General features: G+C 64.8%; 89 protein-coding genes, 1 tRNA gene, 6 pseudogenes and 2 riboswitches. Of the genes and pseudogenes, 34 read left to right on the top strand and 62 right to left on the bottom strand.

Annotation, left to right across the window (positions count from 1 at the left end; translation table 11 throughout):
- Positions 1-19: 19 nt before the first annotated feature.
- The 12 genes and pseudogenes from M3I54_RS01390 to M3I54_RS01450 form a co-directional block, all read right to left on the bottom strand.
- Positions 20-1,014: pseudogene (locus tag M3I54_RS01390) on the bottom strand (CoA transferase).
- 307 nt (positions 1,015-1,321) lie between these two features.
- Positions 1,322-1,756 carry a LysR substrate-binding domain-containing protein gene (locus M3I54_RS01400; RefSeq protein WP_254332676.1) on the bottom strand — a complete coding sequence of 145 codons (435 nt, stop codon included), beginning with the start codon at positions 1,754-1,756 and terminating at the stop codon, positions 1,322-1,324.
- Positions 1,757-1,770: 14 nt separating this feature from the next.
- Positions 1,771-1,953, bottom strand: a pseudogene (locus tag M3I54_RS01405) (LysR family transcriptional regulator); the annotation flags it as partial.
- 425 nt (positions 1,954-2,378) lie between these two features.
- Positions 2,379-3,320 carry a LysR family transcriptional regulator gene (locus tag M3I54_RS01410; protein WP_254332430.1) on the bottom strand — a complete coding sequence of 314 codons (942 nt, stop codon included), beginning with the start codon at positions 3,318-3,320 and terminating at the stop codon, positions 2,379-2,381.
- Between the two features lie 280 nt (positions 3,321-3,600).
- The gene (locus tag M3I54_RS01415; RefSeq protein ID WP_254332432.1) at positions 3,601-4,257 is read right to left on the bottom strand and encodes a TetR/AcrR family transcriptional regulator; all 657 of its coding nucleotides are present in this window, start codon (positions 4,255-4,257) and stop codon (positions 3,601-3,603) included.
- Positions 4,258-4,567: 310 nt separating this feature from the next.
- Positions 4,568-5,431 carry a 4Fe-4S dicluster domain-containing protein gene (locus M3I54_RS01420; RefSeq protein ID WP_254332435.1) on the bottom strand — a complete coding sequence of 288 codons (864 nt, stop codon included), beginning with the start codon at positions 5,429-5,431 and terminating at the stop codon, positions 4,568-4,570.
- Positions 5,432-5,441: 10 nt separating this feature from the next.
- Entirely contained in the window at positions 5,442-8,420 is a 2,979-nt protein-coding gene (locus M3I54_RS01425) for a molybdopterin-dependent oxidoreductase (RefSeq protein WP_254332437.1), read from the bottom strand.
- A 107-nt stretch (positions 8,421-8,527) separates the two neighbouring features.
- Entirely contained in the window at positions 8,528-8,941 is a 414-nt protein-coding gene (locus M3I54_RS01430) for a hypothetical protein (RefSeq protein ID WP_254332439.1), read from the bottom strand.
- Between the two features lie 77 nt (positions 8,942-9,018).
- Positions 9,019-9,723 carry an OmpW family protein gene (locus tag M3I54_RS01435; RefSeq protein ID WP_254332677.1) on the bottom strand — a complete coding sequence of 235 codons (705 nt, stop codon included), beginning with the start codon at positions 9,721-9,723 and terminating at the stop codon, positions 9,019-9,021.
- Positions 9,724-10,402: 679 nt separating this feature from the next.
- On the bottom strand, positions 10,403-12,391 hold the full coding sequence (locus tag M3I54_RS01440) for an acyl-CoA synthetase (protein ID WP_254332441.1): 1,989 nt from the start codon (positions 12,389-12,391) through the stop codon (positions 10,403-10,405).
- Complete coding sequence (locus tag M3I54_RS01445) at positions 12,388-13,344, bottom strand: fumarylacetoacetate hydrolase family protein (protein ID WP_254332443.1); 957 nt, start codon at positions 13,342-13,344, stop codon at positions 12,388-12,390. Before M3I54_RS01445 ends, M3I54_RS01440 begins: the two co-directional genes overlap by 4 nt.
- A gap of 33 nt (positions 13,345-13,377) precedes the next feature.
- Positions 13,378-14,448, bottom strand: a complete 1,071-nt coding sequence (locus M3I54_RS01450) for a VOC family protein (protein ID WP_254332445.1) — start codon at positions 14,446-14,448, stop codon at positions 13,378-13,380.
- A gap of 335 nt (positions 14,449-14,783) precedes the next feature.
- On the opposite strand from M3I54_RS01450, the gene M3I54_RS01455 reads away from it, so the two are divergent.
- Entirely contained in the window at positions 14,784-15,539 is a 756-nt protein-coding gene (locus M3I54_RS01455) for a TetR/AcrR family transcriptional regulator (protein ID WP_254332447.1), read from the top strand.
- Positions 15,540-15,607: 68 nt separating this feature from the next.
- Here M3I54_RS01455 and M3I54_RS01460 read toward each other — a convergent pair whose 3' ends face one another.
- The 6 genes from M3I54_RS01460 to M3I54_RS01485 form a co-directional block, all read right to left on the bottom strand.
- On the bottom strand, positions 15,608-16,348 hold the full coding sequence (locus M3I54_RS01460; RefSeq protein ID WP_254332448.1) for a membrane integrity-associated transporter subunit PqiC: 741 nt from the start codon (positions 16,346-16,348) through the stop codon (positions 15,608-15,610).
- Positions 16,345-17,940, bottom strand: a complete 1,596-nt coding sequence (locus M3I54_RS01465) for an intermembrane transport protein PqiB (RefSeq protein ID WP_254332449.1) — start codon at positions 17,938-17,940, stop codon at positions 16,345-16,347. Before M3I54_RS01465 ends, M3I54_RS01460 begins: the two co-directional genes overlap by 4 nt.
- Before the next feature lie 8 nt (positions 17,941-17,948).
- On the bottom strand, positions 17,949-19,334 hold the full coding sequence (locus M3I54_RS01470) for a PqiA/YebS family transporter subunit (RefSeq protein WP_254332679.1): 1,386 nt from the start codon (positions 19,332-19,334) through the stop codon (positions 17,949-17,951).
- Positions 19,335-19,507: 173 nt separating this feature from the next.
- A complete protein-coding gene (locus M3I54_RS01475) occupies positions 19,508-20,983 on the bottom strand; it encodes an efflux transporter outer membrane subunit (protein WP_254332450.1) in 1,476 nt (491 codons plus the stop codon).
- Between the two features lie 2 nt (positions 20,984-20,985).
- Positions 20,986-24,159 carry an efflux RND transporter permease subunit gene (locus M3I54_RS01480; protein ID WP_254332451.1) on the bottom strand — a complete coding sequence of 1,058 codons (3,174 nt, stop codon included), beginning with the start codon at positions 24,157-24,159 and terminating at the stop codon, positions 20,986-20,988.
- Positions 24,156-25,328 (bottom strand): efflux RND transporter periplasmic adaptor subunit, encoded by a 1,173-nt coding sequence (locus M3I54_RS01485; protein ID WP_254332681.1) that lies wholly within the window; start codon positions 25,326-25,328, stop codon positions 24,156-24,158. The genes M3I54_RS01480 and M3I54_RS01485 overlap by 4 nt, the downstream gene beginning before the upstream one ends.
- 430 nt (positions 25,329-25,758) lie before the next feature.
- On the opposite strand from M3I54_RS01485, the gene M3I54_RS01490 reads away from it, so the two are divergent.
- A complete protein-coding gene (locus tag M3I54_RS01490; RefSeq protein WP_254332452.1) occupies positions 25,759-26,529 on the top strand; it encodes a TetR/AcrR family transcriptional regulator in 771 nt (256 codons plus the stop codon).
- 144 nt (positions 26,530-26,673) lie between these two features.
- On the opposite strand, the gene M3I54_RS01495 is transcribed toward M3I54_RS01490, so the two are convergent.
- Positions 26,674-27,729, bottom strand: coding sequence for an AI-2E family transporter (locus tag M3I54_RS01495; protein ID WP_254332454.1), 1,056 nt, complete (start codon positions 27,727-27,729; stop codon positions 26,674-26,676).
- 520 nt (positions 27,730-28,249) lie between these two features.
- Complete coding sequence (locus tag M3I54_RS01500) at positions 28,250-28,432, bottom strand: hypothetical protein (RefSeq protein WP_254332456.1); 183 nt, start codon at positions 28,430-28,432, stop codon at positions 28,250-28,252.
- 540 nt (positions 28,433-28,972) lie between these two features.
- On the opposite strand from M3I54_RS01500, the gene M3I54_RS01505 reads away from it, so the two are divergent.
- The gene (locus M3I54_RS01505) at positions 28,973-31,513 is read left to right on the top strand and encodes a DUF3772 domain-containing protein (RefSeq protein ID WP_254332458.1); all 2,541 of its coding nucleotides are present in this window, start codon (positions 28,973-28,975) and stop codon (positions 31,511-31,513) included.
- A gap of 61 nt (positions 31,514-31,574) precedes the next feature.
- Here M3I54_RS01505 and M3I54_RS01510 read toward each other — a convergent pair whose 3' ends face one another.
- The 8 genes from M3I54_RS01510 to fdnG form a co-directional block, all read right to left on the bottom strand.
- On the bottom strand, positions 31,575-31,763 hold the full coding sequence (locus M3I54_RS01510) for a hypothetical protein (protein WP_254332460.1): 189 nt from the start codon (positions 31,761-31,763) through the stop codon (positions 31,575-31,577).
- Positions 31,764-31,782: 19 nt separating this feature from the next.
- Positions 31,783-31,878 (bottom strand) — tRNA-Sec (locus M3I54_RS01515).
- Between the two features lie 46 nt (positions 31,879-31,924).
- Positions 31,925-33,853, bottom strand: coding sequence for a selenocysteine-specific translation elongation factor (gene selB, locus M3I54_RS01520; RefSeq protein WP_254332462.1), 1,929 nt, complete (start codon positions 33,851-33,853; stop codon positions 31,925-31,927).
- On the bottom strand, positions 33,850-35,316 hold the full coding sequence (gene selA, locus M3I54_RS01525) for an L-seryl-tRNA(Sec) selenium transferase (protein ID WP_254332464.1): 1,467 nt from the start codon (positions 35,314-35,316) through the stop codon (positions 33,850-33,852). The genes selB and selA overlap by 4 nt, the downstream gene beginning before the upstream one ends.
- A 15-nt stretch (positions 35,317-35,331) precedes the next feature.
- Positions 35,332-36,279: a formate dehydrogenase accessory protein FdhE gene (fdhE, locus tag M3I54_RS01530; RefSeq protein ID WP_254332683.1), complete on the bottom strand. Its 948-nt coding sequence runs from the start codon at positions 36,277-36,279 to the stop codon at positions 35,332-35,334.
- 110 nt (positions 36,280-36,389) lie between these two features.
- Complete coding sequence (locus M3I54_RS01535) at positions 36,390-37,016, bottom strand: formate dehydrogenase subunit gamma (protein ID WP_254332466.1); 627 nt, start codon at positions 37,014-37,016, stop codon at positions 36,390-36,392.
- Positions 37,003-37,941, bottom strand: coding sequence for a formate dehydrogenase subunit beta (fdxH, locus tag M3I54_RS01540; protein WP_254332467.1), 939 nt, complete (start codon positions 37,939-37,941; stop codon positions 37,003-37,005). Before fdxH ends, M3I54_RS01535 begins: the two co-directional genes overlap by 14 nt.
- Positions 37,942-37,953: 12 nt before the next feature.
- Positions 37,954-41,025: a formate dehydrogenase-N subunit alpha gene (gene fdnG / locus M3I54_RS01545; RefSeq protein ID WP_254332468.1), complete on the bottom strand. Its 3,072-nt coding sequence runs from the start codon at positions 41,023-41,025 to the stop codon at positions 37,954-37,956.
- Positions 41,026-41,221: 196 nt separating this feature from the next.
- On the opposite strand from fdnG, the gene M3I54_RS01550 reads away from it, so the two are divergent.
- Both M3I54_RS01550 and M3I54_RS01555 read left to right on the top strand, forming a co-directional pair.
- Complete coding sequence (locus tag M3I54_RS01550; protein WP_254332469.1) at positions 41,222-42,631, top strand: YihY/virulence factor BrkB family protein; 1,410 nt, start codon at positions 41,222-41,224, stop codon at positions 42,629-42,631.
- A 220-nt stretch (positions 42,632-42,851) separates the two neighbouring features.
- Positions 42,852-44,060, top strand: a complete 1,209-nt coding sequence (locus M3I54_RS01555) for a porin (RefSeq protein WP_254332470.1) — start codon at positions 42,852-42,854, stop codon at positions 44,058-44,060.
- Between the two features lie 230 nt (positions 44,061-44,290).
- Here M3I54_RS01555 and M3I54_RS01560 read toward each other — a convergent pair whose 3' ends face one another.
- The 3 genes from M3I54_RS01560 to M3I54_RS01570 all read right to left on the bottom strand — a co-directional run bounded on the left by M3I54_RS01560 (position 44,291) and on the right by M3I54_RS01570 (position 47,718).
- Positions 44,291-45,190 carry a LysR substrate-binding domain-containing protein gene (locus M3I54_RS01560; RefSeq protein WP_254332471.1) on the bottom strand — a complete coding sequence of 300 codons (900 nt, stop codon included), beginning with the start codon at positions 45,188-45,190 and terminating at the stop codon, positions 44,291-44,293.
- 257 nt (positions 45,191-45,447) lie between these two features.
- Entirely contained in the window at positions 45,448-45,897 is a 450-nt protein-coding gene (locus tag M3I54_RS01565) for an HU family DNA-binding protein (protein ID WP_254332473.1), read from the bottom strand.
- 324 nt (positions 45,898-46,221) lie between these two features.
- A complete protein-coding gene (locus M3I54_RS01570) occupies positions 46,222-47,718 on the bottom strand; it encodes a PLP-dependent aminotransferase family protein (RefSeq protein ID WP_254332475.1) in 1,497 nt (498 codons plus the stop codon).
- A 183-nt stretch (positions 47,719-47,901) separates the two neighbouring features.
- Here M3I54_RS01570 and M3I54_RS01575 point away from each other — a divergent pair, with 183 nt between their 5' ends.
- Positions 47,902-48,339, top strand: a complete 438-nt coding sequence (locus tag M3I54_RS01575; protein ID WP_254332478.1) for a carboxymuconolactone decarboxylase family protein — start codon at positions 47,902-47,904, stop codon at positions 48,337-48,339.
- A gap of 71 nt (positions 48,340-48,410) precedes the next feature.
- On the opposite strand, the pseudogene M3I54_RS01580 reads toward M3I54_RS01575, so the two are convergent.
- Positions 48,411-49,433, bottom strand: a pseudogene (locus M3I54_RS01580) (peptide MFS transporter); the annotation flags it as partial.
- A gap of 182 nt (positions 49,434-49,615) precedes the next feature.
- On the opposite strand from M3I54_RS01580, the gene M3I54_RS01585 reads away from it, so the two are divergent.
- From M3I54_RS01585 to M3I54_RS01600, 4 genes are all read left to right on the top strand, one after another.
- Positions 49,616-50,299, top strand: coding sequence for a DJ-1/PfpI family protein (locus M3I54_RS01585; protein WP_254332480.1), 684 nt, complete (start codon positions 49,616-49,618; stop codon positions 50,297-50,299).
- A 156-nt stretch (positions 50,300-50,455) separates the two neighbouring features.
- Positions 50,456-50,794, top strand: coding sequence for a DUF4148 domain-containing protein (locus tag M3I54_RS01590; protein ID WP_254332482.1), 339 nt, complete (start codon positions 50,456-50,458; stop codon positions 50,792-50,794).
- Positions 50,795-51,085: 291 nt separating this feature from the next.
- Positions 51,086-52,582: a DASS family sodium-coupled anion symporter gene (locus tag M3I54_RS01595; protein ID WP_254332484.1), complete on the top strand. Its 1,497-nt coding sequence runs from the start codon at positions 51,086-51,088 to the stop codon at positions 52,580-52,582.
- Between the two features lie 41 nt (positions 52,583-52,623).
- Positions 52,624-53,676, top strand: a complete 1,053-nt coding sequence (locus tag M3I54_RS01600; protein WP_254332486.1) for an Ldh family oxidoreductase — start codon at positions 52,624-52,626, stop codon at positions 53,674-53,676.
- 88 nt (positions 53,677-53,764) lie between these two features.
- Here the strand turns inward: M3I54_RS01600 and M3I54_RS01605 are convergent, their stop codons facing one another.
- Entirely contained in the window at positions 53,765-54,937 is a 1,173-nt protein-coding gene (locus tag M3I54_RS01605) for a 4-hydroxybenzoate 3-monooxygenase (protein ID WP_254332488.1), read from the bottom strand.
- Positions 54,938-55,172: 235 nt separating this feature from the next.
- On the opposite strand from M3I54_RS01605, the gene treF reads away from it, so the two are divergent.
- The 4 genes from treF to M3I54_RS01625 all read left to right on the top strand — a co-directional run bounded on the left by treF (position 55,173) and on the right by M3I54_RS01625 (position 61,016).
- Entirely contained in the window at positions 55,173-57,020 is a 1,848-nt protein-coding gene (gene treF, locus M3I54_RS01610; protein WP_254332490.1) for an alpha,alpha-trehalase TreF, read from the top strand.
- A gap of 99 nt (positions 57,021-57,119) precedes the next feature.
- On the top strand, positions 57,120-57,794 hold the full coding sequence (locus tag M3I54_RS01615) for an HAD family hydrolase (RefSeq protein WP_254332492.1): 675 nt from the start codon (positions 57,120-57,122) through the stop codon (positions 57,792-57,794).
- A gap of 217 nt (positions 57,795-58,011) precedes the next feature.
- Positions 58,012-58,971, top strand: coding sequence for a glycosyltransferase family 2 protein (locus M3I54_RS01620; protein WP_254332494.1), 960 nt, complete (start codon positions 58,012-58,014; stop codon positions 58,969-58,971).
- A gap of 89 nt (positions 58,972-59,060) precedes the next feature.
- Positions 59,061-61,016: a PAS domain S-box protein gene (locus M3I54_RS01625; protein WP_254332495.1), complete on the top strand. Its 1,956-nt coding sequence runs from the start codon at positions 59,061-59,063 to the stop codon at positions 61,014-61,016.
- Between the two features lie 20 nt (positions 61,017-61,036).
- On the opposite strand, the gene M3I54_RS01630 is transcribed toward M3I54_RS01625, so the two are convergent.
- Both M3I54_RS01630 and M3I54_RS01635 read right to left on the bottom strand, forming a co-directional pair.
- Entirely contained in the window at positions 61,037-61,870 is an 834-nt protein-coding gene (locus M3I54_RS01630; protein WP_254332496.1) for a class II glutamine amidotransferase, read from the bottom strand.
- A gap of 55 nt (positions 61,871-61,925) precedes the next feature.
- Entirely contained in the window at positions 61,926-62,603 is a 678-nt protein-coding gene (locus M3I54_RS01635) for a MarC family protein (RefSeq protein WP_254332497.1), read from the bottom strand.
- Between the two features lie 245 nt (positions 62,604-62,848).
- On the opposite strand from M3I54_RS01635, the gene M3I54_RS01640 reads away from it, so the two are divergent.
- Together M3I54_RS01640 and M3I54_RS01645 are read left to right on the top strand one after the other, a co-directional pair.
- Positions 62,849-63,064, top strand: a complete 216-nt coding sequence (locus tag M3I54_RS01640; RefSeq protein WP_201698763.1) for a DUF3311 domain-containing protein — start codon at positions 62,849-62,851, stop codon at positions 63,062-63,064.
- On the top strand, positions 63,061-64,536 hold the full coding sequence (locus M3I54_RS01645) for a sodium:solute symporter (RefSeq protein WP_254332498.1): 1,476 nt from the start codon (positions 63,061-63,063) through the stop codon (positions 64,534-64,536). Before M3I54_RS01640 ends, M3I54_RS01645 begins: the two co-directional genes overlap by 4 nt.
- A 61-nt stretch (positions 64,537-64,597) precedes the next feature.
- Here M3I54_RS01645 and M3I54_RS01650 read toward each other — a convergent pair whose 3' ends face one another.
- On the bottom strand, positions 64,598-65,215 hold the full coding sequence (locus M3I54_RS01650) for a glutathione S-transferase family protein (RefSeq protein ID WP_254332499.1): 618 nt from the start codon (positions 65,213-65,215) through the stop codon (positions 64,598-64,600).
- A gap of 13 nt (positions 65,216-65,228) precedes the next feature.
- Positions 65,229-65,594 carry a hypothetical protein gene (locus M3I54_RS01655; protein WP_254332500.1) on the bottom strand — a complete coding sequence of 122 codons (366 nt, stop codon included), beginning with the start codon at positions 65,592-65,594 and terminating at the stop codon, positions 65,229-65,231.
- Between the two features lie 103 nt (positions 65,595-65,697).
- Between M3I54_RS01655 and M3I54_RS01660 the strand changes: the two genes are divergently transcribed.
- Complete coding sequence (locus M3I54_RS01660) at positions 65,698-66,144, top strand: MarR family winged helix-turn-helix transcriptional regulator (protein WP_254332502.1); 447 nt, start codon at positions 65,698-65,700, stop codon at positions 66,142-66,144.
- A 2-nt stretch (positions 66,145-66,146) separates the two neighbouring features.
- Here the strand turns inward: M3I54_RS01660 and cobM are convergent, their stop codons facing one another.
- From cobM to cbiE, 3 genes are read right to left on the bottom strand one after another with little or no spacing between them, the layout of a single operon-like run.
- Positions 66,147-66,878 (bottom strand): precorrin-4 C(11)-methyltransferase, encoded by a 732-nt coding sequence (gene cobM / locus M3I54_RS01665; protein ID WP_254332504.1) that lies wholly within the window; start codon positions 66,876-66,878, stop codon positions 66,147-66,149.
- A 14-nt stretch (positions 66,879-66,892) separates the two neighbouring features.
- A complete protein-coding gene (locus tag M3I54_RS01670) occupies positions 66,893-67,618 on the bottom strand; it encodes a cobalt-precorrin-6A reductase (RefSeq protein ID WP_254332506.1) in 726 nt (241 codons plus the stop codon).
- Complete coding sequence (cbiE, locus tag M3I54_RS01675) at positions 67,615-68,841, bottom strand: precorrin-6y C5,15-methyltransferase (decarboxylating) subunit CbiE (protein WP_254332508.1); 1,227 nt, start codon at positions 68,839-68,841, stop codon at positions 67,615-67,617. The genes M3I54_RS01670 and cbiE overlap by 4 nt, the downstream gene beginning before the upstream one ends.
- Before the next feature lie 94 nt (positions 68,842-68,935).
- A riboswitch (cobalamin riboswitch) is annotated at positions 68,936-69,114 on the top strand.
- Between the two features lie 95 nt (positions 69,115-69,209).
- Here cbiE and cobG point away from each other — a divergent pair.
- Genes cobG through cobJ form a run of 4 tightly spaced genes read left to right on the top strand, consistent with a single transcriptional unit; the run spans position 69,210 to position 73,646 of the window.
- Positions 69,210-70,595 carry a precorrin-3B synthase gene (cobG, locus tag M3I54_RS01680; RefSeq protein ID WP_254332510.1) on the top strand — a complete coding sequence of 462 codons (1,386 nt, stop codon included), beginning with the start codon at positions 69,210-69,212 and terminating at the stop codon, positions 70,593-70,595.
- Positions 70,588-71,214 (top strand): precorrin-8X methylmutase, encoded by a 627-nt coding sequence (locus M3I54_RS01685; protein WP_254332512.1) that lies wholly within the window; start codon positions 70,588-70,590, stop codon positions 71,212-71,214. Before cobG ends, M3I54_RS01685 begins: the two co-directional genes overlap by 8 nt.
- The gene (locus M3I54_RS01690; RefSeq protein WP_254332514.1) at positions 71,215-71,946 is read left to right on the top strand and encodes a precorrin-2 C(20)-methyltransferase; all 732 of its coding nucleotides are present in this window, start codon (positions 71,215-71,217) and stop codon (positions 71,944-71,946) included. It abuts the gene before it with no gap.
- Entirely contained in the window at positions 71,934-73,646 is a 1,713-nt protein-coding gene (gene cobJ, locus M3I54_RS01695; RefSeq protein ID WP_254332516.1) for a precorrin-3B C(17)-methyltransferase, read from the top strand. Before M3I54_RS01690 ends, cobJ begins: the two co-directional genes overlap by 13 nt.
- 10 nt (positions 73,647-73,656) lie before the next feature.
- Here the strand turns inward: cobJ and M3I54_RS01700 are convergent, their stop codons facing one another.
- Positions 73,657-75,228, bottom strand: coding sequence for a sensor domain-containing diguanylate cyclase (locus M3I54_RS01700; protein WP_254332518.1), 1,572 nt, complete (start codon positions 75,226-75,228; stop codon positions 73,657-73,659).
- Between the two features lie 211 nt (positions 75,229-75,439).
- On the opposite strand from M3I54_RS01700, the gene M3I54_RS01705 reads away from it, so the two are divergent.
- Positions 75,440-76,396 carry a flagellar brake protein gene (locus tag M3I54_RS01705; RefSeq protein ID WP_254332519.1) on the top strand — a complete coding sequence of 319 codons (957 nt, stop codon included), beginning with the start codon at positions 75,440-75,442 and terminating at the stop codon, positions 76,394-76,396.
- 7 nt (positions 76,397-76,403) lie between these two features.
- On the opposite strand, the gene M3I54_RS01710 is transcribed toward M3I54_RS01705, so the two are convergent.
- From M3I54_RS01710 to cobW, 4 genes are all read right to left on the bottom strand, one after another.
- Entirely contained in the window at positions 76,404-76,913 is a 510-nt protein-coding gene (locus tag M3I54_RS01710) for a VWA domain-containing protein (protein WP_309249585.1), read from the bottom strand.
- Between the two features lie 155 nt (positions 76,914-77,068).
- On the bottom strand, positions 77,069-78,106 hold the full coding sequence (locus M3I54_RS01715; RefSeq protein WP_254332520.1) for an ATP-binding protein: 1,038 nt from the start codon (positions 78,104-78,106) through the stop codon (positions 77,069-77,071).
- A complete protein-coding gene (gene cobN / locus M3I54_RS01720; protein ID WP_254332521.1) occupies positions 78,103-81,897 on the bottom strand; it encodes a cobaltochelatase subunit CobN in 3,795 nt (1,264 codons plus the stop codon). Before cobN ends, M3I54_RS01715 begins: the two co-directional genes overlap by 4 nt.
- A gap of 26 nt (positions 81,898-81,923) precedes the next feature.
- The gene (gene cobW, locus M3I54_RS01725; RefSeq protein WP_254332522.1) at positions 81,924-83,015 is read right to left on the bottom strand and encodes a cobalamin biosynthesis protein CobW; all 1,092 of its coding nucleotides are present in this window, start codon (positions 83,013-83,015) and stop codon (positions 81,924-81,926) included.
- A 213-nt stretch (positions 83,016-83,228) separates the two neighbouring features.
- Positions 83,229-83,499, bottom strand: a riboswitch (cobalamin riboswitch).
- Between the two features lie 199 nt (positions 83,500-83,698).
- Between cobW and M3I54_RS01730 the strand changes: the two genes are divergently transcribed.
- The 4 genes from M3I54_RS01730 to bluB are packed head-to-tail and all read left to right on the top strand — an operon-like array spanning position 83,699 to position 86,714.
- Complete coding sequence (locus tag M3I54_RS01730; RefSeq protein WP_309249586.1) at positions 83,699-84,121, top strand: cobalamin biosynthesis protein; 423 nt, start codon at positions 83,699-83,701, stop codon at positions 84,119-84,121.
- Positions 84,121-84,723 (top strand): cob(I)yrinic acid a,c-diamide adenosyltransferase, encoded by a 603-nt coding sequence (gene cobO, locus M3I54_RS01735; RefSeq protein WP_254332687.1) that lies wholly within the window; start codon positions 84,121-84,123, stop codon positions 84,721-84,723. Before M3I54_RS01730 ends, cobO begins: the two co-directional genes overlap by 1 nt.
- Before the next feature lie 4 nt (positions 84,724-84,727).
- On the top strand, positions 84,728-86,038 hold the full coding sequence (locus M3I54_RS01740; protein WP_254332524.1) for a cobyrinate a,c-diamide synthase: 1,311 nt from the start codon (positions 84,728-84,730) through the stop codon (positions 86,036-86,038).
- Entirely contained in the window at positions 86,022-86,714 is a 693-nt protein-coding gene (bluB, locus tag M3I54_RS01745; protein ID WP_254332525.1) for a 5,6-dimethylbenzimidazole synthase, read from the top strand. Before M3I54_RS01740 ends, bluB begins: the two co-directional genes overlap by 17 nt.
- A gap of 7 nt (positions 86,715-86,721) precedes the next feature.
- Here the strand turns inward: bluB and M3I54_RS01750 are convergent, their stop codons facing one another.
- From M3I54_RS01750 to M3I54_RS01780, 7 genes are all read right to left on the bottom strand, one after another.
- Positions 86,722-87,102: a VOC family protein gene (locus tag M3I54_RS01750; protein ID WP_254332527.1), complete on the bottom strand. Its 381-nt coding sequence runs from the start codon at positions 87,100-87,102 to the stop codon at positions 86,722-86,724.
- Between the two features lie 99 nt (positions 87,103-87,201).
- Positions 87,202-87,864 (bottom strand): DUF4136 domain-containing protein, encoded by a 663-nt coding sequence (locus M3I54_RS01755; protein WP_254332529.1) that lies wholly within the window; start codon positions 87,862-87,864, stop codon positions 87,202-87,204.
- Between the two features lie 26 nt (positions 87,865-87,890).
- Positions 87,891-90,299 carry a CHASE2 domain-containing protein gene (locus tag M3I54_RS01760; protein WP_254332531.1) on the bottom strand — a complete coding sequence of 803 codons (2,409 nt, stop codon included), beginning with the start codon at positions 90,297-90,299 and terminating at the stop codon, positions 87,891-87,893.
- A 26-nt stretch (positions 90,300-90,325) separates the two neighbouring features.
- Positions 90,326-91,741 (bottom strand): FecR domain-containing protein, encoded by a 1,416-nt coding sequence (locus tag M3I54_RS01765; protein ID WP_254332533.1) that lies wholly within the window; start codon positions 91,739-91,741, stop codon positions 90,326-90,328.
- Positions 91,738-92,436, bottom strand: coding sequence for a response regulator transcription factor (locus M3I54_RS01770; protein WP_254332535.1), 699 nt, complete (start codon positions 92,434-92,436; stop codon positions 91,738-91,740). Before M3I54_RS01770 ends, M3I54_RS01765 begins: the two co-directional genes overlap by 4 nt.
- Before the next feature lie 253 nt (positions 92,437-92,689).
- A complete protein-coding gene (locus M3I54_RS01775; RefSeq protein ID WP_254332537.1) occupies positions 92,690-93,076 on the bottom strand; it encodes a hypothetical protein in 387 nt (128 codons plus the stop codon).
- A 770-nt stretch (positions 93,077-93,846) separates the two neighbouring features.
- A complete protein-coding gene (locus tag M3I54_RS01780) occupies positions 93,847-94,743 on the bottom strand; it encodes an SH3 domain-containing protein (protein ID WP_254332539.1) in 897 nt (298 codons plus the stop codon).
- Between the two features lie 468 nt (positions 94,744-95,211).
- Between M3I54_RS01780 and M3I54_RS01785 the strand changes: the two are divergent.
- A pseudogene (locus M3I54_RS01785) lies at positions 95,212-95,746 on the top strand (LysR family transcriptional regulator); the annotation flags it as partial.
- Between the two features lie 264 nt (positions 95,747-96,010).
- Here M3I54_RS01785 and M3I54_RS01790 read toward each other — a convergent pair.
- The 5 genes from M3I54_RS01790 to M3I54_RS01810 form a co-directional block, all read right to left on the bottom strand.
- Complete coding sequence (locus tag M3I54_RS01790; RefSeq protein ID WP_254332540.1) at positions 96,011-97,072, bottom strand: fimbrial protein; 1,062 nt, start codon at positions 97,070-97,072, stop codon at positions 96,011-96,013.
- A 238-nt stretch (positions 97,073-97,310) separates the two neighbouring features.
- On the bottom strand, positions 97,311-99,899 hold the full coding sequence (locus M3I54_RS01795) for a fimbria/pilus outer membrane usher protein (RefSeq protein ID WP_254332541.1): 2,589 nt from the start codon (positions 99,897-99,899) through the stop codon (positions 97,311-97,313).
- A 142-nt stretch (positions 99,900-100,041) separates the two neighbouring features.
- On the bottom strand, positions 100,042-100,839 hold the full coding sequence (locus M3I54_RS01800; RefSeq protein WP_254332542.1) for a fimbria/pilus periplasmic chaperone: 798 nt from the start codon (positions 100,837-100,839) through the stop codon (positions 100,042-100,044).
- A gap of 127 nt (positions 100,840-100,966) precedes the next feature.
- Positions 100,967-101,506 (bottom strand): fimbrial protein, encoded by a 540-nt coding sequence (locus M3I54_RS01805; protein WP_302058795.1) that lies wholly within the window; start codon positions 101,504-101,506, stop codon positions 100,967-100,969.
- Positions 101,507-102,076: 570 nt separating this feature from the next.
- Positions 102,077-102,286, bottom strand: coding sequence for a hypothetical protein (locus M3I54_RS01810; RefSeq protein WP_254332543.1), 210 nt, complete (start codon positions 102,284-102,286; stop codon positions 102,077-102,079).
- Here M3I54_RS01810 and M3I54_RS01815 point away from each other — a divergent pair.
- A pseudogene (locus tag M3I54_RS01815) lies at positions 102,249-103,133 on the top strand (XdhC family protein); the annotation flags it as partial. The gene M3I54_RS01810 and the pseudogene M3I54_RS01815 sit on opposite strands and share 38 nt — an antisense overlap.
- Here the strand turns inward: M3I54_RS01815 and M3I54_RS01820 are convergent.
- Positions 103,132-103,289: pseudogene (locus M3I54_RS01820) on the bottom strand (alpha/beta hydrolase); the annotation flags it as partial. The pseudogenes M3I54_RS01815 and M3I54_RS01820 sit on opposite strands and share 2 nt — an antisense overlap.
- Before the next feature lie 128 nt (positions 103,290-103,417).
- On the bottom strand, positions 103,418-104,065 hold the full coding sequence (gene ribA / locus M3I54_RS01825) for a GTP cyclohydrolase II (RefSeq protein ID WP_254332544.1): 648 nt from the start codon (positions 104,063-104,065) through the stop codon (positions 103,418-103,420).
- A gap of 295 nt (positions 104,066-104,360) precedes the next feature.
- Here ribA and M3I54_RS01830 point away from each other — a divergent pair, with 295 nt between their 5' ends.
- Positions 104,361-104,804: a CBS domain-containing protein gene (locus M3I54_RS01830; protein WP_254332546.1), complete on the top strand. Its 444-nt coding sequence runs from the start codon at positions 104,361-104,363 to the stop codon at positions 104,802-104,804.
- Positions 104,805-105,206: 402 nt separating this feature from the next.
- Here the strand turns inward: M3I54_RS01830 and M3I54_RS01835 are convergent, their stop codons facing one another.
- Both M3I54_RS01835 and M3I54_RS01840 read right to left on the bottom strand, forming a co-directional pair.
- The gene (locus tag M3I54_RS01835) at positions 105,207-105,551 is read right to left on the bottom strand and encodes a DUF4148 domain-containing protein (protein WP_254332547.1); all 345 of its coding nucleotides are present in this window, start codon (positions 105,549-105,551) and stop codon (positions 105,207-105,209) included.
- Between the two features lie 216 nt (positions 105,552-105,767).
- The gene (locus M3I54_RS01840) at positions 105,768-106,388 is read right to left on the bottom strand and encodes a DNA-3-methyladenine glycosylase (protein ID WP_254332549.1); all 621 of its coding nucleotides are present in this window, start codon (positions 106,386-106,388) and stop codon (positions 105,768-105,770) included.
- 217 nt (positions 106,389-106,605) lie between these two features.
- On the opposite strand from M3I54_RS01840, the gene M3I54_RS01845 reads away from it, so the two are divergent.
- Positions 106,606-106,998 (top strand): hypothetical protein, encoded by a 393-nt coding sequence (locus M3I54_RS01845; RefSeq protein ID WP_254332551.1) that lies wholly within the window; start codon positions 106,606-106,608, stop codon positions 106,996-106,998.
- 7 nt (positions 106,999-107,005) lie between these two features.
- Here the strand turns inward: M3I54_RS01845 and prpR are convergent, their stop codons facing one another.
- Positions 107,006-109,042: a propionate catabolism operon regulatory protein PrpR gene (gene prpR, locus M3I54_RS01850; RefSeq protein WP_254332691.1), complete on the bottom strand. Its 2,037-nt coding sequence runs from the start codon at positions 109,040-109,042 to the stop codon at positions 107,006-107,008.
- Between the two features lie 236 nt (positions 109,043-109,278).
- On the opposite strand from prpR, the gene prpB reads away from it, so the two are divergent.
- The 4 genes from prpB (at position 109,279) to prpF (ending at position 115,311) form a co-directional block, all read left to right on the top strand.
- Positions 109,279-110,169, top strand: a complete 891-nt coding sequence (prpB, locus tag M3I54_RS01855; RefSeq protein ID WP_254332553.1) for a methylisocitrate lyase — start codon at positions 109,279-109,281, stop codon at positions 110,167-110,169.
- 44 nt (positions 110,170-110,213) lie between these two features.
- A complete protein-coding gene (gene prpC / locus M3I54_RS01860; protein ID WP_254332555.1) occupies positions 110,214-111,380 on the top strand; it encodes a 2-methylcitrate synthase in 1,167 nt (388 codons plus the stop codon).
- 84 nt (positions 111,381-111,464) lie between these two features.
- Positions 111,465-114,062 (top strand): Fe/S-dependent 2-methylisocitrate dehydratase AcnD, encoded by a 2,598-nt coding sequence (gene acnD, locus M3I54_RS01865; protein ID WP_254332557.1) that lies wholly within the window; start codon positions 111,465-111,467, stop codon positions 114,060-114,062.
- Positions 114,063-114,120: 58 nt separating this feature from the next.
- Positions 114,121-115,311, top strand: a complete 1,191-nt coding sequence (gene prpF / locus M3I54_RS01870) for a 2-methylaconitate cis-trans isomerase PrpF (RefSeq protein WP_254332559.1) — start codon at positions 114,121-114,123, stop codon at positions 115,309-115,311.
- The last annotated feature ends 32 nt before the right edge of the window (positions 115,312-115,343 follow it).

The raw sequence follows: 115,343 nt of genomic DNA on the forward strand, positions 1-115,343 counted from the left end.
CTTGCCGCTTTGATCATACTCATTCGTCTATTGCCGTGTATCCCGCCAGATGTCCGTCCGAATTTGTATCCACAGCGGCCAGTCGCTGACAATCAACGAGTGACAGACAAGGGTCGGCTAAGGCCAGATCGAGAGCCCTATCTGACTGGCTCCATTCCGACGAATCAACAACGCCCTCCCATTCAGCAACAGATCGATATGGATCACTCACGGTGGGCAATCCGGTCTCGACAAATTCATCATAGAGACCCATCGCCTGCAGGCAACGCTTCGCGTGTGACCGGTGCGAAGGGCAGACGGCGTAGAATTTTCTGCCGTCAGCGCATTCGTAGGTGCGATAGAACGGATCCAGGTACTCTTGTAAGTCGTCGTACGAGAGATCCATTGTGGCCCCAGTCGCGCGACGCCGTTCGATCTCCTTTTCACGCGGCGTCTTGTAGCGCGCCGGATATCCGTCGATCTGAATCGAGTTATACGAAAGGCCCTCCAGCACGGCGGACGCAAGCGGCACCTCGATATGATCGCCACAGCCTGTGCGTTCGCGCGCCTGCAGTGCCAGCACAACGGCCGACGCCCCGAGCATCGTGCCGTATGCGGAAGCGAGCGGCAGCGGCGAAAAGCTGGGATCAATACCCATCAGGACACGGTTCTGCCCCATGTCCGTGAAGACCCCGGACGCCGACGCGATGATCGGCTCGAACGCCCGCCAGTCGCACCGCAACGTGTCGTTGCTCGCGAAGCCGGGCAACGACAACGTGATCAGGTCTGGTCGTTGCGCACGCAGGTGCGCGAAATCCAGCCCGCGGCGGGTCATCACGCCTGGACGGAAATTTTCAATCACGATCTCCGCACCGCTGATCAGATCGAGCGCATCGGAACGCCCCTCGCGCTCTTGAGGTCCAATCGAATGCAGAGCTTGTTGCGGTTTAGCACTGCGTTCGCGGGGCTGTTCCAGAGCGGTCCCCCGGGCGGATCCACGTGTACGACCGTCGCGCCGAGGTCAGCGAGGATCATCGCCACCGTGGTGGCCAGCAATATACTGACCGAAATCGACCACGTTCACGCCATCCAATGGGCGCGCATTATTCACTTCCTTCATTTCCGCCTCGTCTCCTGATCCATTGCCTATCGACGACTGTCGATCGCAATATCCCTTTCGTGCGCCGCCGCCCGAACCGCTAGGCGGTTAGCGCATGCGGAGCATCTGGGCTCACTTTCGGCTAGAACGAGAAACGGGTAAAGCAATAAAAAAAACGACAATGGGTCAATTATTTTTATGGCAGCCCGCCAGAATGGCGGCCATGCACGCCACGCCCCAGTCTTAGGTACGTGCGTCGCGTGCTGTAGAGGTCAGCCAGGTGGCAAATGCGGCTGCGTTGGGATTGACGATCTGATGCGGCGAATACGTAAGATAAAACGCTTCCTGAGTCGGCAAATAACGTTTCAGCGGTGCGATCAAATGTCCGGACGCCAGCATCCGCTCCACGAGCGACGACCGGGCGAGCGCGACACCCTGTCCGAGTTCGGCCGCCTTCAGCGCGGAGATCAACGTATCAAACTGCATACCCTTCGATGAGTCGACCTTTGTCGCACCGGCCTTCTTGAGCCAGTATCCCCAGCCTTCCTCGTAGCCGAGCACGTGCAGCAGTTCGTGATGGATCAGATGTTTCGCCGACGACAATGGCGCCTTGCGTGACGGCAGACCAGGCGCGCAGACTGGGAGTAGTTTGTCCCAAGTTAGCCTTTCCGCACGCAGCCCGGTCCATTTTCCATGGCTATTCCGCGCGGCAGACGCTTCAAGAGGGCGGTACCCAGGTGCGACTCTAACCCCTTCACCTGCTGGCTGACTGCAGCTTGGGTCAGATTCAGCTCGGACGCAGCATGCGTAAAACTCAGATGCCGTGCTGATGATTCGAAGGCCCAAAGCCAGTTGAGGGGCGGTAGGCGTTTCATCGGTCGGATCGTTGAGATGTAGCGGCCGGCTGGGAGCGCAATAGGGCAAGCACGTATTCTACGGCCTCGCTGCGACTGGCAATCCGATGCGCCCGCCTTGGCCGGGTACTTTTGAGCAAAAGCCCCCTGTGTCGTCCGTCTTCAGCCTGCAGTCACGCCGATTCAAGGTCTCCGAGCGGCGGGTGCAACATTGAGGCCCTCATCTCCCAAACGCACCCGGCATGATGCCTGGAGAGAGGTGGCCCACGCCACGCGTGGCTCGTGGAATACTGGATTAATGGACATATTCTCGTAACGAATCGAGACGGGAAAGGTCTTCCAAAGCTGTCCGAAACGTTACGACAGGCTTGCGCATTGAGACATCCGACACTTCAGGCAATGAGATGTCAGTAAGCAATAGATCAGCTTCCTGCATGCCCAGTGTATCAGCGGCGCTCCCGGCCGATCTGTGACGCATGAGTGGTGCTGTCCGGACCAACTTCGAAAAACTCCGTGGCGTGATCGATAAACGCTCTCACCTTCGCTGGCAACAATGCGCGGCCTATGTATGCGAGCCGGACTCCCGCCGCAGTATCCGTGATCTCAAAGTCTTCCAGAAGTCGAACGAGTCGTCCCGACTTGATGTCTTCTTCCACAAGCGTGATGGGAAGCAGACCGATGCCCAATCCCTCCAGAATGACGTCGCGGTTAAAGATCGGATTGTTCGACGCTATCTCGTAGTTGATCGGGACAGCGACGTTTTCCTGTTCTATCCGAAACGTGACGAATGGCTTGTGCATCGATGGTGGAACCGTCACGAATGCATGTTGCTCTAGGTCAGTAGGATGCCGTGGTCGAGGATGGCCGCCAAGGTAGGCTTCCGTTGTCACGATGACGAGTGGCAACCGCTGGAGAAGCCGTGTCACCGCCAGATCCGTTGCCAGCATGAAAGGCAGCACAATACCCAGGTCATAACCGTCGGCCGTCAGGTCAACGGGCCGCTCAGTTAGCGTGATATCGAGAGTGACATTTTCATGTTTGCGTCTGAACGACGCAATCAACGGCGCCAACCACGTCAGGGCAGCCGTCGTGTGCGCAACCAGTCGCAACACTCCCGTCGGCAGCCGGCCATGGCCCGCAGCGCTCGCTTCCATGCAATCCAGATCGTCGAGGACGCGGCAACACCCGTCGTAAAAGCACTCCGCGGCTTCCGTCAACGAAAATTGCCGAGTCGACCGGTGAAACAGTCGTGCGCCAAGTCGCTCTTCCAGCGACGCGATCGCCCGGGAAACGACCGAGGGTGACAGGTCCATCATTTCGCCTGCGCGTCGGAAGTTTTTGACTTCGACGATGGTGCGAAAAAGGCGCAAACTTTCGATATATTCCATCGTTTAGATAAACCAAGTATCACTGTTACGGTATTGCCGGTCGCGCCTGAGATTCGTCTTGTGGCGTCTGGATGGCGCGCCGCTGGCTACTGACCACGAGCCACTGATCGACGGTAAACGCGAATATTGCGAGTTTTCGGTCGCAGCGATTACGGGCCCCTGGCGTAAATCATTGCGTCTGCATTGATCGGTGTCCGGCCGCCGAACTTTCGTAACCCGGATTTCCGAGCTTCAACACTTCCTGCGCGATACAGATGCAGCGAACCGCGGCGTGTGTATTTCACGCGGTTTCTCTCGCGCGCTGCGCGACGGATCGTTTTTCTTCCCGCTTTTGCCACGACATGCACGAAGCCAGTTCGGCAAGCGCTGACGGGATTGCCAGGTCCTTCACGGTCTGCGGATTACACATCCTGAAGAACTGAATGCCATCGCACAGACTCACCAGTGCGATCGCGAGCGCATCAGCGTCCACCTGCGACGTGCTATCGGCATCAACCGGGAGCGTCCGTATGCAGGCACTGACCTCTACGAGCTTTTCGCGCCGCAATGCATCAAGACGCTCGCCGAACGCGCCGTCCCCACGCGCGAGGAGTTGAGCCTCGACCCAAAGGGGGAAGCAATCGCTGTCGAGTTCCCCCTTGTGGCAGGCGGCTATCGCGCGAGCAAGCATCTCTTTGGGCGTGCCGCCCTTCTCGATGATGGTTTGCAGGTTCTCGTGCGCCAGAACTGCATCTCGCCGCAACAGTTCAGCCAGCACTTCCTGTTTGTTGCAGAAATTCGAGTAGAAGGCTCCGCGTGTGTAACCCGCCGCCTCAGCGATGTCTTCCACGCTCGTAGCGGACACGCCCTTCTCAAGGAAAACGGTTCTTGCCGAGTCAAAAAGGCGCTCTTGGGTCTGCTGCTTCCTTTGTGCGTGTGTCAAGCGTTCGTGCTTCATGATGTAGCGCTTACCGAACGACGCGTTCGGCGTTCGGCGTTCGCCGGAACGAAGGCGCGCGCCTGTCGGGCGGCGGTTTCTCAATAAGTCAACACGTGTTCGGATTGCCAGATTGTTTGTATATTACACTCATTTATGATTATTTAGTCAATCACTAAAATGAGGGCGGGGTGAAAGAAACGTCGATGTAATCCGGCAGCACGCGACGTGGCTGCACCGCTTTGCCCATACCCCCGCCCGCACATCATCAGTCCGGCGGTACTGACGGCCATCCGTCTGCCGTCTCCAGCAAAGTTTTCCTGGTGTGGCGTCAGGCAGCCTCGACTTCGTTGGTCGACCGGGCGAGCTCGATCTCGCCCAGATAGACGCTTTCGCCCAACAGACATTCACGCGACGCATTGCCGAGGTCATGACGTATTTCGATTCGATAGCGCCCGCTGGCTTTGTCCAGTCCTGCGAACCGGAAGTCGCCAAAGGCGTCCGTGACGGTATCGGCAACCTTCTGGTCACCCGTATACAACGCGACGGCAGCCTCGGCCACGCACTCGTCTACCTGCCCCACCTGTGCACTGACGCTACCGCCAATAAAACAGTTATCCCAGCGTTCGAGGCCGCGATACCACACACGGGGCTTTGTTTTGAGTTTGGGCTCCAAAACCCTGAGTCCTTCCCGTCGTGCTTTCAGTGCCATCGCCGCGTCATCGAGCTTGATGGTTTCGAATACGCCCGTCGGGCACGACTGTTCGCATCGCGGATGTTGCCACCCCTGGTCGAGCAGATGCGCGTCGAAGATCCAGGTCTGCGGCAGTTGCAGTTCCTCGTTCCAGACTATCGCCTTGTATGGACAGGACTTGACGATGTCTTTGCGCCCTCGTGCCTTGTCCGGGTCAATGATGACGATGCCGTCGGCGCGCTTGCGGATCGCATCGCCACCGACGCGCATGCAGGGTGCGTCGTCGCAGTGATTGCACATCACCGGCAAGTACGTCGTTGCGACCATGTGGGACTCGCCCTGCACGCGGCGCAGGATGCGAATGGGGCTTTCGGCACTGGCCGCGGCAGGCGCGGCATACCCAGGAAAGTCATTGCCAACGTGCTCATCCCGTGCAGCGATGACGCAGTTCTGGCAGTTCTCGCACTGCCCGACCTTGATAACCAGATTCCACTTGCTCATTGCCTGCTCCTCACGCTGCGCGACGGATCATGAAAGCGTCCGCGCCTTTCCACTTTTCCACCTGCACAAGACACGAATTCGGACTCATGCTGCTTGTACCCGCCGTCTGGGGCCGATCTGGGGTCAGCAGGTTCATGCAACCGCCAATTTCGACGCACTCGCCGTCTATTTCGATCAACTGGAACTCAGCGCTCGCCTCGTACGACTTGACTACTCCGGCGGTGACCAGAGGCGATACATCAGCCGCACAGATCACCGCGCCCCGGTCGTTGTACACCTTGACGAGATCGCGATGGGCAATGCCTCGGGCCGCCGCGTCGACGGGACCGAGTCTCAGCAGCCAGAAGCGATGTCCGCCGATCAACGCACGATGATCTTCGATGCTGTTGACCGACGAGTTCTTGCCGTCGCAATGGGTGTGGAAACTGTAACGGCTATGAGTGGCGATCAGTTGCAGTGGATACCGCTGTACCAATGGAGAGCGCAAGCCCTCCCAGGACGGGATGTATCGGTTCAGCGGCGGCCGCTCCGGGTTGTCCGCCGTGTGCCGCTTCAGCAACTCGGGTACGAACTCGAGCTTGCCGCTAGGCGTTTGCAGGCCCATGCCGAATTTTTCGGCATATTGCGACGGCATCGGATGCGGTTCCTGTAGATCCTTGCGCCGGCCTTCCGCGAACCAGCGCATATCCACTGGATGTCGCAGTTCCGTTTTTTCGGTCGGCACAACGAAGTAGCCCTTACGGCAGAACTCACGCCACGAAATGTGATCCGGCAAATCCGACGAGCTGAATACCCGCTTGACCCAGTCCAGCTCACCGCAGCCCTCGGTGAACACACTGGCAAGTCCCAGGCGGGTCAGAATGGCGGTGAAGATGTCATAGTCGGAGCGGGACTCGCCCAAAGGTTCGATGCATTTGTGCTGCAGCGTAATCATACGGTGGTTGACCGTGTTGAAGCCGTGATGCGCATAGCCACCGGAATTCGACCATTCGCCGATGTCCCACCGCTCCAGCGATGTGCATGCAGGCAGAATGATGTCGGCGAACTGCGCCTCGCCTTCCATCCAGATTGACTGATTGACCACGAACTCGATGCTCGGGTGACGGTACGCTTCGGCCCAGCGCCCCGATTTCGTGACCGTGCTGAAGGAAGAGCCGCCATAGCGATAGATCATGCGGATCGGCGAATAACCGGGCATCGGGTAACTGAACGGCGCGAACTGCGCTTCCTGGGACATGCCGTCCCAGAGGTAGCCTGTCGCGTGGCCGTTGATGATGGCATCGGGCAACTGCTGCCGCGGGACCATCTGCTTGACCGGATTCATGGTCAGGATGTGCGGCATACGCTGATAGTTGTTCACGGCGTTCGCGGTCCACGCGAGGTCGCCCGACATCCCACCGTCCGCGTAGCCCGGAAAGTAGAAATTCAGATCGTGTGGAACACCGATTTCGAGGCAGCCAAAATTCACGCCCGGCTTGCCCCAGCCTTGCATCGCCATCATCATGATCATGCAACGCGCCCATTGCGCCCCCGTCGCACCGCGTCCAGCCCCACCGAATCCCGCGCCCGTCATTCCGACGGCGAGATACACCTTCCTCGTCCCCCACCGCCGCGCGAGGGCGCGAACGTCTTTGGCCGGCACGCCAGTTTCCAGCTCCTGCCATTCTGGCGTTTTGGGCACGCCATCCGTCTCGCCCGTCAGGTAGGCTTGCCATTCGTCGAATCCGGTCGTCCGGTTAGCGACGTAATCCTTGTCGTACAGGCCTTCCGTCAGCCACACATACATGATGGCGGTGGCGAGGGCTGCGTCCGTTTGCGGTCGGACCGGAACCCATCGCCCGCCCAGCAACTGGGCGGTCGGATTGCAGTGCGGATCGATATGGACGAACTCGATTCCCAGTTCCTTGGCCCATAGACGCCGCGGTGTACCTTCGAATCCGGCGTAGGCGCCATTCGTGCTTTCCGGGTCGCTAGACCAGAAAACGATCATTTCGGCTTCCTGAAGGCAATCCTCGATTCCGCCATAGCCTGAGGGCACGCCAACGCGCATCGAGTTGCCGAAGTGATGCATGGCGCCCCAGTACCAACCTTCCCAGCTGTCCGGATTCGCGGCCACCCGTGTGAAGCCGATCAGGTTGGCGAAACGCGTGAGCGCGCTGAGGTAGTAGCCGATATTGCCCCACTGATGGTGCGACGACATGGGGAACGTGATTGAGCCCGGGCCGTGAACACGCTTTTGCCGGTTGATCTCTTTCGCGACGATGTCCAGGGCCTCGTCCCAGCTGATCGGCACATAGCCGGACTTGCCACGGTTCTGCGGATTGCGTTCGCCATCAGGGTCGAAATCGACCCGCTTCATCGGGTGAAGGATGCGCTTGTCCGAATAGACGAGCGACTTGATCGCCAATGCGTGCGGCGCAACGAGGCCGCGCCGGGGCGGGCTAAACCGGCGTCCGCGCGCTTCGATCTCCCAACTCGGAGCATCCTTGCTGTCGAGATCGACAGGCGTCACGCGAATGATGCGTCCATTTTTCACGTACACGAATAACGGGCCGCCGTTGGTGCACGTGGTGTAGCGCTGCGTGCCGTCGTGCATGGGCGTACCCATCGGCAGGCTGATGGTTTGCATCATGCTCAGCGTTTGCATGAACCACACCAGCAACTCATCGTCGCCTTCAGTAACCACCTTGAAATTTTTCGCTGCGTGAATGATCTCCAGGTAGTCCGGGGTGGCGGAGAGAAATTTCAGGGCGGTTGCCACATCCTTGAAGAGCATGCGCACGTCGGGCTGCGGATGCCTGCCGGCGCACGACCGGATGCGGCCGTTCTTGAGCTTGATGACGCGACCGATGCTTTGATCCATGAGCCCGATCCACGCGACGAGATCGCGCTGCTTTAGCCGATCGCGATAGGCAGGGAAGCGGCGTGCCGTCAGGTCGAGGACCTTGGGCATGGCAAAGAGAATAGTCTTGAGGATCTGTCGTTTCACTTTTTGATCCAATGGGAAGGCTTCGCAGATGCAAGCATCAGGGAATTGCGGACCGGCTCCCCGAGCGGGCAAGCCGCTCAGGCGGGCGCGATCATGTCTGGTGGTGGTTAGTGCCCCAGTCGGTTTTTGGCATGGGCGTCATTCCACACAATCGGAGCGCCGCCCGACGGAACCACTGGCAGACGTTCGGCGCCGAACACGAACTCCAGCCGACGGCCATCGGGATCGGCCCCCACCGTGTACACGGCTCCGCCAGGATGCGGGCAATCGGTCACGGGCGAGTCAAAGCGGGCCGCCAACGTATCGAGCGCCTCGCGCGAGCTCACGCGGAACCCGACACCTACAAACGCCGCCTCGCCTTGCGTCGAGACGTAGGAGAAGGGCGCGTCCCCGTAGCTGCGCAGATAAAGCGTGTCGCCGCCCTGTTGCAGATCCAGCAAACCGTAATCGACCATGAAGTCGCGGACGGCAGCCAGGTCCGGGTGGCGGAAAATAACGTATTCGATGTCTTCGATGAGCATGGAAAATCTCGCGATTGATGCGTTGGCGGCACGACCCAGCCGCCACGATTGATGTCATGGAACGCGGGTCGTGCCCGCTAGAATGTGTAGGCGACGTTCAGAAAAACGTTAATGGGTTCGATTCGGAGCGTCGACCTGGAAACGATCTGCGTTCCGGTTGCCGTCTGTCCGTATATGGTCATGTGCGTCTGGATCGGCATGTAGCCAACTGACGCTCCGACCGACCAGCGTTTGGAGAACGCGTAACTTGCCCCGACCTCGAACACGGGGTTCCACGATGCACTGAGGGTCGCGTGTATCGATCCGCCAGGACCGACACTATCGGTGATGAACTGGTTGTTGGTTGCGCGAACCTGAGTGAACCACGTGTAGTTCACACCCAATCCGACGAAAGGACGAAATTTCGACTGAGCCTCAAACAGGTGATATCGAAGCTCGATGGCGGGCGGCATCGGCCTCGTCGTGCCGAGGGTGCCGTACTTCGAGAGCGTCCCGTCGCCAACAAGATTCACTGTTAGTGGCAGGCCAAAGAGGGTGGCGATGCCGATGTGGTCGGTCACGTAGTACTCGGTGGTGATGCCGAGCGTATTCGTTGACGACGCGTGCGCACCACTACCCGTTAATTGCTGATTGACCGGCATACCACCCACGCTTTCCACGGTAAGCGGCGTGGCATGACCCTGTGGCGCTACGTAAAGCCACCCTGTCGCCAGCGTAAAGCTTCCGGCGGATTGCGCATTCGCATTTCCAGCAAGCGCAGCCGAACAGATAAAACCCGCCATGACGGCAGGCCGAACATTTCTTCGGTAATTCCTCACGTGTCTTCTCCTGCCTCATCGGCTAAATATCTTTTTATCGTGCTCACGGCTTTAACGACCGCCCATTGCTCCGTCTCGTTGGATCGGCCCTCGTATGTATAGACCGAATCGAAAAACCATCTCCTTCTTTTATATAGTTATGCTAAATACAAAGAATTGATTTAACCGGATCCTCGCGTTGCTTCCTGCCTGTGCACCGTATCGAGTCCTGGACTGCGTACGCCTGTTACTTCTCTTTGCCCTTCTGCGCAGTTGCCAAGTTTGACAAGTTGCCCGGCATGTTAATGAACTCGCATCACAAGGTGCTCGGCCTGCGGCGGGAACACGTTCCACGAACCGTCGCAATGCCGGAAAAAAAACAACCCAACCGGCCTTGTCGGCAAAAGTATCTCGATATGCACGCAGTTCCACGGATGCGACTGCGCACGACCTAATCGGGTAACTCGCACCGGGGCCCCGGAATCCAGCGCAAGCCATTTTTCAACAACCGAACGCAAGGATCTCTCTGATGCAATGTCCATCTTCTTCCCCAACCCAAAACCGGTGACATTCGCGCTTCAGGCGTGCCATCACCGCACATGCGAGTGACTGGACGCCTGCATCGATGCGAGAAACCATGTCACTTTGAAACCCTGTGCGTCTCTTACGTCGCGTTGCCGTCAACGCTGTCCATGGAGCCCTTCGCGACAGCGATTGAGAACGCGAACGGAAAGCGTCCAAGCGCGGAAGTCGCCAATGGTTCGAGTTCTGCGTCGGAGAGTTCGACGTGAACGGAAATCCCACGCAAGCCTTCTTCAACGATGCTGACGGTTGCCCCCTCAACACCAGCTTCCACGAGCGCCGACCGCAGGGCATCTACGGTTTCGATCCGCTTCAGCGCGGGTTTGAAGATCTTGCCGACAGCCGTCAGGGGCATCATTTCAACGATCCGTATGCCTTTGGGGAACGCGGCTCGCTCGCTGATCTCGTCACGCAGGAACGCCGCCATTTCTGCTTCATTTGCCGTTGTGCCAGGCTTGAGCTGGACATAGGCGACCGGCAGTTCGCCTGCGTGCATATCAGGGCGCCCTACTGCTGCGGCAATCTGCACTGCGGGATGTCGGTGCAGCGCTTCTTCGATCGCTGCAGGATCGATGTTGTGTCCGCCCCGAATAATGAGTTCCTTCTTCCGGCCTGTGAGCCAGAAGTAACCGTCTGCGTCGCAGCGTCCCAGATCGCCTGTATTCAGCCATCTGCCGCCATCAGCCAGGTCCATCCAGATGCCGTTGTTCTGCTCCGGCCGCATATAGCCGATGAACACGTTCGGGCCGGAGATCAGCAGTTGACCAACCTCGTCCGCAACGCAGTCCCGCACATAACGGCCCGATTCATCGGTCATCACGGCTTTCATGGCCTGGCCCGGCAGACGAAGGCCGATCGAGCCGACCCGCCGTTCGCCAAGCGGCGGATTGACGCTGCTAACGCAGGTACCTTCCGTGAGGCCATAGCCTTCGAGGATCCTGATTCCGGTTCGAGCCTGGAAAGCACGCAGCAATTCCACCGGCATCGGCGCGGCGCCGCACAACCCGTATTCGAGCGAACTGATATCGCGGCCGCCAATGGGAACGTCCAGCAACGACCCAAAGAGGGTCGGCACGCCACTAAAAAAGTTGATCCGGTAATGCTCGACGATATCCCAGAAGCGTTTGACGACGCCATCTCCGCGATACCCTTGCGGCGTGCCCAGCACGACATGTGCACCGCGTGAAAACGGCAGCAGACCCGTCACCATCACGGCGTTCACGTGGAAAAGCGGCAATCCGCAGAAGATCGTCTTGCCAGGCGCAACGCTTGCACCGAGAAATTCTCCGGCGCTCCATGCATTGGCCACCTCATTGCCGTGCCGGCGCATCGCAATTTTTGGCAGGCCTGTGGTGCCGCCCGTGCAGAAGTAGGACGATACGTCATCCCGGTTCATCCGGTGCGGGGTGGAGAGCGCTATGCCCGGCTCCCGTGCGACGGCTTCGCCGAAGTCGTGGATGCTGATCTGCGAAGGAACCGCGCCTCGCACGCCCTCCTCGCCATGCAACCTCGAGCATTCGCCGCGCTGAAGCATTCGGGCCGCAAATCGCTGTTCACCCGGTACATGGTCGGCAAGATTGATCAGCACGACATGCTTGAGCGACGCAACCTTGGGCAAGACCGCCTGCACTTTCGGCCACAGGTCCGCGCCGGGATACGGCGCCAAAGTGACAAGCACACTGGCGCCCGAGGCATTGAGCAGTTCGCCGATCGCGTCGCTTTCGAGCAGTGGATTGATTGCGCAGACAACGCCGACCGCCTCGCCGCCCCAGATCACAAAGTGCGTTTCGGGCAGATTCGGCAGTACATAAGCGACGACCGTGTCTCGCTGCACACCCAGCCGCGACAACATGTTTGCCGTGCGCGTGATGTCGCGCACCAGTTCGCTGTAAGTCCATCGCTCCGGGGTCGCGTAGTCGTCCGTGGTTGCGAAGAACGAAAGCGCGGGTGCAGATGGATTAATGGCGGCGCCCTGGCAGATCAATTCGTAGGTGCTCGACGGTAGATCCGCCGGCTGCTGCCCCTGCGATTCGATAGCGAGGACGTCCTGCTCGTTTGCGACGCCTTTCATGCTGCCTCTGCGACGACGACGTTACGCTGGGTGCCAAGATCGATCGAGCCATCCTGGCTGACGATACGTGCTTCGACCACATCGCTATCCTGAAGGTACTGCGGTCGCTCGGCTTGCAACGCGAGGAAAAGACGCCATTTCTCCGCTTCGGGCAGCTGTGCCGCGGCGCGTTGCTTTTCCGGCGACGGAATGATCAGCGCGCAACCGGACGGCGTACCCGTTGCGAGCAAGTCACCGGCATGCAGGTCTTGAACACCGGATAGTTCGGTCAATGTCTCTGCCGGACCGTAGACAAGACCCGAACTGGAATCGTTCTGTCGAACCGTTCCGTTGACAGTCAGCGTCAGCACGAGCTCCTTGAGCTTCGGAATGTCGTGCTTCTCGAGCAGGCAAAGGTACGGGCCGACAGGGCCGAACGTGCGATAGCTCTTGCCCTTGTAGAACTGCATCTGTGGAATCTGGACATCGCGCGCGGAATAGTCGTTCACGATCACGGCGCCGGCAATGTAGTCGTGCAGGTTCTCGTCGGTAATCGTTGCGCGGGACGTGATGTCGCGTTTGAGGACAAGACCGAGTTCGATCTCGTAGTCGAGGAACTTCACTTCGTGCGGCTTCACCAGCTTCGAGTCCGCAGCAACGATGCAGCTCGTGGCCTTCGTGAAGATCATGTTGAATTTCTTCGCGTCCGGGTCCATGCCGGATTCGATCATGTGCTGGCGGTAATTCGCGCCCTGGCAGATGAACTGTTGATTGGCAGTTACGGGCGAGAGCCATTGCACATCCGCTTCGGGAATCGTGGGGCCATTCAGCGTCATTAACCGCTCGACCGGATTGGCATGGATAAACTCAGCGGTCGTCTTGAACTCACCGGGAATCGGCGTGATAGCGTTGTGAGCCACTACGCCCCACTGGGCGCGACCATCATGCAGATAATGCAGAACGTGAAATGCCATTTTGGCGGTCTCCGGGTTCGAAAAAGGGGTGCGTCAGGCAAAAATCTTGAGCAGTGCCCGTAGCCTCGCCAGCGTGACGTCGGGGCTTCGGCGCAGGTTTGCGATCAGCGCCGCGATGCTCGCGGGCGTCAATCGGGGCTTGGTGAAGCTGCGCGGCATTGTCGGCCCCCACTGGGCCATCGCCTCGCGGCTCACGGCATGGATGCCCGTCGGCGCGTCGCTGGTGAAAAGATCACCGTCGCAGTAGTGCTCGTGCTTGTCTCCCCAGGGGTCCTGCCAGTAGTCGAAAATCTGGCTCCCGAGGATATGTCGGCCGATGCCCCACGCATGCGTCCATCCGCTCGCGCGCAGGACGCGCTGGCCCATACCGACCGCGTCCGCATCGACGAGCTCGTAGGCGCTATGGCTGTATTTCGGCGCAAACGTCTGTGCCAGCGCGAGCGTGTGATGATCGGCGGGCTTGTCGCCGAGATCGAGCCGCATGAACGCGACAGCCGGTGACCCATCGGGCAGCACCTGCACATCGCTGGGGATAAAACCAAAATGGCGCGTGTACCACGCACAGGTTTCCTGATAGTCGGCGAGTTCAAGCACCACGTGCCCAAGCCTGATGACTTCAGGCGCGCTCTCGGGCGGTCGCTGCGTGCCGTTGACGCGAACGGCAGCATCGACGGAATTGAACGGTAACGGCAGCCGGTGCGGCAACGCGGAGGCGGGCGCCTGGCCCCAGAGCGCATCGACACGGAAACCGGACGGATCCTGCAACTGGACCACGTAGCCGCCGCCGGGCAGCGCAGAGTGTTCCAGCTCCGACGCGCCCGGCACGCTCGCGAGCGCGTCCAGCTCGGCTTCGCTGCCGACCTGCAGGCCAAACCCAACAAAGCGCGCTTTGGACGATTTGCGCACGACATAACAGCAGTGCGACGCGCCTGTACCGCGCAGAAGCAGCATCTCTTCGTCACGCGTTACCGTTCGAAGCCCGAAGTCATTGAGAAACCGTTCAGCTTGCCCGAGGTCCGGCCGATCGAACATGAGGTAGGCCAATGCGTTCGCTTTCGCCGTGGGATTCGGGTGACGAGCCGGCTGTGCAGTAGTCAGTTTCATGGCGGACGGTAATCAGGCAGTTGGGATGGGTAATGCAGCCCGGAGCGCGGGCGCGCCGCACCTCGGGAGCACGTGAGCGCTCGCAGGCTCACCGGACGGCCAATTTGCCGGCGCGGGAGGGATAGCGGGTCGTAATGCCCGGATGGGCAGATGGGGAAGGTGATGCCGGCCGCTCGGCGCAATGCCGATTCCAATTGCTGTCTCCACAGTCACTCCGTCTGTTTTCGTTAGACCGGCTCTCGACAGCCGATAGTGACATTAAACTCATCGATGATCGTTTTGTCAATAAAGACATTCGAATCTATACTGTGGTCATGACCAGACTTGGATCCATCATGACAACCACGACAAAGCGCGGGCCGGTCAGGCGCTCCCCGCCTGCGGCGCCGGCCTCCCCGGCCCCCGTCATCGAAGAAAAAGAGCCTCGCGGTGCGCGCCGCAAGCGCGAGACGCGCGCACGTCTGCTCGACGCCGCCCTAAGGCTGATGGCCGAAAAGGGTATGGAAGGCGTGGCGATCAATGAAATCACAGAGGCCGCCGATGTCGGCTTTGGCTCGTTCTACAACCACTTCGAGTCGAAGGAGGTGATCTACGCAACGCTCGTCGACAACGTGTTCGAAGAGTTTGCGAACGTGCTCGATCGCCTCGCGGGGGGCCTTTCCGACCCGGCGGAAGTGGTGGCCGTCTCGGTGCGCCACACGGTCCTGCGTGCGCGGCACAATCCCGTGTGGGGACGCTTTCTGATACGCGAAGGGTTTTCTGAGCGTGCGTTGAGCCGTGGGCTGGGCCAGCGGCTCCTGCGCGACATTCGAAACGGCATCGCTGCAAAGCGATTCGTCGTCGCCGACCCGTTTATTGGCTATCTTGCAGTGGGTGGCACAGTGCTCTCTGCCATCGCGGCCGAACTGAACTATGTCGTGCCGGGCGCAAGCGCCGCGGGTTTGCTGAAGGAACTGGGTTTCAGCAGCGAGCACTTTCCCGAGCGCACGGCAGCCATGTTGCTGCAAATGCTCGGCCTGAAGCGCGCGGAGGCGGAAAAGATTGCCGCGCGTCCACTGCCCGTCGTCGAGGAAGCCGACGAGGCAGCTTGAGCTCGGCCAGTCGTGAGGGGAGCCTGTCTGGCAACCGGCCCCTTCCCGACTGGCGATGCGCCGCGAATCTATACCCCGGAGCGCGGAGCCGCCGCCCTGTCGACCGCGGTTTGCGCGCCGTCTATAAATTGCGGGCAGGACAGCGTTGTCATTCCCGTTCTGCTGGACGCGCCCGCAGGGCTAAACGGCCGATCCGCCGCGGGCGCAGCGATGTCGCGCACGACCTCGGCTATCTGATCAGCGATCGCGCTGATCGCATGACGATGCCCGTCGACGATCGCCTGATACCCGCCAGACACGGGCTCGCTGACTACGCTGTGGCAACTCAGGGTCTCCAGGCCCGCAGACCTGCTTACACTCCATACGACGTCAACCAGTACGTGTGAACCGGGCCACGATTCAAAGCGCTGAACGTCGACGCCGACCTGATAGACGGGAACCCCCGCATCACGGCCAACCGCGTTGGCAGCGGACGCGCCGGCCTGCTGGCTCACGCGAGCAGCAAGTGCATCGCGAATCTCGTCCGGAAGGGCCGACGACCAGCGATCGTCTTCGAGCACCTGCACCTGGGCCGGGTTGACCTGCACCACAAGCTGACTCCTGGCGACGGCGGCCGGCACCTTCACCGGGCGTACATCGATCCGCAAAGCGGGGCTTGTCGTATTCTTCGCGATGGTCGGCTCTGCGGCGATTCCGAGCGTATAAAAACGGGTCGCCGGCGAAGTGCACGCCGTCAGAAGGGCCAGCCCAACGACAGAGACGAGTGTCCTCACCATGGTGCGGGACGAGCGGGATTGCATTGCGATCATTGCTGGTCTCCTTTTTTGCCAAACAGCAGCGCCTGCGGATGGCGCTCCAGGTATTCGGAGAGCGCATTGAGCGACTGCAGCGTACGCGTGAGTTGCTGCATGGCGTCCTGAACGTCCGACTGCATCGGCGCCGTCTGCCGCAGCGTCGATTCCGCGGTCGCGAAGGTCTTTTGTGCGGCAGCGAGCGTGTCGCGTGCTTGCGGCACGACCTCGGTGTCCATATGCCCGAACAGCTTGCTGGCGTTCTCCAGTGCACCGTCGAGGTGGGCGCCGATCCGGTCGAACGGCACCTGGTTCAGTTTCCTTGCGATGTCCGCCACCTGCACCTGGAGCTCGTCGAGCGTATTCGGCACGGTCGGCAGTTCGATCGGGTTGCTGTGCACGTCGACACTCGCGCGCGGCGCCTTCGGGAACATGTCGAGCGCGACATACAACTGTCCCGTCAGGAGATTGCCGGTCCGCAATTGGCCGCGCAGCCCTTCCGTCACCAGATGCTGCAGCATCTCGTGACCGCCGGGCGTGTCCGGCGCCGGCAGCGCCTCGCTGGAGCGCCGGCTGAGCCGGTCAGGGTAAAACGCCATCGACACCTTCATGCTGAAGCTCTTCTGCTTTTCGTCGTACTCGATGCCAATCTCGGTCACCTGCCCCAGCGCAATCCCGCGAAGGTCGACAGGTGCGCCAACAGACAGTCCACGCAAAGACTGATTGAAACGCATGACCACATTGAGCGGCTGGCCGTCGGGCTCGCGCATGGCGTCCGATTCGTCCGCGGCGAGTCGGAACTCCGCCCTATCTGCTGCCGGTCGGCCAGCGTCCTGCCCGGCCGGAGACTGGAACGCCAGCCCTCCCACGACGACAGTCGCGAGTGATTGCGTATTGAGCTTCAGCCCGTTGGAATCGAGACGCAGATCGACGCCGCTTGCATGCCACCACCGCGTATTGCTGCCGACGTACTGGTCGTACGGCGCATTCACGAAGACGTTCACGATGACGCCGGCGCCGTGAGGATCGAGGGAGTAGCCAATCACCTGACCCGCCTGGATGCGATGGTAGAAGATGGGGGCGCCGATATCGATCGAGCCCAGCGACTCACCTCGCAGCGTGTACTGATGCCCCGGCTGTCCCGTGGTGACAATGGGCGGGCTTTCAAGACCGAGGAACGCGGTTTGCCTCCCGGTCGAGCGCCCGATGTCCACGCCGATGTACGCACCAGAGAGCAACGTACCGAGGCCGGAAATGCCGTTGGCGCCAATGCGCGGGCGTACCACCCAGAATCGTGTGCCTTGCGTCGCAAATTTCCCTGCGTCCTTGCTCAACTGGATACTCACGATGACGCGCCGCAAATCGGCGGACAGCGCAATGGCTTGCACGACACCGATTTCAACGTCCTTGTACTTTACCTTCGTCTTGCCTGCCTCAATGCCCTCCGCGTTATTGAAGGTGACCGTCACGACCGGCCCCTTTTCTGCAACGGATCTGACCACCAGGGCAACCCCGATCAATGCAGAGATGAGTGGTACTAACCAGATGAGGGATGGCAGCCAACGTTTGCGCGGCTTGAATTCAGGTCCGGATAGATTGGAAAGATGCATCGTCTGTTTCAGGATATGCGATTGGTGGGGAGAGAAGCAGCCGGAACTTCATCGTTCGCAGTTGGAGCGTCACGCTGCCCCGCGTCCACGTTGTCCCAGATGAGCCGCGGATCGAATTGATGCGATGCGAGCATGGTCAGGATCACAACCGCTCCGAAAGCGAGGGCGGCCGGTCCCGCAGTGATGACAGCAAGCGAGCCGAAATGCACCAGTGTGACCGTCAGTGCAACGACGAAGACGTCGAGCATCGACCATCGGCCAATGCGCTCGACGAGCCGGTACAGGATTGATCTTTCACGAGCGCGCCATCCCGAACCGTGAGAAGCGGCTACCGTGAGAAGCGTGAGAACAACAAGCTTGAGAACCGGCACGAGAACGCTGGCGACAAAAACGACGACAGCAAGGGGCCAGTCTCCCGATGTCCAGAAATACGCGACGCCGCCAAGGATCGTGTCGTCTTCCGAACCGCCCACGGATGAGGCGTGCATGATCGGCAGCAGGTTCGCCGGAATATAGGCAAACGCGGCGGCAAGAAGCAGACTGGCCGTTCGCGCCAGGCTGTCCGGCCTGCGTTCGTGCAGTACATGCTGGCATCGGGAGCAGCGCTGGTGGGCCTCTCCTTCGATACGCCTCTGAACGAGTGCGCACGCGTGACAGCCGACAAGGCCGGCGCGTTGTGCCGTGATGGCGGGCGGTGAGCCGGCTTTGCGCGCCCCCAATGGCCGTGTGAAACGCCCTCGCCCTGTACTGACTCTCGACCAGCGAACGTCCGCAATTCGAGCACACCTGATTTCGTCACGGACCGCCCAGAGCCTGCTCGGGTCGAATGAAGCAACAACGCCCAGCATGACAGTCAGCGCGCCCGTTGCGAACAATCCCGGTCCCGGGATCACTTCCGCGATGCTGACCATTTTCACGATCGTCACCAGCACGCCGAGCATGAACACCTCGATCATGCCCCACGGCCGAACGAGCTGCACGAGACGCACCATCGCGTTGAATTGAGGTGGCAGTTTGCCTAGCCGGAGCGGCACCAGCACATATAGCAATGAGAGCAGTTCGATCAACGGGAAGAGTACCGCCGAGCAGAACACCATGATCGCGACGACGCGCATGTTGCCGGACCAAAGCGAGCGCACGGCGCCAAACAGCGTCGCCTCGGATGTCATGCCGTTCGCGCGTAGCTCGATCACAGGGAAACTCTGCGCGATGCAAAAAACGATCAATGCGGCGAGCGTCACAGCGCAAATCCAGTCAAGCGGCCATCCGCTACCCGGTAGCGCTGTCATGCCCGCACCGCAGCGCGAACAAGCTGCGCGGCGCCCTTTGACACGGGAAGGCTTGCGAAACAGCAGATCGCATTCGTGGCAGGCAATTAGTCTCTGATATTCCATACGGAAATAAAGCGGAAATCCGGGGGCATTCACACTGGCGCAACGGCCGAATCACGCGGCCGGCGCGGTGGCCCGTCAATTGATGTGTCCAACGGCCATCGCGTGGCTCGAGCCACTGCTGAACGGCGAGGGCGGTCCTGGCGGATCGCCCTCGCGTTTCACGAACGCCTGGGTCAATGCGTCGATGCGGTCGTCTGCTGAGTCTGCTGAGCCGAGGGCAGTTCCCCCATCGCCTGGAACAGTGCGGCTGTATCGCTCATGCGCTGGCTCGCTGCGCGCACTGCGCCGATCTCTGCGTTCAGATACCGCGACTCGCTCGCGTGCGTTGCCGCCGAAGGCAGCGAGCCCAGGCGGTGGCGCGACGCCGTGTCCTCGAATGCCGTCCGCGCGGCGTCAGCGGCGACTTCGCTCGACGCGAGGGCCTGTGCGTCGTTATCCAGCGCGGCGAGCGAATTCGCCACGTCCTGGAACGCCGAAAGCACAGTGGACTTGTAATGCAGCACGGTGGCGTCGTAAGTATCGACCGATGCACGGCGTTGCGCGAACAGCGCGCCGCCATGGAAGATCGGCTGCGAGAGGCTCGCGCCGATAGCCCAAAGGCCGCCCGCGCCCGAAACCAATGCCGGCCAGCTGAAGCCGCCGCGACCCATCGCGCCCGTCAGCGACAGGCTCGGGAAAAGTTGCGCCGTTGCCTCGCCCACATCGGCGGCCGCCGCCTTGACGGCGCCGTCGGCTGCCTGGATGTCCGGGCGCGAGCGCAACAGGTCCGAAGGCACGGCGACGGGCACGTGCTCTGGCAACGACAGGCTGTCCAGATCCGGCACGCTCGGGGCATTGTCCGGTGTACGGCCGATCAGCACCGCGAGTGCATGAACCGCAGTCGCGCGCTGCTGACGCAACTCGGGCAACGTCGCCGCGATGGAAGCCGCGTCCTGTTTCGACGCAAGCGCCTGGACGCGCGATACTGCGCCCAGCGCGTAGCGCTGCTCGTCCTCGTTCGCCGCATCGTTCGATACGGCAACGAGCCGCTCGGTGAGCGCAATCTCGCGATCGAGTGCCGCCACATTGATCGTGGCTGCCACGATGTTTGCAGCGAGCGCACGGCGCGACGCTTCGAGTTCGAACGCCTGCACATTCACACGGGCCGCGCTCGCCAAGTTCGCATAGCGCGTCTGGCCGAACAGGTCGAACGTGTAATGCGCTTGCAGCTGCCCGGCAAAGAAGTTGTATTGCACCTGCTCGGGCAGACCGAGCTGGGGCGCGACCGGTGAACGGGCGCGCTGGACCTGCGCGGCGCCGTCGATCGATGGCAGCGTCGATGAGCCGATCTGCGCGCGCAGTTGCTCTTGCGCCGCAGCGAGCGTACGCTGCGTCGCCGCAAGCGTCGGGCTGTTGCGCAGTCCTTCGTCGACGAGCGCATCCAGCGCGGCGCAGTGGTAGAGCCGCCACCATTGCGGCCCGGGCGTGGCGCCGACATCGAAGGTCTGCGCAACGCCACCCGCGGCCACCGTCTTCGCCGGCTGCGCCTGCGCACCGTAGTGCTCGGGCGACGGCATGGCCGGCGCCTCGCCGCTCGGCCCGAACGAGCACGCCGTCACAGCGAGTCCCGCGGCCACGGCCAGCACGGATGTCTTGTAGGTAAAAGTCATGATCAACCCTCCGTATGCTCGACGACGACCGGTTGCTCGCCGCGCTCGTCACGACGGACCCTGAAGCACGTCGCGTAGAGCGCGGGCAGGAAAAACACCGTCAGCACCGTGGCGGTGGTGATGCCGCCCATCAGCGCGGTCGCCATGGGTCCGAAGAAGCCGGAGCGCAGCAGCGGAATCAGCGCGAGCACGGCGGCGGCGGCCGTCAGCATGATCGGCCTGAAACGCCGCACCGTTGCGCCGATAATGGCGTCAAAGCGCGGGTGCCCCGCCGCGATGTCCTGATCGATCTGGTCCACCAGAATGACGGAGTTGCGCATGATGATCCCGAACATCGCGATCACACCAAGCAACGCGACGAAGCCAAACGGTTTGCCAAACAGCAACAGCGCAGTCACCACGCCGATCAGACCCAGCGGTGCGGTGAGCACCACGATGAAGGTGCGCGCGAAGTTCTTCAGCTGGATCATCAGCAGCGTCAGCACCGCAATGATCATCAGCGGCATTTCCGCGTTGATCGACGTCTGGCCCTTCACGCTCTCCTCGACCGCCCCGCCCACCTCGATCCGGTAGCCCACAGGCAGCTTTGCGCGCACAGCCGTGAGTGCGTTCTCGATGTCGTGCGTCACGTCGATGCCCTGCGCGTCGCCGCGCACGTCGGCCTGCACGGTGATGGTCGGCTGTCGGTCGCGCTCCCAGATCACGCCGTACTCGAGCGTGTCGCGCACATGTCCGAGCGAGCCGAGCGGAACCGGGCCGTTCGGTGTCGGAATCGCAAGGCTCGTGAGCTTTGCGGGATCGACGCGCTCGCTCTTCGGCGCACGCAGATCGACGTTGATCAGCTTGTCGCGCTCGCGGTACTGCGTGACGGTGTAGCCGGACAGCGTCATGGCGAGGAAGCTCGAAACGTCCGCTGACGTGACGCCAAGCTGGCGCGCGCGGTTCTGGTCGATCTCGAACGAGATCGAGCGTTCGGCCGGCTCGTCCCAGTCAAACTGGACGTTGCGCGTGCGCGAATCGGCACGGACTTTCCCCGCGACCGTTTCCGCGATCGATCGCACCGTCGCGATATCGTCACCGCTCACGCGGAACTTGATCGGAAAGCCCACGGGCGGACCGTTTTCGAGTCGTGCCACACGTGTGCGAGCACCGGAAAAGTCCTTCTCCAGTTTCGCGTCGAGCCAGTGCATCAGTTCCTCGCGTGTTTCGACGTCTTTCGCCGTGATCACGAACTGCGCGAAGTTGGGTTGCTGCAGCTGCTGGTCGAGCGGCAGGTAAAAGCGCGGCGCGCCCGTGCCGACGAAGTCGACGTAGTGGTCGATCCCGGGCTTGCCATCGAGGACCTTCTCGAGGCGCTTTGATTCACGTAACGTCGCCTCGAACGAAGCGCCTTCCGGCAGCCTGAGGTCGACCAGCAGTTCGGGCCGCTCGGAGTTCGGGAAGAACTGCTGCGGCACGCGCGTGAATGCCGCCATCGCAATAACGAAGAGCACGACGGTGACCCCGAGCACGACCCAGCGTCGGTCGATACACGACGCGACCCAGCCCGACAGACGCCGGTAAAAGCCCGTGTTGTAGACATCATGTTCATGGTCATGGCCACCGCTCGCGTGAGCCTTGCTCTCAGGAAGCAGATGGAAGCCCAGCAACGGCACCAGCACGACTGCAGCGAACCACGAAACGACGAGCGCAATGGCCGATACCTCGAAGATCGAGCGTGTGTATTCACCCGTGCTCGATTTCGCGAGCGCGATCGGCAGGAAGCCCGCGACCGTGACGAGTGTGCCCGTCAGCATCGGGAATGCGGTGCTCGTGTAGGCAAAGGCCGCCGCGCGCATGCGGCTCCAGCCCTGCTCCAGCTTCACGGCCATCATTTCGACGGCGATGATGGCATCGTCGACGAGCAGCCCGAGCGCGAGCACGAGCGTACCGAGCGAAACCTTGTCGAGCCCGATACCGAATAGATGCATGCACAGCGCCGTCACGGCCAGCACAATCGGAATCGTGATGACGACGACCATGCCCGTGCGCAGGCCGAGCGAAACGAGGCTGACAACCAGCACGATCGCCACCGCTTCGCCAACCGCCTCGACGAAGTCGTCTACAGAGTGCTTGACCGCGTGCGGCATGCTTGAAACCGGCACGAGCTTCAGACCGGCCGGCAGCGACGCCTGCAATTCCGCCGTCTTCGCGTCGAGTGCCCGGCCGAGGTCAATGACGTCGCCCCCCTTTTGCATCGTTACCCCGATGCCGAGCACAGCGTGGCTGCCAACGCGCATCTGCGTGACGGGCGGATCGTCATAACCGCGCTTGATGGTTGCAATATCGCCAAGACGGAACGAGCGGTTGTTGACCGTGATCAGCGTGTCCGCGAGCGCCTGTTCATTCTTGAACGCGCCGCTCGGCCGCACGAATACGCGGTCGTCCGCCGTCGTAACGGTGCCGACGGGTGCGACGGTGTTCTGCGCGTCGATTGCATGAGCGAGTTGCTGCGGCGTGATCGACAGACGCGTGAGTTGCGCGTTCGAAATCTCGACAAAGATATGCTGATCAGGGTCACCGAAGTAATCGACCTTCGCGACGCCCGGCACGCGCAGCAAAACCGTGCGCAGCTGATCCGCATAGTCATGCACTTGCGCGGGCGTAAAGCCATCGCCTTCGAGCGCGTAGATGTTCGTGTAGACGTCACCGAACTCATCGTTGAAGAAGGGACCGGCCGTTCCCCTCGGCAGCGTCGCCGCGATATCGCCCACCTTCTTGCGGACCTGGTACCAGGTCTCGGGCACCTCCTTGACAGGCGCCGAGTCCTTCATCGCGAAGAAGATCATCGACTCGCCGGGGCGCGAGTAGCTCTTGATGTTGTCGACATACGGCGCCGCCTGCAGCTGGCGGCCAATCCGGTCCGTGATCTGTTCCTGTACTTCGCGGGCGGTGGCGCCCGGCCAGTACGTCTTGATGACCATCGTCCGGAACGTGAACGGCGGGTCTTCCGATTGCGCAAGCTGGGTATAGCCGATCACCCCAAAAAGCGTGGCCAGCCCGATCAGGAAAATCACGAGCTGCTGGTGCCGCAGCGCCCATGCAGAGAGGTTAAAGCCCGTACCGCTAGCGCTTTGCTCGCCAGAAGCGTTCGCCGGCGCGCTGTCGAGCGCGTGTTCGTGGTCGCGCGCGTTCATACCGAAGCGTCCTCTGAATGCAGCGGAGGCACCACTTGCACATGCTGCCCGGAACTCACGGCATGCACGCCCTGCAGGACGACGCGGTCGCCATCGTGCAGTCCCGAACTGAACGAGACAGTGCGCTCGTCGTACCGCTCGATCGTGACCGGGCGCAACTCTAGCGTGTCGCTGTCTTTACGCACCACCCACACGGCCGGATTCTCACCCTTGTGGAAGAGCGCCGTCACCGGCAGCGTGAAGACCTGGCCGGCATCGTCCGCTACGCTGAATGCCACATTCGCGGTCATGCCAAGACGCACCTCGGGACTCGGTGCGGTCAGCGTGAGCTTCACACGCCACGTGCGGCTTTGCGTGTCGGCCGCCGCCGAAACCTCGCGCACCCGCGCTTCGAAAGTCTTGCCGGGCAGCGCGGGCAAGGTGACGCGCGCGTTGCTACCGACAGCGAGAGCGTTCAGCGTTCTTTCAGGCGCGTCACAAACGACATCGACGTCGCCCGTCCAGTCGAGGTGGTACACAGCCTGGGTTGCCTGAACGTTCTGGCCGGTATCCACATCCTCGGAAGTGATGACGCCGTCGTGGTCCGCGGTCAGCGTCGCGTAGCGCAGATGATCCGTAGCGAGCGCCATCTGGGCGAGCGCGGAAGTGCGCTGCGCAAGCGCCGAAGCGTAGGCATCCTCGGTCTGCTCCAGTTGCGCGGGAGCAATCAGGTTCGCACGCGCCTGAGCCTGATCGCGGTCGAGCTGCTGCTTGGCAAAAACGAGGCGATGCTCGGCGGCGTCGAGCTGCGCGCGCGCATTGACGAGGTTGTTCTGCAGATCCGTCGGGTCGAGCAACGCAACCACCTGTCCCGCCTTGACCGTATCGCCGATATGCACTCGCCGCTCGATGACCTTGCCTCCCACCCGGAACGACAGAGGCGTCGAATAACGCGCCTGTACCTGTGCCGGCAGCGAGTTGCTCTCAGCGTGCCCATCCGGATGAACCGCAAGCGCAACGACGGGCTTGGCCTCCGGGACGACTGCGTCAGTCTGGTGGCATGCACAAAGAGCGATGGCGCTGCACGCCGCAACGACGACAGTCAACTTGTGCGTCGATGGAAAGAAGGAAGGTAGGAGGGAGCGCACTCGTTTCAGCGCGACAAGACCGGGTTGTTTCACGATGTTCACAAGGCAGGTGATGAATACAGGTAGAAAAGTCATCCGCGCCGATGGCTAGTCGCGCCTGCAAGAAGCGCGCGTTGCCCGTAGCGCGAAAACGAAGCCATTGATGAGGAACGGATCCTCTTCGACGACCCCATGGACCGGCGGCCCGAGTTTTGTTGACAGGCCATCGCAGCCGATCGCCACACGTGTCTCGAAGCGGCTCGGCACCATCTGATAGACGCATTCGCTGATGCATGCGCGCCTTTCTGCGCGGCGCCCGCGGACTTTGGCGCCAGGTATCTACCAGCGTCTCGGAGACGCTTTCGTTGCCCGTGGATCCAGACTGTTTTCCGCTTCCACCGTCGCACGGATGACATTAAACCCATTACTGATGCTATTGTCAACCATGACATTTAAATCTAAACTCTGACAATATATGGTTCCAGGAGCTGACATGCCCAACGTCCCGCTTTCCCGCACGAGTCGTCGGCAACTGGCGAAGGCGCCAGTTTCCGGTCGCGAGTCCACCGCAACGCGATCGCCGCGCGTGGCCCGACGTAAGCTCGAAACGCGGCTTCGTTTGCTCGATGCCGCGTTTGCGCTGGTGACGGAAAAGGGAATGGAAAGCGTCACGATCACCGAGATTACGAACGCCGCCGACGTGGGATTTGGGTCCTTCTATAACCACTTCGATTCAAAGGAAGGGATCTTCGCCGCGCTCGTCGAATGGTTATTCGAGGAATTCGCGACTACGCTTGATCGTCTCGCAACCGGGTTGTCCGACCCGGCCGAAGCGATCGCAGTGTCGGTACGTCATACGCTTTTGCGGGCCTACCGGGAGCCGGTTTGGGGGCAACTACTGATACGCGAAGGGCTATCTACGCGGGTACTGAGCAGGGGGCTGGGTCAGCGGCTACTGCGGGACACGAAGAGAGGGATTTCGGAACGACGCTTCATGGTCGCGGACGAACTGCTGTGCGTGTTTTCCGTCATCGGCACTGTCGTCGCTGCAATAGCTGCTGAGCTTCACCTCTCTGGATCGTCAAAGCGGGCGGTTCGCGCACGAAAGGCCCTTCGGTCCAGGCACGAAAAGTTCGCCGAGAGCACGGCGGCCATTGTGTTGCAGGCGTTCGGCCTCAAACGCACCGAAGCCGAAAGGATTGCTCATCGCCCCCTCCCTGCGCCCCCTCACGCGGCGAGCGTTTCAAGCGAAACGGCGGCGTGACGCCAGGCACGGAAATACCGCCTTTAACGCTTCAACAGTGCTTCAGGAAAGCTAATGCTCCAGCGACGGCAGGCTCCGGCAGACGATCGAGCATCATCCGCCGCCTGCCGGTACACTGCGCAGCGACCGCTGATCTCCAAACGATCAGTCCCGGTAGAGTGTGCTTTCAAGATAGCCCCGCCGTAGTGCTCGCAACGCCGAAGCAACGACGGCACTCACAGGCAGCGCAAGCAGCACGCCGAAGAAACCGAACAGTTGCCCAAACGCCAGCAACGAGAAAATGACCGCCAGCGGATGCAGGCCGATGCGCTCGCCAACGAGCCTGGGTGTCAGAACGACACTCTCGATGATCTGTCCGATTCCGTATACGGCGACCACCGCTGCGAAACCGTACCAGTTCCCAAATTGCAGAAACGCAGCGAGAAGCGCAAGAGCCAGCGCGGTCGAGAATCCAATATAGGGGACGAACACGGCAAGTGCGGTGAGAAGGCCGACAGGCAGCGCGATGTCCAGTCCGGCGATCGCCAGAGCCGTGGGGTAGTACACCGCAAGTATCACGACGACGAGCAGTTGCCCATGGAGGTACTGCGCCAGCATGTGGTCGATCTCCGCAACAAAGTGCCGAGTTCTTCCGAGCCAGCGCCGCGGCACAAAACTCTCCATGCGCTCCAGCGCCTCGTGCCTGTCGTAGAGCAGATAGAAAAGGACGAGCGGCACTAGCACCACATTGCCCACGAGGTTCATCATCATATTGCCGCTCGTACGCACGTACTGCCACGCAGCGAGGACAGCGCCGTGCTCGCCTGATATCAGTCGCGCCGTCAACGCGTCGCGGACATTCGCCAGATCGAGCGAGTAGTTGATTCCCAGGAAAGCCAGCCGGGGTTGCAGCGTAGCGTCGAGTTTGGCTGCCAACGAAGGCACCTGTTTTGCGAGTTCGGGCCCTTCCCTCTGGATGACCACGAATACCAGCAAAATGAGCAGCATGACAAGCAAGGCGAACACGGAAATCATGACAAACGCGGCAAGACCGCGTGGTGCGCGATGACGTACCAGCCACTCCACGCCCGGTTGCAAAACGTACGCGATCATGGCACCGAGCAGAAACGGCGTCAGGACGGGACGCAGGCTCCATAACAGGACGCCAGCCGACAGGGCAACGGCTCCCCAGAACAATGATTGGCGATGGTAGGCAGTCATAGGTACGCCCTTCCGGCGTTAAATCATCTGTTCGGCACGCGAGCGGCGCCGGTCATGGTTTGTATCCGCGCATCGCCGAAATTCCTGCCAACCATGGACATAGAATCATGCACGGCGGCCGGGCGGTGCACTGCAACGATCCGCCGTCGCAGCCCGGCAGATCCACCGGTACCGAAGGCCAAATGCCAGCGAATGTTTCTCTGCAGTGGGGGCATTCGTTACGCGCTTACGGTTGCCGAAGCAGCAAGATTTGCAAGCAAAAGCAGCGCTTTGCGTTTCATGTCACTGCCGCAAAATGGGCTGAGCCTGGATACGCCGCCTGTACCCTGCTGTGGTCAACACGCATTTGCGCGTACCCGCATCGGGAAAGGTCGAGGCGTCAGCGCTTCGCTTATGTGATATTATTATCACAATTGGTCCATTCGTCAACTACTGCCTTGACTTGACTTCTTCCACGATTTGCGCGGCCGTGTGCAGCACAGCGCTATGCATCTTTTGTAGTCACCTGCTCCGACGGGGTTCAGTGCACCCGCGCGCCATTCAGTGCAAGCAGGCGCTCCAGTTCCAGCAGCGCCTCGCCAAGCAGGTCAATGGCGCCGTTCGGCGTGGACGCCGTAGCAGCACTTCGAAGCGCGTCCTGTACGATCTGGTGAGCGCTTTCTGGTTTTGCTTTACCAATGGCAGCGATGCACTGCTTTTCCATGAGTACTCCTTCTCGTGACAATATGAATCCGACACCTGATGGACGAGGTGATGACGCGAAGTATATGCGTCGCAGACGTTGAATTGACGCTTGCAATTGTTTGTTTCCATCTCGCCAACGCGCGAGCAAAGCCCGCCCCGCCCGCCGGATAAATTCGGCGTAGCGCACAATGAGGCGAGGCGCATGGTGATGCGTCAAACGTGCTACAGACCAGACGCGAGGTATGCCCGGGCGTCCCCCACCCTGTTTCCCATATCGCATCGACGTAGGCCCACGAACCAGCCGGAACATAGCGGGCAAAGCTCGCAGTTGTGTTTTCCGTCGACCGCCCTGAAGAGACCCCGAGCGGCGACCGGACGCGGCAACTGTCGCACATTCTCACGCGCTTTTTCTTACTTTATCATTTATGATACAATCGTCATTTACGATATCGGACTGCTAACGTCTGTTCCACTACGGCGTGGGCACATTGATGGATGACGCCTGCTGCGCCATCTGGCATGCAAAGACGTTCTGCGCGTCTCTTCCCACGCCCAAGCTATGCGACAAGTACTTCTGATCACTTTCCGCCTCATCGTCCTTGCATTGTCTGGCCTGGTTCCGGCCTTTGCTTGTGCGGCTGGCACCCCGCCTCTCGCGCCGGACAGTGGCTATTTTGTGCCCATCGCTGGCGTCGGGTCCGACGCGGTGGAAACACTCAATGCGCTTCAGGCCAAGGAAGACGCGATCAGGCAGCGCGCATCGACGGCAACCAGTGATGCCGAACTGATCGAACTGGACTCGCTGAGCCGGCGTATCGTCGACGACGTCGACAGACTGGTCGCAACCTCGTTGGAGCCCGAGCTCGAAAGGACGCATGCGCAGCTCGATGTGCTCGGAGCTGCGCCCGTTGCCGGCGCAAGTTCAGAAACACCCGCCGTCACCCAGCAACGCAACGCCCTCACGACGCAGAAAGCGCGGCTTGATGCGCAAGTCGGGCAGGCGGAAGGCATCAAAGGTAATCTGGTCAACGTCGACGCACAGATTGCACGATTGCTTCACGAACATCTGAAAAACCAACTGGCGCTTCGCACCGGCAGCATTCTGAGCGCTGCGTTCTGGGCGCCCGTCGTTCACCCGGATGCGGCTGACTATCAAAGTCTACGAGCGTTTGGCGAGCAGGTCGAAAAGCAGATGCAATCGATGTGGCAGCCGGGACGCCGCATCACGACCACGCTTCTTTTACTGATCGCGCTGGCCTGCGCAACAGTTGGTGTTCGCGTTCTTGAACGAACGGCAGGATCGGTTTGCCTTCGACGTCTGCCAGAAGGACGGCTGCGGCGCAGCGCTTTCGCGATATCGACCGTGTTTGCGACGCTGGCAGCCACGATGGTTGCGGTACACCTCGCCGGCCTGGCCATAGCCAGTCAACAAAGTTTGTCGCCCGCCCTTCAGACCTTCACTGACGAACTTGTCAAACACATCGTCAATTGTGCGTTGGTCCTCGCGCTTGGCAGGGCGTTTCTGTGTACGAAGCATCCAACCTGGCGCCTACCTGCCATCGCCGATCCCGTTGCGCACGCGCTCAGATCTTTTCCACGGACTTTGGCCGCGCTCCTGCTGTTTTCAGGGGCGATAGAGCAAATCAACAGAGCCGTCGATACCAGCCTTCAGCTCACGATTTTCACTCGCGGTCTCGTCGCGTTGATCGTCGCGTTGACCATCGGCGCTTCATTGCTTCACGCGAACCGGGTACGCACCGCACTTGCTGCAGCCGGAAATTCGCCTGAAGGTCGGTCGACGCTTGCGGGCTTGATTCATGCTGCCGTCTGCGTTGTCGTCGTGGGCGCCCTGGCTGCATTACTCTGTGGGTACATTTCCGTTGCGCGTTTCCTGACCTATGAACTCGTGTGGTTCGACATCGTCCTGTGCAGTCTCTATTTTCTTGTGATGCTTACGCGTGATCTATGCGAAAGCGTCTTTTCGCCGGCGCATTCAAGCGGCAATACGATCAAGCATCTCTTTGGCCTCGAAAATGCCCATCTCGCCCAGATTGCGACCGTCCTTTCCGGAGTCTGCCGAAGCGCACTCATCGTCGCTGCGGTCGTTGCGCTGCTCACAGGTGGCCTGGGAACCACGCCCGCCGATCTCATCGACAGCATTTTCGAGGTGCTAGGCGGGGACTGGCTGCGTGCGCTCAATATCGTCCCCGCTCATATCCTCAGCGCCATACTCACATCCGGCGTTGGTCTGTACCTTGTGCGGTCCGTGCGCAAATGGTTCGACAGGGAGTTGTTGCCGAAGACAGAAATGAGTCCTGGCATGCGCGCGTCCCTGCTGACGTTGTTTGCGAACATTGGTTACGTACTCGTCGTGCTGCAGACCTTGTCCGTGCTGGGAGTCAGATGGCACAACCTTGCATGGATTGTGAGTGCATTGTCGGTGGGAATCGGTTTCGGTCTGCAGGAGATCGTGAAAAACTTTATCTCAGGACTCATCCTGCTCGCGGAGCGGCCGGTGAAGGTGGGCGATATGATCAGTATCGCCGGCATCGAGGGCGACATACGGCGCATTAGTGTACGCGCCACCCAGATCCAGCTTGCAGACAAGTCAACCGTGATTGTGCCGAACTCACAGCTCATATCGCAGAATGTGCGCAACGTCACGATGGGCAACACCACACAAGGTGTTACCTCCCTGGTGCTCACATTCGCGCTGGATGTCGACCCGGAGCGGGTCCGCGAGATTCTTCTCGACGCTTACAGGGTTCACCCTTCGGTTCTGCAGCATCCGTCGCCGTCCGTGATGTTCAGTCAGTTGACGCCCGATGGCATTACACTCACGGCCACGGGGCACGTCAGGAGTCCCAGGATCGCTGCCGACACCAGAAGTGAACTTCTGTTCGCCATCCTGAAGCGGCTGCGTGCCGCGGATATCCCGTTGTCGAACCCACGAACGGTTTTGGTCCACGGACCGCTCGGTTGCGCCCCCGATGGGCACGGAGCCGCTTCGGGCGGACCACCGCGTAGCAGTTTTTCGTTAGCCGCCACAACCAGCGTATCGGCGAACGCCCGGAATACAGCAGGCAGCGTTGAGGTATAGCTACACATCCCCCCTTGGCTTCAGTTTGTCAAAAGCCGAAGCCCGAGCCCGGGGAAACGATTCAGGCGCGTTCGAGCAGATGGAGTAGCGCCCTGCCCGAGTCGGTCAGCGCAAAGCGGGCATCCACGACATCCACCAGCCCCGCGTTCTGAAGCGCGAAATAATCCGGCGTGCAGACCGTTGCGTCGGCAGGCGCAGAGGCGAGCAGTAGCAGCACGGCGATTTCGTGCAGAGAGAAGACGACAACCACGGATCGCCCGTAAACGAAATGGCGGAAGGCAGCCAGAGTCGAACTGACCCGGGAGCGGCTGACGCCCCCAACCGGGTTTGAAGCCCGGCCGTACCACCGGATACGAATGCCTTCCTTCGTCAAACCCAACCACCTGCAACCGCACGCACATATCGATGTGCCTACAACCATTCGCGCATCCGGCTGTCGTGCCGTAACAGATGCGTGTCGCGCTGAAAGCGAGTATATCCAACGCGGTCGAAGTACTCCAGAATCTGGATCGCACGTTTGCGGCCCAATGCCGTGGCGTCGCGAAACGCCGCGGCGTTCACCGCGCCGCCCTGCTCCGCGGCAATCTGTGCAACGGCACGCGCGAGCGTTTGCACCACGTCGCGATCGTAAAAGAGATCGCGCACGACCTGATACACCATACCAAGGCGCGCGAGCTTGCGCAGCAACGCACGCACCTTCTCTTCCGGCTGCCGCGTCTCACGCGCGAGGTCCCGCACCCACGGTGGATCGAAACGCCCTTGCGCGAGCAGCGGCATGAGGCGCGCCGCGAGCGCTTCGTCGTCGGCGTCGAGCGTCACCGCGTGCGACGGGAGATGCAGCCACGGGCCGCTGCGTGCCACGCGCCCCTCCCGCTCGAGCGCTTCAATCGCGGCGCGCCACACCGCATCGCTCACAAGCGGCGCCGCTATGCGGCGCAAACGTGCGGCGTCCGGCCCCTGCTCATCGGGCGAGCGCGTATGAAACTCGGCGAGCGCTTCGACAATGCGCTCGGTGAGCCTCGTCCAGTGCGCGTGTGCTATCACCGCGCCTTCGTCGTCGCGTCCTTGCGGTGCGATTGCAATCGCGTCGGCGGGCAAAGCGAGCGCAGCATCGTCGTAACCAGTCAACTGCACCAACGTCGCGCGCGCAATGCCGCGCGGCGCTTCTTCGATCAGCGGTGCCAGGCTCGCTTCGTCGAGCCACGTGCGCAACGCGTCGAGCCATGCACGCCGTTCTGGCGTCCGGCGCCGCCGCGACGGCCCGAACGGATCGAGCACACGCCCGCCACCGACGGTGTGGTTTGCCTGCGCGTTGCGCACAATGAAGCGGTCTCCCGGCAACGCGTGCAACGGCGCTTCGAAAACGAGCTGCACGCGGGCAGCCGCGCCCGGCGCGAGCGTTTCGCCTTCGAGCAACGCGACGTTCGCAACGCGATGCGTCGTGCCGAGATGCACATGCAGCGGCGACCAGTGCTGTAACGTGATGCCCGCGTCGTCGAGCAATTGCAGCTCGACGTCGAGGCGTACCGCCGGCTCGGCCAGCCGCGCATCGACGACCCAGTCGCCGCGCCCAATCTGCTCCTTGTCGATGCCCGCGAGATTGAGCGCGCAACGCTGGCCGGCGTGGCCCGCACCGCCCGCCTGTACCGCGCGATTCTGCGCATGCAGGCCGCGCACGCGCACAGGCGTGCCGGCGGGTGCGAGCACGAGCGCGTCGCCCGCCTGTACGCGGCCGGCGAATACTGTGCCCGTCACCACCGTCCCCTGGCCCGTCAGCGTAAATATACGATCCACTGCGAGGCGAAAGAGCCCATCGTCTCGTTTCGCCCGCCATGTACTCGCGCGCTCGCGCAACCAGGCGTCGAGGCGCGCCACGCCTTCGTCATGCGGCTGCGTTGCATCGGTCTCGAATACAGGTGCGTCCGCAAGCACCGTGTTAGCAAGCCACGCGGCGATTTCGGCGCGCACGGCGGCGAGGCGCGTCGCATCCACGCGATCGCACTTGGTCAGCGCGATCGCGCCATACCGCACGCCTAGCAGTTGCAGAATGGCGAGATGCTCGCGCGTTTGCGGCATCACGCCGTCGTCGGCGGCAATCACGAGCAACGCGAAGTCGATGCCGCACGCACCCGCCGCCATCGTATGGACGAGCTTTTCGTGGCCGGGCACATCGATGAAGCCAAGCACGTCGCCGTTGGCGAGCGGCAGGTACGCGTAACCCAGTTCGATCGAAATGCCGCGCGCCTTCTCTTCTTTCAGGCGGTCGGTGTCCACGCCGGTCAATGCGCGGACCAGCGTGGTCTTGCCATGGTCGATGTGCCCCGCCGTGCCGACGATCACAGACGCAGCTCCGCGAGTTGCGCCGCGAACGCCGCTTCGTCCGCGGGTTCGAGGCAGCGCAGGTCCAGACGCAGGGCGTCGTCGGCAATGCGGCCGATCACGGGCCGCGGCAGTTCGCGCAAGGCGCGTTCGAGCTTGAGCAGCACGCGGCCACTGCCGCCCTTACCCGCATGGCGCACGACGAGCCCGCTGCTCGGCAGCACGTCCACGGGCAGCGCGCCGCTGCCGATCTGGCTGAACATCGGCTCGACGCTTGCGGCGTACCCTTCGCCGATGGCGCGCTGAAACGCGGGCAGCGCGCGCTGCGCGGCCTCTTGCATTTGCAAGGCGGGCCGTGTGAGAAGGCGCAGCGTAGTGAGCCGCTCCCGCAAGAATTCGGGCGCCTGATAGAGCCGCAACACCGGTTCGAGCGCAGCGAGCGTGAGCTTGCCGACCCGCAACGCGCGCTTGAGCGGGTGCTTCTTGATCTTCGCAATGAGCGCCTTGCGCCCTACGATCAGCCCCGCCTGCGGGCCGCCCAGTAGCTTGTCGCCGCTGAAGGTCACGAGGTCCGCACCCGCTTCCACGGTCGCGCGCACCGTGGGCTCGGCTGGCAAGCCCCATTGCGCGAGATCGACGAGCGTCCCGCTGCCCAGATCGACCGCTACGGGCAGGCCGTGCTGACGCGCCAGCGGCGCGAGTTCATCGAGTTCGACACTCTTTGTAAAGCCGCTGATCGCGTAGTTGCTGCAATGGACTTTCATCAGGAGCGCCGTACGCGCGTTGATCGCCGCTTCGTAATCCTTGAGATGCGTTCGGTTCGTCGTGCCGATCTCGCGCAAGCGCGCGCCCGCCCGGCTCATGATGTCGGGAATGCGAAACGCCCCGCCGATCTCGACCAGTTCGCCGCGCGAAACGACGACCTCCTTGCGATTGGCGAGTGCGCTCAACAGCAACAACACGGCCGCCGCGTTGTTGTTCACGACGGTCGCGGCTTCAGCGCCCGTCAGCTCGCAGATCAGCGAGTCGATCAGGTCGTCGCGGTCGCCGCGCTTGCCGCTCGCGAGATCGAATTCGAGGTTCGCGGGTTGCGTGAGCGCCTGCACCACGGCTTTTACAGCCTCGTCGGGCAGCAGCGCGCGGCCGAGATTCGTGTGCAGCACCGTCCCCGTGAGATTGAAGACCGGACGCAGGCGGCTTTGTGTGCGCTCGGCCAACCGCTGTGCGGTCGCCGCTATCACCCGCTCCAGCGAAAATGGTTCGGCATCCTTGTTTTCCTGCGTCGACGCACCGGCGCGCACATCGCGGCGCCAGTCGTCCTGCGTGGCGCGTATCGCGTCCACCACCTGGGTGCGTCCGTACTGCGCAATCAGCAGCTGCGCTTGCTCCGAGGCAATCACGCGCTCGACCGCTGGCATTTTCGCGAGCAGCGCATGAAGGGCTTGCGCATCCTGCTCCGCTGCTTGTCCCACGGTTTCACTCATGGCGTGCGCGGCTCCTTACTGGTCGCCAGGCACTTCGGGCCATAGCAACGGATTCGGGCTCGCACGAAGGTAGCCCGCATCGCTCATCAGCAGATCGAGCGTGAGGCTCGCCAGGTCGTCTGCAAGCGGCTCGAAATCGAGGTCCTTCTCCTGATAGCCGATCTTGCGGTACGTATGGCATTCGTCGCACGATTCGGCCTTGATTGCAGCATTGCCTCCTTCGATGCCGTGATACGCAATGCCCTTGGTCGAATCGCAGTTCGTGCACTTCACCCGCACCACGTGCGCCTCGGTGCCGCACAGGCCGCATTGCGCAAACCGATAGCCCTGATACGCGCCGCCAATGCGCACGATGCTGGCAACGGGCGGCGACCCGCACACGGGACATACGCCCGGTGCGTCGACATAGGGCACGTCCCGCACATCGATGCGACTCGCGAGGTCGGTCCACACCACCTGCAGCGCGGCCATGATGAACGGCGCGGTGGCAGGTGCGACTTCGGTGTAGCGCTGCGCGAGAACCGCATCGGCCTGGACGTCGAGTTGTGCTTCGTTCATGGCGCGCAGTTCGTCTAGCACTTTCGCGAGCGCAGGCGCGACGGCTCCTGCCGCTTCGACCCGATCGGCGAGACGCAATAGCACGGCGTGCCATTGCGGATCACGCTCGCCCGAAATCGCCGGCAGTATCGGCATGCAATGATGCTGCGCGTTCGCAATGGCTTCGCGCGAAGGCATGGACGCGCTGCAATGTTCGAGCGCCTCCTGCTGCGCATCGACGAGCGCCGCCATGAGACGTACGTAGCCGCCAATGGGATTGTGGTCCGCGAGATGCCGCAGGCGCACGGCGCGCGTGCTGAAAAAGGCGAAGCGCTCGGGCAGACGGATGCGCGGAATCGCCGAAGGATCGAGCGATTCGATTTGCTGCGGGTCGAGAATGCGTTGCGTCACGACGGTCTGCTCCAGAACGGCTTCACAAAGAAAAAACCGCCGTGCCCTCGCGGGCGCCGGCGGTTTGCCGCTCGCGCCGCCACTGCCTTAGCCAACGGCGCGGCAGGCGGCGCGCAGCCTGTGCGTTACTTGATGCTCTCGCGGAACCAGCGCGGATGATGCTTTCTCGCCCAGCCCCAGGTGACGTAACCGCGCGTCATCGCGCCGATCGACCCCTTCACCCAAAGCGCTGCATAAATATGGACGATGATGCCGCACATCAGCACGAACGCCGCTATCGCATGCACCAGGGAAGAGAGCCGGATAATCTCGATCGAGAAATAGATCGAAAAATATCGCCGCCAGATCACGATGCCGCTCAAAAGCAACAGCACGAGGCAAACCACCATCACAAAGAATAACAGCTTCTGGCCCGCATTGTAGCGGCCGATCTCGGGCAACCTGTCTTCGCGGTTGTTGAGCACGTCGCCCATCTGTTTCATCCACTGGATGTCGTCTTTGTCCAGATAGTTGTGATGCCAGAAGCGCAACGCAAGGAGCAGGAACGAGACGAACATCACGATGCCGATGAACGGATGCAAAATACGCGTCCACTGACCGCCGCCAAGCACCGCATAAAGCCAGGACATGGCCGGATGAAACATCGCGAGGCCCGAGAGCGCGAGCAGGATGAAGCTGATCGCGGTGATCCAGTGGTTGCTGCGCTCGTTGGGCGTGTAGCGCTCGATCAGTTGCGGTTCATCGTCTTTCATCGCTGCGCTCCTCGGGCGGTTCGCCACGCATGCGCCGCGCCTCGTCGCGCGCGGCAACTTCATCTTCTTCCGTCACCTCGTTCGGGCCAACCCGCGTGTAGTGGAAGAAACCCGCCAGCGCCGTGAGCGCCATGATGCCGAGTGCGATCGGCTTGGCGGCGCCCTTCCAGAGGCGCACCATCGGGCTGATGCGCGGGTTATCGGGCAGCCCGTGATAAAGCGAGGGCCGGTCCGCGTGATGCAGCACATACATTACGTGCGTGCCGCTCACGCCCGGCGGATCGTAGAGCCCGGCGTTCTGAAAGCCGCGCTCCTTGAGGTCCACGATGCGCTCGGCCGCATGCTGCTTCATGTCTTCCTTGGTGCCGAACACGATTGCGCCCGTCGGGCAGGTCTTCACGCAAGCGGGTTCCTGCCCCACCGCCACGCGGTCCGAACACAGCGTGCATTTGTAGACGCGACGGTCCTTCTGCGAGAGGCGCGGAATATTGAACGGGCAGCCCGTGATGCAAAAGCCGCAGCCAATGCAATTCTCCTGGTGGAAATCCACGATGCCGTTCGTATACTGCACGATCGCGCCCGGCGACGGACACGCCTTCAGGCAGCCCGGGTCCTCGCAATGCATGCAGCCGTCCTTGCGAATCAGCCATTCGAGGTTGCCGTCCGGGTTCTCCCATTCCGAGAACCGCATGACGGTCCACGAGTGCTCGGTGAGATCGTGCGGATTGTCGTAGACACCCGTATTGACACCGATTTCGTCGCGCAGATCGTTCCACTCCATGCACGCCGTTTGACACGCCTTGCAGCCAATGCACTTGGTCACGTCGATGAGCTTCGCGACCGTGCCCGTGACTGGCTCGCGCACGCCCGGCGGCGGCGTGGTCGTGGCTGAGATGCGCTTGATGTCGAGTGATTGCAATGCCATGGTTCGCGCCCCCTATGCCTTTTCGACCTTCACGAGGAACGACTTGAACTCGGGCGTCTGCGAATTGCCGTCGCCCACGGGCGGCGTAAGCGTATTCGTCAAATAGCCCGGGTGCGTGAGCCCCTTGAAGCCCCAGTGCAGCGGTACGCCAACCTGATGCACGGTTTTGCCTTCGATGGTCAGCGGCTTGATGCGCTTGGTGACCACCGCCACCGCGACCAGATGGCCGCGATTGCTCGACACCTTCACGCGGTCGCCCGCCACCACGCCCACTTCCTTCGCGAGCGCCTCGCCGATCTCGACGAATTGCTGCGGCTGAATGATCGCGTTCAGGCGGGCGTGTTTCGTCCAGAAGTGGAAGTGCTCGGTGAGCCGGTACGTGGTCGCCACATGCGGGAACTGCTGCGCGGTTCCAAACGTCTTGCGGTCGTCGGGGAACACGCGCGCCGCCGGATTGCTGGTGGCGAGCGGGTTGTTCGGGTGGAAGGGGTTATAGCCGAGCGGGTTCTCGAACGGTTCGTAGTGCTCAGGGAACGGACCTTCGTTCATGCCGTCTCGAGCGAAGAAACGCGCCACGCCCTCGGGGTTCATGATGAACGGCCCCATGCCCTGATCGGGCGCTTCGTCAGCCTTGTAGTCGGGTATGTCTGGGCCCGTCCATGCACTGCCGTTCCAGGCAATCAGCTTGCGGGTGGGATCGAAGGGCTTGCCCGCCACGTCGCACGAGGCACGGTTGTACAGCACGCGCCGGTTCGCCGGCCACGCCCAGGCCCAATTGAGCGTCTGGCCGATGCCCGTGGGGTCGTCGTTGTCGCGCCGGCCCATCTGGTTGCCGGCCTGGGTCCACGCGCCGCAGAAGATCCAGCAGCCGCTCGCGGTCGTGCCATCGTCCTTCAACTGCGCGAAGGCCGAGAGCTGCTCGCCCTTCTTCACGAGCACCTTGGTGGGATCTTTCGCATCGGTCTGGTCGGCGAGCGCACGGCCGTTGTACTCCTTCGCCAGTTCTTCGGGCGTGGGGCTCGCGGGATCCGAATAGGGCCAGTCGAGCTTGACGATCGGATCGGGCAACTTCCCGCCGTCCTTCTGATACGCGGCGCGTATGCGCAGGAACAGGCCCGACATGATCTCGAGGTCGCTTTTTGCCTCGCCCGGCGGCGCCGCGCCCTTCCAGTGCCACTGCAGCACGCGGCTCGAACTCACGAGGGAGCCGTTTTCTTCCGCAAAGCACGTGGTGGGCAAACGGAACACCTCGGTTTGAATCGAAGTCGGATCGACATCGTTATAGTCGCCATAGTTCTTCCAGAACTCTGCGGTCTCGATGGCGAGCGGGTCCATGATCACGAGCCACTTGAGCTTGCTGAGCGCCGAGACGGTCTTGGCCTTGTTCGGGGAGGACGCCAGGACGTTGAAGCCCTGACAGATATAGCCATTGACCTTACCCTGATTCATCAGCTCGATGGTCTGCAGCAGGTCATACGGCTTGTCGAGCTTGGGCAGCCAGTCGTAGCCCCAGTTGTTGTCCTTCGTGGCCGCGTCGCCCCACCACGACTTCATGAAGCTCACGAAGAAGGCGCCGTAATGCTGCCAGTAACTCAGCTGGTTCGGCCGCATGGGCTGCGACGCGCGCTTCTTGATGTAGTCGTCGTAGTCCTGCTCCGCTTCGAACGGCAGCGTCATGTAGCCCGTGAGCAGGTTCGACATGAGCCCGAGGTCGGTCAGCCCCTGGATGTTCGAGTGGCCGCGCAGCGCGTTCATGCCGCCGCCCGCAATGCCGATGTTGCCGAGCAGGAGCTGCACCATCGCGCCGGTGCGGATATTCTGCGAGCCTATCGAGTGATGGGTCCAGCCGAGCGCGTACATGATCGTGCCCGCGCGCCCCGGCTCGGCCGTGCTCGCCAACATTTCGCATACCTTGAGGAATTTGTCCTTCGGCGTGCCGCACACTTTCTCGACCATCTCGGGCGTGTAGCGCGAGTAATGCTGCTTGAGCAACTGATAAACGCAGCGCGGATTCTGCAGCGTGTCGTCGGTCTTCACGAAGCCGTCGTCGCCGAGCTCGTAGTTCCACGACGACTTGTCCGGGTACGAATGCTTTTGCGGATCGTAGCCCGAAAAAATGCCGTCGTTGAATGCGTAGTCTTCGCGCACGATGAACGAGAAGTCCGTGTAGTTCTTCACGTACTCGTGCTGGATCTTGTCGTTGGTGAGCAAATAGTTGATCACCGCGCCAAGGAAGGCGACGTCCGTGCCGGTGCGGATCGGCGCGTAGAAGTCCGCGACCGATGCCGTGCGCGTGAAGCGCGGGTCCACCACGATGAGCCGCGCCTTGCGGTGCGCCTTCGCCTCCGTGACCCACTTGAAGCCGCACGGGTGCGCCTCGGCCGCATTGCCGCCCATCACCAGAATCACGTCCGCATTGCGAATGTCGACCCAATGGTTCGTCATCGCTCCACGGCCAAACGTCGGGGCAAGACCTGCCACCGTCGGGCCGTGTCAGACACGCGCCTGGTTGTCGAATGCGAGCAGGCCCATGCTGCGGGCCACTTTGTGCGTGAGATAGCCGACTTCGTTGCTGCCTGCCGATGCGGCCAGCATACCCGTGGTCAACCAGCGGTTCACGGTCTTGCCGTCGGCGGTTTTCTCGACGAAGTTCGCGTCGCGATCTTCCTTCAACAGCTTCGCGATACGGTCGAGCGCCTCATCCCACGAAATGCGTTTCCACTCGTTCGAGCCGGCCGCCCGGTACTCGGGGTACTTGAGGCGGCTCTCGCTATGAATGAAATCGATCAGGCTCGCGCCCTTCGGGCACAGCGTGCCGCGATTGACGGGGTGATCGGGATCGCCCTCGATATGGATGATGCTCGTGGTCGCGTTCTTCGCGCCATCGCCGAGACCGTACATGAGGATCCCGCAACCGACCGAGCAGTACGGGCAGGTATTGCGGGTTTCAGTGGTGCGCGCCAGTTTGTATTGTCGGACCTCGGCAAGCGCGTTGTCGGGCGCGAAACCCATCAACGCAAGGCTGGAACCCGCCAGCGACGTCGCCGTGACCTTGAGGAACTGACGCCGGGACATTTGCAGCATGATTCGTCCTCGGCTTCTGGTTGAGGGTTTTTTCAGTATAAGACGTTTTGAGAGACGGATCGCGCTGGGTGTTCGCGAGCTTTATGCGCGCGCAGCGCGAGATCGCCCGGGAACCACGCTTGCTAATATTGAGTGACGAATGAGCCATCTTTTGACGAATACGAACCACTGAAGAACCACCGCGGGGCGCTCCACCATGTCAACGCTTTCCACCGAACGACTGCAGTCCGCCGCGCGCAAAGAAGCGTCGTGGGTGGTGGGCGCGTTGCGCCAGTTCATCGCCAATCGCTGTCCGTCGCTCGCGGCGAGCATCGCGTTCTACTCGGCGTTTTCGCTCGCGCCCACGCTCGTGATGGTGATTGCCGTGGCCGGCTGGTTCTTCGGCGACGACGCCGCGCGCGGCGAACTCTTCCGCCAGGTCCACAACGTGCTCGGCGACGACGCGGCCGCGGGCATCACCACCATCGTGCAGAACGCGCACCGGGCGGGCGGCAAGGGCGGCGTCGCGGCGATCATCTCGCTCGCCTTGCTCGTGATCGGCGCGTCCGCAACCTTCTCCTCGCTCAATTCCGCGCTGAACATGGTCTGGCCGCCGGACGGGCAGCGTCCCTCCAGCGTGTTGGCGCTCGTGCGCGTGCGGCTCATTTCGTTCAGCCTCGTGCTGGGCGTCGCGTTCCTGCTGATCGTGTCGCTCGTGCTCGACACGGCCATTACGTTCGTCGGCCAGTGGCTCTGGGGCAATTCTCCTTATGTGATCATCGGCAACTTGATGCAGCTTGGCGTGGGGCTGGTGGTGCTGGCCATCGCGTTCGGCGCCCTGCTGCGCTTCCTGCCCGACGCCGACGTGCGCTGGCGCGACGCGCTGGTGGGCGGCATCGTCGCGGCGGTGCTGTTCTCGGCGGGCAAGAAGCTGTTCGCGCTCTATCTCGCGCACGCGGGCATGGCAACGGCCTTCGGCGCCGCCGGCTCGCTCGCGGTGCTGCTCATGTGGCTCTATTTTTCAGCGGCGGTGCTCCTGCTCGGCGCGGAATTCTCGGCGGCGCGCGGGCGCATGCACGACCCGCGCGGCGCATGGGGTTTCCTTGAGGAAGCACCGCCCGGCAGCCGCGCCAAGCTGGCCTCGGTGCTCGCCGCCTCCACCATCGTCGCGCGGCACGACACGAAGCGTGCAGACCGTTCTGCCGCTGCGTCGGCGCCATCCGCCGTGCCGATCGGAAACGGCGGCGCAGCCGCCACGGCAATGCCTGCGGCCCTCGCGGCGGTCGTTGCGGCAGACAAATCGACACTATCGGAAACTCCGCTGGGTGCGATCGGGCGCGCGAGCGCGCATGGCGGCGCGTTCGGGAGGCTGAAATCGGGGCTGCAGATCCGCCGTTCGGTCGTGCGCATGGAGGACAGCGCCACCTACGCAGCCGCGCTCACGCTGGTCCAGGCGGGCCGCACGGTCGCCGCCGCCGACCGCTATGTGAAGCGTCATCCGTGGGGTTCGGTGCTGTTCGTCGCGAGCGCGGCGCTCGCCATGACGGCTGCCGGCAGGCGCCGCCACCCCAGCGCCGCCGGGCCAAATGAGGCTGCTGCAAAAGGCCGCGGTAAGGCAAAAAAATAACGCGCGTTTACGGAACTTTTATCAAAAATAACAATAATGCAGGGTCAACAATCCAATATTTCCAAAATCGGCATAATCGACGGAGGTCCCGTCTGACAAGGGATTCTGGCCGGTGTCAGGTTTTCGCGACAAACTTTATTTTTTCAGTTCAGGTCGCCTGGCCTGCTGCGTTATTCTGCAACGCGCAACAACTACACAATTTCTGCGTGGAGAAAACAGAATGAAACGAGTCGCTCTCTCGACCCTCTCGCTGGCCCTCTTGGCCGCAGCTGGCACCGCTCATGCTCAAAACAGCGTGACCCTCTATGGTGTGATCGACGAATCGATCCAGTACGTCAACCACACGACGAACAGCCAAGGTCAAAACAAGAACTTGGTCGCCCTTGTTGGCGGCAACCTGTCGGGCAACCGCTGGGGCCTGAAGGGTACGGAAGATCTGGGCGGCGGCCTGAAGGCGATTTTCCAATTGGAAAGCGGCTTCAACATCAACAACGGCAAAATGGGCAGCTACAACGGCAACACGGCGATCTTCGGCCGTCAAGCATTCGTTGGCCTCACGCACGATCAGTACGGTACGGTCACGTTCGGCCGCCAGTACGACCCGCTGGTCGACATGGTTCAGCCGCTGACCGCCGACAACTACTTCGGCAGCACGTTCACGACCCCGGGTGACGTCGACAACAACGACAACGACTCGCGTACGAACAGCGCAATCAAGTATGTCTCGCCGAACATCCAGGGCTTCCAGTTCGAAGGCATGTACGCGCTGGGCGGCGTCGCTGGCGCAACCGGCTCGGGTCAGAGCTGGGGTGCTGCTGCCACGTACGGCATCGGCTCGTTCAACGTTGCCGGCGGCTACTTCCGCATGGACAACTCGTCGTCGCCGGCAGCCCGCGCAGCCAGCGCAGCCAATGGTTTTGGCGGCTGGTCCCAGAGCGCAACGTCGGATAACGTCTTCTACAACGGCAGCCAGATCAACGCGGCCTACGCTTCGGCGAGCTCGGTCGGCACGGCTCAGATCGCTGCGCAGTACGTCGCTGGTTCGTTCACGTTCAGCGGCCGTTACAGCAACGTTCAGATGCGCCGGGACAGCGCTTCCGCGTTCGCCTCGAACCAGCGCTTCAACGTCGCAGGCGGCTACCTCGGTTATCAGCTGAACCCGGCACTGCTGCTCGGCCTCGGCTACACCTGGACGCACGGCGCTGGCGACACCTCGAACACGTACAACCAGGTTTCGCTCGGCGCGGACTACAACCTGTCGAAGCGTACCGACCTGTACGCTGTGGCGGCCTGGCAGCACGCCAACGGCACGCAGCGCGACAGCGCGACCACGACGTCGATCGCAGGCGCGTCGATCGGCTCGTACGGCTACAACTCAGCTACGAGCTCGCAGACCATGGTCAGCCTGGGCATCCGCCACAAGTTCTAAGCAACGCTTTGCTCCGGGCTTCGGCCCGGCGCCGGAACGGGCTGACGAGCCTTTCCGGCGCAGCTCGCGAGACCACGCAGCTAAAAGCTGCACGCCGCACAAACCAGCCTCGGGCGCAAGCCCTGGCTGGTTTTTTTATGGCCGCCGGGTTTTAGAAGCAAAGCTCCAAGGCGTGTTCACGCAAGGCCATCACTTGCGCCGTTTACACGCCCTTTACACGAGCGAAAGGCTCAGCGCAGCCGCGCCAGCGCGGCGGCGGCGTGCCACACGAACGCGTCGCTCAGTGCCGTCGCCGCGCGCTGCGTGCCGCGCACGACATGGAGCGCGCTCGACAGCGCGGGCGTGAAGCGCTTCACGCTCACCCGCGCGCTCGCGTGCTGGGCTGTCAGCGCGTCGACGAGCGCGATGCCCATCCCCGCTTCCACCATCGCCACGACGGATTGCGCAAGCGCCGCTTCGACGCCGGGCTCGCGCGCCACCCCGCATTCGGCAAAGAGCCGGTCGATGGAGAGGCGCGCCTCGCTCGCCGCGGCAAATGAAATGAAGCGTTCGCCCGCGCAGTCTTGCGCATGAATCACGCGTTTGCGCGCGAGCCGGTGTCCGCGCGGCACGATGCAGCGCAGCGGCCATTCACCCAGATACTCGAGACGCGCGCCAGGATGCGCGACGGCTTGCGCGACGAAACCGAGATCGCAGCGTTGCAACGCCACGCGCTCGACAATCTCGGCGGCTTCGCCAGTCAGCAGTTCGAAATCGACGCCTTCGTGCTCGCTCGCGAACGCGGCGGCCACGCGCGGCAGGAAGTCGGCGCAAAGATCCGCTGACGCGGCAACGCGCACGACGCCGCGCCGTTGCGCGCGAATCTGCGCAGCCGCCTGAGCCACGCGCTCGAAACCGAAGAACGCCCGCTCGACTTCGTCTTGCAGCGTATGTGCCTCGACGGTCGGCAGCAAACGCCCCTGGCGCCGCTCGAAAAGTGCGAACCCCATCTTTGTTTCGAAGTCGGCAAGCAAACGGCTCACCGCGGGCTGCGAAATGCCGAGCGCCTGTGCCGCGCGCGTGACGGTGCGCCACTGCATCAACGCGCGAAACGCTTCCACCTGGCGCAAACTAAGGTCGGCTGCTTGCATAACAGTTTGTTATATACGTTTGAATCTTTTTGATCCAAGGCAATCGCTTACGTATGATTTCGGCGATAACCATGCCGTGATTTCACAGAGATCATATCGAATATCAAGCCATAACATTAGAACATAGCATAGCAGTGCCAGCGAACGTTGCACGCACCAAATGAAAAATCCCCGTGGGCTCGACGCCAACGGGGACTTTTTGGTACTGACGGGTAACCGCTACCCGAAGGCCGCGGCTTGAAACGCGATCAGCGCAATCAGGCTGCTGCTGCGTCCTTCAGCTTCTTCAGGGCGCGCGCCTTGATGCGGACCGATGCGGGCTTCGCCGGGAACCAGCGCTCTTCACCCGTGAACGGATCCTTGCCGAAGCGCTTCTTCTTCGCCGGCACGGCCTGGACGACGATCTTCAGAAGGCCCGACAGCGTGAATTCGCCAGCGCCCTTCTTGTGGACCGAACCGAGGATCGTGTCTTCCAGCGCGGCGAGCACGGCCTTGGCAGCCTTCGGCTCGACGCCTGCACGCTCAGCGACGTGGGTAGCCAGCGAGGCCTTCGTGAAGGTGTCCTTGATCGGCGTCGGTGCGCCGGACGCCTTCACGGCGACCTTCTTAGCTGCGGCCGTCTTGGTGGCGGGCGCTTTCTTTGCGGCAACCTTCTTGGCCGGGGCAGCTGCCTTTTTAACGGCCACTTTCTTTGCGGAAGTCGGCATGTTTCTCCTACCAGTGTTGGTCAGTGAATCGAAGAAGCACTGCGGAATGCACGTGCTTCAACGGCGGATTCTACATACGCGCAAGCGTTTTGCGTGAAGCTTTTGCATTGTCGTTACGATTTTGTTGCGCGACGCTGACTCTCGAACACATTTTGACGCCTGTTTACAGGGGTAAACGTGCCCCCTTGCGCACCCGAATCACTGACGGACGACGCGCTTCGGTCGGCGCGGTGCACGGCGCGTTCGTCAGGAAAGCGCCATACGTATGGCGTTTTTGCATGATTTCGGCTGCCATGCCGGTGTCGCAGCGATAGCAAGATGCAGTCAAAGCGTGCGCAGCAGCGTGGCGAGCGATGTCAGCGCGGCGTCGATACGCTCGGCGTCGACCCCACCGTAACCGAACAGAAAACCGCTCTGCACAGGCGCTTCGAGATGAAACGGCGCGAGCGGATGCAGACCGATCGACGCGCGGCGCGCGGCCTGCGCCACCGCTGCGGCGTCGAGCGGCGTGACGAGCCGTGCCGCCAGGTGCAACCCCGCCGTGTTCGGCGTGACGGGTTCGAGCCACGGCGCAAGCGGTCCGCGCAGATGCGCGAGCAGCACGTCGCGGCGCTGCGAATACGTCTGATGCATGCGGCGCAAATGGCGCGCGAAATGGCCGTCGAGCATGAAGTCGGCGAGCGCCGTCTGCATGAGCACGCAGCCGTGCGCGTCGCCAATCTGCCGCGCGCGGGCGAGCGGCGCGGCCAGCGCGGCTGGCGGCACCACGTAGCCCACGCGCAGCTCGGGGAACATGGTCTTCGAAAACGTGCCAACGTAGGCCACGAGGCCGGCATTGTCGAGGCTTTTGAGCGGCTCCATCGAGCGGCCCTCGAAGCGGTATTCGCAGTCGTAGTCGTCTTCGATCACGAGCGCGCCGCACGCCTGCGCCCATTCGAGCAGCGCGACGCGACGTTCGAGACTCATCGGCATGCCGAGCGGAAACTGGTGCGAAGGCGTCACGTACACGAGCCGCGCCGCCTTCGGCAGCCGCGCGACGACGAGCCCTTCGCGATCCACCGGCACCGGCACGACCTTCGCGCCCAACGCGGCAAAGATATCGCGCGCGGGCGGATAGCCCGGTTCCTCCACGGCGACTACGTCGCCGGGTGTGAGTGTCACGCGCGCGAGCAGATCGAGCGCCTGCTGCGCGCCCTGCGTGACGATCACGTCCTGCCAGTTGCCCTGCACCGCGCGGTTGAAGGCGAGATAGCGCGACACCGCAAGGCGCAGCTTCTCCTCGCCCGCCGGGTCGCGATACATACCGTGGCCGCGCGCCTGCACGCGCAGCGCGTCGTTGATGCAGCGCCGCCAGATGTCGAAGGGAAAGCGGGACTTGTCGGTGACGCCGCCCGCGAAGTCGCACGCGAGCCGCGTGTCGAGGCGCGGCAACGAACCGTGCAGCGCCTCTGCTTGCGCCTGCCACCAGGGCGTGGCCTGCGCCACGCGCGGCGCTCTCCCGGCACGCTCAGAGGAGATAGCAGCGGTGGCAGCGCGTATCTGCGGATTCGGATGACCGCGCTCGCGCGCGGGCAGGCGTTCGAGCGTTTCGGCCACGAATGTGCCCGAGCCGCGCCGCGAATTCAGATAGCCTTCGGCGAGCAGGCGTTCGAATACGTCGAGCGTGGTCTTGCGCGAAACGCCGAGCTGCGAGGCGAGGTCGCGCGTGGACGGCAGGCGGGTGCCGCCGGCCAGGCGCCCATCGACGATGCTGTCGCGTAGCTGGCGATAGATCTGGCCCGCGAGGTCGCGACGGCCCGATACGGTGACGTGGAGTTCCATGATGACGCTGCAGGGAGCGTTCGACGAGAGCGAAAGTGGTCACCCGAAATATTGCCAGAATGGCTATGTGAACGCACCAGCGCAACGCCTAAAGTGCACCTGTGGTTACGCAATTCGCAAGTCCGTTATCAACATCGCTGTCGACGACAGCGCCACGCCATTCAACTCGATAGGTAAACGCTCATGCAGGCACGTCTGGATTTCTACAAGGCCAGCCCGGAAGGCACGAAGGCCATGATTGCGCTCGAAGAGCGCGCTAGCAAGAGCTCGATCGAAAAGCCGCTCGCGGAACTGGTGCGCCTGCGCGCTTCGCAGATCAATGGCTGCGCATTTTGCGTGGACATGCACACCACGGATGCGCGCAAAGGCGGCGAAACCGATCGCCGGCTCGCCACGGTTTCGGTGTGGCGCGAGACGCCGTTCTTCACCGAGCGCGAGCGCGCGGCGCTCGAATGGACCGAATCGGTCACGCTGCTCGCGCAAACGCACGTGCCCGATGAAGTTTGGGAACGCGTGAAGCCGCATTTCAGCGATCAGGAGATCGCCGACCTCACGCTGCTGATCATCGCGATCAACGGCTGGAACCGCATCGCGGTGACGTTCCGCAGGATGCCGGCCTGAGTTTGAAGCAGGAACCGCGTTGCTTCAGCTGCCGCAAATTAAGCGGCGGCTGAACGCGGCGCGTGTATCGATTACTGGATGCTTTCCGATCGCGGCTCGCGCGTCGCTTGCGCGCCGCATTTTGCGTGATGCTCGCGCGAGAGGCGGTTCATGATCGGCAACAGCAGCACGGCCACCAGCACGCCCAGCGACGCGAGCCAGCCAAGCCCGGTAAAGAGCCGCGTATAAAGCGGCAACGAGGTAAGCGGGTCGAGCGTGCCCGAGGGCATCTGCGCGAAATTCGCCACCACGCTGCCCAGATACTGCGAAACGCCGGTCGCGACGAAGTACGCGCCCATCATGAAGCCGCTCATGCGCGCGGGCACGTAGCGCGCGATCATCGCGAGCCCGAGGCCGCTCACGAGCAGCTCGCCGAGCGAGTAAAGCCCGTAGCCGGCCACCATGAACCACGACGACACGCGCCCTTCCACCGCGTAGCGCCCGCTCGCCGCGAACACGAAAAAGCCCGCGGCGACCACGCCGAAGCCCAGTGCATATTTCACGGCCACCGGCACATCGCGGCCGCGCCGCGCAAGCGACGTGTAGAGCACGGCGAGCACGGGCGAAAGCACCATGATCCAGATGGGATTGAGCGCCTGGAACTGCGCCGGGCTCCATCGGAACAGCGCAATACCGAACAGCGTGAACTGCGGATCGACGTTGCGCAGCGCAAACAGCGTGAGCGAAGTCGACATCTGCTGATAGAACACGAAGAACAGGATCACCTGGGCCGTGAGGATGAGCGCCGCGATCAGGCCCGCGCGCTCGGCATGCTCGCAGCGCACGAGCATCCAGCCGAAGATCGCGAGAATGGCGGCGGCCGCGGCATACACGCAGCCGCGCGCGATCGCCTCGTGCTGGAGCACGAACATCGTCGCCGCGCCGAGCGCCACCGCGCCCACCGCCACGAGGGCGGCGCGGCCCATGTGCAGCGGGCGGTCGTCGGGCGCCGAGCCGATGCGCGCGAGCGTGCGGCGCATCAGACAGAAGTTGACGATACCGAGCACCATGCCCGCGCAGCACACGCCGAACGCGGCGTGCCAGCCCCAATGCTCCATGTTGCGTATTTCCGGTTGCGGGTAGTGCAAGGCGCGCGATTGTACTCGCGCGTGCGCCGCTGGCAGTTTTTGCGCGGCTTTTGGCATGGTCGTGCACCGGGGCGAGATTACAGTGATTCCCGAATCATCGGCACACCACCGGCCCTATTCGACAGGCCAACCTTGACCGGGAACACCACATGGCACTGCAAATCGGATTTCTCTCATTTCCCAATGTTCAACAGCTCGACCTGACCGGCCCGTACGACGTGCTCGCCTCGATGCCGGACACGAAAGCGCGGCTCATCTGGAAGACGCTCGATCCGGTGCGCTCGAGCACCGGCCTCATGCTCACGCCCGACACGACCTTCGAGGACTGCCCGCCGCTCGACGTGATCTGCGTGCCGGGCGGCAGCGGCGTCTCCCAGCTGATTCCCGACGACGAGACGCTCGCGTTCCTGCGCCGCCAGGCAAGCACGGCGCGCTACGTCACCTCGGTTTGCACGGGTGCGCTCGTGCTCGGCGCGGCCGGGCTCCTGCGCGGGCGCCGCGCGACCACGCACTGGGCCTTCCACGAACTGCTGGAGCCGCTCGGCGCGCTGCCCGTGAAAGCGCGCGTGGTGCGCGACGGGAACGTGCTGACCGGCGGCGGCATCACTGCGGGTATCGATTTCGCATTGACGCTCGCCGCCGAGTTGATCGGCGACGAGGCCGCCCAGGCGCTCCAGCTCGAACTCGAGTACGCGCCCGCGCCGCCGTTCGATGCGGGCGACCCCGCCAGCGCGCCGCCTGCGATCGTGGAAAGGTTGCGCGCGCAGACAGCCGCGTCGCTCGCCGAACGCGCGCGCGTAGTCGCGGCGGCGGCCGCGAAGCTCGGCGCCTGAGCGCCCGGTGAGGCCGGCGCAGCTGCCTGGATGCCAGGGTCAGCGCTTGCTACCGTCTTTGGTGGGGATCGATTACATTGGGGGACGGGCGCGCCGCAGCCGTTTGCGCCCGTCCTCCCAGCCCTGGGTAGTTCAAACCAATCATTAGGGGAATCGATGCGCTCCACCACCAGCAAGCTGACTCTCGCCGCGGCGACCGCCGCATTCCTGATCGGCGTTGCCGCGCCGTCGTTCGCGCAAACCGAGGCCAGCGCGCCTGCCGCCGATCAGGCCGCAACCTCGCAACCGCTCACCAAGGAACAGAAGGCACAGGCCAAGGCTCAGGCCAAAGCGCAGCGCAAGGCCGAGCGCAAGCAAGCCCGCGCGAAGAACAACGCCGAGTTGAAGAAGCTGGAAGACGCGGGCTACAAGCCGGCGCTGAACGACCCGAACTATCCGCAGAACCTGCAGGACGCACAGAAGAAAGCTAACGCTGCTGCTGGCACCAACCAGTAATTCGCGTCAGCGTCCGTTTTAACCGGCTGCCTTGCCGGTTAAAACGCCTTCACCATCAACTTGCCCGCATTACCCGCAGCATGCTCGAACGCTGCCCTTCCTCCGCCTTCGCGCTCGCCCGCTCCCGCCGTACACACTAAACGCTTCATCAGTCGAATGGCAGTACCATCCGCGAAGCGAATGCGCTGACTCGTTCGCAAGCCGCAACACCGCCGCCATCGACGCAGCACGCGCTCTGCCGCAAGGCATCGCGAGCCATGCCGCGTGCATGCCCAACATGGAGTCATCGCCATGAACGCACCCCAGCCAGCAGCCAACGCGAGCGCCGCCCCGCAGAAAAAGGGCATACCTGTGGGTCTGATCGCGGGCGTGATCGTGCTCGTCGTCGTGCTTCTGCTGCCCCTGCCCGATAGCCTCCCGCCCGCCGGCCAGCGCATGCTCGCCATCCTCGCGTTCGCTGTGGTCGTGTGGCTCACCGAAGCGGTCTCGTATGAAGCGAGCGCCATCATCATCACCTCGCTCATGGCGTTTCTCGTGGGCACCGCGCCCACCATCGAAAACCCCGCTGTCGATTACGGCACCAACAAAGCCATCAGCATGGCGCTCGCGGGCTTCTCCAATTCCGCGCTCGCACTCGTGGCCGGCGCACTCTTTATCTCCGCGGCGATGACCGTCACCGGGCTCGACCGGCGCATTGCGCTCGTCACGCTCTCGCTCATCGGCACCACCACGCGGCGCATCCTGATCGGCGCGGTCGCCGTGACCATCGTCCTCTCGCTCGTGGTGCCGAGCGCCACCGCGCGCAGCGCCTGCGTCGTGCCGATCATGGTGGGCGTGATCTCGGCGTTCGGCGTGGACAAGCGCTCGAACATCGCGGCGGGCATCATGATCGTGGTCGCGCATGCCACGAGCATCTGGAACGTCGGCATCCAGACCGCCGCCGCGCAGAATCTGCTGACCGTGGGCTTCATGGACAAGATGCTCGGCGCGCGCGTCACGTGGCTCGACTGGCTCATTGCGGGCGCGCCCTGGGCGATCGTGATGTCGGCAGCGCTGCTCTTCATCGTGCTGAAGATGCTGCCGCCCGAAGCCGACGCTATCGCGGGCGGCAAGGAAGCCGTCGAAGCCTCGCTGCGCGAACTCGGCCCCATGACGGGCCCGCAAAAGCGCCTGCTGGGTGTATCCATTGGCCTGCTGCTCTTCTGGGCGACCGAAGGCAAGCTGCACCCGTTCGACACCACCTCGGTCACCTACGTGGGGCTCGTGCTGCTGCTGTTGCCGCGCTTTGGCGTGATGGACTGGAAGACCGTGCAAAGCCGCATTCCGTGGGGCACGGTGATCGTGTTCGGCGTGGGCATCAGCCTCGGCACGGCGCTGCTCACGACGAAGGCGGGTCAATGGCTCGGCGACCTCGTCGCGCATCATACGGGGCTCGACACCGCCACGCCGTTCATGGCCTTCGCGATTCTCTCGGCCTTCCTCATCCTCATCCACCTCGGTTTTGCGAGCGCAACGGCGCTCACCTCCGCGATGCTGCCGATTCTCGTGTCGGTGCTGCAATCCATGCAGGGCGACTTCAACCGGCTCGGTCTTACCATGCTGCTCGGCTACGTCGTGAGCTTCGGCTTCATCCTGCCGATCAACGCGCCGCAAAACATGGTGTGCCTCGCCACCGAAACGTTCACGGCGAAGCAGTTCGCGCGCGTGGGCATCGTACTGACCGTCGTCGGCTATGCGTTATTGCTGCTGTTCGCCGCGACGTGGTGGCGCTGGCTGGGCTGGATCTGAACACTGCACCCGAACGCTGCACGGTTAGCGAGGAGCCACTCATGGAAGTCAAGATCGACGACGCACGCCGCTTCGCCACGGCCGTGCTCACGAACGTCTCGGTGCCCGAAGACATCGCCGCCGACGTGGCCGACCACCTGATCGAATCCGACCGCGTGGGCTACGCGAGCCACGGCCTGTCGATCCTGCCGAACTACAAGCGCGTGCTGGCCGCGGGTTTCGTCACCGCCGATGGCCGCGCCGAGCGCGTAGTCGACCGCGGCAGCCTGATCGGCTATGACGGCCACAGCGGCTTCGGTCAGCACGTGGGCAAGGTCGTGATGGAAGACGCGATCGCTCGCGTGCGCGAATATGGCCAGTGCATCGTGACGCTGCGCCATAGCCATCACCTGGGGCGCATGGGCCACTATGGCGAAATGATCGCGGCGCAGGGCTACGTGCTGCTCGCGTTCACCAACGTGGTGAACCGCGCGCCGACCGTCGCGCCGTTCGGCGGGCGCGAGCCTCGGCTCACGACCAACCCGCTGTGCTTCGCGGGTCCGCTGCCGGGCGGGCGGCCGCCCTTCGTCGTGGATATCGCCACGAGCGCCATTGCCGTGAACAAGGCGCGCGTGCTCGCGGAAAACGGTCTGCCGGCGCCCGACGGCTCGGTGATCGACGCGAACGGCCAGCCGACCTCCGACCCCAACGTGCTGTTCGCCGACCCGCCCGGCGCGCTGCTGCCGTTCGGCCTGCACAAGGGCTATGCGCTCGGGCTCGTGGCGGAACTGCTCGCGGGCGTGCTCTCGGGCGGCGGCACGATCCATCCGGACAATCCGCGCAATGGCGTCGCGACCAACAATCTGTTCGCGCTGGTGCTCGATCCGCAGGTGGATTTCAACACGACCTGGCGCTCGCAAGAGGTCGAATCGTTCCTCGACTATCTGCTCAGCTGCCCGCCGCAGGATCCTGCGCAGCCGGTGCAGTATCCGGGCCAATATGAGGCGGAAAATCGCGCGCGGCATACGCAAACGATCGTTTTGCCCGACTCCGTGAGAAAGCCTTTCGCCGATATCGCAAACGAACTGGGCATCGCGCCGCTCACGGCAATTTAAAGCCGGCTTGAAGCGGTCCACGCCGAAAACAAAAAAGCCGCGCGAGCCCTTCGGGACTCGCGCGGCCATTTCATTCGTTGCGCTTACCTCACACCGCAACCGCGCCCACATAGTTCTCGGCCATTGCCGTCGCGGCGGCACGCGACGTGGTGACGTGCTCCAGCTCGGCAACCTGCAGGCGCTGCTCGAACGGCGTGGCGTCGTCGAGGCGGTGCATCATGCGCGTCATCCAGTACGAGAAGTGCTCGGCGCGCCAGATGCGGCGCAGCGCCGTTTCGCTATAGCCGTCGAGCAGATCGGTGCGGCCTTCCTTGTAGAGCGCCACGAGCGCCGCGGTCAGCACGCGCACGTCCGCCACCGCGAGATTGAGGCCCTTCGCGCCGGTAGGCGGTACGATATGCGCCGCGTCGCCCGCGAGAAAGAGGCGCCCGTGCTGCATCGTGGTCGTGACGAAGCTGCGCATGCCCACGATGTTCTTCTGGAAGATCTTGCCTTCCACCACCTGGTGACCTTCGTGCGAATCGACGCGCGCATGCAACTCGGCCCAGATGCGGTCGTCGGACCAGTTATCGACGTTGTCCTTCGGATCGCACTGGAAATACATGCGCTGCACGTTCGGCGAGCGCGTGCTGACGAGCGCGAAGCCGCGATCGTGGCGCGCGTAGATCAGTTCGTCGGAAGTGGGCTGCGCCTCGACGAGAATGCCGAACCAGCCGAACGGGAACACGCGCTCGTAGTCCTGGCGCAGCGCCGCCGGAATCGAGGCGCGCGACACGCCGTGGAAACCGTCGCAGCCGATCACGTAGTCGCAGTGCAGCTCGTGTTCCTCGCCTTCGTGCGTGAAGCGGATCGACGGCGTGCTGGTTTCGACGCCGTGAATCGACGTGTTCGAGACATTGAAGAAGAGCTTGCCGTCGGCGGCCACGCGCGCGGCCACGAGGTCCTTGAGCACTTCATGCTGCGCGTAGACGGTGATGGCTTTGCCGGTGAGGCCAGTGAGATCGATGCGGCGACGCTTGCCTTCGAACGCGAGTTCGAAGCCGTGATGCAGCGCGCCTTCGGCCTTCATGCGAGCGCCGACGCCCGCTTCGGTCAGCAAGTCCATCGTGCCTTGCTCGAGCACGCCGGCGCGAATGGTCGATTCGATCTGCTCGCGGCCACGCAGCTCGAGCACGACCGTGTCGATGCCACGCAAATGAAGAAGATGGGAAAGAAGCAGGCCCGCGGGCCCGGCGCCAATGATGCCAACCTGAGTGCGCATGAGATGTCTCCTGATGCGGCGTTGCTGAATTGATTTTCCGCAAGTTTCGCCGCTGCACCCGTTATCGCGCAACGCGATATGGAGAATATGGACTATCCCGATTTCGAATAGTGCCGCAGTCGCCAGCCATCTCATTTAGCCGCTGCGCGGAACGGAAATTGCTCATCGACACGCTTCGCCTGCGCCCCAGGTTTGCGCGCCGGCGCGCTCCTCGCCCATCAATAACATCAAGGCCATGTCTTTCCCGTTCCGCTCCCGCACGCCCGCATCCGCCACGACATCCAGCCCCATCCCGTTTGCCGCCACACTCGCCGCTGCGTTGTGCCTCGCATTGCCGCTCGCGCAAGCCGCCCATGCCGCCGACGCACTGGCCGACGCCGCAGCCTCCGCGAACGCACCAGTCAACGCGCAGGAATTACAAACGCCCGCGCAATCGGCGAAGCCGGTTCGCTCGCCGGCGCAGCACGCAGCCGCAAAAGAGAGCCAGCCCGCCACGCCCGCCGACCTCTACGGCCGTCTCTATCACGACGTGCAGATCGCGCAGATCTTCCCCGACAGCAAGACGTTTGCCGACATGCTGCCCAACGAGCGCCCAAGCCAGATCACGGCCGCCTACGAGCGCTGGCGCCAGCAACACGCGGGGCAGCACGATCCTGCCGCGCGCAAGGCCGCGCTCACGCAGTTCGTGAACCAGTACTTCACGGCCCCGGCGCAAATTGAAAACCACTACGTTTCCGATCCGAACCAGGATGTCGTCGGCCACATCGACACGCTCTGGAACGTGCTGAGCCGCCGCCCCGACGCGAAGCCGAATCCGTATTCGTCGCTGCTGCCGCTGCCGTACGCGTACGTCGTGCCGGGCGGGCGCTTCAACGAGATCTACTACTGGGATTCGTACTTCATCATGCTCGGCCTGGAAGCCAGCGGCCGCCACGAACTCGCGCTCGACGAGCTGAACAACTTCGCCGCGCTGATCGACCGCTACGGCCACATCGCGAACGGCAATCGCACGTACTACCTGAGCCGCTCGCAGCCGCCGTTTTTCGCGCAGATGGTGAGCCTCGTCGCCGAGAAAGACGGCGACGCCGTGTACCTCCATTACCTGCCGCAATTGCGCAAGGAATACGACTACTGGATGGCCGGCGCGCAAACGCTCAAGCCCGGCCACGCCGCGCGCCACCTCGTGCGCCTGCCCGACGGCACGCTGCTCAACCGCTACTGGGATGCGCGCAACCGCCCACGCGACGAGTCGTACCGCGAGGACATCCTCACCGCGCGAGCCACGCCGCAGCGCGACGCCTCGGACCTCTGGCGCAACCTGCGCGCGGGCGCGGAAACGGGCTGGGACTACAGCTCGCGCTGGCTCGCCGACGGCCACACGCTCTCGACCATCGACGTGACCTCGCTCGCGCCGGTGGACCTCAATTCGCTGATGGTGATGCTCGAACGCACGCTCGCGAAGGCCTACGGCCTGAAGGGCGACGCGCGCGAGGCCGAACTGATGACGAAGCGCGCGCAACAACGCGCCGACGCCATCGACCGCGTGCTCTGGGACCCGCAGTTGCATGCGTACTGCGATTACGACTTCGCGCACCACACGCTCACGCACCGGCTCACGGCGGCGACCGTCTACCCGCTCTATGCGGGCGTCGCGACGAAAGGAGAGGCGCAGGAAGTGGCCGCCGCGGTGCGCGCCGGACTGCTGCGCCCCGGCGGCCTCGCCACCACTCAGGTCGCGACTGGCCAGCAATGGGACGAGCCGAACGGCTGGGCGCCGCTGCAATATCTCGCGGTCATGGGGCTGCGCCGCTACGGCGAGCAGGACCTGGCGCAGGAAATCGCCACGCGCTGGATCGCAACGAATCTCGCCTACTACGCGCGCACGCACAAGCTCGTCGAGAAATACGACGTAAGCGCGTCGGCCACGAAGGCATCTTCGGCGGGCGGCGGCGAATATCCGCTGCAGGACGGCTTTGGATGGACCAATGGCGTACTGCGCGTGCTGCTGCAGATGTATCCGCAGACTGGAGCCGCACAAGGCGCACCGGCGGCGTCCGGCGCGGCTGCGGCCAGCGCGCCCTGAAGCGACGCCGCACGCCCGCCGCGGCGCACGCCATGGGCGCGCGGCGTACACTTTTTGCGCTACCGCAGCGTAATCTTCGTGTTGCAAGAGGAGCCACCCATGCGCAACGAATCGGCCTTTTTGTTCGACCTCGACGGCACGCTCGTCGACAGCGTTTATCAGCATGTGCTCGCATGGAAGGAAGCGCTCGACGCGGACGGCATCGAGCTTTCGGTGTGGCGCATTCACCGGCGCATCGGCATGAGCGGCGGGCTCTTCATGAACCAGTTGCTGCGCGAGACGCACGAGGCCATCTCGCCCGAGCGCATCGCGCGCTTGCAAAAACTACACGCCGACGCCTACCGCCGCCACGCCGACCAGGTGCGCCCGCTGCCCGGCGCGCGCGCGCTGCTCGACGCGCTCAGCGCCGCCCAGGTACCCTGGGCGATCGCCACGAGCGGGCGGATCGCCACGGCGTCCGTGAACTTGCAGGCGCTCGGCGTGGACCCGTCCGTCACGACCGTGGTCACGCGCGACGAAGTGCGCCACGCCAAGCCCGACCCGGATCTTTTCGTCGCCGCGGCGCTGCGGCTGAACGTGCCGGTCGAGCGCTGCCTCGTGGTGGGCGACAGCGTTTGGGACATGCTCGCGGCCCAGCGCTGCCGCGCGCTCGGCATTGGCCTGCAGTCGGGCGGCTACGGCACCGAGGAACTGGAACGCGCGGGCGCGTTGCGCGTGTACGAAGATCCCGCCGACCTGCTCGGCCACCTCGACGAAGTCTGCGCTCGCGACTGAGCGGCTCATTGAGCGGCTGATCGAGCGGCGAACTGCGCTGATCGCGCGCCGCCGAACGCGGCGCGAAATTTGCGCAGCTCTCGACGGTGCAGTGCAGCACCGCCGCTGCGCCGCCACGCCTCTGGCGCACGTCAGGTACTGCATGTCGCGCGCCATCGGCGTATGCTGACATAGGTCAATTCGACAACTCACCGGCCGGCTCCCGCCGCCTGCTGCGATGAACGACTCCGCCCCTGCCCCCGGAATCCCCAGCGCGCCGCGCGTGACGGTGGTTGTCCTCACGCGCAATCACGTGCGTCAAACCATCGATACCGTCGCACGCCTCACCGCCCTTTCCGAACACCCCGACGTCATCGTGGCCGACAACGGCTCCACCGATTCCACCGTCTCCCTGCTGGCGTCGCTTTTTCCGCAAGTGCGCATCGTCCAGTCGCTGGGCGACCACGGCATGGCCGGTTTCAATCGCGCCGTGCTGCTCGCGCGCACCGACTATGTCGCGTGCTGCGACGACAGCACCTGGTTCGCGCCCGGCGCGCTCGCGCGCGCGGCGCAGCTGCTCGACGCCCACACGCAAGTGGCCGTGCTCAACGCGCGCGTAGTGAGCGGCGACGAGCGCGAGATACACCCCGCCTGCCTGATGCTCGCCGCCACGTCGCCTGGCACGGAGAGCGAGGCCGGGCCGGCGCTCGCGAACTTCATGGCCGGCGCGTGCATTTTCCGCGCGGCCGTGTTCCGCGCGCTCGGCGGCTACGAGGAGCGGCTTTCACACGGCGGCGCCGAGGAGCTTGCCGCGCTCGACATGCTTTCGGCCGGCCATCAGATCGTCTATTGCGAGCAGGCGCTCGCGCATCGCGAACCGCTTTACCGCTGGTTCACGCGCGCGCAGCAATGCTCGCTCGCGCGCAACACCGCCTGGGTGGCGTGGATGCGCCTGCCCGCGCGCGATGCGATCGCAGCGACCGGCCGCGCGCTCGCCGTGTTCGCGCGCCAACGCTCGCTCGGGCCCGCGGGCGTGGCGCTACTGCGCGGCGCGTTCTGGACGTTGCGGGCACGCCGCGTGGTGCCGCCGCACGTCGTGCTGCTCACGCGCCAGGTACGCCGCGCGGAACGCCACGTGCGCGCAGGCATTCCGGCAATGGCCGAAAAGTACGACCGCTCAGGGCAGCGCGCGTGGTAAGCTGCGGCGCCCGCTGCGCGCGGGCCGTCCATTCAAGAGGCCAGAGCCTGTCAAACTTGTGAACAGGCCCTATGACAGACCCGAGGACCATGACGACGCCCGACCCCGGCATCGCCGCCGAAAGCCACAACGAACGCCGCTTCGAGGCGCTCGTGGAGCCAATCGAGGACTACGCGATCTTCCTGCTCGACACGCACGGCTACATCGCGAGCTGGAATCGCGGCGCGGCCCGCATCAAGGGCTATGAAGCGCACGAGATCATCGGCCAGCATTTCTCGCGCTTTTACACCGCCGAAGCCAACGCGCGCCGCTGGCCCGATCACGAGCTGGAGCAGGCCGCGCTGCACGGACGCTTCAACGACGAAGGCTGGCGCGTACGCAAGGACGGCTCGATGTTCTGGGCCAACGTCGTCATCACCGCGCTGCGCGAGCGCGACGGCTCGCTCGCCGGCTTCGCCAAGGTCACCCGCGACCTCACCGCCGAACGCCGCCAGGTCGAGGCGCTGCGCGTTTCCGAAGAGCGCTTTCGCCTGCTCGTGGAAAGCGTGAGCGACTACGCGATCTTCATGCTCGATCCGCAGGGCCACGTGGTGAGCTGGAACACCGGCGCGACCAACCTGAAGGGCTACCGCCCCGCCGAGATCGTCGGCCAGCATTTTTCCGTGTTCTATCCGGCCGACGAGGTCGCCGCTGGCCAGCCCGAACGCGAGCTGCGCCGCGCGAAGGAGTTGGGCCGGGTCGTGACCGAGGGCTGGCGCGTGCGCAAGGACGGCTCGATGTTCTGGGCCAACGTCACGCTCACCGCGGTGCACGACGGCCACGGCCGGCTCACGGGTTTCGCGAAGGTCACGCGCGACATGACCGAAAGCCGCCGCACCGACGAACTCGAGCATTCGAGCGAGCAGATGAAGCAGTTCCTCGCCATGCTCGCGCACGAACTGCGCAACCCGCTCGCGCCGGTGCGCAACGCCGTGGCCACGATGCGCCTCATGGATGCGCCGAGCCCCGACATCGAGCGCGCGCGCGAAATGATCGACCGCCAGATCGTTCACCTCACGCGGCTCGTGGACGACCTGCTCGACGTTGGGCGCATCACGTCGGGCAAGATCGAGTTGCGCGAGGCGCCGCTCGAACTGCGCGAAGTGGTCGCGCACGCCATCGACGCGGCGCAGCCCTTCACCTCGGCACGCGGCCAGCACGTGGACGTGCAGATGCCCGACGAGACGCTCACCATGACGGGCGACCACACGCGCCTCGTGCAGGTGCTGCAGAACCTGCTGCACAACGCCTCGAAGTTCTCGCCCGACGGCAGCCACATCATCGTGGACGTGCGCTCAGCCGCGCGCGTCGTACAGATCCAGGTGCGCGACGAGGGCCGCGGGCTGAGGCCCGGCACCTACGAGTCGATCTTCGGCCTCTTCAGCCAGGACCGCTCGGTGCCGGGGCCCGCGGAAAACGGGCTCGGCATCGGCCTCATGCTGTGCCGCTCGCTCGTCGAACTGCATGGCGGCACCATCTCCGCCAGGAGCGACGGGCCCGGCAAAGGCAGCGCGTTCACGATCCGCCTGCCGTTTGCGCGCGAGATCGTGCATGCCGTGCAGCCGCCGCCGCTCGCGCCGGACACGGCCGAGCTTGCCGCGCTGGCCGAAGCCGGCGTGCCGCCGCTGCGCGTGCTCGTGGTCGACGACAACCGTGATTCGGCCGACAGCCTCGCCATGCTGCTCGAACTCAAAGGGCACGTCGTGCGCGTGGCCTACAGTGCCGCCCACGCGCGCGAGGAAGTGGACGGCTTCACGCCCGACGCCGCGCTCATCGACATCGCCATGCCCGAGATCGACGGCTATGCGACGCTGCGCGCCCTGCGCGCGCTGCCAACGCTCAAGCACACGCTGTTCGCCGCGATGACGGGTTTTGGCCAGGCCGCCGACATCGAGCTCACGCGTGCAGCGGGCTTCGAGATGCATCTCGTGAAGCCCGTGGACGTTACGCTTTTCGACGAGGTGCTCGCGCTCGCAGCGGCAAGGCAAAGGCGCCGCAGCGCGTGACGTCGACTTGAGGTGGTGCCTCAAGGTACAGTCGGCACGAACGGCCGGTATTCGACCTTGGACCCGCGCACGATAATGGCCGTCGATTCCGGCACTTCGGCCCAGACCTCGGGCCTGTCGCCAAGCGGCTCCGAAACGAGCAGATATGCGTCGTCGCCGGCCGCCGCGATGCGCGGGTCGTCGGGATACAGTTCGCGCAGGTGCCGGAACGCCGTGGTGTGATAAAGCGAGCGCGAATTGCGCTCGCTCGAATAGCGCACGGCGACGATCTGCTCGCCGTCGCATGCGCAAACCGTCATGTTGAGCGCCGGCTCGACGCCATGCTTTTTTGCGGTTTCCTCGACAAAGCCCGCCATGCGTTCCAGCGCAAGAACGGGATCGACTTCGAGACCGAACGTCATCGCGAGATTGAACATCGTCTCCGAATCCGTCGACCCTTCGAGCGCATTGAAGCGCCCGGGCTCAATCGCGACCAGCAGATCGCGCCGCATCAGCGGATAGCTGCGGATCAGGCCGTTGTGCGCGAAGATCCAGCGCCGGTGGCGAAACGGATGGCAGTTCGTTTCCTGCACGGGCGTATGCGTGGCCGCGCGAATGTGCGCGATGAACATGGGCGCACGCACCGCGCGCGCCAGTTCGCGCAGGTTGCGGTCGTTCCAGGCCGGATGCACGCTGCGGTAGCGATAGGGAATGTCGTGCGGGTCCTGATACCAGCCAAGGCCAAAGCCGTCGCCGTTCGTTGTCGTCGCGCCCTGAGTGGAGTGCAGACTCTGGTCGATCAGCGAATGCCGTGCGTGAAAGAGCACGGTTTCGAGTTGTACGGGGTTCCCGGTATAAGCGAGCCAGCGGCACATGATGGTCTCCTTCGCGTAAGGACGCTTGTGTACGCCGGCCCGTTTGAAAGCGCCGCTACTTCGCGGCGCGCAGGTCGGCGATCGGCGTGAGAAATCCGGTCAGGCCAGTCAGTATGATCTGCACCCCGATGCACAGGAGCAGAAACGACGACACGCGCATGGCCACGCGCGTGCCTTCCACACCCAGGTACTGCGAAAGCCGCGCAGCGCGGCCGTATACGTAATAGATCACGAGCATGACGAGCGCGGAGATCACGATCGACGCGAAGCTCGAGAGCAGCCACGCCGAAAGCTTGTGCGTGCGGTTGGCGCTCAGCGCGATGGCGGTGGCGATGGAGCCCGGGCCGGTGGTGAGCGGAATGGTCAGCGGAAAAAAAGCCTTGCCGGAAGCCGAACTCGCACTCATGGGCTTGACCGGATGATCGACCGCGGGCGGCTCGGGCTCGGGCGCGTTGAGCATCTGCCAGCCGCTCACGGCCACCGCGAGGCCCCCGCCAATACGCAGCGCTTCCATTGAAATGCCGAAGAAATGCAGGATGGGCGTGCCCACGAAAAACGCTGCGACCAGCACGAAGAACGCGTTGATCGCCACGCGCTTGGCGAGCAGGCGCCGCTCTTCTTCAGTGAGCGTTGCGGCACGATCGAGAAAAACGAAAGCACCGCTGAAGGGATTGATGATGCTGATGAGTCCGATAAAACCGAACAGGATGTCTGAAATCAGGCTCTCGATCATGGAGTCGATCCGGTAAGGGCATGCGCAAAAAGCGCGCCGGGCTGCGAGAAGTGTAGCCGGATCGGCGTTTGGCGTGCCTGATTGATGCCGCCCGATGCCCCAAAAAATGGCGCGTTGCACCAATATTTACGGCAAGCGTTTCAGTATTTTTGGCAGCTTTACGGGGCGCGTTCACAAGCATAGAGTGGGTGGCCTCGCACCCCGACGCGACGTTTCTTTTCTTCTCATATGAAAGAGGAGTTGCCATGTCACTGCGGTTGCTCGCTGCCTTGCCCTTTATCGGCATCCTGTTAGGGGTGCCGTTCGTCAACCGCACCGAGCCGCTCGTGCTCGGTATGCCGCTCGTGCTCGCGTGGATCGTCATGTGGGTCGTGCTGGCCGCGGCGATCATGGGGATCGTCTACCGGCTCGACCCGGTCAACCGGCTGTCGGGCGAAGCGGACGCGGAGGTGCGATCATGAGCGCCCTCATCATCATCGCGGCGATGACCTTCGTCGCGCTCTACCTCGGCATGCGCGCCCGCCGCGGGCACGACATGAGTCTCGAGCAGTGGGCTGTGGGCGGCCGCAGCTTCGGCACCGCGTTCGTGTTCCTGCTGATGGCGGGCGAGATCTACACGACCTTCACGTTCCTCGGCGGCAGCGGCTTCGCCTATGGCAAGGGCGCACCCGTCTACTACATTCTTGCTTACGGCACGCTTGCGTACATCCTCTCGTACTGGATGCTGCCGCCCGTGTGGCGCTTCGCCAAGCAGCACCGACTCGTTTCGCAGCCGCACTTCTTCGCGCGCAAGTATCAGAGCCCAGCGCTCGGCGTGCTGGTGGCATGCGTGGGCGTGCTCGCGCTCGTGCCGTATCTCGTCCTGCAACTCAAGGGCCTCGGCATCATCGTGACGACCGCCTCCTATGGCGCGATCTCCTCCACGGCGGCGATCTGGATCGGCGCGGCCGTGGTCACGTGCTACGTGATCGTCTCGGGCGTGCGCGGCTGTGCGTGGAACTCGGTCGTGAAGGACACGATGATTCTCGCCATCGCCGTGTTCCTCGGCGTCTACCTGCCGATTCACCACTACGGCAGCCTGAGCGAAATGTTCCGCGCCATCGACGCAGCCAAGCCCGGCTTCCTCACCTTCCCGGCACGCGGCCAGAGCGTGACGTGGTTCCAGTCCACCGTGCTGCTCACGGCGCTGGGCTTCTTCATGTGGCCGCACACGTTCATGTCGGTCTATACCGCGAAGAACGAACGCATCTTCCGCCGCAACGCGATGATCCTGCCGCTCTATCAGCTCATTTTGCTGTTCGTGTTCTTCTGCGGCTTCGCGGCCGTGCTCAAGGTGCCGGGCCTCAAGGGAGGCGACATCGACCTCTCGCTTTTCCGTCTCGCCCTGCAAACGTTCGATCCGTGGTTCGTGGGCGTGATCGGCGCGGCAGGCGTGCTCACCGCACTCGTGCCCGGCTCGATGATCCTCACCACGGCTTCCACGCTGCTCGCCAACGACATCTATCGCGGCGGCCTCGCGAAGAGCGCGGACGACGCGAAAGTCGCGAAGCTCGCGCGCGTTTTCGTGCCGGTGGTCGCGCTCGTGGCGGTCGGCTTCACGCTCAATGGCGGTGACACCATCGTCGCGCTGCTGCTGATGGGCTACAACTTCGTTACGCAATTGTTCCCGGCGCTGGTGTGCAGCCTTTCCGCGCGCAATCGCGTGACGAAGCAAGGCGCGTTCTGTGGCATCGTGGCGGGCGTGCTCGTGGTGATCCTCACAACGCTCACGCATGTGAGCGTGGCGCAGTTGATTCCGTTCGCGCCGGACGCGCTCAAGGACGTCAACATCGGCTTCCTTGCGCTGTTCGTGAACGTGATCGTGCTTGCCGTGGTGAGCACGGTGACGCAGCCGCGCACGCATGTGGATCATGAGCACGCGCGGGCGCATTGACATTTCATAACGCGGTAACGAGGCGGCCCAATCGGCGCGATCCGATTGGGCCGTTTTCCATTTACGCAGCCTTGCGCGCTTCGGCTATGCGCTGTGGCGCTTCGGGGCGCGCGTAGAGGCGATCGAGATACGCCTGCAAGCGCGGGAAGCCGTCCAGCAGTTGCACTTCGTTGGCCCAGTCCATCAGATATACCGTCACGCAGTCGGCGACGGAAAGCCTGTTGCCGACGATAAACTCGCGTCCTTCGAGGTGCTTCTCGAGCACCGCGGCCATGGTCTTGAAGTCCTCCCGCGCGAGTTCGATATCGGCGGGACTGCGCTTTTCCGGTGGATAAAGGAACGAGTGCCGCGTGATTCTCCAAAGCGGCTGTTCCAGCTCGGTGACCGCGAACAGGGTCCAGCGATACGCCTGCGCGCGCTCGTCGAGATCCGTGGGCAATAGCACCTTCTCCGGATATTTATCCGCGAGATACAGCACGATTGCAGCCGACTCGGGAATCACGCGGTCGCCGTCGATCAGTACGGGCACCTTGCCCGCGGGATTGATGCGCAGGTATTCGGGCCGCCTGTGCTCGCCTTCGAGCAGATTGACCGAGACGAATTCGAAATCGGCGTCGACTTCCTTGAGGCCCCATAGCGCGCGTTGCGAACGGGTGCCGGCAAAACCGTAGAGTTTCATGACGCGCCTCCGTTCAGGCACCGGGAATCGGTAGAACGGGCATCACTTCGACACCCTCGCCCGGAAAAATCGAAAAGTGCGGGTGCCCTTCGAACAGCTTCGCGGCCTCTTCGTGCGATGCGGCACGCAGAACGGTATAGCCTGTTAGCGCGTTAGACGTATCTGCGATGCCATGCTCGCCAATCGATTTGGTTTTGCCGAGCGGGCCGCCCATATCGACGATCGACGCCTTGTGCTTTTCGACCCACGCATGCCAGGCCGCAATGCCCTCCTTTTCTTTTGCATGCCGATCCGCTTCGGAAAGCGCCGCCCACCCCTTCATGCGTGCGTTGTCTTTGGTACCGAGAAAAACAACGAGAAACAGTTTCTGATCACTCATGTGTCCTCCAACTGCTGGTCTGGTTGCTGGTCTGAAAACGGAAGCAACGGCATGTCGCCCATCCGGCCTTGACAGGATAGGTTGATATCAACATAATTGCAACATGGCACGCGCAAAGAAACTTCCCTTCGAAACCACGCTATTGGTGCGCGATTGCTGCCTGTGTCTGCATATGCAGCGGGCGGCACGCAACCTTGCGCGCATTTTCGACGACGTGCTGCGTCCGCTCGAACTCACGAACGGGCAGTTTTCGCTGCTGATGTCGCTGAACCGGCCGCATCCGCCCGGCATGAAAGACGTGGCGTCGCTGCTGGCCATGGACCGCACGACGCTCACAGCCGCGCTCAAGCCGCTGGAGCGGCGCGGCCTCGTGGTGATCGAGCAGGACCCGGAAGACAAGCGCAGCCGTTTGCTGAGCCTCACGGACGAGGGGCATCAACTGCTCAACGTGGCGTTTCCGCTGTGGCAGCAAACGCACGAGGAGATCGAAAAGGAGTTTGCCGAGGGTCAAGTGGATAAGCTGCGTGAGCACTTGCGCGCGCTTTCATAACCCTAGCGCTTCTGCGCCCCATACAACGTCGAATCCGCAAACCCCTCCGCCGCGAGCACGCGCCCCACGAGAATCAGCGCCGTACGCTCGATATCCGTAGCCAGCACCTTTTGCGCGATATCCGCGAGCGTGCCCGTTACGCGCTCCTCGTCGGGCCAGCTCGCGCGATAGATCACCGCCACGGGGCAATCCTCGCCATAGTGCGGCAGCAATTCTCCGACGATGCGCGCGATATGGCGCACGCCGAGGTGAATCGCGAGCGTCGCTCGATGACGCGCGAGGTCGCCTAACTGCTCGCCTTCGGGCATCGACGTTTTCGTGGCGTAGCGCGTGAGAATGAGCGTTTGCGAGATGCCGGGCAGCGTGAGTTCGCTGCCGAGCGCCGCCGCGCATGCAGCGGTCGCGGTCACGCCAGGCACGACTTCATAAGGAATACCGAGCATACGCAACCGCCGGATCTGCTCGCCGATTGCGCCATAGAGCGACGGGTCGCCCGAATGCACGCGCGCCACGTCGAAGCCCTGGACATGCGCGCTTTCGAGCAAAGCGACGATCTCGTCCAGCGTGAGCGGCGCCGTGTCCACGACCTTGTGTGCGCGGTGGCCTTCCAGCACGGCGGGCGGCACGAGCGAGCCCGCGTAGAGAATGACGGGGCAACTGCGCACGAGGCGCTGGCCCTTCACGGTGATCAGCTCAGGATCGCCCGGCCCCGCGCCGATGAAGAAAACTGTCATGCGTTGAAACTCCGCTAAATAGGGTTCGCGAGCGCGTCGATTGCCTCTTGGGCTGACGTGAATTCACGTTGCGCGTCCTGCAGCAGCGGCCGCTGCATCATCACCACTGGCAGCCCCATTGCGCGCGCGACGGCGAGCTTCGCTTCGGTCGCGGCGCCGCCGCTGTTCTTGCTAACCACGACGTCGATGCGAGCTTCGGTAAAGAGCGCGCGCTCGCCTTCGACTGTGAACGGCCCGCGCGCGTCGATGATGCGAGCGCGGGCGTGGCCGGGATGCGCTTCGAGGCAACGGATCGTCCAGTGCTGCCGCTCCGGCACTTCGTTCAGATGCGCAAGCGGCTCGCGCCCGAGCGTGAAGAGCGGGCGCGCGAACGGCACAATCGCTTCAACCAGGCCGGCCCAGCCGCTCACCATGCGCCAGTCGTCGCCGGGCTGCGGCTGCCACGGCGCACGCCGCAGCGCCCAGTACGGCACGTGTGCCGCCGCGCATGCGCGCGCCGCGTTGGCGCTGATCTGCGCCGCATAGGGATGCGTGGCGTCGACAACGAGTGCGATGTTTTCGTCGGCGAGAAAGCGTGCGAGCCCTTCTGCCCCACCAAAGCCGCCCACACGCACCGCGCAGGCGAGATCGGCGGGCACGCGGCCCAGGCCCGCGAGCGAGTACACGTGCCGCGGGCGGAGCGTGCGCGCGATCGCCAGCGCGTCGCCGGTGCCGCCGAGCAGCAGGATGCGCGCCGTCATGGCTTGACGGCCTCGTAAAGCGTGACAGGCAAGGCCTGACGCCAGGTATCGAAGCCGCCCAGCGGCTGCGCCTCGCCGATGCCAATGCGCGTGAGCGTGCCGCCGTGCTGCGCGCGCCATGCCACGAGTGTCGCTTCGCTCTGCAACGTCACCGCGTTCGCGACGAGCCGCCCGCCGCTCGCGAGCGCCGCCCAGCACGCGTCCAGCACGCCGGGTACGGTCACGCCGCCGCCGATGAATACCGCGTCGGGCGCGGCGAGTCCTGCGAGCGCTTCGGGCGCGCGGCCCGCAACGAGTTGCAAACCTGGCACACCCAACGCCGCGCGATTGCGCTCGATGAAGCGTTGACGCTCGGCGTGCGCCTCGATCGCGATCGCGCGGCAAGCGGTGTGCGAGCGCATCCACTCGATGCCGATCGAGCCGCTGCCCGCGCCCACATCCCACAGCAGCGCGCCGGGCGTCGGCGCGAGACGCGCGAGCGTGAGCGCGCGAACGTCGCGCTTCGTGATCTGACCGTCGTGGCGGTAGGCGTCGTCGGGAAGGCCGGGCGTGAGCGTCCAGCCGCGCGCGAGCGTTTGCGTACGATCGCTTTCGCACTCGAACGCGACCAGATTGAGCGCCGCGGCTTCTTCGACGTGCCACGCATCGGCGCGGCCTTCGATGCGGCGCTCGAGCGGGCCGCCCAAATGTTCAAGCACGGCAAGACGCGTGGCGCCGAAGCCCGCTTCGGCGAGCAACGCTGCAAGCGCCGCGGGCGTGTGCCCATCCGCGCTCAACGCGAGCACGCGCGAGCGCGGGTAGAGGTGGCGGCGCAGCGCATCGAGCGGACGGCCGACGAGCGAGACCATCGCCGTATCCTGCAGCGCCCACCCCTCACGCGCCGCCGCGAGCGAGAGCGACGACGGCGCGGGCAGCACACGCATTTCACCGGGCGCCACGCGGCGCGCGAGCGTCGCGCCCACGCCGAACAGCATGGGGTCGCCGCTCGCGAGCACGCATACGGACACATTCGACTCGCGGTACGCAAGCAGCGCCTCCACGCTGAACGGCTGGGGCCACGCTTCGCGCCGCGCACGCACGCGCGAGGGCAGCATCACGAGATGGCGCTCGCCACCTGTCACGATGGCCGCGTCGAACAGCGCGCGCCGCGCGTCGCGCCCGAGCCCCGCGTAGCCATCGTCGCCTATGCCCACCACCGTCAGCCATGCCTGCGTACCCTGCATTCGTTCTCCCGCCGTTGCCTGTTTTGTTGCCGGTTTCTCTACACCGCCACGGGCCCGCGGCCCGATCGTGGGGCGGAGCACGCGTGAAAACGGGCATAATACCGTGTCCGCCGGCGCCTTTAAGGCATAGAAGGGAACACAGCAAGCTGTGGCCGCCCCCGCGACTGTAAGCAGCGAGACCGCATCCACCCGAGCCACTGGTGTTTTACCGGGAAGGCCGATGCGGTCCACGACCTGCGAGCCAGGAGACCTGCCGGCCGAATGTTCGCGCGAACCCATATCGGGCGGGGTGTACCGATACCGCTGCCGTTTCCCGCCTCCCTTGCGGGCAGCGCGCCGCTTTAGCGCGATGCTTACCCGGTACTCCCTTGAAACACGAAACGAAGCCCGTCTCGCCCGCTGCTGCATTGGCCGTGCTCCGCCCCTCGGCGTGCCCGGGGCTCGTACGCGTGGTCGCAGCGCGCGACGGCGCCCTGTGCCGCATCCGCCTGCCTGGCGGCGTGCTGAGCGCCGCGCGTGCGCGCGCCCTCGCCGATGCTGCGTTGACGCATGCGAGCGGCGTGCTCGAACTGACCAATCGCGCGAACCTGCAGATTCGCGGCGTGCGCGCGGGCGAGGAAGCGGCGTTGAGCGCCACGCTGATCGGCGCAGGCCTCGGCCCCGCTGGCATCGACGTCGCGAGCCCGGTCGAGCGCGCGTGCGCCGCCGACGAATTGCGCAACGTGATGCTGAGCCCGCTCGCGGGCCTCGACCCTAACGCGTTGTGCGACACGACGGCACTCGCCGCCACGCTCATCGACATGATGCAGCGCGAGCCGCGTTTCGCCACGCTCTCGCCCAAGTTCGCGCTGCAACTGGACGGCGGCGAACGTGTGGCGATGCTCGAGCATCCGCACGACATCTGGCTCGCCGCGCTGCCGCATGGCGCAACGGTGCGCTTCGCGGTGGGCCTCGCGGGTTGCCCCACGACGCACCCAATCGGCACGCTCGCTGCCGGGGACGTTTGCGCGTCGATGCGCGCGCTGCTGCATGCATTCCTCGATCTCGCCGGTGTGGATGCAACACGCATGCGCGACGTGCTGGCCGCTCACTCGCTCGATGCGCTGCTGCAGCGCGCGCAACAGCATGGCGATTTCGCGCTGATGCGTGACAACGCCGCGTTGCACGCGTGGCGCCGCGCGGCGAGTCCCGCCGACTTGCGCCTCGGCGCGCACGCGCTGCACGCCGACGGCAGCGGCTATGTGGGCGCGCAGCCCGCGCTCGGCCGTATCGACGCGCAAACGCTGCGCGCACTCGCCGCGCTCGCCGAAGACTCAAGCGATGCGACATTGCGCGTGACGCCATGGCAAGGCGTGCTGCTGCCCAACGTGCCCGCGCACGCCATGGCCGCCGCGCTCGAACGCCTGCACGCGCTCGGCCTCGTCGTCTCGCGTACCAACCCGCTCGCGCGCCTCATCGCGTGCACGGGCTCGACGGGATGCGCAAAAAGCCACGCGGACACGAAAGCCGACGCACGGCGCCTCGCCGCCCTGCTGCCGCCCGACGCCGAAGCCCACCTGAGCGGCTGCGAGCGCTCCTGCGCGGCCGCGCATTGCGCGCCGTTCACGTTGCTCGCCAGCGCCCCAGACCACTACGACTTGTACCAGCGCGACGACACGCAAAGCGGCTTCGGCCAGCTCGTCGCGCGCAACCTGACGATCGAAGCCGCTGCGCTCGCACTCGCGCAGCGGCCCCGGAGTACCCAAGATGTCTGATTACATCCGCGACGGCCAGGCGATCTATCGCGAGTCGTTCGCGACGATCCGCGCCGAAGCCGACCTCTCGCGCATTCCCGCCGACCTCGAAAAACTCGCCGTGCGCGTGATCCACGCATGCGGCATGGTGGACGTGACCGCCGACTTCGCGTTTTCCTCAGGCGCGGGCACGGCGGGCCGCAACGCGCTCGCGGGCGGCGCGCCGATTCTCTGCGACGCGAAAATGGTCGCCTATGGCGTGACGCGCGCGCGCCTGCCCGCGAACAACGCCGTGATCTGCACGCTCGACGATCCCGCCGTACCCGATCTCGCGCGCGAGATGGGCAACACGCGCTCGGCAGCCGCGCTCGAACTGTGGCGGCCGCATCTTGCAGGCGGCGTCGTTGCGATCGGCAATGCGCCCACCGCGCTCTTCCATCTGCTCGACATGATTGCCGCCGGCGCCCCGCGCCCCGCGCTCGTCCTCGGCTTTCCCGTGGGCTTCGTCGGCGCGGCCGAGTCCAAGGCGCAACTCGCCGCCGTGAATCACGGTGTGCCCTTCGTCGTCGTGCACGGCCGCCGTGGCGGCAGCGCGATGGCCGCCGCCGCCATCAACGCACTCGCTTCGGAGACCGAATAAATGATCCGCAAAGGACGTCTGCACGGCATTGGCGTCGGCCCCGGCGACCCCGAACTGCTCACGCTCAAGGCGCTGCGCCTGCTCAAGGCCGCACCCGTGGTCGCGTATTTCGTCGCAAAGGGCAAGAAAGGCAATGCGTTCGGCATTGTCGAGGCCCATCTCGAAGCGGAGCAGGAACGCCTGCCACTCGTGTACCCCGTGACGACCGAAGCGCTCGAACCGCCGCTCTCGTACGAAGCGATCATCGCCGACTTCTACGACGGCGCGGCGCAAATGCTTTCGCGCCATCTCGACGCCGGACGCGACGTGGCAGTGATCTGCGAGGGCGACCCGTTCTTCTACGGCTCGTACATGTATCTGCACGACCGGCTCGCCGCGCGCTACGAGGCCGAAGTCGTGCCGGGCGTGTGCTCGATGCTGGGCGGCGCGGCCGTGCTGGGCGTGCCGCTCGTCTACCGCAACCAGAGCCTCGCAATACTCTCGGGCGTGCTGCCGGAGGACGAATTGCGCCGCCGCCTGGCCGACGCGGACGCCGCCGTCATCATGAAACTGGGCCGCAACTTCGACAAGGTGCGCCGCGTGCTGGGCGAGCTGGGCCTCGCGCAGCGCGCGCTGTATGTCGAGCGCGCAACGATGGCGAACCAGCGCATCGTCCCACTCGACGACGTCGATCCGATGGCTTCGCCCTACTTCTCGCTGCTCGTCGTGCCGGGGGTGAAATGGCAGTCGTGACGCCGCCCGCCATCGTCATTCTCGGGCCCGGCGCGCTCGCCACGGCGCGGCGCGTGCAGGCGCTTTACCCAGGCGCGCAGGTCCATGCGCTGCAAGGCCGCGTGGAAGGCGATGTCGCGTTCAGCGAGCTTGGCGCGCATTTGCGCGAATGCTATACGCGCGGCATGCCCATCGTCGCGCTATGCGCGGCGGGCATCGTGATCCGGTGCCTCGCGCCGCTCTTTGCCAACAAGGGCGCGGAGCCACCGGTGCTCGCGCTCGCCGAGGATGGCAGCGCCGTCGTGCCGCTGCTCGGTGGGCTCACCGGCGTGAACGTCATGGCGCGCGAAATTGGCGCGGCGCTCGCGGTTGCGCCCGCCATCACCACGAGCGGCGAATTGCGCTTCGGCACCTGCCTGCTCGATCCGCCCGCGGGCTATGCGCTGGCGAGCCTCGCGCAAGGCAAGCGCTTTGTCTCCGATCTGCTTGCGGGCGCAACGACACGCGTGGATGGGCAGGCACCTTGGCTGGAGAACGTCGATCTGCCGCGCGACGCGGCGGCGCGCCATGCCATCCGGGTGAGCGCGCACACGTGGGACGGCAGTCCCGACGACCTCGTGATTCATCCGCGCAGCATCGTCGCGGCTGTGAGCGCGCCGCATGAGGCGCTTGCCGATAGCGTGCGCCGCGCACTCGATGCACACGGCCTCGCGCCGCTCGCGCTGGCGGCACTCGTCGCCCCTTCTGCACACATGCGCGATGCGTCGCTCGCACGGGCGGCAACGGAACTCGGCGTACCGCTGCGCTTCGTCGATAGCGCGGAGAACACGCCGCAAGTCACGCTCGCCGCCCTCGACTTTGCGGCGGACGTCGAGCGCTACGCGCCGAACGAAAACGGCATCGCCCTCGCCTGCGCGGCCGCGCCGCTCGACCCGCTCGCGCTGGGCCGCGCGCGCGGCAAGCTTACGGTGCTGGGCCTCGGCCCCGGCCGCGCCGACTTGCTCACGCCCGCCGCGCGCGCCGCGCTCGACAGCGCCACCGATATCGTCGGCTACGCAACCTATGTGGAAATGGCGGGCCCGTTTCGCGTGGACCAGCAGCGCCACGCCACCGACAACCGCGAAGAAGTGCAGCGCGCCCGCCACGCGTTCGAGATGGCGAGCGAGGGCCGGCGCGTGGCCGTGGTCTCGTCGGGCGACCCCGGTGTGTTCGCCATGGCGGCCGCCGTGCTCGAAGCGCTCGAAGGTTCGGGCAACTCGCGCTGGCACGCCGTCGAGCTGGCGATCGTGCCAGGCGTTTCCGCCGCGCTCGCCACGGCCGCGCAAGTCGGCGCGCCGCTCGGCCACGACTTCTGCGTGCTTTCGCTCTCCGACAACCTGAAGCCGTGGACGGTGATCGAAAAGCGCCTGCTTCACGCGGCGCAGGCCGATCTCGTGATGGCGTTCTACAACCCCATCTCGCGTGCGCGGCCCTGGCAGCTCGAGCGCGCGCTGGAAATCGTGCGCAGCGTGCGCGCACCGCACACGCGCGTGGTGCTGGGCCGCGACGTGGGCCGCCCCGGCGAGACGCTGCGCGCCACGACCCTGGGCGAATTGCGTTCGGCGGACGTCGATATGCGCACGATGGTGATCGTCGGGTCGTCGGCCACGCGCGGGTTCGCCCGCGGCGACGGCGGCGAGTGGATTTATACGCCGCGCTGGTATCGTGAGGATGCCGAATAAAAAGGCGTGCTCACGCCTTCAAAGTGGGTAGCGAGTCGCGCGGGTCGGGTGGCGCGCCCTCGAATTCGCGCGCCTTCACCTGGTTGCGACCCGCCTGCTTCGCCGCGTAAAGCTCCGCGTCGGCGGCGCGCAGCAGCGCCTGCGCGCCTTCGCGCTCGCGCGGCACGCAGGTGGCGCAGCCAATGCTCACGGTCAGCGTGCCATGTTCGCTGTGCTCGTGCGCGATTCCCAGCGCCGCCACTTGCTGGCGCACTCCTTCCGCGATTTTCACTGCGCCATCGGCAGGCGTGGCCGGCAGGACCACGGCGAACTCCTCGCCACCGTAGCGCGCAACCATGTCCGTCGCGCGGCGGCAGGCCTCGCGTATCGCGCGGGCCACAGCGGCGAGCACTCGATCGCCCTCGGCGTGCCCGTAGAAGTCGTTGAAGAGCTTGAACTTGTCGATGTCGATGAAGAGCACCGAAAGCGGTTCGCCCGCGCGTCTCGCGTGCTGCCATTCGGTTTCGATGCGCAAGTCGAGCGCGCGCCGGTTGAAGAGGCTCGTGAGCGCGTCGGTGACCGCGAGGCGTTCGAATTCTTTTTGCGTGGCGAGCCGCGTGCGCATCGAAAATGCGAGCAGCCACGACGATGCGGCGACCAGCGCGCCGAAGATCAACGCCATCGGCGCGTAGATGCGCAGGCGGTGGCGCCATGCGTCGAGCGCGCCGTCCACGGAAGGCGCGACCACCGCGATGAGCGACGTGTGCGGAACGCGCTTAAACGTGTAGATGCGCTCGACCGCGTCCGCCTCGCCCGCGGCGATGAACGTCCCGGCACTGGTTTTCAGCATCGGCTGCACATAATCCAGCTCGCTGATTTGCGCCCCCACTTCGTAGTCCGAATAGGGACGGTGCGCGAGCATCGTCCCGTCGCTCAGCAGGACGAACGCGCTGCCCCTGGGGTCAACGTCGATCCGGTCGAATAGTTGCTGAAAATATGCGAGCCGAAGCGTGAGTAGCACGACGCCGCCAAACGAGCCGTCGTACTCGCTCACGCGGCGTGACAGCGCAATCGAATATTGGCCTTCGCGCGTGCGCGAGCGAATTGGGTCTGAAATATACAGGCCGACCGAGCGCTCGTGCTGCGCCGTGAAATAGTCCCGGTCCGCGAGATTGACGCCGGGATACGCGCGGCCGTCCCGCGATTCGACGATATGGCCGCTCGCGTCGGCGTAGAACGCGTCGTCAAGATACGCGCCGGTCGCCACGCGGCCGAACAGCAGCTTGCGGCGGATGTCGGCAGGAAGGCTTTGCGCGCGCGGGTCGCGCGCGCTATCGGCGGCATCGAGCAGCAAGAGGTCGTAGATGCCGAAATTCGCCTCGAGGTCGTTCGACATCAGCGCAACGAGCGAGGCCGAATTGTGCTGCGTGCTGACGATGGCCTGCGTGCGCTGCTGCATCAGCCCCACCAGCACGATGGCCACGATGGCCGCGCCGACTAACGAGCCCATCGTGCCGACAATGAACGGATGGCTCCCCACCCACTGCATGAGCGCCCGATTCCGTTGGCAGAGGATTCGCAAACATCGTGTCCAGAGCTTCATGAGGCGTTTCCTCTTGCTCCGCTCGTTTGATTTACACCGCTTGTACCGCGTGCCGACCGAATACAGATTGCATGCAGCGGCCATCATACTGCGCCTCGCGAAACCGCCTTCGAATCGCGGCACGCGCTCAATTTCCCTGCCGCAGCGCCGTAAACCAGTTGAACCCGCGAAGTGAATTCGCGACGCGAACCGCTCACCGCCCCCTGCACCGATGACCAACCTGACCGCCGAAGATCAAGCCGAAGCCCGCGACGCCGCAACCGAAGCCGCCCCGCTCACGCCGGAAGCCATGCCGGTAGGCGAGCCGCTCGCCTGGCCTGTCGTCGATCGCGACGGCGCCTTGCTGCTCGACGCCGGCTCGGTGCTGGTGGGCGAAGCGGAACGCAACTTTCTGTTCCAGCATTTCACTCCGTATCGCGGCGACGTAGAAAGGCTCAAGGTCAGGCGGGAGAGCGCGACGGCCACGAATGCGGCCAATGCCGGCGATACAGCCGCCACCACGCGCGACATGCACCTGAACATCGGCGCGCTGATGGGCCTGCGTCCGCAGATGGGCGCGAGCGGCGCGCCGATGCACCCATGCCGCCTGATCGGCTTCGCCCCCAACGAGGCGCTTTTCGTGACGACGCCCTATGTCGATGGCCGCCCCATCGCCGTCACGCCGGGCGAAAACGTGGAGATCGTCGCGATTGCAAGCCAGGCCGTCTATCGCTTCGTATGCACCGTGCATGCGCTCAGCCACTCGCCGCTGGACTACCTCGTGCTTTCGAAGGCCGCCAACATCCGTCGCCTGCGCGAACGGCGCTCGATTCGCGTGCGCGCGCAATTTCCCGTGCGCTACGGCATCGGCGAGGAAGGCGCGGGTTATGACGGCGTGGCGCTCGCGCGCGGAATCAGCGCCCTCGGGCTTTCGGTGAGCGCCGCGTGGGCGCTCGGCAAGGTTGGCGAGCGGCTGCGCGTGGCATTCCAGCTGCGCTCGGGCGACAACGCAACTGCGATCGAAACCACCGCGATCATCCGCAACGTGCAGGCGGAAACGGGCGCACCCACGCACGCGACGCTTGGCCTCGAACTCGACCGCCTCACGCCCGCCGAGCAGATGGCGATGAAAGTCTACGTATTTGATCGTCAGGACGACGTGCTGTACTGGACCGGCGGCACGCGCTAACGAGCGTTCAGGCGAGCAACGCCTCCGCGTTCAGGCACTCACCGGCCCATGCATGGGCGAGTGCCTCGCAGCGCCCAAAGCGCAGCGCGCCAAGTTCGCAATCGATCACCGTGACGTGGTCGGCGTGGCGTGGCCGCGCGGGCCACTGCGTCGTGCGGCCGTCGCTGAAAAGCCAGAGATGGCGCGCGCGCGCCGGATCGCGGCGCGCGGCAGTTTCGAGCACTTGCGCCGCGCGGCCGATGCCCGCTTCCAGCGGCGTGCCGCCGCCCCCGCCGATAGGCTCGATCCAGCGCTCGTTCCACCAGCGCGGCACCGTGGGCCCGAACCTCAGCTCGGCGCCGGCGCCGCCGAAAGCAATCAGCGCCACTTCCACACGCTCGGCGCGGGCGCGGGCGAACAGCGCGATCAACAACCCCTTGGCAAGCGCGAGCTGGCCGCGCGCGAGCATCGAGGCCGAGCAGTCCAGCACGAAGCAATGGAGCGCGCCGGAACCCGTCTTGCGTTTGGCGAAGCGCAAATGTTGCGCCTGCAACGATCCGGCGCGTTTGGCCGCGAGCGTGGGCGGCCAGGCGATGCACTCGCCGTGCTTTGCAACTTGCGCGGAACCGCGCCCCGGGCCTTCTCGCCGTCGAGCGCCGCCCTGTGCCGAGGCGGCGGCCTGTGCCCGACGGGTCAGCGTTTTTTTGCGGGCAGCGGGATCACACCCTTCACGGCCTTCGCCGCGACGGGTTCGGGCAGCAGCTCGCCCCAATCGGCATCCGATGGTGTTTCGGTGTACTTTTCTTCGCGCCTGGGCGCGGTCGCGGGCGGCAGCGGCTCGGGGGAAGACGGCGCATCGGACCGCTGCGGCATGGCGTGCCGTCGATGCGCGAGCACGCAATCGGCAACCTCATCGACGTGTTCCGGGCTCACCGCTTGCGCGCCTTCGAACGCGGCGAGCGCACGCGCCGCACGCAGCATCACGAGGTCGGCGCGCAAGCCGTCAACCGCGGCCTCGATGCAGCGCTGCGCCGCGCGCTCGTGTACGGCATCGCTCCAGTCGAGCTTGTCGAGCGCAACGCGGGCCGCCGCGATACGCTGCGCGAGCGCGCGCTGTTCGGCCTCGCGCGCCGCACAAAACGCCTGCGGATCGGCGTCGAACGCAAGACGCGCCTTGACGATGCGTTGCCGCTGCGCGGCGTCATAAGGCGTGCCGAGTTCGACCATCAAGCCGAAGCGATCGAGCAATTGCGGACGCAGCTCGCCTTCTTCGGGATTCATCGTGCCAACCAGCACGAAGTGCGCGTCGTGCGTGTGCGACACGCCATCGCGCTCCACGGTGTTCACACCGCTCGCCGCCGCGTCGAGCAGCACATCGACGAGCGCATCGGGCAGCAGGTTCACTTCGTCCACGTAGAGCACGCCGCCATGCGCACGCGCGAGCAGCCCAGGCGCGAAGCGCACCGCGCTCTCACGCAACGCCGCTTCGAGGTCGAGCGTGCCGATCAGCTTGTCCTCGCTCGCGCCGAGCGGCAGTGTGACGAACGCGCCTTCCGGCAAGAGCGCCGCGAGCGCACGCGCCGCCGTGGATTTCGCGGTGCCGCGCGGCCCGCTCACCAGCACGCCGCCGATCGCGGGGTCGATGGCCGCGAGCAGCAGCGCGCGCTGCAACGGCGCCTGGCCGACCAGCGCGGTAAAGGGAAACGCGGGACGCGTGGCCGCAGCGCTCATGGTCCTGATCCTTCCAGATGCTGCCCGGCTTCGAGCAGACGGTGTTCGAGTTGTGCGCGATGCTCGCCCGGCTCCTGCCAGAGACCGCGCTGGATCGCTTCGAGCAGGCGCTCGCACACGGCATGCAGCGCGTGCGGATTGTGGCGCTGCATGAACTCGCGCGTGTCGTCGTCATGCACGTAGGCATTCGCGACGAGCGCGTATTGATGATCTCCCACCACGCGCGCCGTCGCGTCATAGCCGAACAGATAGTCCACGGTCGCCGCCATTTCCGCCGCACCCTTGTAGCCGTGACGCTTCACGCCGTCGATCCACTTCGGGTTCACCACCCGCGAGCGGATCACGCGCGCGATCTCTTCGTGTAGCGGACGAATGCGCGGCGCAGCGGGGTTGCTGTGGTCCGCGTGATAGAGCGCGGGCTGCGCCTGAGAAAAATGCCGCGCCGCCGCGGCCATGCCGCCCTGGAACTGGTAATAGTCGTTCGAGTCGAGCAGGTCGTGTTCGCGGTTATCCTGGTTCTGCAAGACCACGTCGAGCGTCGCGAGACGCGCGCGGAACGCATCGCTCGCCTCATCGCCCGCGCTCTTTTGCGCGTAGGCGTAGCCGCCCCACGCCTGATACGCGTTCGCGAGATCGGCGTCGGTCTGCCACTGGCGATGGTCGATCATCGACTGCAAGCCCGCGCCGTACGCGCCGGGACGCGCGCTGAACACTCGCCAGCCCGCGCGGCGGCGCGCGTCGTCGGCGGCCATGCCGTTCGCGACCAGCGCGTCGCGCTCGCGCAGCACGCGTGCGCGCAGCGGGTTCTGGTGCTCCGGCTCGTCGAGATCGGCCACCGCCTGCACAGCTGCGTCGAACAGATGCATCACGTTTGGAAACGCGTCGCGGAAAAAGCCCGATACGCGCAGCGTCACATCGATGCGCGGCCGGTCCAGCGCCTCGACCGGCATGATCTCGAAGTCGGTCACGCGGTGGCTGCCGGCGGCCCACTTCGGCCGCACGCCGATCAGCGCAAATGCCTGGGCGATGTCGTCGCCGCCGGTGCGCATCGTCGCCGTGCCCCAGACCGAAAGCCCCACGGCGCGCGGGTAGTCGCCGTGCTCCTGTAGATGCCGCTCGATGAGCTGCTGCGCCGATTTCATGCCGAGCGCCCAGGCCGCTTGCGTCGGAATGGCGCGCGTATCGACGGAGTAGAAGTTGCGGCCCGTGGGCAGCACATCCGGACGGCCGCGCGAGGGCGAACCGCTGGGGCCCGGCGGCACGAAGCGGCCTTCGAAGCCACGGCGCAGCTGGCGCAACTCTTCGGGGCCGCAGGCGTCGAGGCGCGGCAGCACATCGTCGCGCAGGCGCGCGAGCACTTGGGCCGCCTGTGGCAGCGACGCATGCTCCGCACTGCTTCGTTGGCCTGAGCAAATGTCTGCAATCAGCGTGGCCGCGAGCATTTCCAGCCGTTCGCGCGTGTCGCCCGCATGACGCCATGGCGTATCGCTCACCCCTGCGAGCAGCGGTGGACGCGGGCCATGCCACGGCGCAGCCGAATCGACCGTGGCCGGATCGACGAGGTGATCGATGCACAGGTCTCGCGCGAGCGCGTCGATGAGGCCCGCGTTCGCGCCCTGCCCGTCGCCGCATGCATAGCGCCCGAGCGCGAGCAGCGTATCGCGCCGCTGCTGGCCTTGCGGCGATTCGCCGAACGTATGCAGGCCGTCGCGAATCTGCGCTTCCTTCAGCTCGCAGAGCCAGGCGTCGGCGCGCGTGAGCAACTCGTCTTCGCCAGCCTGATCCTGCGGCGCGGCGACGCTCAATTCCTCGTGCAGCCGATGCTCGATGATCGTCGCGAGTATGGTCTTGCGCAGCAGCTTCGCGCGGCGCGGGTCCACCATCAATGCTTCGTAATACTCATCGACCTGACGTTCCAGGTCTTGCAGCGGCCCGTAGTTTTCGGCGCGCGTGAGCGGCGGCATCAGGTGATCGATAATTACGGCCTGGGCGCGGCGTTTGGCCTGGCTCCCCTCGCCCGGATCGTTGACGATGAACGGGTACAGATGCGGCAGCGGCCCGAGCGCCATGTCGGGCCAGCAGGTCTCGGCAAGCGCCACGCTTTTGCCCGGCAGCCACTCCAGGTTGCCGTGCTTGCCCACGTGCGCGATGGCGTCGATGCCGAACGTCTCGCGCAGCCAGAAGTAAAACGCGAGATACGCGTGCGGCGGCACGAGTTCGGCGTCGTGGTAGTTCGCGTAGGTGTCGTCGCCGCGCGAACGCGAAGGCTGGATGCCCACGAACACCTGAGCGTTGCGCCAGCCCGCAATCATGAAGCGGCCACGGCGCACCGTGGGATCATCTTCCGGCACGCCCCAGCGCGCGATCAGCGCGTTTTGCGCCTCGGCGGGCAACTGCGAGAAGCGCGCGCGGTAGTCGTCGAGGGAAAGACTCTGCCATGCGGGGCGCAGCGCGCGCGTGTCGGGATCGTTCGTCACGCCCTGCGTGAGGACGCGCATGAGCGCGTCGCCGTTTTCGGGCAGGTCGGCCACGCGATAGCCTTCGTCGCGCAGCATGCGCAGGATGCCGACCACCGAGGCCGGCGTGTCGAGCCCCACGCCGTTGCCAATGCGCCCTTCGCTCATCGGATAGTTCGCGAGCACGAGCGCGAGCTTCTTCTCTGCGTTCGGCAAGCTGCGCAAACGGCACCAGCGGCGCGCAAGTTCGGCGACGAAAGCCACGCGTTCGGCATCGGGCTGATAGCGCACGACATCGACCTGCGTCTCCTTGCAGTGGTACGCGAGGCCCTTGAAGCTGATCGCGCGCGTAATTACCCGGCCGTCCACTTCGGGCAGCGCGATATGCATGGCGATATCGCGCGAATTCAGGCCGTGATTGTCCTTCACCCAGTCTTCGCGATTGCCGCCGCTCAGGATCACCTGGAGCACAGGCGCGTCGCCGGCGAGCGCGATCGGTTCGGGGTCGTCCAGCGACGAAGCCGCAAATGCCGTGGTATTCAGCACGAGCGAGACAGCGTGCTCGGCCGCTAGTTGATCGAGCACGTCGCGGCTCAAGGTGTCCTTGAGCGACGTGATCGCAAGCGGCAGCGGGTTCATGCCGCGCGCTAGCAGCGCGGCGATGAGGGCATCGAAAGCGGCGGTGTTCGCTGCCTGCAAATGCGCCTTGTAAAACAGCAGCGCGACAACCGGCGCGCCAGGTTGCCAGCGCGCGCGCCATTCGTCGATGGTCGCGACGTCGCGCTGCGGGCAATAGAGCGCGGCGGCGGGCAGCGCGACGGGCGGCGCAGGCTCGCTGCCCCAGTCGAATGCGCGCCACGCGAGCGCACGCAGGAACGATTCGGCGTTGGCCGCGCCGCCTTCGCGCAGATAACGCCACAGCAAGCGGCAAAACTCGGGCTCGGCGCGGCTCTTCGCGATGAGATTGGGATCTTCCTGCAAGTCGCCCGAAAACATCGCGAGCAGTTGCCCGCGGCGCTCGGCGAGCGAGACGACCTGTTCGATGCCATATGGCCAGTACGTTTCGCCGCCCAGATGATCGACCACGACGACGCGCGCGTGCTGCAAGACGTCTTCGACATAGAAGTCGACCGACGCGGGCTGGCGCAAATACGTGACGTTCGCGAGCCGCACGCTCGGAAAACCCCCGGGCAGGCGCGGCACGACGCTCGCCAGCAGCGCGAGCGTCGTGTCCGCCGAACTGAGCACGACGATCTCGGCGGGCTGCTGGTCGATACGGATGACGCCCTGCGTGTCGTCGACGAAACCGCCCGGCGTGGTGCGCAGCAAATGCATGAGACGGCCTCGTTAGCTCAGCGCGTTCACTTCGCGCCCGCGGTCTGCACGTTCGCCAACGCGGTATCGAATGCCGCTTGCAGCGTCGCGCCATCGAGGTCTTCGCCGATCAGCACGAAGCGGCTCGCCAGCGGCTGCGCCGCGCTTTCCTGCGCGTCCCAGCGGCGGTCGAAATAGCTGTCGAAGCGGCGGCCCACGCCTTGAATCACGAGGCGCATGGGCGCGCCCGGCAGCGCGGCAAAGCCCTTCACACGATAGATCGTGTGGGCATCGACGAGTTGTTGCAGCGCCTCGATCACGGTCTCGCGCGAAGCCGCAGCGCCTGAAACCACGACCGAATCGAACTCGTCATGGTGATGATCGGGATCGTCGGCGGAACCGTGATGGTCGTGCCGCAGATGAATGCTCTCCTCGGAGGCCGCCTCGAGCCCGAGCAGCGTATGCAGATCGAGCTTGCCGTGCTGCGCGCGCACGATCTTCACCTGCGGCGGCAGCTCTTCGCGCAGTTCGGCGATGAGCGCGTCCTGGCCCGCAACGTCCAGCAGATCGGTCTTGTTGAGAATGACGAGATCGGCGGCCGAAAGCTGGTCTTCGAACAGCTCATGCAGTGGCGATTCGTGATCGAGATTCGGGTCGGCGCGGCGCTGCGCGTCGACGGCCTGCGGATTTTCGGCGAACTGGCCGCTCGCGGCGGCGGGGCCGTCCACCACGGTCACGACCGCATCGACGGTGAACGCGTTGCGGATCGACGGCCAGTTGAACGCCTGCACGAGCGGCTTGGGCAGCGCGAGACCCGAGGTTTCGATCAACACGTGATCGACATCGCCGCGGCGTTCGAGCAGTTTTTCCATCACGGGGAAGAACTCTTCCTGCACGGTGCAGCAGAGGCAGCCGTTCGCGAGTTCGTAGAGCTGGCCTTGCGTTTCGTTGCCGTTTTCGTCGCAGCCAATGCCGCAGCCACGCAGAATTTCGCCGTCGATACCGAGTTCGCCGAATTCGTTGACGATGACCGCGACGCGCAGGCCGCCCGCGTGCTGAAGAATATGACGCAGCAACGTGGTTTTACCGCTGCCGAGAAAGCCCGTCACGATCGTGACCGGAATCTTGCGCATTTGCATGAAGTGCTCCTTCGGCGCCAGGCCGTATCGAGGGGCATGGTGCGTCGCGCCTGCCGTTCGTGCGGGTGTCGCGTTGCGCTCACGCGCGTATCCGTGGAGACGCCGTCACGCGTAACGATTCAACAACCTGCAGGGGACGAACGGCCAGAGACGCACCCAGGCCTCGCCCGGCTGACGCATGAAAATCACGGACCCGGCACCGCATCCCCGCAGCGCGAATCCCACGTATCTGGCCGGTATCCGGACTGACGAAACACCGCTTCGCCTTCCCGCGCGAGCGGCCTTGCGGCCGGCTTGCACAGTGGCGTGGACTGCGTAAAGCATGGAAGCGGTTTGCGGCATTCGTGCGAACGCCGCGCTCGTTGTACCGTTGCGGGTGCAGTTCAGGTTGGCCAAGCCCAAGGCGGGATGGCTCCCTGATTCCCGTTTAACTGCGCGCGCATCATGAACCGCGCGCGCGAGCACCAGAGTGCGTGCGAGTGTAGGCGCGGGGGGCTTGCGCGTCAAGGAAGGCGTGGGAAGCCGCAATAGCGTGTGCTATCGTAGCGCGCATCCGGCGCCGGCCGGAACGCGACTCTTTTGCTCGTTTTGCCTCTGCGGTCACGCCTTCGATCGACGCTCTCGCCGTGAATCCTGCCGACAATCGCGCCTCCTGCGCAGCCTCATTCGAACCCACGCAGCGCGTGCCGCCGCTCGCGCTCGGCATCGGCTGCCGGCGCGGCGTGACGCTCGCGCAGGTCGATGCCGCTGTGCGCGCTGCGCTCGGCGCGTGGCCGCTCGAAAGCGTAACGGCTGTGGCCACGCTCGACGCCAAAGCTGGCGAACTCGCCTTGCAAGCGTTTTGCGCGGCACATGCGCTGCCGCTGCACACGTACACGCGGGAGCAACTCGCCGCGACGCCCACTACTGCGCCGCCTTGCGCAGCCGCGCAGGCGCAGTTCGGCGTAGACGGCGTGTGCGAGCCCTGCGCGCGTCTTGCGGCGGGCGGCGGTCCACTCGTGCGCGGCAAGCTGGCGCTCGACGGTGTGACGGTCGCAATCGCAGGCTTTCTGCCAAACCACGCAAACGCGGACGCGCAAGCGCCGCAACCAACCCACTCCCGATGATGAAAACCGATCCCGAATCGCACCAACGCATGACGCAACGCCGCCGCGAGGGCCACGAGAAGAAGCAGGCCGCCGCGACGCACGAAAAGGGCCTGTTGATCGTCAACACCGGCAACGGCAAGGGCAAGAGCACGGCCGCGTTCGGCATGGCGGTGCGCATGCTCGGCCACGGCATGAAGCTCGGTGTCGTGCAGTTCATCAAGGGCGCGCTGCACACAGCTGAACGCGACTTTCTCGGCACCGTGGCGCACTGCGATTTCGTGACGATGGGCGACGGCTACACCTGGAACACGCAGAATCGCGACGGCGACATCGCCACCGCGCGCAAGGGCTGGGACGAAGCGAAGCGCATGATCGAAAGCGGCGAGTACGCCATGGTGATTCTCGACGAACTCAACACGGTGCTCAAATACGAGTACCTGCCGCTCGACGAAGTGCTTGGTGTGATCGCGTCGCGCGCGCCGCACGTGCACGTCGTCGTGACGGGCCGCCATGCGCCCGACGCCCTGATCGAAGCGGCCGACCTCGTCACGGAAATGCGTCTCGTGAAGCATCCGTATCGCGAGCAAGGCGTGAAAGCGCAAAAGGGCGTGGAGTTTTAAGCGCATGAGCGCAACCTTTGCCTGCCCCGCGCTCTTCATCAGCGCGCCCGCTTCGGGCCAGGGCAAGACCACGCTCACGGCTGGCCTCGCGCGCCTGCACCGGCGCGCGGGCCGACGCGTGCGCGTCTTCAAGACCGGGCCGGATTTTCTCGACCCCATGATCCTCGCACGCGCGAGCGGCGCGCCCGTGCTCTCGCTCGACCTGTGGATGGTGGGCAAAGAAGCGTGCCGCGCCCTGCTCGCGCAGGCCGCGCGCGAAGCCGACCTGATCCTCATCGAAGGCGTGATGGGCCTGTTCGACGGCACGCCGAGCAGCGCCGATCTCGCGACCGCGTTCGGCGTGCCGGTGGCCGCCATCGTCAGCGCGAAGTCGATGGCCCAGACCTTCGGCGCGCTCGCGTTCGGTCTCGCGCGCTTTCGGCCGGAAGTGCCGTTTCATGGCGTGCTGGCGAACCGCGTGGGCTCAGCGCGTCACGCGCAAATGCTGCAGGAGGCATTGCCCGCCGACGTGCGCTGGCTCGGGCACGTCGCGAGCGAAGCAACGATGGGACTGCCCGATCGCCATCTCGGGCTGCATCAGGCCGGTGAGATCGACGACCTCGACGCGCGCATCGAACGCGCCGCCGACGCGCTCGCGCAAACCTCGCTCGCTGAATTGCCGCCTGCGGTGGAATTCGCCGATCCTTCGCATGACGAAGCGATTCCGCGCCAGCTCGAAGGCCGTCATATCGCCGTTGCGCGCGACGCCGCGTTCTCGTTTCTCTATCCGGCGAACATGGCGTTGCTCGAAACGCTGGGCGCGAGCGTGAGTTACTTCTCGCCGCTTGCGAACGAGCCCGCACCCGCCGCCGCCGATGCGATCTTTCTGCCAGGCGGCTATCCCGAGCTACATGCTGCGGCGCTCGCGCACAATACGCAGAGCGCAAATTCGCTGCGCGCGCATGTATCCGCAGGAAAACCGCTCGTCGCCGAATGTGGCGGCATGCTCTATCTGCTCGACGCACTGACCGACGTAGAAGGCACGCGTACGCCGATGCTCGGCCTGCTGCCAGGCGTTGCGGTCATGCAAAAGCGCTTCGCGGCGCTCGGCATGCAGCAGCTCGACGGCGCGCATGGCGCGCTGCGCGGCCACACGTTTCACTATTCGCGCGTCGCCACGCCGCTTGCGCCCGCGCTCACGGCACACCACGCACAAACTGGCGCGCCCGGCGAGGCGCTGTATCGGCACGGCTCGATCGCGGCCACTTATATGCACGCTTACTGGCCCTCCAACCCGGCTTTCGCGGCCGCACTCTTCCATGGCACAGCCCTTTGACGAAGCCGAACGCGCGGCGGTCTACCGTGCGATTTACGAGCGCCGCGACATGCGGCACTTCGCGCCGGGCCCGATCGATCCCGCGACGCTCGCGCGCCTGCTCGACGCCGCGCATCACGCGCCGAGCGTGGGCTTCATGCAGCCGTGGCGCATCGTGCGCATCACGGACAATTCGTTGCGCGAGCAACTGCATGCGACGGTCGAGCGCGAACGCATCGCGACCGCCGACGCGCTGGGCAAACGCCGCGACGAGTTCATGAAGCTCAAGGTGGAGGGCATGCGCGACTGTGCCGAGGTGCTCGTGGTCGCGCTGATGGACCGGCGCGAAGCCCACGTCTTCGGCCGGCGCACGCTGCCGGAGATGGACCTCGCCTCCGTGGCGTGCGCGATCCAGAACATGTGGCTCGCGGCGCGCGCCGAAGGGCTCGGCATGGGCTGGGTGTCGATCTTCGACGTCGACGAGGTGCGCGCCCTGCTCGCCATGCCGCCCGGCGCCAAGCCGGTGGCGATACTCTGCGTGGGTCAGGTCGACGCGTTCTACCCGCAGCCGATGCTCGAAATGGAGAGGTGGGCCGAACGCAAGCCGCTTGGCGAATGCGTGTTCGAAAACCGCTGGCCGCAGGACGAGGCGGCCAGCGTGCCCGAAGCGGCGCCGGATGCGGCACCCGACACCTGACACCCGATCACGCTTCGCGCGCGTAGCAGACGGCCTCGACGTTGTTGCCGTCGGGATCGATCAGGAATGCTGCGTAATAGTCGGGGCTGTAATCGGCACGCACGCCGGGTTCGCCATTGTCTTTCGCGCCCGCGCGCAGGCCCGCTTCGTAGAAGCCTTCGACACCCGCGCGGTTCGCCGCCGCGAACGCCACATGCACGCCGCGTGGCGCAAGCGCGGCGTCGGCAGATACGGCGTGCAGCCAGAGTTTGGGCTCGCCCGGCTGGCCGAGCCCCGCGTAGGTGTCGTCGCGCATGCACACCACGACGCCTAGCGGCGCGAGCAGCGCCTCGTAAAAACGCACGCTGCGTGCGAGATCCTGCACGCGCAATCCAATGTGATCGAACATGAGCGACTCCCGTGATGTCTGCGCGCAACCGTTGCGCCAGATTCTGGAGCCAGCATAGCGCCTTCGAGTCCGGCGCGGCCTGGGGAAAGTTGCCCTGAACTACTGCGGATCGATGGGTGAGACGGAGAGCACTTCCGGCATGCCCGGTGCGCGATCCGCAGTGCCGGCGTTGGCCGGACTCTGCAGCTTGACGCGCCAATGCGGCGCGCCCGCGTACGGCAGCCGCGCCAGTGCGCCCGCCACGAGGTACGGCACGGCCTCGCGTGCGTCGGCGTTGCGGTCGCGCTTTACGGCGCTCACCTTGTAGACCTCGCCGCCATCGGGCAACGCGAAGAATCGCAGCGTCAGCGTATGCACGTAGGGCCGCCCGAACCACGGCAACGACGGCCCCTCGGCCGGCACGCAGTCGGCGCCGCAGCCGCTATCCACGACTTTCACGTCGGCGGGATGCGTGTCCCACGCCACCGAGACGAGATAGCGCGCCGCCTCGGGCGCACCTGCGTTGAAGCCGCGCTGCGCGAGGCCGTCGCTCAGCAACGCCTGGTACGGGAGGATCTCGCCCGCATCGACCTGGGCGGGCGTTGGCGCAAAACGGTAGGTCGCGGTGGCCGCAGCGGGCAGTGCGCCCGTGGCCGCGACGTCGGTCGTCACGCCCGCACATCCGGCGAGGGCGACGAACATCGGCAGGAGACAGATCGACAGCAAGGTCTTCACGCAACACTCCATCGGGTTGCCGCTGGCATGCGGCCAGCGGTTATTCATGCGCGGCTGGAACGACCCGGTGCGACTCAAACCGGCGCGTCGAACGCGGGCAGCGACATCGTCAGGACGGTGCCGTTGCCTGGCTCACTCTCCAGCTGGACGTCGCCGCCGTGGCGCGTCACGACTGTTTTCACGAACGCCATGCCGAGCCCCGCGCCGCTCACCTCGGGCCGCTGTTCCGCGTGAAAGCGCTGGAACGGCTGGAAGAGCCTGGCCTGATCTGCCTGCGCGATGCCGTAGCCCTGATCGCGAATCGAGCAGACCACACGCGGCGGAGTGTGGTCGTCCAGCGCGACGGTGCAAACGATGCGCGTATCCACAGGACTGTACTTCACTGCGTTGTTCAGCACGTTCACGAGCGCGCGCGTCATGAGCGAGCGGTCGGCGTTGATCCAGCCCATCTGCTCGCCTTCGAACGCGGTGTCGATCTGGATGCGCTTCGCGTGCGCCTGCGGCCACACTTCGTCGCTTGCGTCGATCACCAGCTCCGCGAGGCTCGTGGGCTCGAGCGCATACACCTGCGATTCGGCGCGCGCGAGTTGCACGAAGTCGTCGGCGAGCTTGAGCGAGCGGCGCGCGTAGCGCTCGATACGCTCCATCACGCCGCGCACGGGCTCCGAGGCGAGCGCGCCGCGCTCGCGCTCCGTTTCGACGAGCGCGACGATCGAGGCCTGCGGCGAGCGCATGTCGTGCGACAGCAGGCGCAGCGCGTCCTCGCGCTGGCGTTCGGCGTCGTGCAGTTCCGTCACGTCGACGAGACCTGCGATCCAGCCCACCGACTGCCCCTGCGCGTTCGTACAGCGCGCGTAGCGCAGGAGATAGTCGCTGCCGTCGCGCGCGCGCACTTCCACGCCTCGCTCCATCAGCTCCGCGAACTCGCCTCGCGCCGGGTCGAGCGGCGCGGGCCAATGCGCGTGCGCAAGCGCCATCGCATCGGGCGCCGGGTCGATCGGCTTGACGAGCGCGAGGTCTCCGAACACGTCCTGCATCCGGCGCCCTTCCGCGGCGCTCACCTCCAGACGCGCGAGATACGCACGCGAAGCATGATTCGCAATCAGCACGATCCCGCGCAAATCGGCCACGAGAATTGGCTCCGGCACGGAGTCGAGGCTGTCCCACACGAAGCGGCGCATGTCCTGCAGCCGCTGCGCGGCCTGCGCCATGAGCGCCATTTGCTGGGCGAGCGCGTCGCCGGCAAATTCGCGGCGCGGCGTGGGCGCCTCGGGCAACAGGTAGGGTTCGTCGGCAAGCTGGCGCAGTTCCTTGCGCAGGTAAGCCATCGTCATTTCGAGGCGGCGCCAGCTCCACGCCGGATAGGCGATCAGCAGCGCGACGATCGCGGGCACGGGCGAGAGCCAGAGGCGCGCGTGCAGCATGCCCGCGCTCGCACCGAGCGACACGACGATCAGGAACGCGAGCAGCAGCAGCGTGCGCAACGGCGAGAGCACGAGGAAGCCCGCCAGCAGCAGCACGAGCGGCGCGAGCGAGGCAAGCACGACCAAGATCGGCGGCACGGGCTGGATGGCGCTGCCGTTGAGCAGCGTGTCGAGCACGATGGCGTGGATGTACACGCCGGGCAGCGGCCCGAGCGTACCCGAGAGCGGCGTGGCGAAGCGGTCGTAGAGCCCCGAGGCCGTGACGCCGACGATCGCCACGCGCCCGCGCAACTGCTCGGGCGGCACGCGGCCTTCGAGTACGTCGGCGAAGGAGACCTTATGGAAAGTCTGCGAATTCGCGCCGAACGGAATCAGGAAACGCGACTCCGTGTCAGGCGCCGCCGCGTGCAGGACGTCATCGCGCTGCGCGGCGGCGGGCGTGCCATGCGCGAGCGTCACGACGCCGTTGCGCACGGCCCGCCAGACCGGCACCATCAGTTGCGGCCAGCGCTGCTGTGCGTCGCCTTCGAAGAGCGCGACGCTGCGCACGATGCCGTCGCTATCGACTTCGAGGTTGATATGGCCCATGCCGGCGGCCGCCTGCGCGAGCGGCGCGACCGGGCGCACGGCCTCGCGGTGACCAGTGTCGTCGGCGGGGGCGAGCAGGATGGGGAGGAACGCCGGGCGCGCGCGCAGCGCCTGCGCAAAGTGCGCGTCGTCGGGAGACGATTCCGTGAACAGCACGTCGTAGACGACGGCCGCCGCGCCCGCTTTCGCAAGCTGATCGACGAGCCGCGCATGCAACTCGCGCGGCCAGGGCCAGCGCCCGAGCGCGGCGACGCTCGCATTGTCGATCTCCACGAGCACGATGTCGGGCGACACCGGCAGCGCGCGCGCGGAGAGCAAGCGGTCATAGACCAGATGGTCGGCGCCGCTCGTGAGCCGCCAGAGCACGCAGAGCACGACCACGACCACGCCCGCGCAGCCCACTCCGGCCCATTCGAACAGGAAGCGTCGCCCGACGGAGCGGCCAAGGCGCGCGGGCGGCCTCACGCTCATGCGCGGCTCCACCTCGTCTGGCCGAGTCACCAGTCGAGCCTGAACGACTGGACCGGGCTTGCCTTCTGGTAGTAGTGGCCGTTGTCGAACTGCTCGGCAATCACCGTCCAGTAGTAGACGCCCTTCGGCAGGTCGCGTACGACCGCCTCGCCCGCCGTGATGTCGGTACGGTCGATGAGCGGCACCCGCAGATCGGAGGTCGTGCCTAGCACGAAGCGAAAGCGCGTGTTCTGCGCGTTGCGGTGGATGAACCAGCGAAACGCGAAGTCGCGCGAGCCTTCAATGGGGCCGGCGCTCGTGCCGAGCGCAACGCGCCGGCGCTCGAACGCATACGACGCCGGCATGCCTTCGAGACCGCGAGCGTCGATGGCGGAGATGCGTACGAAGTAGGTGCCGTCATCGAGGTTGGCAAACGACACGCGCGGGTCGGCGCTGCGCTGGTCGCGAATCATGTCGAGCAGGCCCGCGTCGCGGCCGATTTGCACGCGCCAGGCGCTCGCACCGGCTGAGGGCGCGATTTCGAAGGCGACTTCTTCATCGTCCTGCACTTTGGACGGATGCAGCAGATCGGGCGCGTCGAGCAGCGTAACGGGCGCGCCTGCCGGCTGGCCCGCCAGCGTGAGGCTGCCGTGGTGTGCGGCGACGAGTTGCTCCGAGGCGGCGAGCGGCGTGCCCGGTGCCGGCGGCCGTGCGCTAGCGCCGTGCCGGTTGCGGGCAGGCGAGTCGGCGTCCACGCCCACCGCGCCGTCCAGCACCTCGACCGCCGTCGCGCCCTTGTCGCCGTCGTAGCTCACGCGAAACTGCGTGCCGCGCACGCCGGCCACCACGGAAGGCGAGCGGATCTGGAAGCGATCGTCCTTCTTCGTGGCATGCGTGACCTCGCTGCTCACCTCGCCGTGATGGAGGTCGACGACGCGGTCGGTCGCGCCCGTAAGCGCCGTTTGACGCAGCGTGGCAAGGTCGAGCGAGGTATCGGGCGGCAGCGCGAAATGCGAGCCATCGGCCAGTTCGAGCGTGGCGAAGCCATTGTGGCCGGTCTGCACCCGGTCGCCTTCTACGAGGCTCGAGCCGACCGTGAGTGGCAGGAGCGGACCGCCGCGGAACGCGTGCTGCACGGGACCGTTCGCGGCGACCACCTTCGCGCTCAGGCCATCCTGGCGCAGCAGCGCAACCGGCACGCGCAGCGTCGTGCCCGGCTGAAGGTGGCGCGGCTCGCTCACATGATTGAGGCTCGCAACCTTCTTCCAGTCGGCGGGATTGCGCAGGTAACGCGTGGCAATGTCGTAGAGCGAGTCGCCGGGGCGCGTGACGTAGGTGGTCATCTCGGGCGGCTGCGCCGGAGCGCTCTCGCGCGCCTCGGCGCCGCGGGGAAGTACAAAAAGCGCGAGCGCGAAGGCAAAGAACGGCGCCGCGGTGGCGCGCACCGCACGCGCGCCCCTCACGCGTCGTCCCCCTCGATACGCTCGAGGCGGTACCCGTAGCCGTAGATCGGCGTGAGGCGATAGCCGTTTTCGGGACGCAGGCCGAGTTTCGAGCGCAGCATGGAAACGTGCGTGTCCATCGTGCGCGAGGGAATGTCGTCGGACTGCTTCCAGATCACGTCGAGAATGTGCGCACGCGACAGCGGACGGCTGAGATGCTGAAACAGCAGCAGCGCGAGATCGAACTCCTTCTGCGTGAGCGCGACGTTGCGGCCGCTCACCGAAGCCTGGCGCGACTTCAGGTCGAACTCGTACGCGCCGAAGGTTTCCTTGAGCGCGGGCGCGTGCAGCTGATAGGCGCGGCGCAACAGCGAATTGACGCGGGCGATCAGCACCGGCGCCGAGACGGGCTTGACGACATAGTCGTCGGCGCCGGCATTGAGCATTTGCGCGATGTCGACCTCGCGGCTACGGCTCGTCATGAAGAGCACCGGCAGGCGCGTGGAGAGGCTCTGCCGCACCCACTGCAGCACTTCGTCGCCCGCCATGTCGGGCACGTTCCAGTCGAGCACGAGCAGATCGAACGTCTGCCGCCGAAGCTGCCTGACGAGCTCGCCGCCCTTGGCAAACGCGTGGCAGGCGTGGCCCGCCGCGCCCAAGGCCTGGCAGACGAACTCTGTCTGCGCTGCATCGTCATCGAGTACTGCAACTCTCATAGCACCCCGCAACCAGGTTTGTTATTCATCGTCTCAGGACGGGCTGCCTGCCGGCCGCACCGCGCTGCGGCCGGGACCATCGTGTGGCGAGGCCTGGCGCGCGCACCGGCGCCGGGTCGCTGGCCAACCACCCTTGAACTGGCGGCACGGGGGACCCGCCGTGCGCCAAAGCCCGCTACTTTCGCAGCCTCTCGAAAAAAATGGGAGCGCGAGGCCACGCTCGACTTCGGTGAACAGATCGCTCTCATGTTAATCACTCATGGTAGTCGAATTTGCCTTCGCTCGAACCGGGCCTGGCCGCCTCGCCCGCGGCTGACGGCAATCCCGAGAGTAGCGCGGTCAGATGGGAGCGCACGTGCTCCCATGCCGCATGCGCATAGTCGGGCTGCAGGGCCGCGCGCGACTGCGCCATGACAAACACACGTAGCACAGTAGACGAACACTGTGTCAGGCGCTCAGCCGTGCCGAAGCGCGAAAGGCGCAGCGCTTCGCCGAGCCACGGGAGTTCGGCCGCGCAGGAGTCCGCGTAGGCCTCCATCGCGGCGCACGCATGGCGATCGCGCGCGAGGTCGAGCTCGATACGGTCGAACTCGCGGCCACCGTCGGGGCCATCCACGCGCGAGCCCGGTGGAAAACGCATACGGCCGGATCGGAAAAGCATGTAGCCCCCGTGAAGACAAGCAGGCAGAGCAGCAGAAGTGAAGCGGCCAGGCGTTTTTTCGCGGACGCAACAACGTCGAGCCGCTCGCAATACGCGAAGCGGCAAAAAGAATGCGTTTAGAAGTGCGGAAAAAAATGTGGCGACGGCCGCGTGCTACGCACTGCCTGGTCTCCGGATTCCGCCCCCGGAGTCGGACCGCCAGCGCAGTCATCGTCGTACGCGGCGCGAGCCCCGCTGCCAGCGTCACCGCCCGACGCTGTCAGCGGGCCGCAGCCGCCTCCCTGCACGACGAGGCACGTACCGCCATCGCCACGTCCACCTCAAAGCACTGGTTTTCCCAGCGTTATCCGGCGAACTCGGGTTCGCTCTGACTTCCTCTTGCTGACTGCGTCGCCTGGTCCCGAGCGCGCCAGCCCCCGTAGCAGATATCCGTTGCCAGCGGCACGTGCGCGAAGCTCGCATGGCGCCGGCGGCGTGCGGCCGTGCGTGCACTCGCCGCGACGACGTATTCTCACCTGGCTGCCATGAATTTACTGTCAGGGATTGTTAAATCTGTCAGAACCGAAGAAAAACGATGAAACGCCAGCCGGATAGCATGGCTTGGGCGATGGCTCCCGCGAGCCTGGGTAACGCGGCGCATGACCGTCACGCGCCTTGATTGATTCGCAATCCTAACTCGCAGCCGGAAAACAGCAGCGGCGGGATTCCGGCCACGGTGATCCCACCGCTGCTAAGCGATGCGGTATGCGTTAGTGCTCGGTTTGCCGCTCGTTGCCCCGTTCGCCACCCTGGCTGGGGCCATGGCCACTCTGACCACCCTGAGGCGGCGCGGCCGGCCGCCCCTGCGGCTGTTGAGCTGCTGGCGCGGGCGGGCGCATGCTGCCCTGCGGCTGTTGAGGTGCTGGTCCGGGCGCGCGCATGCCGCCCTGCGGCTGAGACTCCGGCGGACGCGCATAGCCCTGCGCGGGCGCGACGGCCGGCGGCCGGCCGCCGAACTGCTGCTGCTCGGGCGGATGCCCCGCCTCGTGAGGACGCATGGTGCCCGGCTGCTCCCCGTTCCCGGGCGGGCGTTGCGCTCCGGGCGGCGGTGCGCCGCGCATCGGCTCATTGGGCGCGGACGGGCGCCCGCCACCGCCAGGCTGAATGGCGGCCGGACGGCCCGGCGCACCATGCCACGCCGGCGCTGCCGGCGGGCGGCCGCGTTCAGGCGGCGGCACGTGCTCCCAGCGCCGCTGTTCGCCATACCATGGCCGGTCGCGATAGAAACTGCCCCAGTAGGCGCCGAGCGAGAACGCCACGATCGGCAGGCCGATCTCCGCGCCATAGTCGGTGAGCGGCACGTAGTTGCCCTGATACGGATAACTGAGATACCCACCGTAGACCCAGCCGCGCAGACCGGGCACCGTGACGTCGCACCACGAATAGTCACCCACGCAGCCCATCACGGTGACGGGCTGGCCGGGTCCCAGTTCGGCAACGACGGGATAGTCGCCTGAAGGCCCTGCGTACAGATCCACCGGTTCGCTCGTGTAGGCCGCGGATTGCGCGCTGGCGTCGGACGACGCCAGCACAAGGCCGGTTGCGAGGTACGCGCTGGCGAGCGCAGGTACGAGCGCACGCAGGCGCGTGTTGAAGCGCTTGGACATTGTTTCTCCCTGTTCCAGCTAGTTTGCCGCTGCGCAATTATCGTGCCCGAGCCTCGTAGTCACGCTGGTTCGAGGGGGTTGCGCTAGTCAAGCCAGGCCTGAACGGCCGCGACGCATTGCAGGGCATGGACTGGGCACTCTCGCTGTCTGCGGCGTTATTCGTTTTCTTCGAAGTAATGAAGCGGCTATGCCTGACGGCCCTTTGCTTGCAAACCTACGCCAAAACTTACACCGGAATACCTCACAAGTCCTCGGTATATACGTGCCGCATTATGGCAGCAGGGGAAACGTATTGACTTGGTCAGTCACAGGGCAGAATGCGTTCGTTCAGGACTCGATACCCACTCGACTCGATACCGTGGGTTAGCGATACGACGCCCACCTCATGAAAGACGGCGCGCGGTACTATCTTCGTCGGCCCGTCCCGTATCCCCCTGTCCCATGGAACTGAAGCAGATCTAGTACTTCATCGCGCTATTCGAAGAACGCAACGTCACGCGCGCCGCCAGGCGGCTCAACATTGCGCAACCGGCGCTCAGCATGCAGATCGCCAAGCTCGAAACGGAGTTTCGGCAAAAGCTCTTCGAGCGTGGGCCGCACGGCATGGCGCCGACCGAAGCCGCACGGTTGATGTACCGCCTTTACACGCCGATCATGCGCGACATCGAATCACGCACGGGAGCACCTGAGTCGTCGCGATGTCATCGTGACGGGCCGGGTGTCGCTGGGGATGGTGTCGTCGGAGGCGCAGAGCGTATTGCCCGAATCGCTCGCCCGATTTGATGCGCTTTTCCCGCAAGTCGAAGTCTGCGTCGCCGATGGCTTCAGCGCGCAACTGATCGACGCTGTCGAATCTGGCCGGCTCGATGCCGCCATCATCAACAAGCCGCGCGGACGGCTGACGCTACACGTAGAGCCTTTGCTCGTCGAGGAAATGGTGCTGGTGACGAGCGTGATGCACGGCCCAAAGCTGCCCGACGAGATCGATCTCACGCAGCAGTCGGATGATGCCGATCAAGATAAACGCGCCCTTGCGTCCGATGAACGTACTGACGTGCCCTGCCGCGACCGAAGCGAGCACCACGGCCACGCTGCAGATCATCAGGATCGCGGCGGCGGCACACAGCCGGCGCAATTTGCTGCGCCACCAGGAACTTGGTCAATACGCCTGGCTTCGGCATCGCTCGAAACGCTGAGCGGGGCGTACCGCAGCCGATGACGCGCCGCGCCCCGGGCCGTTTGCGCGCGGGCGCCCGTCCTCGGCGCGCTAACGATAGGTCATGGTGAACGTCAACGACGTATTGGCCGTGCCGGGGCCGACACTCGCGCCGGTCTGGTAGTAGCGCGCCTTCATCGGAATCACATAGCTGCCGCCTGTGCTGCCGCGGTAGGCGCTAAAGGCCGTCGACGTGGCGAGCGGGAAAGTGTTGCCCGCTCCGTCGAGTAATTGCACGCCGATTCCCGTGGCGGTCGAACCGCCGTCGAGCGCCACCACGGAAGCCGCGCTGCTGATCAGGTTCGTGGTCGCATCGATCTGGTAGGTGATGCTGTTCATGCCCGCCGGACAGTTATTGAGCGGGATATTGAAGCCAGTCGCGCTGCTATAGCTGCCCGGACCGCGAAACTCCGACGAGCGATGCGAGCCGAGGTCGACGGCCACATCGGGCGTCGTGCACGCTGCCACCACGAAGGTCGCATTGCCCGAGACGACGATGTTGGTGACGTTCTCGTAGGAACTGCCGATCTGCATCGCCGTCTGCGCCACGAGTCCGCTTACGTTGGTCGTGCCGCCCTGCATGGGGCCGGTCTTCACGTACGCAAAGGTAGCCGATACGCCGAAAATCGCGCCTTGCGCCTGGCCGCCGCTCTGCCAGCTATTGCCTTGATGCCAGCTCAGAGGGATCCCCCAGCCAGGCGGGAACCACGCCGAGGCGACAAAGTTTTCGACGCCGAGTACGATGCCCACGCCGGCCAGATTCGTCTTGTAGACCTGATACACGACACCGCTCGGCGCCGTGAACGTCGTCCCCGTATCGGTCAGGCCCACGGCCATGGTGGCCGGCCCCGCCCAGGTGTTCGCGGGCACGGTACAGGTCCAGAGGTTCGAATACGGCGCGCCGGTCGGAAACGCGGTGAACGGCGTCAATTGCGTGCCGACGGGCGCATCGCGAGGAATCGTGTAGGTGCCGGTCGGCAGGGTCAGGTTGAGCGCAGTGACGTTGGCCGTGCAAACCGCCGCATACGCCATGCTGCTCGTCAGCGCACCTGCCGCAACGAGGAGCGCTGCACCAAGACGGCGTCGCACGCATCGAAGCATCCAGAACATCATCGTTGTCTTCCTTGAATCATCGAATTGCATGGTGGCCTCACGCCGTTATTGAAGGGGTGTCCGCACGGGCACGAGGTGCGTGTCCGGAGACTCGAGGCGGCTGCACCGGGACAAGGAAGCCGCTCGTGCGGTGCCGCCAGTGCGCTGCAAACCCAGAGGAGCATCGGAGGCCGCCGCTCGCAACGCCCGAGGCCCTGTCCAGAGGACGGCGGGGGCGCCGTTCGCGAACGACCCGCCATCAGTGCGCGTTCGCAAGCAGATGAACGCCATCGCATACCGCTTCGATCGTCGACCACACGCTCACATTGGCCAGCGCCGCCTTGGGCAGCACGTAGTGCAACTGACACGCCTTGTTTGCGGCATCGTTCACCTGCACCGTGAGATCGCCCTCCTCCGACTTGAGCCCGCGCACCACGATGCGTCCGCCCTGCGCCACCGTGCCGACGACATTGCCCGCCGCATCGTGGACCTGCGCGCCGAACGGCACCGCTGTGCCATCGGCCATGCGGGCCTTGATGATCAGCGAGGCGCCGGGATTGTCGGTCTCGAACTTCGCCCGGACAACGGCACCCGAGGTCGGTGCGACGCGCTGCATCGTAGACTTCAGTTCGACGCTGACCGGCAGGCCCTTCGGGTCGATCTCGATCTCGTTGCTCGCGAACGGCGTCAGATTCGTCACGATCGCATGGCCCCACGGATCGACGCGCAAGCCGCTGCCGGCGGTCACGCGCGCGCCGGCGGCATCGCGGGCTTCGACGATCGCGATGGTCTCGCCCATCGCCGGCGTGAACGCCACGCCGCCCCCATAGGCGACGATGCCACCCGAAAGGCCCGCGCCCGTCTGGTTGTAGCTGGTGCCCGCAGACGCGCTCGCCGTCACCGTGGTGACCGGGGAGCGGTATGCCACGTTGCCGCCCGCGTTCGTCACGTCGCGCGTCTCGCTGCCGCCCGTATAGCCGGCATTCACGCCGTAGCTGAAGGCGTTGTCGACGCCCGCGGTGCCGGTGACCGAGGTCTGCAGGTTCGTCGTGTGATCGGAGCCGGTTTGCAGGCTGGTCGACGAGTACGGCGCATGGGCGCCCGTGCCGAGCGGAATGCCCACCGTGAGCATGAAACGGTTGTCCCACTGTCGCGAGGTCAGCATGTACTGACGCGACACCGATACGTTGTAGTTGAGGCGCCTGAAGCTGTTGTTGTAGCCCGCCTGAAACTGCGTGTCGGTGCCCGAGCGGTTCCAGTAGTCCTGCGTCGAGCCGGTGACATAGAACGCGCCGTAGCCCGGCGGCAGACTCTGGTTCACGGTGACTTGCAGGCTGTTGCGCTGGATGCCTCCACCGTAGAAGCTCCCGGCCGCGTTGCCGGTCTCGCGCAGGAACATGGCGTCGCGCAGGCTTAGGTAGCCGCTGCTCGAGTAGCGATACGCGGCCACCGCGACGTTCGTGTTGGTCGGCGCGATCAGCTTGCTGTAGCTCAGGCGCAGGCTCTGCCCGCTGCGCGACGGCTGGCTGCCGAGCGACGCGCTCGACTGCGTGAGATCGAGGCCGAACGCGCCGATCGGCGTGTTCAGGGCGGTGCCGATCACGGCCGCCGCATAACCCTCGGCGATCGTCACGCCGCCATAGCCGGTCAGCAGGTTCGTGAAGCCGTGCTGCACGGTGGCCTGTGCAAGCCCCGGGTGGGCGGACAACATGGCGTCGCGATACTGGCCCGCCGTGATGCTGAAACGCGTGATGCCTGGCCGCAGCGCATTCACGGCTGCGGCATACGGCACCACCGAGATGCTTTGCGAGCCGTCGGCCTCGGTCACGACGACCTGCAGGTTGCCGCCGTAACCGGTCGCGTAGAGATCGTCGATTTCGAACGGCCCGGGCGCGACGCTCGTTTCGTACAGCACGTTGCCGTTCTGCGTGACCTGCACGAGCGCGTTGCTGCGCGCGATGCCGCGGATGGTCGGCGCATAGCCGCGCTGCGATTCCGGGTACATGCGGTCGTCGGTGGCGAGCTGCACGCCGCGAAAGCCGACACTGTCGAACATCGCGCCATCCGTGAAGGCATCGCCCACGACCAGCTGACTCTTCAGGGGCGCTATCGCCCGTTGCAGGCTGGTCTGGATGCTCTGATAGTGCGTGCCGGTCTGATTGCTGTTGGTCAGGCTGCCGTTGTGACGAAAGCGCCAGGCGCCGACGTTGACCCCAGCGTTCAGCCCGAGATAGCTCTGCGTGGACGACGCGCCGCTGGCCTGGGCATGGTAGATATTGCCGTTGTATTGAAGGATCGCGGCCGGCACGCCGTCGTCCCAGTAGCGCGGATCCACATAGCCCCGCGCGCGGCGGCTCAGCGCCGCCTGCGGAATGCTGACGTCGAGCCGGAGCTCGCTGCTGTCGAACGTGGCTGCCGCGGCGTCGATGAGCGAGGACAATGGCGCGCACGCATCGCTGCCGCCTTCGAGCAACGCGGCCTTATCGTGCGGCAGACGCGTGAGGTCGATGCCCATGCGTTCGAGCAGCGCGCGATCGAAGCAGGGCTCGACGCGCTCCCCTTCCATCTGCTTCAGGGTCACTTCGGCACGGCCGAGCCAGGCCTCGTTGACGAACAGATCGGCGCGATACTGGCCGGGCAGCGAAACGTTGCCCTTGTCGAAGCGGCTGATATCGACCGAGGAAGGCCCGAACTGGTTCAGGAAGGTGTCGTTGAACTGGACTTGCGCGACCTTGGCGGGCTCGCCCGCTGCGCAGGCGAAGTGGCCCGCGGAGAGACTGTACAGCACGCATGCGCATAGGGGTCGCAGACGCAGCCCCGATAGACGATAAGCATTTCTAACATTCATGGCGACATTTCTCACTGCGAAAGCGGATCCCTGCCGCTCGCGCGCGGCACGCGCACCACTTTTAGCTGGGGGATCGGCCTCTCGATGAGGCGCTTGCGATCGCGCTGGCTCCTGCCTGCCGTGCGACCGGTGGGACGCCGGCTCAGGGCGCGGCGGGAGCCGCCATACGGGACAGCGCCGGCGCCGGACCCTGCAGTAACGGCGCTTCGCCATCGACGTTGCCGCCGTAGTCGTTGAGGACGTGGTAGCGGACCTTCGCCGCCGCCGAGCCGCTCACGCTGCCGGCCAGCGGCAAACTGGCGGTTTCGCCCGGGGCGATCATCGCGCCGTCGGCGAGGGTGGCCTTGCTGGCGCCGTCCTGGAGCTCCGCGCCCGTCAACGACACGTGATACGGCGACGGATTGCTGACCTCCAACGCGTTCTGCCCGTGGTCCGCGACGAGGCGCCAGGTCATCTGCTCAGCCGCCTGCTGAGGATCGGCCTTCAGTGCCTCGGGACGGAAAAACAGCTTGATGCGCGAGCGGAATGCCAGTTGCAGCTTGTTGATATCGGCTGCGTCGCCAGTCGGCCTGGGCGGAATCTCGAGGACGTTCAGCCAGAACACCGATTCGTGATCGGTGGCGAGCGGTTCGCCCGTATAGATGATGCGCAACGTCTGCCCCTTGCCGGGATCGATCCGCGCGATGGGCGGCGTGATCGTGAACGGCACCTCGATCGTGGCGGGCATGGCCTTGGGATCGCCCTTGTCGATCCAGACCTGCACCAGTGCGGGAGACTGGCCGACATTGGACAGCTTGAGCGTGACTTCCGGCTCGCGCTGGTTGTAGATCACTCGCGTGCCGGCGAGCACCACGGAGGCATGACTGTTAGTGCTCGCTGCCAGCGAGACGGCAGCGAAAGCAGCGGCGACGAGCGCCTTGAGTACGCGGTTGGCTTTCATCGTTAGGTAAGCGGGGCTAAAGCGGGAAGCGGTACGGCGAGTAGCGAGTAGCGAGTAGCGAGTAGCGAGCGGCAAGGCAAGGCAAGGCGAGGCGGGATGACCTGCCTCGCCTCGCCCAGCGACACGATTACTGGTAGGCGATCGTGTACATCACGCTCGAATTCGCCGCACCGGCCGTTGCCGCGGCGGTTGCCACGTACTGCGCGTAGTAGTTCAGCGTGGCCGAACCGTTGTTGATGGCGACAGGCAGCGAATTCTGCGAAGCATCGGCTGCGCCGAGCCCGATGTTCGTAAAGTTGTTGTTTTGCAGGCCGATTTCGACGTTTGTCGCGCCGCCGGCGTTCAGGACGAGGTGGCCGGTGGCGGCGTTGACCGTCGGACCTGCCTCGAAGTACGTGTGCACGTTGCCGCTATCCGGCGTACAGGCGCTGAGCGCGATGTTGAACGGCGTGCGGCCCGCGGTCTGGCCCGCCGTGGCAAGCGTCGACGCCGACACGGTGGGCAGTGCCACCGTGAAGTTGTTGCTGCCCGAGCCGTTGCCGTTGATCGTGCAGGTCTGCGCGGTGATGTTGCCGGTGAACTGGATCGTGCCGTCGGCGGCGAATGCGCCTTGGGCCATCAGAGCTGCTCCAGTGGCGACCAGGATGGAGAGAAGCTTGAGTTTCATCACTTGGTATTTCCAGAAAAAGTAACTGTTTTGCGCAGCCTGGGCACCTGCCGTGACCTGGCTGCTCTAGCCGAATGTCTGCTTGCCGTCTCGCCGCAGATAGCGACGAGCGATGCGCGCTCATCCGGAAGGTGCCCTTATGGGACCCAGATGATTATGTCGAGCGGGGACGGCCAGCCCTATCAGAACGTTCTTAAAAAACAGGCACTTAACGATATTTGTAGATTTCCTTGGGCGGCCGTTTCGCGGACCGGTCTGGCGTGGTCGCGGACATGGGCAGGGCGAGGACAAGCAGCGGGACTGCGCGACGAGGCTCGCGCTCGTTGCGAATCGGAAGGCGAGCGAAGAGTCGTCAGCGCAAGAGCAATGAAGCGGGCTGGACGCGGGGCTTCGGGCGGCCGAACGAACGCAGCGTTGCCGCTGGGGTTGCAGCAGCGACGGGATCAACGGAGGTGTTGGAGGTGAAACGGAAAGGGGGGTGTTTCAGAGCCGCCGGTGACGGCATACGCGCGCGAGTGCAAAGTCGTGCCGACTCGAGTGCGTCGGGAGCGGCACACCGCCGTGTTCACATCAATCCCAGCAGTTGCGAAATGCGACCGCCGCGATCACTGGCACGCACAGCACGAGTGGGATCGCGAAGTAAGGCACTTCGAGACCAACGAACCAGGTATAGACGAGCCAGCCGACCCCGGCACCTAACGTCGCAATGCCTACGAGAGCAGTTAGCAGGTTCAGTAGCGCCGATGGGCATGTGGTCGGGTCGGTGTCGGGCGGATGCATCGAAGACGATCTGATCGATCGCGTGCGGCAGCGAGGCATCGAACAGGAAAGGCCGCAGGCGTTGAAGTACGGCGTCAGCGCACAAGAGGCGCATCGCTTCGGCCTGCCTTGTGGCGGCACCATTCAGCTCGTGCTGGAGCCGTTGACGCCTGGGAGCGGTATCGCGGAGCTGTGTGCAGCGGTGGAGGCAGGCAGGCTCGTCGCGCGCACGCTCGACATGGCGACGGGCGCTGCGCGACTCGAACCCGCGCAGGCGACGGACGGCGTGCTCTTCGACGGGACGACGCTGCTGACCATCCACGGGCCCCGTTACCGGATGCTGGTGATCGGCGCGGGACAGTTGTCGCGCTATCTGTGCAGCATCGCGGTGGGGCTGGATTATCAGGTGACGGTGTGCGATCCGCGCGAGGAATATACGGACGAGTGGAACGTGCCGGGCACGACCATCGTTCGCGCCATGCCCGACGACACCGTAATGGACATGAAGCTCGACGACCGCTATGCGGTGATCGCGCTGACGCACGATCCGAAGCTCGACGATCTTGCGCTGACGGAAGCGCTGAAAACGCCTGCGTTCTATGTGGGTGCGCTCGGTTCGCGTCGCAATAACGCGGCGCGGCGCAAGCGCTTGAAGGAGTTCGATCTCAACGATGAAGAACTCGCGCGCCTGCACGGACCGGTGGGCATCTACATCGGCAGCCGGACGCCGCCGGAGATCGCCCTGTCGATACTGGCCGAATTGACGGCCGCGAAAAATGGCGTGTCGTTGCCGGAACTGCTACGGGTCGAAGGCGCTAAGGCGGCCCGGAAGATGGCGAGCAACGCGGTGGGCTGCGGCGCCTTGTAAGCTTCACTTGCCGCATGCGGCTGCGACTGGCGACTTGTAGCGGTACGTCCACGATTTGCGGCTCGTCGAAGCCTGGAGCCTTAGTCCTGGAAATCCCTCAAACGTCATGTGCTGGCCGCTGGGCAGCTTGGCTGCGGTACGTGCATCAAAGCCCATACTTCCCTCGGCGTAGTTTTTTCTGAGAGAAGCATACTCGGCGTAGGTTTCCAGCACAACGCCGCAAAAACCTACGCCAACGTAGCGAGACTCCGTGCGGACGAACCCGGACAGGTCTCGTATTTCTGCTACTCGTTTTCTTCGAAGTAATGCCCGAACTTGACCTGCTTGGTGCGGATATAACGCTCGTTTTCCTCGCGCATCGGAATCGCGAGCGCCACGCGCTCGATCACCGGGAGGCCGTGCTGCCTGAGCGTGTCGAACTTCTTCGGATTGTTGCTCATGAGCTTCACCGACGACACTTTCAGCAGGCGCAGGATCGCTGCCGCCGAATCGTATTCGCGCGCGTCGTCAGGCAGACCGAGATCGAGGTTCGCCTCGACGGTGTCGCGGCCCTGCTGCTGCAACTGGTACGCGCGAATCTTGTTCGACAGGCCGATGCCCCGGCCTTCGTGGCCACGCAGATAGAGCAGCACGCCACGGCCTTCGGCCGCGATGTAGCGCAGCGCGAGGTCGAGCTGCTCGCCGCAGTCGCAGCGGTAGGAACCGAACACGTCGCCGGTCAGGCACTCGGAGTGGAGCCGCGTCAGCGTGGGCTCGCCGCTGCCCACGTCGCCCATGACGAGCGCGAGATGCTCGGCGCCGCCGTCCTTCACCCGGTAGACATAGGACTCGAACGTGCCGTAGCGGGTCGGCAGCGTGGCGATCGCGTCAAGCACGACGCATTCGTTGGCGTTGTCGCCGTCCGCACAGGACGACTCAGGAAGCGTAGGCATGATTCTCGAGCAAAAAACTGGCAAAACCGGCTAGGGGCCGGGTTGAGGTTCGGAACCGGAGTTTACCGCCATTTGCTCCGCGCCGCCGCGCAGCCCTTGGGTGGCGGCTCGAATGGCGTGCCGTCCGAGCGCATGCCCCCAGCATAAATGGTGCGACCCCGCGCATACCCCGACGACGCATGGCACGCCAGCCGCCTATACTGGTATGGCTTTCCAATGGCTTGACGGGCAATACACCCGGCCTGCCGCGCCGCGCAAAGACTGGACAACCAGAAGGACGAAGAGGGGTCGCCCTATGACAAGCGTTGCACAGGTACTCAAATCGAAGCCGGAACAGGTGGTCTACACGATCGAAGCCTCCGATTCCGTCTACAACGCAATCCGCCTGATGGCCGATAAGCAGATCGGCGCGCTGCTCGTGACCGACGGTCCAACGATCGCCGGTATCGTCACGGAGCGTGACTACGCGCGCAAGATCGTGCTGATGGACCGATCGTCGAAAACGACCGCCGTGCGCGACATCATGAGCACGCACGTGCGCTTCGTCGAACCGGAGCAGACCACCTATGACTGCATGGCGCTCATGACCGAGCGGCGCATGCGCCACCTGCCCGTCATGGACGGCGGCAAGCTCGTGGGGATGGTGTCGATCGGCGACCTGGTGAAGGAAATCATCGCCGAGCAGAAGTTCACGATCGAGCAGCTCGAGCACTACATCACCGGCGGGACCGGCGCCTGAAGTAAAGCGCCGTCCCCTCCAAACCGCCAGATGTGAAAAAACGCCCAATCCCGACGGGGTTGGGCGAAGCCACCTTTCGGCGGCGGAGGTTCCATCCACGCACGAACAATCGCGCGACGGTTTGCGCGGCGGCGTGCCGCAAAGGCGGAACGGTGTCCGCCTTCGCCGGTATCGGTCGGGACTTTGCTGGGTGGGGCGCTGCCGGGCCAACTTGCGCGTGCGTGTCAGCTTGCTCGAAGCGCCCGGGGGCACCGGCTTGCGCGGGAACGGCCAGCCTGTGGCCGATCGATGTCGCGTGCGCCGGTGTCTGAGCGACGGCCGTTCACGGCGTTCGCTTGCCCCGGGCTTTGGCGCGCGGTGACGGTGCGCCCTGCCCGGTTATCCGCTTAGCTGCCCGCTCAGTTAGTTGCCGAAGTACACCGACTGCGACGGGCGCATCGTGGCCGGCTGGCCCGACTGCGCCGAACCCGAGGTCGACGGGCCATAGCCGCTCGTTTCGGCTGCCGGTGCCTGTTGCGCCAGGCCTTCCTGCTGGCTCACGCGGGCTTCGGCGGCCTGAATGTCGCTCGGGTACGTCGCGTCGTTGGCGGTAGCCGGGTTGTAGCCGGCCTTCTCGAGCTGGATCAATTCGGACTTCACTTCGGCGCGCGTGACCGGACCGTTGCCTTGCACCTGGGCAAACGAAAGGGTCGGAGCAGCCACGAGGGCGGCGACGAATGCGGCTTGAATCAGGGTACGGGACTTCATGGTCATTACCTCCATCACTTGTTTTATGCCGGCGGCGCTGTCTGCTTGCACCGCCGAACCAGTGATTTCAGTTTATTGAGACAAGTGACCAGGGGAAACCCTTAATTTGAGAAAATACACTTTCAACCACAGCAACAATGCCGCTCGCATGCGATGTCCCGCGAGCGGCTTGGGGCGCGGCGCTTGCCGCGCATTCTGCCGCGGCTCTCGAGCCAGTCACACCGGGGCGACTCTGCCGTCCAGCAGCTTGCGCGGGCCGCTCACGAACCGGCTGCCCAGTTCGTAGAAGCGCAGCGGCCGGTCCATTTCCCGCGAGAGCCCGATGCGCGTCGTCACGCCCACGGGCCGCTCGGGTTCGTCCACGCGGCCGATCCAGAGTCCGTGCCCACGGCACAGGTCCACACCGTCGAGGGCCGCCGCAATACCGAACGCCTGCGAGAGCCGTCCCGGCCCGCGCGCAAGATCGCGCAGCGGGACGCCGGGGCGCAGCGCCTCCATCGCGCCGATGCCTTCGAGCGGCTCCAGCGCGCGAAACAGGATGCCCGCGCCGACGTCCACGGCTTCGCTCGACATGTTGAACATCCAGGCGCTGCCGTAGGTCAGCCGCACGTGGGCATGTCCGCGTTCGAGGAACATCGCGGCGTTATACGGCCGGCGTCCGATGTAGGCGTAGCTCGTGGAGTCGCCAACGGGATACGCTTCGACTTCGACGAGCCGCCCCGCCATGCGCCCCCGCGCCAGGTCGCGCACGAGATATTTGCCGACCATGAAGCGCGCCAGCTCGGCGGTGTCGAGCGGCAGGTCGGCGCGGTGCAGTGGCAGAATCGTCATCGTCATCGAAGCGTTCTCAGGGTGGTCGGCGCGGCCATCGCGGTTTCACGCAACGGCAGAGTGTAGCGCTGCCGCGCTCATCCACCGCTTGGCCACGTGCGGCCGGCCATTGCGCTAACATCGTCCGTATATCCGCGCGAACGGTTCGCGCTACCTCATGATCCGGCGCGTGTCGTTCGACGATTCGTTACGACCCGACGAGCGCCACCGAAGGAGCCGCACGATGAACGAACAAAGCGCGATTCAATTCCTCTCGACCGTGCGCAAGCCCCTGCTCACGCTGCACAAGGCGATTCTCGACCATGAGCGCAAGGACTACGAACGGGAGTTCGGACCGGTTACGCCGGCGGCCTTCCTGCAGGTGCTCATCAACGGCTCGGGCTTTCGCTGGCTCATGCCGCTCTCGACGGTGATCGCCAACGTCGACGAAACGCTAGACGCAAAGGACGCGAGCTCCGACGACCGCATCGGCGCGGCGCAAGGCGTGGCCGCGCTCTTTTCCGGCGAGGAATCGGCGGAGTTCTACGAGCGTTATCAGGCGCTGTTGCAGGCGAGCCCAGAAATCCTGCACCTGCACGGCACCGTGGCGCCTCTGCTCAACGCACTGAAGAACTGAGCGCGATTCAACCACGCGGCGCCTTGCGAGGCGCCGTGGCCACCGTCGCCTCGGCGACCGCGCTGCCGCGCTTGCCCTTCGCGGCGGAAAGGCGCCGCCAGAGGGTCGTCTTGCTGATGCCGAGCATCTCACACGCACGGTCGCGATCGCCGTTGCAGGCATCAAGTGCGGCGCGGATTTCATCGGCTTCGGTGTTGAGGCTGCGCTCGCGCAAGGTGAGCGCAGCCTCTCCTGCCGTCGCTGCGGCGCCACTCGCAGCGCGGGGCGACTCGAACACCTCCGGCGCGATGGAGCGCAGCACGTCTGGCATCAGCACGTCCTCTTCCGAGTCGGCCAACTCCACCACCATCCGCTCGACCACGTTCTGCAGCTCGCGCACGTTGCCGGGCCATGCGTGCCGTGCGAGCGTGCCACTCACCAGCGCGAGCGTGCGCGCCGCGTCTTCTGGCGTGCGGATGCGCACGGCCACGCGCGGCTCGCGGCGCGACACCTGGAACAGCAGTTCCCCCGCCAGCAACGCGATATCGGCGGCGCGCTCGCGCAACGGCGGAATGGCGAGATTGAGAATGTTCAGGCGATAGAAGAGATCCGCGCGAAACTCGCCCGCTTCGATCTGCTCGGTGAGCGCGCGGTGCGTCGCGGCGACCACGCGCACGTCCACGCGCGTGGGCTCCGTGGCACCGAGGCGCACCACCTCGCGCTCCTGCAGCACGCGCAGCAGGCGGCTCTGCAACGGCAACGGCATCTCGCCGATTTCATCGAGAAAGAGCGTGCCGCGGTGCGCCGCCTCGATGAGTCCCACCTTGCCGCCGCGCCGCGCGCCCGTGAACGCGCCCTCCTCGTAGCCGAACAGTTCGCTCTCCAGCAGCGCCTCGGGAAACGCGCCGCAATTCATGGCGACGAACGGAAAGTCGCGCCGCGGGCTCTCGCGATGAATGCCCTGCGCGATCATCTCCTTGCCCGTGCCGCTTTCGCCGCGTATGAGCACCGTTGCGTCCGACTTCGCATAGCGCCGCGCGAGCTGGCGCACGCGCTCGATGCCGGGCGTTGCGCCGCTCAGGTCGTCCAGCCGGTAGCGCGCGACGAACTGCTGCGTGCGCTGGCGCGAGCGCAGCGTGCGGTCGAGCCGCTCCACTGCGCGCGACTCCTGGAACGTGAGCACGGCGCCCGTCGTCACGCCGTTGTCGACGAGCGGCCCGCGGTGCACGACGTAACTCACGCCCCTCACCGTCTCGAGCGATTCGCCATCGGCTTCGGGCAGCGCGAAGGCGATGTCGGGCGCGAGCGCCGCGAGAGACTGTCCCACGGCGGCCGCCGGATCGATGCCGAGCACGGCCGCGAGGCGCTGGTTGATCGCCTCCACGCGGCCGCGCGCGTCGAGCGCGACCACACCATCGCGCAGATGTTGCAGCACGCTGTCGAGGCGCTGGCGGCGCTGCGTTTCGCGCCAGGTGGCTTGCACGAGATCCAGCGCGTTATCGAAAGCCGCACGCACTGAGGGTCGCGAGTAGACGAAAAACGGCACGAGCCCGAGCCGGGCAGCGAGGTCGTTGACGAGGCCCGGCCCCACGACCGCGCCCACGCCGCGGTCGCGCAGGTCGAGCACGCAGGCCTCGGCGTCCTGGACCGTGCGGTACTGGCCGAACACCACGTCGATGCCATAGGCGCTGGCAAAGCGCCGCACCTCCACGGGCGTCTCGCCGTAGGTGACGAGCGCGACGAGATCGGCCTCGCGTCGCGCCCGGGCGAGCGCCTGCATCACGTCGAAGCCGGTGGGCTGCACGAGCACCACGGGCAGGTCGATACGCGCCTTCAGGTAGGTGCCGTTCGAGCCCGCCGCCACCACCACATCCGGCCGCTGGTTCGGCCCCGCTGCGGCGATTTCGGCCACCGCCTCCTCGAAGCCGCGCGGCACCACGCGCAGGTCCGCAAGCTCGTCGTATTCGCGGGCGATGTCGCGAAACAGGTCGCGCAGGCGGCTGATGCCCATGGCCCACACACGCGGGCGGATGGCGGAGGAAGCAGGAGCGGGAAAGCGGTTCATGATGTCCAGCGATACGGTCGTGGCGTCGAGGGCCGGCGCAGCCGAAAGCCGGCCGTCAGCCGGATTTCGCATTATCGCGCGTCGATTTCATTTTTGAAATCGCGATTTCATCATAGAAATCAGCGCCTGCAATCGGCCCACGCGATTCCGTCGCAAAATCAATAGGTTAGCCTCGTAGTGCGACGCTGGCACGCTATCTGCACTATGAGCCGGCGATTCAATTGGAGACATCACGCATGAACAACACCCCCCTCGCAAGCGCCGGCGCGAAATTCCGCGCTGCCGTGGCCGCCGAACAACCGCTGCAAGTCGTCGGCGCCATCACCGCGTATGCGGCCAAGCTCGCACAGGCGAGCGGCTTCAAGGCCGTTTATCTCTCCGGCGGCGGCGTGGCCGCCAACTCGCTCGGCGTGCCGGACCTCGGCATCAGCACCATGGACGACGTGTTGATCGACGCCCGCCGCATCACCGACGCCGTGGACATTCCGCTGATGGTCGACATCGACACCGGCTGGGGCGGCGCATTCAATATCGCGCGCACGATCAAGTCGTTCATCAAGGCGGGCGTGGCGGCGGTTCACCTCGAAGACCAGGTGGGCCAGAAGCGCTGCGGCCATCGCCCGAACAAGGAAGTCGTGGCGACCGGCGAAATGGTGGACCGCGTAAAGGCCGCCGTGGACGCGCGCACCGACGACCAGTTCGTCATCATGGCTCGCACCGACGCGGCCGGCGTGGAAGGCATCGACGCCGCGATCGAGCGCGCGGTGGCCTACGTGGAAGCGGGCGCGGACATGATCTTCCCCGAAGCGATGAAGACGCTCGACGACTACCGCCGCTTCCGCGCCGCCGTGAAAGTGCCGATTCTCGCCAACCTCACGGAATTCGGCTCGACACCGTTCTTCACGACCGAAGAACTCATGAGCGCGAACGTGGATATCGCGCTCTACTGCTGCGGCGCGTATCGTGCGATGAACGCCGCCGCGCTGAACTTCTACGAGACCGTCAAGCGCGACGGCACGCAAAAGGCCGCCGTCGCCACGATGCAGTCGCGCGAAGATCTCTACACCTACCTCGGCTACCACGCGTACGAAGACAAGCTCGACGCGCTCTTCGCCGCGAAGAAGTAAATCCGACCATACAGTTCACAGATACCTGGAGAGAGGAAGACACCATGAGCGAAGCAGAAAACACCACGCAAGCCGCTGGCGGTTTCAAGCCGAAGAAGTCCGTTGCGCTTTCGGGCGTGGCGGCGGGCAACACGGCGCTGTGCACCGTGGGCCGCACCGGCAACGACCTTCACTATCGCGGCTACGACATTCTCGATCTTGCCACCGCCTGCGAATTCGAAGAAATCGCGTACCTGCTCGTGCACGGCAAGCTGCCGAACACGGCGGAGCTGGCCGGCTACAAGGCGAAGCTCAAGGCGCTGCGCGGTCTGCCCGCCAACGTGAAGACCGCCCTGGAAGCCGTGCCCGCCTCGGCGCATCCGATGGACGTGATGCGCACCGGCGTCTCGATGCTTGGCACGGTGCTTCCCGAGAAAGACGACCACAACCTGCCGGGCGCGCGCGATATCGCCGACCGCCTGATGGCGTCGCTCGGCTCGATGCTGCTGTACTGGTATCACTTTTCGCACAACGGCAAGCGCATCGAAGTCGAAACGGACGACGACTCGATCGGCGGCCACTTCCTGCACCTGCTGCACGGCCGCGCGCCGTCGAAGTCGTGGGTCGACGCGATGCACGTGTCGCTCAACCTGTACGCCGAGCACGAGTTCAACGCCTCGACGTTCGCGGGCCGCGTGATCGCGGGCACGGGCTCGGACATCTACTCGGCCATCACGGGCGCGATCGGCGCGCTGCGCGGTCCGAAGCACGGCGGCGCGAATGAAGTCGCGTTCGAGATCCAGTCGCGCTACGAAAACGCCGACGACGCGGAAGCCGATATCCGTGCGCGCGTGGAGAAAAAGGAAGTCGTGATCGGCTTCGGCCACCCGGTGTACACGATCTCGGACCCGCGCAACAAGGTCATCAAGGAAATCGCGAAGAAGCTCTCGAAGGAACAGTCGAACATGAAGCTGTTCGACATCGCCGAGCGCCTCGAATCGACGATGTGGGAAGTGAAGAAGATGTTCCCGAACCTCGACTGGTTCAGCGCCGTGTCGTATCACATGATGGGCGTGCCGACCGCCATGTTCACGCCGATCTTCGTGATCGCGCGCACGGCCGGCTGGAGCGCGCATATCATCGAGCAGCGCATCGACAACAAGATCATCCGCCCGAGCGCGAATTACACGGGTCCGGAGAATCTGAAGTTCACGCCGATCAGCAAGCGTTGATCGCCGGAGGCGATGCGTCGTAGAGTGACGCCATCGCCTTCGAACCCACGCACCGCCGCTTACAACACATTTGGTCCCCAAGCCGTGAATACCGCCTACCGCAAGTCCCTCCCGGGCACCCGGCTCGATTACTTCGACGCGCGCGAAGCCGTCGAGGCCATCCAGCCCGGCGCCTACGACACGCTGCCGTACACCTCGCGCGTGCTCGCCGAAAACCTCGTGCGCCGCTGCGACCCGGCCACGCTCACCGCATCGCTCACGCAGCTCATCGAACGCAAGCGCGACCTCGACTTTCCGTGGTTCCCGGCGCGCGTGGTCTGCCACGACATCCTCGGGCAAACGGCGCTCGTCGATCTCGCCGGCCTGCGCGACGCCATTGCCGACCAGGGCGGCGACCCCGCCAAGGTGAATCCGGTCGTGCCCGTGCAGCTGATCGTCGACCACTCGCTCGCCGTGGAATGCGGCGGCTTCGATCCGGACGCGTTCAACAAGAACCGCGCGATCGAAGACCGGCGCAACGTCGACCGCTTCGACTTCATCAACTGGACGAAGAAGGCCTTCAAGAACGTCGACGTGATTCCTCCGGGCAACGGCATCATGCACCAGATCAATCTGGAGAAAATGTCGCCCGTGATCCAGGCGCGCGAAGGCGTGGCGTTCCCCGACACCTGCGTCGGCACCGACAGCCACACGCCGCACGTCGATGCGCTCGGCGTGATCGCCATCGGCGTGGGCGGCCTCGAAGCCGAGAACGTCATGCTCGGCCGCGCCTCGTGGATGCGCCTGCCCGATATCGTCGGCGTGGAACTCACGGGCAAACGCCAGCCCGGCATCACCGCTACCGACATCGTGCTCGCGCTGACCGAATTCCTGCGCAAGGAAAAGGTCGTCGGCGCGTATCTGGAGTTCCGCGGCGCTGGCGCGTCGAGCCTCACGCTCGGCGACCGCGCCACGATCTCGAACATGGCGCCGGAATACGGCGCAACGGCCGCGATGTTCTTCATCGACAACCAGACGCTCGACTATCTGCGCCTCACGGGCCGCGAAGAAGAGCAGATCAAGCTCGTCGAAACGTACGCAAAGACTGCGGGCCTGTGGGCCGACACGCTCGCTAACGCGCAATACGAGCGCACGCTCACGTTCGATCTTTCGAGCGTGGTGCGCAACATGGCCGGCCCGTCGAACCCGCACAAGCGCCTGCCGACGTCCGCTCTCGCCGAACGCGGCATCGCTGGCAAGTGGGAAGAAACGCCGGGCCAGATGCCCGACGGCGCGGTCATCATCGCCGCCATCACGAGTTGCACGAACACGAGCAACCCGCGCAACGTGATCGCCGCCGCGCTGGTCGCGCGCAATGCGAACGCACGCGGCCTCGCGCGCAAGCCGTGGGTGAAGAGCTCGCTCGCGCCGGGATCAAAGGCCGTGGAGCTTTACCTCGAAGAAGCCAACCTGCTGCAGGATCTGGAAAAGCTGGGCTTCGGCATCGTCGCGTTTGCGTGCACCACGTGCAACGGCATGTCGGGCGCACTCGACCCGAAGATCCAGCAAGAAATCATCGACCGCGACCTGTACGCGACCGCTGTGCTCTCGGGCAACCGCAACTTCGACGGCCGCATCCATCCGTATGCGAAGCAGGCGTTCCTTGCCTCGCCGCCGCTCGTCGTAGCGTACGCGATTGCGGGCACGATCCGCTTCGACATCGAACGCGATTCGCTCGGCACGGACAAGGACGGCAAGCCCGTGTACCTCAAGGACCTCTGGCCGAGCGATGAAGAGATCGACGCCATCGTCGCGAAGAGCGTGAAGCCCGAGCAGTTCCGCAAGGTGTACGAGCCGATGTTCGCGGCCACCGCGGCAAGCGGCGAAACGACCGACCCGCTCTACGACTGGCGCGCGCAAAGCACCTACATCCGCCGTCCGCCGTACTGGGAAGGCGCGCTGGCTGGCGAGCGCACGCTCAAGGGCCTGCGCCCGCTCGCCGTGCTCGGCGACAACATCACGACCGACCACCTCTCGCCTTCCAACGCAATCCTGCTGGACAGCGCAGCGGGCGAGTACCTCGCGAAAATGGGCCTGCCCGAAGAGGATTTCAACTCGTACGCCACGCACCGTGGCGACCACCTCACGGCGCAGCGCGCAACCTTCGCGAACCCCACGCTCATCAACGAGATGGCCGTGGTGGACGGCGCCGTGAAGAAGGGCTCGCTTGCGCGCGTCGAGCCGGAAGGCAAGGTCACGCGCATGTGGGAAGCCATCGAAACCTACATGGAACGCAAGCAGCCGCTCATCATCGTTGCGGGTGCGGACTACGGCCAGGGCAGCTCGCGCGACTGGGCGGCCAAGGGCGTGCGTCTCGCGGGTGTGGAAGTGATCGTGGCCGAAGGCTTCGAACGCATTCACCGCACGAACCTGATCGGCATGGGCGTGCTGCCGCTGGAGTTCAAGGCGGGCACGAACCGCACGACGCTCGGCATCGACGGCACGGAAACCTACGATGTGATCGGCGAGCGCACGCCGCGCGCCGACCTCACGCTCGTGATCCAGCGCAGGAACGGCGAGCGCGTGGAAGTGCCGGTCACCTGCCGACTCGATACGGCCGAAGAAGTGTCGATCTACGAAGCAGGCGGCGTGCTGCAGCGTTTCGCGCAAGACTTCCTCGAATCGTCGCAGGCAGCGGCATAAACGGGAAACGGGCGGCGCAGCGGTCACACGCGTGCCGCCCTTCGTTTCAGGACAACACATGGCACACGTACCCCAGATCAAAATCCCCGCCACCTACATCCGCGGCGGCACCAGCAAAGGCGTGTTCTTCCGCCTCCAGGATCTGCCCGCCTCGGCGCAGCAGCCTGGCGTTGCGCGCGACAAGCTGCTCATGCGCGTGATCGGCAGTCCCGACCCGTACGGCAAGCAGATCGACGGCATGGGCGGCGCGACGTCGAGCACGAGCAAGACCGTGATTCTGGCCAAAAGCAGCAAGCCCGACCACGACGTCGACTACCTGTTCGGCCAGGTCGCCATCGACAAGGCCTTTGTGGACTGGAGCGGCAACTGCGGCAATCTCTCCGCCGCCGTGGGCCCGTTCGCGATCAGCGGCGGCCTCGTCGACCCGAGCCGCGTGCCCGACAACGGCGTTGCGACGGTGCGCATCTGGCAGGCCAACATCGGCAAGACCATCATCGCGCACGTGCCGATGACGAACGGCCACGTGCAGGAGACGGGCGACTTCGAACTGGACGGCGTGACCTTCCCCGCCGCCGAAGTGCAACTCGAATTCCTCGACCCGGCCGCCGAGGAAGAAGGCGCGGGCGGCTCGATGTTCCCCACCGGCCAGCTCGTGGACGACCTCGAAGTGCCGGGCGTGGGCACGCTCAAGGCCACGATGATCAATGCGGGCATTCCGACGATCTTCGTGAACGCCGAGGCCATCGGCTACACGGGCACGGAATTGCAGGACGCGATTAACAGCGACGCGCAGGCGCTCGAGAAGTTCGAGACGATCCGCGCGCACGGTGCGCTGCGCATGGGACTCATCAAGAACCTCGACGAGATCGCCACGCGCCAGCACACGCCGAAAATCGCGTTCGTGGCGAAGCCCACGGACTATACGGCGTCGAGCGGCAAGCGAGTGGAAGCCGGGGATGTGGACCTGCTGGTGCGCGCCATGTCGATGGGCAAGCTCCATCACGCCATGATGGGCACGGCGGCCGTAGCGATCGGCACCGCGGCGGCCATTCCCGGCACGCTCGTGAATCTCGCGGCGGGCGGCGGCGAACGCAGCGCGGTGCGCTTCGGGCATCCGTCGGGCACCCTGCGCGTGGGCGCCGAGGCGCGCCAGGAAAACGGCGAATGGACGGTCACGAAGGCCATCATGAGCCGCAGCGCCCGCGTGCTGATGGAAGGATGGGTGCGGGTGCCGGGGGACGCGTTTTAAGGAGCGGTTTTGTTTTAGCGCAGATCTGGATC

The organism is Paraburkholderia sp. CNPSo 3274 (assembly GCF_024206475.1).
In the GTDB taxonomy this organism is placed as follows: Bacteria; Pseudomonadota; Gammaproteobacteria; order Burkholderiales; family Burkholderiaceae; genus Paraburkholderia.

Bases quoted from the DNA above. Each gene is read 5' to 3' on its own strand.
- M3I54_RS01600 (WP_254332486.1), top strand. From the start codon at position 52,624: ATGGAAGTCAAGATCGACGACGCACGCCGCTTCGCCACGGCCGTGCTC.
- M3I54_RS01420 (WP_254332435.1), bottom strand. From the start codon at position 5,431: ATGAGCAAGTGGAATCTGGTTATCAAGGTCGGGCAGTGCGAGAACTGC.
- M3I54_RS01445 (WP_254332443.1), bottom strand. From the start codon at position 13,344: ATGGCATTTCACGTTCTGCATTATCTGCATGATGGTCGCGCCCAGTGG.
- M3I54_RS01500 (WP_254332456.1), bottom strand. From the start codon at position 28,432: ATGGAAAAGCAGTGCATCGCTGCCATTGGTAAAGCAAAACCAGAAAGC.
- M3I54_RS01635 (WP_254332497.1), bottom strand. From the start codon at position 62,603: ATGATCGAGAGCCTGATTTCAGACATCCTGTTCGGTTTTATCGGACTC.
- M3I54_RS01450 (WP_254332445.1), bottom strand. From the start codon at position 14,448: ATGAAACTGACTACTGCACAGCCGGCTCGTCACCCGAATCCCACGGCG.
- M3I54_RS01810 (WP_254332543.1), bottom strand. From the start codon at position 102,286: ATGCATCCGCCCGACACCGACCCGACCACATGCCCATCGGCGCTACTG.
- M3I54_RS01470 (WP_254332679.1), bottom strand. From the start codon at position 19,334: ATGGAATATCAGAGACTAATTGCCTGCCACGAATGCGATCTGCTGTTT.
- cobJ (WP_254332516.1), top strand. From the start codon at position 71,934: ATGGCAGTCGTGACGCCGCCCGCCATCGTCATTCTCGGGCCCGGCGCG.
- M3I54_RS01630 (WP_254332496.1), bottom strand. From the start codon at position 61,870: ATGTGCCGCTGGCTCGCTTATACCGGGAACCCCGTACAACTCGAAACC.
- M3I54_RS01590 (WP_254332482.1), top strand. From the start codon at position 50,456: ATGCGCTCCACCACCAGCAAGCTGACTCTCGCCGCGGCGACCGCCGCA.
- M3I54_RS01535 (WP_254332466.1), bottom strand. From the start codon at position 37,016: ATGAAAGACGATGAACCGCAACTGATCGAGCGCTACACGCCCAACGAG.
- prpC (WP_254332555.1), top strand. From the start codon at position 110,214: ATGAGCGAAGCAGAAAACACCACGCAAGCCGCTGGCGGTTTCAAGCCG.
- M3I54_RS01740 (WP_254332524.1), top strand. From the start codon at position 84,728: ATGAGCGCAACCTTTGCCTGCCCCGCGCTCTTCATCAGCGCGCCCGCT.
- M3I54_RS01620 (WP_254332494.1), top strand. From the start codon at position 58,012: ATGAACGACTCCGCCCCTGCCCCCGGAATCCCCAGCGCGCCGCGCGTG.
- selA (WP_254332464.1), bottom strand. From the start codon at position 35,316: ATGAGTGAAACCGTGGGACAAGCAGCGGAGCAGGATGCGCAAGCCCTT.
- M3I54_RS01410 (WP_254332430.1), bottom strand. From the start codon at position 3,320: ATGGAATATATCGAAAGTTTGCGCCTTTTTCGCACCATCGTCGAAGTC.
- M3I54_RS01645 (WP_254332498.1), top strand. From the start codon at position 63,061: ATGAGCGCCCTCATCATCATCGCGGCGATGACCTTCGTCGCGCTCTAC.
- M3I54_RS01415 (WP_254332432.1), bottom strand. From the start codon at position 4,257: ATGAAGCACGAACGCTTGACACACGCACAAAGGAAGCAGCAGACCCAA.
- M3I54_RS01790 (WP_254332540.1), bottom strand. From the start codon at position 97,072: ATGATGTTCTGGATGCTTCGATGCGTGCGACGCCGTCTTGGTGCAGCG.
- cobO (WP_254332687.1), top strand. From the start codon at position 84,121: ATGAAAACCGATCCCGAATCGCACCAACGCATGACGCAACGCCGCCGC.
- M3I54_RS01655 (WP_254332500.1), bottom strand. From the start codon at position 65,594: ATGAGTGATCAGAAACTGTTTCTCGTTGTTTTTCTCGGTACCAAAGAC.
- M3I54_RS01770 (WP_254332535.1), bottom strand. From the start codon at position 92,436: ATGAGAGTTGCAGTACTCGATGACGATGCAGCGCAGACAGAGTTCGTC.
- M3I54_RS01575 (WP_254332478.1), top strand. From the start codon at position 47,902: ATGCAGGCACGTCTGGATTTCTACAAGGCCAGCCCGGAAGGCACGAAG.
- M3I54_RS01550 (WP_254332469.1), top strand. From the start codon at position 41,222: ATGTCAACGCTTTCCACCGAACGACTGCAGTCCGCCGCGCGCAAAGAA.
- M3I54_RS01700 (WP_254332518.1), bottom strand. From the start codon at position 75,228: ATGAAGCTCTGGACACGATGTTTGCGAATCCTCTGCCAACGGAATCGG.
- M3I54_RS01760 (WP_254332531.1), bottom strand. From the start codon at position 90,299: ATGAGCGTGAGGCCGCCCGCGCGCCTTGGCCGCTCCGTCGGGCGACGC.
- M3I54_RS01780 (WP_254332539.1), bottom strand. From the start codon at position 94,743: ATGTCCAAGCGCTTCAACACGCGCCTGCGTGCGCTCGTACCTGCGCTC.
- treF (WP_254332490.1), top strand. From the start codon at position 55,173: ATGTCTTTCCCGTTCCGCTCCCGCACGCCCGCATCCGCCACGACATCC.
- cobW (WP_254332522.1), bottom strand. From the start codon at position 83,015: ATGCAAATGCGCAAGATTCCGGTCACGATCGTGACGGGCTTTCTCGGC.
- M3I54_RS01660 (WP_254332502.1), top strand. From the start codon at position 65,698: ATGGCACGCGCAAAGAAACTTCCCTTCGAAACCACGCTATTGGTGCGC.
- M3I54_RS01460 (WP_254332448.1), bottom strand. From the start codon at position 16,348: ATGATCGCAATGCAATCCCGCTCGTCCCGCACCATGGTGAGGACACTC.
- prpB (WP_254332553.1), top strand. From the start codon at position 109,279: ATGAACAACACCCCCCTCGCAAGCGCCGGCGCGAAATTCCGCGCTGCC.
- M3I54_RS01495 (WP_254332454.1), bottom strand. From the start codon at position 27,729: ATGACTGCCTACCATCGCCAATCATTGTTCTGGGGAGCCGTTGCCCTG.
- ribA (WP_254332544.1), bottom strand. From the start codon at position 104,065: ATGCCTACGCTTCCTGAGTCGTCCTGTGCGGACGGCGACAACGCCAAC.
- M3I54_RS01565 (WP_254332473.1), bottom strand. From the start codon at position 45,897: ATGCCGACTTCCGCAAAGAAAGTGGCCGTTAAAAAGGCAGCTGCCCCG.
- M3I54_RS01750 (WP_254332527.1), bottom strand. From the start codon at position 87,102: ATGTTCGATCACATTGGATTGCGCGTGCAGGATCTCGCACGCAGCGTG.
- M3I54_RS01505 (WP_254332458.1), top strand. From the start codon at position 28,973: ATGCGACAAGTACTTCTGATCACTTTCCGCCTCATCGTCCTTGCATTG.
- cobN (WP_254332521.1), bottom strand. From the start codon at position 81,897: ATGCATTTGCTGCGCACCACGCCGGGCGGTTTCGTCGACGACACGCAG.
- M3I54_RS01670 (WP_254332506.1), bottom strand. From the start codon at position 67,618: ATGACGGCGCGCATCCTGCTGCTCGGCGGCACCGGCGACGCGCTGGCG.
- M3I54_RS01795 (WP_254332541.1), bottom strand. From the start codon at position 99,899: ATGAATGTTAGAAATGCTTATCGTCTATCGGGGCTGCGTCTGCGACCC.
- M3I54_RS01585 (WP_254332480.1), top strand. From the start codon at position 49,616: ATGGCACTGCAAATCGGATTTCTCTCATTTCCCAATGTTCAACAGCTC.
- M3I54_RS01605 (WP_254332488.1), bottom strand. From the start codon at position 54,937: ATGCGCACTCAGGTTGGCATCATTGGCGCCGGGCCCGCGGGCCTGCTT.
- fdxH (WP_254332467.1), bottom strand. From the start codon at position 37,941: ATGGCATTGCAATCACTCGACATCAAGCGCATCTCAGCCACGACCACG.
- M3I54_RS01690 (WP_254332514.1), top strand. From the start codon at position 71,215: ATGATCCGCAAAGGACGTCTGCACGGCATTGGCGTCGGCCCCGGCGAC.
- M3I54_RS01440 (WP_254332441.1), bottom strand. From the start codon at position 12,391: ATGAAAGGCGTCGCAAACGAGCAGGACGTCCTCGCTATCGAATCGCAG.
- M3I54_RS01845 (WP_254332551.1), top strand. From the start codon at position 106,606: ATGAACGAACAAAGCGCGATTCAATTCCTCTCGACCGTGCGCAAGCCC.
- M3I54_RS01685 (WP_254332512.1), top strand. From the start codon at position 70,588: ATGTCTGATTACATCCGCGACGGCCAGGCGATCTATCGCGAGTCGTTC.
- M3I54_RS01475 (WP_254332450.1), bottom strand. From the start codon at position 20,983: ATGACTTTTACCTACAAGACATCCGTGCTGGCCGTGGCCGCGGGACTC.
- M3I54_RS01640 (WP_201698763.1), top strand. From the start codon at position 62,849: ATGTCACTGCGGTTGCTCGCTGCCTTGCCCTTTATCGGCATCCTGTTA.
- cbiE (WP_254332508.1), bottom strand. From the start codon at position 68,841: ATGCAGGGTACGCAGGCATGGCTGACGGTGGTGGGCATAGGCGACGAT.
- M3I54_RS01465 (WP_254332449.1), bottom strand. From the start codon at position 17,940: ATGCATCTTTCCAATCTATCCGGACCTGAATTCAAGCCGCGCAAACGT.
- M3I54_RS01705 (WP_254332519.1), top strand. From the start codon at position 75,440: ATGACCAACCTGACCGCCGAAGATCAAGCCGAAGCCCGCGACGCCGCA.
- M3I54_RS01805 (WP_302058795.1), bottom strand. From the start codon at position 101,506: ATGAAACTCAAGCTTCTCTCCATCCTGGTCGCCACTGGAGCAGCTCTG.
- prpF (WP_254332559.1), top strand. From the start codon at position 114,121: ATGGCACACGTACCCCAGATCAAAATCCCCGCCACCTACATCCGCGGC.
- M3I54_RS01715 (WP_254332520.1), bottom strand. From the start codon at position 78,106: ATGAGCGCTGCGGCCACGCGTCCCGCGTTTCCCTTTACCGCGCTGGTC.
- M3I54_RS01555 (WP_254332470.1), top strand. From the start codon at position 42,852: ATGAAACGAGTCGCTCTCTCGACCCTCTCGCTGGCCCTCTTGGCCGCA.
- M3I54_RS01835 (WP_254332547.1), bottom strand. From the start codon at position 105,551: ATGAAGTCCCGTACCCTGATTCAAGCCGCATTCGTCGCCGCCCTCGTG.
- M3I54_RS01830 (WP_254332546.1), top strand. From the start codon at position 104,361: ATGACAAGCGTTGCACAGGTACTCAAATCGAAGCCGGAACAGGTGGTC.
- M3I54_RS01435 (WP_254332677.1), bottom strand. From the start codon at position 9,723: ATGGCGGGTTTTATCTGTTCGGCTGCGCTTGCTGGAAATGCGAATGCG.
- M3I54_RS01480 (WP_254332451.1), bottom strand. From the start codon at position 24,159: ATGAACGCGCGCGACCACGAACACGCGCTCGACAGCGCGCCGGCGAAC.
- M3I54_RS01490 (WP_254332452.1), top strand. From the start codon at position 25,759: ATGCCCAACGTCCCGCTTTCCCGCACGAGTCGTCGGCAACTGGCGAAG.
- M3I54_RS01800 (WP_254332542.1), bottom strand. From the start codon at position 100,839: ATGAAAGCCAACCGCGTACTCAAGGCGCTCGTCGCCGCTGCTTTCGCT.
- M3I54_RS01650 (WP_254332499.1), bottom strand. From the start codon at position 65,215: ATGAAACTCTACGGTTTTGCCGGCACCCGTTCGCAACGCGCGCTATGG.
- M3I54_RS01560 (WP_254332471.1), bottom strand. From the start codon at position 45,190: ATGCAAGCAGCCGACCTTAGTTTGCGCCAGGTGGAAGCGTTTCGCGCG.
- M3I54_RS01625 (WP_254332495.1), top strand. From the start codon at position 59,061: ATGACGACGCCCGACCCCGGCATCGCCGCCGAAAGCCACAACGAACGC.
- M3I54_RS01455 (WP_254332447.1), top strand. From the start codon at position 14,784: ATGACAACCACGACAAAGCGCGGGCCGGTCAGGCGCTCCCCGCCTGCG.
- bluB (WP_254332525.1), top strand. From the start codon at position 86,022: ATGGCACAGCCCTTTGACGAAGCCGAACGCGCGGCGGTCTACCGTGCG.
- M3I54_RS01840 (WP_254332549.1), bottom strand. From the start codon at position 106,388: ATGACGATGACGATTCTGCCACTGCACCGCGCCGACCTGCCGCTCGAC.
- M3I54_RS01775 (WP_254332537.1), bottom strand. From the start codon at position 93,076: ATGCGTTTTCCACCGGGCTCGCGCGTGGATGGCCCCGACGGTGGCCGC.
- M3I54_RS01430 (WP_254332439.1), bottom strand. From the start codon at position 8,941: ATGCTCATCGAAGACATCGAATACGTTATTTTCCGCCACCCGGACCTG.
- M3I54_RS01595 (WP_254332484.1), top strand. From the start codon at position 51,086: ATGAACGCACCCCAGCCAGCAGCCAACGCGAGCGCCGCCCCGCAGAAA.
- M3I54_RS01755 (WP_254332529.1), bottom strand. From the start codon at position 87,864: ATGAATAACCGCTGGCCGCATGCCAGCGGCAACCCGATGGAGTGTTGC.
- cobM (WP_254332504.1), bottom strand. From the start codon at position 66,878: ATGACAGTTTTCTTCATCGGCGCGGGGCCGGGCGATCCTGAGCTGATC.
- M3I54_RS01570 (WP_254332475.1), bottom strand. From the start codon at position 47,718: ATGGAACTCCACGTCACCGTATCGGGCCGTCGCGACCTCGCGGGCCAG.
- M3I54_RS01615 (WP_254332492.1), top strand. From the start codon at position 57,120: ATGCGCAACGAATCGGCCTTTTTGTTCGACCTCGACGGCACGCTCGTC.
- prpR (WP_254332691.1), bottom strand. From the start codon at position 109,042: ATGAACCGCTTTCCCGCTCCTGCTTCCTCCGCCATCCGCCCGCGTGTG.